An 86,389-nucleotide genomic window follows, 5' to 3' on the forward strand; every position below is an offset into this window, starting at 1 on the left:
GAGCCTGATGGAGCGGGCCAGGTCGCGCTCGGCGCCCGGCGTCGGGTCGAACTCGACCCAGCCGTGTTCCGGGAAGTACACCGACACCCACGTGTGGGCGTTCTGTCCCCGGACCACGTACTCGTCGTCGCCCACCCGCTGGCCGCTCGTGTAGCCGGTTTCGAGCCGCGCGGGCACGTCCTGTGAGCGCAGCATCGCGACCATCGTCGTCGCGAAGTAGGTACAGTAGCCGGCCTCCATCTCGAAGAGGAACGCGTCCGCGATGTCGCCCTCGGGGCGGTCTATCGTCAGCGAGTAGTCGTACTCCTCGATCAGGTACCGCTCGATCGCGGTCGCCTCGTCGTAGGGGTTGTCGGCGTCCGCGAGGATCTCCGCGGTCCGCTCGCCCACGCGGTCCGGCGTGCTCTCGGGGAGCTGGGTGTACCGCTCCTCGATCGTCGGGTCGTAATCGGTGCTCGCGTTCCGGAGCTCCGACGGCGAGGGGTCGATGACTCGGCTCTCGACCGCGACCTGATCGCCCTCGAGTATCGGTCCGCCGGGGTGGATCGTTCCGCGCTCGTCGACCTGGGCCGCCTCTCCGACGACCCCGCCGACGTCGACGGCCTGCCACGGCGCGGGGATCGTCTCCAGGTCGGTCTCGGCCGTGAACGTCGACTCGACCCGCCTCGTGTCGCCCGGCGGTCCCGAGAGCGGTCCGTCGAGCGGCCGCTCCTCGCCAGACCGGACCCACCCGTCGCCGGTGTAGGTGTCGTACGACGCCACGTGCCAGTTCCGCTCGACCGGGCTCTCCATCGTGAACCGCACCTCCGGCGAGAGCCGCGTCGTTCCCACGATCTCGAGTTCGTCGCCGCCGACGACGCTCGACTCGAGATCCGGCGAACCGCGATCGACCGCCCACGGCTGTGCCGCGCCCGCCGGCAACACGGTCACCGTCGCGCTCGCGAGCACCATCACCGCGAGCACCGTCGCGAGGGTCCCGCCGTGGCTCCGGATCCCGCCGGGGGTCGGCACGGTCGAGAGCCCGACCGCGAGCGCGACGCCGACGACCCCCGCGAGCGTCACCGCGTCGCCCGCGTCCCCGGTGAGCACGAAGAATCCGAGGGTCCCGCCGGCCACCGTGACGGCGGCGACGTGACGACCCCGTCCCGCGAGGTACGCCACGAGGAAGGTCGGGACGGGCGCGATGACGAGCACCCACACGTCGACCAACACGAGCCGGAGCACGGAGAGCCCGGTCAGAAGCGATATCACGTCGAGGGCGACGTCCCCGAGCGAGCCGAGCGCGACCCGGCTTCCGGGGATCGCGAGGTAGTATCCGATCAGCCCGAGCGCGAAGAGGGCGACCGTCAGCCGAACCGCGCTCCGCGGGGAGACGACCCGCGCGAGCGCCGCCCCGCAGACGGCGGCGACCGCGACGACCGCGAGCAGCCTCGCCGTTCCGCCGACCACGTTCGTGACCGAGACGAGCGCGCTCACGTACGCGAGGGTGGCGAGGACCACCCCGAGCGCGGCGGGCTCCGAGAGCCCGGCGGGGATCGCGCCGAGCGGTCCGGCCCCGCGGAGCGTCCCCACCGCTCCGTCGAGCGGACGGTCCGTCATCTGCCGATCCCCCCCTTGCCGGCCGCCGCGCCGGACGCCCGGTCGGTCCGGACGACGTCGGGTTCGTCGGCGGTCGCCGGCGTCGAACCGTTCGACGTCGAACCGCTCGAGGCGGCCGAGGGACCCGCCGGGGCCGTCGCCATCTCCGAGAACCGAACGGTCCGGTCCTCGGTTCGGATCCGCGCGTCCTCGCGCTCGGCGACGATCCGGACGTCAACCCCCTCGCCGTCGCCGGGGGCTCCCGGTCCGGTGCGTGCGGCGAGCTCGAGGAGCTCGCGCCGCCCCCGAGCGTCGGGTTCGGCGGCGACCTCGCCGGCCGGGAGCCGCACGTCGACCGGGACGCCGTCGTCGAGGAGCGAGCACGCGAGGCTCGCGGTCGCGGTCGCGAGGACGTCGGCCGCGCCGGCGTCGGCCGAGTAGCGCGTTTCGCCCGCGATCGACACCCGACGGTGGTCGGTCTCGGCGGCGAACTCCTTGACGACGATCTCGTCGTGTTTGGCCGTCGCCGGCCAGTGGACGTCCCGGAGCGAGTCGCCGTGGGCGTACTCGCGGAGCCGGTCGAACTCCTCGCGCTGGCGGCTGGACCCGAGCGTCTCGTCGGCGTACAGTCCCCGTCGGAACCACGCGGGGATCGCGCGGACCGGGGGGTAGACGACGATCCGGTCCCGTTCGTCGACGACGAGGCGTCGCTCGAAGAGCCCGAACACGTCGGTCGCCGACGCCTCGATCGGTCCGAGCCGCCGCTCACCCCGCTCGAGAAGCCGGAGGCGGTACGTCGCCGGCTCCCCGCCGACGACGGTACGGACCGCGTCGTCCGACCCGTATGCGGCGGTCAATCCGTCCTCGAGGCGGTCCCGGACGTCCGCGACGAACGGGCGGTCGACGGGCGTGCCAGGGGGCCCCCCGTCGAAGTCGACGCGAACCTCGCGGTCCTCGCCGGCGAACCCGTCGACGAGCCCCGACCGGCGGGCTCCCGGCGTCTCCACCCGCGACACCTGGACGTAGCCGGCGGCGAGCGCGACGACGCCGGGGAGGACGACCGCGTTGAGCGACCGCCCGCCGACCGCGACGGCCATGACCGCGCCGACGACACAGACCGCGAGGACGACGCGGCCACGACGGGTGAGCGAGGCGTCGAACATCCCCTCACTCCACCGGGACGCGGTCGAGCGCCTCCGCGACGACGTCGTCGCCGCCGGCCGCGCCCGCGTCGGTTCGGATCCGGTGGGGGAGCACCGTCGGGGCCTCCGTCTGGACGTCGTCGGGGATCACGTAGCCGCGGCCGTCGAGGACGGCCCTGACCTGTGCGGTTCGCAACAGGGCGAGGCTCCCGCGCGGGCTGACGCCGAGCGCCGCGTTCCGGCGCGTGTACTCCGCGAGCCGAGCGACGTAGTTCCGGACGGGCGCTCTGACCGCGACGTCCGCGACGGTCGCGCGCGCCCGCCGAACGCCCTCGAGAGTCGCGACCGGCTCGATCGCGTCGATCGGGTGGTCGCCGACGGTCCGGTCGAGGATCGTCGCCTCGGCCTCGACGTCGGGGTAGCCGAGCCGGATCTTCTTCGTGAAGCGGTCGATCTCCGCGACCGGCAGCTCGTAGGTGCGCCCCGGCTCCACGTCGTTCTGGGTCGCGATCACACAGAAGGGGTCGGGCAGCGTTCGGGTGACGCCGTCCGTCGTCACCTGGTTCTCCTCCATCGCCTCGAGCAGCGCCGACTGGGTCTTCGGCGGGGCGCGGTTGATCTCGTCGCCGAGCACGACGTTCGCGAACACCGGACCGGGCCGGAAGTCGAACTCGTCGGTCCGCTGGTTGAACACGTTGACGCCGGTGACGTCGGAGGGGAGCAGATCCGGCGTGAACTGGACGCGCTTGAAGGAGGCGTCGACAGAGCGGGCGACCGCCTTCGCGAGCGTGGTCTTGCCGACGCCGGGGACGTCCTCGACGAGCAGGTGTCCGCGCGCGAGCAGCGTGACGAGAACGTGTTCGACCGCGTCGCGTTTCCCGACGATCACCGACTCGACGTTCCCGACGAGACGGTCCACGAGGTCGGCCGCGGCGTCGACGTCCAGTGCGGGCCGGTCCGACGGGCCCGCGCTCGGATCCGCCGGAGCGACCTCTTCGTCGACGCCGGGCGAATCGTCGACGCCGGTCGCGTCTGGCGAGTCGTTCATCGCCCCCCGGCGTTCCCCGCGCTCGCGACGGCGCTCGATCCCCGACCGTAATGGCCTATGTGAACACGACGCATGATATGTCTCGTACACGGTCGTAAGGGCAGGAACGGCATAGGCGTTCCGCCGCTCGAATTCGCTATCGCTCCCGGACGTTCCGGCCGACCGGGTCGCCGAACTCCTCCGCGCCGGTGATCGGGTCGCGCTCGTACACCGGCTCGCCGCGAACGACGGTCAGCTCGGGGAACACGCCGCGGGAGCCCTCGAAGGGCGTCCAGCCGCACTTCGAGTGGAGCGCGCCCGCCTCGATCTCCCGCGGGCTCGCCAGATCGACGAGGACGAGGTCGGCGTCCGCGCCCTCCGCGATCGCCCCCTTCCGGTCGAGCCCGAAGATCGACGCCGGGTTGGCGGCGACCACGTCGCGGACGCGCTCGAGCGACAGCTCGCCGGTCCGGACCGACTCCAGGAGGAGGGGATACATCGTCTCGACGCCCGGCACACCGCTCGGCGCGTCCGCGAGCCCGGTTCGCTTCTCGTCGACCGTGTGGGGCGCGTGGTCGGTGGCGACCACGTCGACGTCGCCGTCGCGGAGTCGCTCGAAGACGCCGGTCCGTCGCTTTTCCGACCGGAGCGGCGGGTTCATCCGGCCGAAGGTGCCGAGACGACCGGCGTTCTCCCGCGAGAGGAAGAGGTGGTGCGGGGTGACCTCGCAGGTGACCGACGCGCCCCCGTCGGCGGCCGCCCGAACCGCGTCGATGCCCTCCGGCGTCGAGGTGTGCGCGACGTGGATCCGACCGCCGGCGTCCTCGCCGACGGCCAGGGCGCGCTCGACGGCCGCCGCCTCCGCCGCAGCCGTGCGGTAGGCCGACCACGGGTCCGCGTTCGCGGCGGTGCCGACCCCGCCGATGTCGCCGGAGAGCGCCGACTCGTCGAACAGCGTCGCGTCCTCGGCGTGGACCGTCACCGGGACGTCGCGCTCGGCGGCGGCCGCGACCGCCTCGGCGAACAGGTCGGCGTCGATCCCCATCTCGCCCGTCGAGTCCGCGAGGAACACCTCCCCGAGCGCGAACAGCGGTCGGTCGAGCAGCGCGTCCGGGTCCCACTCCGGGGTGACGCCGCCGTTGATCCCGTAGTCGACGCGGGAGGCGGCCGCGAGGTCGGCCTTCGCGTCGAAGGCGTCGCCGTCGACGGTCGGTGGTGAGGTGTTCGGCTGGTCGACGACGGTCGTGACGCCGCCCGCGGCCGCGCTCTTCGACCCCGTCTCCCACGTCTCCTTGTGGCTCCCGCCCGGCTCCCGGAAGTGGACGTGGACGTCGATCGCGCCGGGCAGGAGGTGTCGCCCGCGGCCGTCGACGACGCGTTCGCCGGCGGCCGGATCGAGCCCCTCCGCGACCGCGACGATCGTTCCGTCCCGAGCCCGGACGTCCCGGACCCGCCCGTCGGCCAGTTCCGCACCCGTGATGAGCATGCCTACGCGCTCGCGTCGCGCCGGTTAAATCGTGCTGGTCCCGACCGGTCACGGGAGCGGGTCCGACCGACCACAAAGCGTTTGGTCCGCGCGGGAGTCGTTCCGACATGGCGATCCCCTCCCTCGTCGGCGACGCGGTCGGCTGGCTCTGGACGCTCGCGTTGGTCGCGCTGCCCGGCCTCGTCGCCGGGCTCCTTTGGTCCCCGTTCCTGATCGCGGCGCGGTTCCGGGCGCTGATGCGCGCGCTGCCGCCCCGCGGACGGCTGGTCCCCTCGTACGTCGGCGTCGCGCTCGCGCTCTCCGTCCCGTACCTCGTCGGCGTCCTGCTCACCGTGGCGCTCGTCGACGCCGCGGGACCGGGCTGGAGCGACGGCTTCATCGAGACCGCGCTCGCCGGCGGCGGGATCGTCGCGATCGGCGGGCCGACGGTCGCCGCGGTCGGGTTGCCCCGCCTGGGCGTCGACTGGGACTCGACCGGGTACGGCGTCTCCACGTGGGCGCTTCTCGTCGCCGCCGGTCTGTGGTACGCGGTCGTCGCCGCGGTACCGCTCGTCGCGCTCGCCGTAGGACTCGCGCTGCCCGGCGGGTACTGAGAGGGACGACCCCGTACGGCCCCGTCCGACACGCCGTGTTCCATACCCGGCCGTTGACATCCTCCCCGCCCTGAAGGGCGGGGTTTTAGCCTTGTAACTTCCATAACGATCTCCTAACTAAGCGGATAGAAACGGCGGATCGGGCATGGGTCTCACCCAGACGGTTCACGACGGAGCTCTGCTCGTACCCCTACAGTTCGGCGGGGATCTGATCGAACTGGCGATCCTCTTTCTCGTCCTCGCGATAGTCGCGGCGGTCGCCGGTGCCAGCGGAGTCGCCGGACTGAGCATGAAGATCGCGAAGTGGCTCGTCATCGTCTTCATCGTGCTCGCCATCGTCACGTTCGTTCTCTGAGCCGGAACCGGTCGAGGCGGCTCCTACGGAAACCGTGGGTCCGTTGAGATCCTCTTTTTCGGATATGACTCGACGTGAAACGGTCGTCATAGCATCCATGCTTATTGGACGGGTATTTCGATGGAGATCTGGGTGAGTAGAACGGGATCGTTGCTGTCGTGGTGAACGCGACTACGGCGAACACGTCCAAAGCCCCAGCCGCGAGGGCTCACGGCTTCACCGTTCGCCAGTCGAGGGCTCCCTTCGGTCGCCCTCGCACGACTCGCGCGGCTCGTTGCGCTCCTCGCTCGCTTCGCTCGCTGCGGTGCTTACTGCGCCGGGCTTCGTCCTCGTAGCTGCCCCTTTGAGTCCCATCCCGTCCCGCACAGCACCGCACCTCACGCCTCCCCAACCTCGCGGCTCACTTCGTTCGCCGCGTCCCTCGCGTTCCGGTCGCGGGCCTCCGGCCCGCTCCCGGGCGCGCCACCGCACGGCAGAATCGCTCACTCCTTCGTCTTTATTGAACGATTCACTCACCCATGTGAACGACTCTCTGACGCCTTCCGGTATCGGTGAACCGTTCCGGGAGTTCCGAGGGGACGCCGCCGCTCCGATACGGTTTTGGCCCGGCCGCCGGAACGGCCGGTAGATGCTGTCCCGACAGTTCGTCCGGGAGAACCCCGAGACCGTCCGCGAGGCGCTCGAGAACAAAGGCGTCGACGTGGACCTCGACCGGATACTCGACGTCGACGAGGAGTGGCGCGAGCTCAAGCGGCGCGGGGACGACCTGCGTCACGAGCGCAACGAGGTCTCCTCGCGGATCGGCGACCTCAAGGCCGCCGGCGAGGAGGCGGAGGCCCAGGAGGCCATCGAGCGCTCCGGGGAGCTCAAATCGGAGCTTCAGGAGGTCGAGGAGCGCGCCGAGGCGCTGGAGGCCGAACTCGAGTCGTCGCTTCTGGAACTCCCGCAGATCCCCCACGAGTCGGTGCCGGTCGGTGCCGACGAGTCGGAGAACGCGGAGGTTCGTCGGGAGGGGTTCGACGACCGCCGCGCGCTCCCCGAGACGGTCGAACCCCACTACGACCTGGGCGAGCGGCTGGAGATCCTCGACTTCGAGCGCGGCGCGAAGGTCGCCGGCGGCGGCTTCTACGTCGCGAAGGGCGACGGCGCGCGCTTAGAACACGCGCTGATCCAGTTCATGCTCGACGTCCACCGCGAGCAGGGGTACGAGGACGTCTTCCCGCCGATCCCGGTCAACTCCGCGTCGATGCGCGGGACCGGGCAGTTCCCCAAGTTCACTGAGGACGCCTACCGGCTCGAGGGGCGAAACGACGAGGCCTACGACGACGAGGACCTCTGGCTGCTCCCGACCGCGGAGGTCCCCGTCACGAACCTCCACCGCGAGGAGATCCTGCTCGGCGAGGACCTCCCACTCAAATACCAGGCGTACACGCCGAACTTCCGACAGGAGGCGGGCGAACACGGCACTGAGACCCGCGGGATCGTCCGCGTCCACCAGTTCAACAAGGTGGAGATGGTGAACTTCGTGCGGCCCGAGGAGAGCTACGAGCGCTTCGAGGGGCTCGTCGACGAGGCCGAGGAGGTGCTCCGCCGGCTCGAGTTACCCTACCGCGTCCTGGAGATGTGTACCGGCGACCTCGGGTTCACGCAGGCGAAGAAGTACGACCTGGAGGTGTGGGCCCCAGCCGACGACATGGACGAGGGGCCCGAGGAGGGCGGTCGCTGGCTCGAGGTCTCCTCCGTCTCCAACTTCGAGGACTTCCAGGCCCGCAGAGCCGGGATCCGCTTCCGCGAGGAGCACCACGAGTCCGCCGAGTTCCTCCACACGCTGAACGGTTCCGGGCTCGCGGTGCCCCGGATCGTCGTCGCCATCCTGGAGTACTACCAGAACGACGACGGCACCGTCACCGTCCCCGAGCCGCTGCGGCCGTACATGGGCGGCACCGAGGTCATCGAGGGCCACGACGCGGTCGGCGAGACCAAACTCGGCGACGGGTAGCCCGAGCGGTCCCATCGAACGCCTCGGCGGTTGCTGGATCGGTCGCGGTCAATGTAGGTGAGGGAATGAACGATCTCCTCGACGGTGGCGCGCCGGTGAGCGGGTGCGGTAGCACCCGCGAACCGCCCGCGAGGGACGTCGCGAACGGTGCGAGGTGCGAACGAAGTGAGCACCTCGGTAGCGAGCGGTGAAACCGCGAGCAGTGAGCGACGAGGCTGGGGAGGTATGAGGTGTGGGGCGGTAGCGGTCGGCTGGGGCTTTGGAGGCGTTCTCCGTAGTCGGTTGTTTCACCGCGTACAGCCGAGCGACTGGGGCTTTGGAGATCGCCACCGCGCCAGCAACGATCCCGTTCTACTCACCTCGATCACCACCGAAACACTCGTTCTACAAGCACTCGAAACGTAACGGTCGTTTCGGACGACGACGTACCCGAAGAGGAGGGTTTCAACTTCGTCGGTCGGGTCCAGTTCACTCGACCCCGAACGGCTCCGCCTCGAACGAAAGCCGGACGGCCTCGCCCGACTCGAGATCGCCGGCGTCGACGACGCCGTCACCCGCCGCGAACCCCTCGTGGAGGTGTTCGTAGCTCCGGTCGACCGCCTCGACGATCACCTTCGTGTCGCCGACCACCGGCATGAAGTTGGTGTCGCCGTTCCACCGCGGGACGACGTGGGTGTGGAGGTGCTCGACCGAGCCGCCGGCCGCCCCGCCGCCGAGGTTGAGCCCGGTGTTGAACCCGTCCGGGTCGATCGCGCGGCGCGCGGCCGCGAGGGTCGCCGCCTTCAGCCGGGCGTGATCGAGCATCGTCTCGGCGTCGAGGTCGGTCCAGTCGCGGACGTGCGCGTTCGGGATCACCATCGCGTGTCCGGGGTTGTACGGCGCGTTGTTCAACAACACGTAGTTGCGGTCGCTGCGCGCGACGACGCGGGCCTCGCGGGCGTTCTCGCGGTCCGGCAGGACGCAGAACGGACAGCCGTCGATCGGGTCCGCGTCGCGTTCGACCCACTCGATCCGCCAGGGGGCGTAGATCCGGTCCATACCGGACCGTCGCGCCGCGGGCGTTTCAAGGGCGGCGATCGGGCTGAACCGGCAGCGATCGGGACGGACCGAGCGGGGATCGCGGCGTTCCAGACCCGACCCGGACCGGGCCGGACCGGGCCGGATCGAGTCGATCAGGGCGGATTCAGTCGAACTCGACGCCGGAGAACTCGAAGCGTGCGCCCCCGTCCGTGCTCTCGACGACGCGGACGTCCCAGCCGTGTGCTCGGGCGATCTCCGCGACGATCGCGAGGCCGAACCCGGTTCCCTCCTCGGCGGTCGAGTACCCGCTCTCGAGGACGCGTTCGCGTTCGGACTCGGGGATTCCGGGGCCGTCGTCGGCGACGTAGAAGCCGTCGCGGTCGGGAAGCGTCCCGACCGTCACCGTCACGTCCTCGCCGCCGTGCTCGACACTGTCGCCGGGCGAAGCCCGGCTGCCCGTGGAACCGTGTTCCACGCTGTTCCGAAACAGGTTCTCGAACAGCTGGCGGAGCCGGTCTGGATCGCCCGCGAGCGGCGGCACGTCCTCGACGGAGAGCGTCGCGTCGCCGGTCGAGAACTCCTTCCAGCAGACGCGACTCAACTCCGCGGGGTGGACCGTCTCCGTCGCGTCGATCGCCTCGCCCTGGCGGGCGAGCGTCAACAGGTCGTCGATCAGCGCCTCCATCCGGGCGTGGGCGTCCGCGATCGCCCGTAACCGATCCCCGTCGTCGCGCTCGTCTCGGACCAACTCGAGGTTCCCGCGAGCGACCGAAAGCGGGTTTCTGAGGTCGTGAGAGACGACGCCGGCGAACCGCTCCAGCTGTGCGTTCTGACGTTCGAGCTCACGCTCGTTCGCCTCGAGCTCGCGGGTCCGGTCCTCGAGCTGTTCCGTTCTGATCGCCGTCCGCACCCGCTGGATCCCGATCACGAATCCGCCCACGGAGCCGAGCGTCAAGCCGATCGCCTGGGTGCCGATCGACCACTCGACGCTTATCCCCGGATGGAGGTCACGGAGCGCGATGAACCCGTACATCACCACGACGCCGCCGAGCGCCCACGCGGCGATTCGCGGGTAGTAACGCGCCGGGATCCCGGATCGAGGCAACCAGTATCCGCCGTACACGAAGGTGACTCCCGGTATCCAGAAGAGGACGATGTCGAGGACTGCCACGAGGGCGGACCCGCCGTCGCGAACCGCATCGATCGCCAGCGCGGTCCCGACGAGGAGGAAGAGCGCGCCCGCGACGCAGATCGAGAGCGATAGCGGAGAGCCCTCGTCGGAGGATCCGGATCCCTCGCCAACCGGATCGGGCTGCCGACCGGGTGAACGCGACGCACCCATGTGGGGACAACTGACGCCGCTATCCGGGAAATACCTGTGGGTGATGTGATCACGGAGTCGGGATCGAGCGGCCGGGTCAGGAGTTGATCGATTCGAGGTACGTCGTGACGGCCATCCGTCCCTTTCGGGTCAGCGTCGCGCCCGTCTCGCCGTCGACGACGAGTCCGGACTCCCGGAGCGAGTCGAGGATCATCGACGTTCGGGTGGCGTCGCCGGTGACGACCTGCGAGACCGACGCCTCGCCGCCGGCGGCGTAGATGGACACGAGGACCTCCAGTTCGTCCTCGGTCGGGTCGAGCTCCTCGACTTCGGTTTGGACCTCCTCGTACTCGAGCCTGATGTACCGCCCGAGCACGTTGAGCGTTCGTTCGTCGGGCACCGTGACGATCGACGTGACGGTCCGGTTCTCCGGGACGTGCCGGAAGACGAGCGCAGGCCGGCGCTTTCCGGCGAGCGTCCGGCTCGTCCGGTCGTAGTCGATGACCGTCGAGAGATCCACCGAGAACGACTCGTCGTCCCCCACGAACCCGATCGAACCGGGCGACGGTGACACTCTCGCGGTCCGGTCGGTCACGTCCGTGACCCGGCCGCCGACCTTCGCGGGATGCCTGACGGTCACCGTCACGTCCCGCAACAGCGCCTTGAACAGGAGACGAGTGAACCGCTCCATGTCGTCCGGCTCGCCCTCGACGAGCGCGGTCGACCGGGTTCCGGCACGCTCGTAGGCGACGGTCACGCTGTCGCTGAAGAACGACGTGAGCTCTCCCGGAACGGTCCCGACCACCACGTCGAACACCCGCGAGAGCGGGATCGTCGTCCGGGCGTCCGCGGTCGCGAGCACGAGGCGACGCTGACTCAACAGCACTCGGCCGCGAATCGGATCGTCGCTTTCGACGTCGGACGCGTGAACCCTCCCGACGAAATCGGCCACTACCGACTCCTCCATCGACCGTAGCTGTGGAGAGGGATACCTTTAGCCTTACTCGTACTCTCTCAGAGATGATATCCGCCGCTCGCCGCGTTCGTCCCGGTTTCCAGGTCTGCGAACGGCGGCGTTCCGACGGAGGGATGCCGGGTCGTGCGTTGCCGGATCACGGCAGGAACAGCAAAGCCTAATGAGGTGGGGGTTGAACTCACGGCTGATGCCCACTGTAGAATACCTCAACTACGAAGTGCTCGACGACCACGGTTGGTCGATGGACGACGACGACCTCTTCGCGGAGGCCGCCGACGCCGGCCTCGACGCGGAGGACTACGGAACCCTCGAGGTCAACCAGGGCGAGTACATCCTCGAAGCGGCCGAGGCGCAGGGCTACGACTGGCCCTTCTCGTGTCGCGCCGGGGCGTGTGCGAACTGCGCGTCCATCGTCAAGGAGGGCGAGATCGAGATGGACATGCAACAGATCCTCTCCGACGAGGAGGTCGAAGAGAAGAACGTCCGGCTGACCTGTATCGGCAGCCCGGCCGCCGACGAGGTCAAGATCGTCTACAACGCGAAACACCTCGATTACCTCCAGAACCGCGTCATCTAAACGACGGCGTCGCTCGCGTGTGATCGACACGAGCCGACCCGATCGCCGAAACCCTCCCCGTCACGTCGGGGGCGTCCCGTCGGATCTCTTCGGGCTGCCCCCGTCTCGACCCGCCGATCCGGGAACGGCGGGCGAGCACTTCCATTACTCGATGAACGCTCGAACCGCCTCCTCGAGCACGCCTCTCGCGATCTCGGCGTCCGCGAGGTCGATCGACTCGTCGACGGTGTGTGCCTGATCGAGGTCGCCGGGCCCCCACGTCACCGCCGGAATCCCCGCGTCGTTGACGAAGTTCCGCGCGTCGGTGGCGGCCTCGATCCCCCACGGCTCGCCGACGCCGCCGTCACCTCCGACCGCCTCGACGGACCGATCGCGGAGGCTCGTCGCCAGCGGGTGGTCGATCGGGATCGACGAGGAGGCGTACGTCTGGATCCGCGTCCACGTCGTCTCGACGCCGCGTTCCTCTCGGACGCGCTCGAGCAGCGCCTCGACCTCGGCGTCGATCGCGTCCGGGTCCTCTCCGGGGAGCACCCGCCTGTCGAGGACGACCTCGGCGCGGTCCGGGACCACCGCGAGGTTCGACCCGGTCCCCGCCTCGATCTCGGTCACCGTCGCGAACGCCCCGCCACACAGCGAACCCCCCCGGTCGCGGAGCTCGGCGTCGTACTCGCCGATCGCGTCGAGCAGCGGCCGCGCCTCGTCGATCGCGTTCGTCCCGGCGTCGGGCTGGCTCGCGTGCGTCGCCACGCCCTCGACGACGATCCGGTAGACCGAGAGGCCCTTGGTGCTCGTCGCGACGCGGAAGTCGGTGGGCTCGAGCACGATCCCGTAGTCGCCGTCGAACCCCCGTTCGAGGAGGGTGAGGGTGCCGGGATCGGCGGTTTCCTCTCCCATCGCCGCGTGGACGACGACGGATCCCGACAGCTCGCCGGACCGGATCTCGGGCGCGAGATCGCGGGCGACGAGCATCGCGAGCGCGACCCCGGTCTTCATGTCGGCGCTCCCCCGGCCGTAGAGCCGACCGTCCTCGATCGTGCCCGCGTAGGGGTCGGCCGTCCACGCCTCGGGGTCGCCCGCGGGAACCACGTCGAGGTGCCCGTTCAACACCACCGTCGGCCCCCCCTCGCCCACGCGGGCTCCGACCTGCTGACGGTCCGGATCCGGCTCCTCGAGCAGCGTCGCCTCGATCCCCTGCTCGCGGAACCAGTCGTACACGAACTCGGCGGCTGCCCCCTCGTTTCCGGGCGGGTTCTCCGTGGGGATCCGAACGAGATCGCGGGCGAGTTCGGCGAGTTCCGTCGAGAACTCCGACACCGACTCCTCACTCACGGGCCACCACCCGAGCGGACGTCGTCGCGGTCGGCAGAGAGGATCGATCGTCGTCACCGTGGGTCGGCGGATCGCGTGCGGTCATCGTCTCCCACTCGCGAGCGCCGATCGATAAACCCCTCGGCGGCGTGCCGGGATCCGACTGAGTCGTTCGACGGTATCGCGTCGACGCGGTCCGCCGCGCGTGCGCCGTCGGGACGGGTCGATCGTTTAAGTGGGTGCGCACAGAGACGGGTAGACATGCGTCTTCCTCGCTCGAACGGTGACACGACCCGGAGGCTGCGATGGTAGATCTCGTCGTCTCCGGGTCGCGGCTCCTGCTCGCGTTGGTGTTGGTCGCGCTGAACGGCTTCTTCGTCGCCTCGGAGTTCGCGTTCGTCCGGATCCGCTCGACGTCGGTCGAACAGCTCGCCGAGGAGGGGCGTCCGGGCGCGGACACCCTCGAGGAGGTGATGGCGAACCTCGACAACTACCTCGCGGTGACCCAACTCGGGATCACCCTCGCGTCGCTCGGCCTCGGGTGGGCCGGCGAGCCCGCCGTCGCCTCGCTCATCGAGCCCCTCCTGGAGTCGGTCCTCCCGGCGAACCTCATCCACCTCGTCGCGTTCGCGATCGGGTTCAGCTTCATCACCTTCCTCCACGTCGTCTTCGGGGAACTCGCGCCGAAGACGATCGCCATCGCGCAGGCCGAGCGGCTCTCGCTTTTCGTCGCGCCACCGATGAAGCTCTGTTATCTGCTGTTTTACCCCGGACTCGTCGTGTTCAACGGGACCGCGAACGCGTTCACAAGCCTGATCGGCGTCCCGCCGGCCTCCGAAACCGACGAGACGCTCGACGAACGGGAGATCCGTCGGGTGTTGGCCCGAGCGGGCGAGGCGGGTCACCTCGAGGAGTCGGAAGTGGAGATGATAGAGCGCGTCTTCGAGACGGACGATATCCCGGTCACGACGGTCATGGTTCCGGGTCCCGACGTGGTGAGCGTCCCGACGGACGCGACCGTCCCGGAGCTTCGGGAGACGGTACGTGAGGCGGGCCACACGCGCTACCCGGTCGTCACGGCCGACGACGGGGGACGAGTCGTCGGCTTCCTCGACGTGAAGGACCTCCTCGAGGCGATCGGTCCCGACGAGGACGCCACGACCGCCGACGACCTCGCTCGCGAGGTACTCGTCGTCCCGGAGACGACGACGGTCGCGGAGTTGCTCGTGCGGTTCCAGGACGAATCCCGGCAGCTGGCGGTCGTGATAGACGAGTGGGGCGCGTTCGAGGGACTCGTCACCATCGAGGACGCAGTCGAGACCATCGTCGGCGAGCTCCGCGACGGGTTCGACATCCCCGGTCGGGAGCCCTCGATCCGACGGTCCAGCGATGACGGGTACGAGATCGACGGCGGCGTCCCGCTGTCGGCGGTCAACGACGCGCTCGGCGTCGACTTCGACGGTGCGGGCTTCGAGACCCTCGGCGGGCTGGTGTTGGACCGGCTCGGTCGCCCGCCCGAGGTCGGCGACGCCGTCTCCGAGGGCGACTACGCGATCGAGGTGTCGGCGGTCGACGGCGCACGCGTCTCTACGGTCCGGATCCGCAAGGAGGAGTCGTCGGGCGGGGAGACGTAACGTCTCGCGATCTGTCGGCACGACGACCGCGCGGGACGGTGCCACGCCCGATCGTGAGTCGTAACGGTTATCAGTCGAAACGGGATACGTGAGGGTGCGTGTCCGGGTTAGGGTAGTGGACTATCCTTCAGCCTTGTGGAGGCTGAGACGCGGGTTCGATTCTCGCACCCGGACTTTCTGAGGAACGTAGTGACGAAGAAAGCTGGAAGGCGAGATCGAACCACGCGAGACGAGCGTTAGCGAGTCTCGCAATCGGGTTCGATTCTCGACCCGGACCTACACGGCGGAGCGGTGTTGCGTTTTCACCGGTTCTCAACACAACGAGAACCATCTGTCTCAGTTGACCGGAATCGGAGTGGGAGCGTTCCGGGCCTTACGGCTCCAGCCGGTTCGGGTCGCGCGGGAACATGATCGCCTCCTTGATGTTTTCGAGGTCGGCGACCTGCTGGACGAGCCGGTCGATCCCGAGCCCGTACCCGCCGTGCGGGGGCGTCCCGAAGCTCAGCGCCTCGATGTAGAACTCGAAGTTCGCCTGCTCGACGCCCTCTTCCTCCATGACCTCGACCATGCGATCCACGTCGTGTTCGCGCTGGCCGCCCGAGGAGAGCTCCTGCCCCTCGTAAATGAGGTCGAACTTCCGGGAGGCGATCTCGTCGCCCTCCACGTCCTGCATGTAGTAGAACTTCTCCTCGGGGTATCCGACGACGAAGAACGCGGGGTGGCCCCGCTCGGCGAAGTGCTCGCCGAGCAGCTTCTCGCCCTTGGTGTCGAGGTCGGTCGGGTCCTCCGGGAAGTGGCCGAACTCCGTCTCGAGGAGGTCGAGCGCCTCGTCGAAGGTGATCCGCGGGAACTCCTCCTCGGGAACCGTCAGGTCGACGTCGAGGAGGTCGAGTTCGCGCTCCGCGTTCTCGACGACGGCCCGGATCGCGTACCGGAGCGACTCCTCCTGGACGTCCATCACGTCGTGGTGGTCGTCGATGTAGGCCAGCTCGACGTCGAACATCGCGATCTCGGAAACGTGTCGGGAGGTCGCGAAGTCCTCGGCGCGGAACGCGGTGCCGGTCTCGTAGACGGCCTCGTAGCCGGCCGCCATCAGGATCTGCTTGTACAGCTGCGGGCTCTGGGAGAGGAACGCGTCGCGGTCGTAGTAGAGGATCGGGAACAGCTCCGCGCCGCCCTCCGCGCCGCCCTTCGAGATCAGCGGCGTCTTGATGTCGACGAATCCCTCCTCGTCGAACCACTCCTCCATCGCGGTCATCAGCTTCGAGCGCAGCGAGAACACCGCGAGCGTCTCGGGCTTGCGGAGGTCCAGTGCGCGGTTGTCGAGCCGCGTGGAGAGGTCGACGTCCACGTCCTTCGATATCTCGAGCGGAAGCGGCGAGTCGGCCTCGTCGAGCACCTCGTAGGCCGTCGGCGCGAGTTCGACCCCGCCGGGTGCCTGGTCGCTCTCGAGCGGCTCGCCGACGACCCGGACGACGTCCTCGGAACCCGCGTCCTGAACGGCCTCGAACAGCTCCGGCTCCCGCTCCTCCTTGAAGACGACCTGGATGAGTCCCTCGCGGTCGCGCACGATGAGGAACACCAGTCCGCCGAGGTCCCGGATCTCGTGGACGTGGCCCGCGATCGCGACCTCGTCCGCCTCCGGGTCGACCTCCGACGTGTGAATGCGCTCGATCATAGGGTAGCTTACCTCCGAGTGGCCGGGCGTCGGTCATAGGCCTGTCGTCTTCGCGTCGGCGGTCCGGCGTCATCGCGTCGATGAACGGTCGTACGCGCGGATCCGGGGCGGCCGCTTCGGCTCACTCGTCCGCGCCGCCGTCGGCGAGTTCGTCGCGGACGCGCGACTCCGCCCGGCGGAGCACCTCGCGGACGGGGAGGTTCGTCTCGGCGGCGACCGTTTCCGCCTCGTCGTACTCGGCGCTCACGTCGTAGACGTCGCCGTCGGCAGTCGAGGCCACCTTCACCGACACCTCGTGGTCGATCCCGTCGACCGAGACGATCGCGGTCTCGAAGGCGCGCTCGGCGATCCAGCGGTGGCTCGCGCCCGCCTGTCGCACGCCGAGCGTGCCGGTCTCCCGAGCGAGCCGCTCCGCGACCGCCGCCGCGTCCGTCGGCTTACAGATCACCTTCACGAGGTGGCCCGGCCGCGACTTCTTCATCGTCGTCGGCACGATCGTCACGTCGAGAGCGCCGGTCGCCGCGAGCGATTCCTGGAGCCCGCCGAGCACCTCCGGCGCGGCGTCGTCGAGGTTGGTCTCCAGCACCGCGACGTCGTCGCCGACGAGCCCTCCGGATCCGGAGCCGTGTGCGTGGGCGTCCTCCGCCGTCTCTTCGTCGCCGGCTTTCCCGCTCTCCTCGCCGCCGTCGCCGACGATCGCCCGGAGCACGTTCGGGTGGCGGTCGAAGGTCGCGTCGCCCGCGCCGTACCCCGCACCGTCGACGCGGAGCGCCGGCAACGCGTCGACGCCATCGGCGACGGCACCGAGGATCGCCGCGCCGGTCGGCGTCAGCAGCTCGCGATCGATCGGACCGCCGACGAGCGTGAGGCCGGCGCGCTCCGCGATCCCGACCACCGCCGGGGCCGGGACCGGATAGACGCCGTGAGCCATTTCGACCTCGCCGCCGCCCGCCGCAAGCGGCGTGGTGACGACCCGATCGACGTCGAGGTCGTCCAAGAGCAGCATCGCGCCGACGATGTCGGCGACGGCGTCGTCCGCGCCCACCTCGTGGAATGCCGTCTCCTCGAGGTCGGTCCCGTGAGTCGACGCCTCGGCCCGGCCGAGCAGTTCGAAGGCCTCGAGCGCGGTCGCCTCGACCGCCGCGGGCAGGTCCATCGACTCGACGACCTCGACGACCTCCGGGTAGGTTCGATGGACGCCGGCTCCCTCAGCGTGGGTGTGCCCGTGGCCGTGTTCGTGGGTGTGGCCGTGGTCGTGGGTGTGGTCGTGGTCGTGAGTGTGGTCGTGATCGTCGGAATGGTCGTGGGTGTGGTCGTGGCCGTGATCGTGGTCGTGGCCGTGGTCGTGGTCGTGGCCGTGGTCGTGGTCGTGGCCGTGGTCGTGGTCGTGGCCGTGGTCGTGGTCGTGGCCGTGGTCGTGGTCGTGAGTGTGGGCGTCGACGTCGGGATCGTCCCGCTCGTCCTCCTCGAGGAGTATGTCGACGCTGGTCGCTCGAATTCCGTTTTTCATCGTCTCGCCGACCTCGTAGCGGACGGGAAGCCGCTCCTCGACCGGGTCGAGCACCGCGGCGTCGGCACCGGCCGCGATCAGCGCGGCACAGATCATGTCGCCGGCCGCGCCGGTCCGACCGTCGAAAGCGAGCGTGCGCATGCGAACACGCACGCGGCCGACCAATAAAGAGCCGTCCCACTCGGCGAGGGAGCCGTTCCGCCCGACGCGTCCGCCCCACAGCTCCCCGACCGCGGGTCGTCGGCTCGGGAGTCGGCACGGATCGGCGGCCACTACACGGGGTATCAATCAGATGCCGAGAACGATCCGGGAGGAGCGAACGCCGCCGACACGCCGGGAGGCGTCGCTCTCGGCGCGCCCGTCTGTCAGGGACGTTCAGTATGTCCGATCGCTGTGGTTTCCGAACACCTAAGCCCGAAGTGGCCGAGTCGGGAAGTAACGATGGACCACCCAGGCCCGCCGCAGTTCGTCGCCGTCGGCGACGCGGTACAGTTAGCGCCACGCGACCCCGATCCCGAGGCCACCTACCGGTGGACGGTCACCGAGGCACCGATCGCGAGCGAGGCGACCGTCGACGACGGGGCGGTCGAGGAGTTCGTTCCCGACGTACCCGGCCGCTACCGGCTCACGCTCGAAACCCCCGAGGGACGACACCACCTGACGGTCCGGGTCTTTCCGGGCGACCACAGGCCCACCGGCGAGGGAGCCGGCGGAGCCGGAGCCGCCGGCCGGAGCGGATACAGCGGGAAGAGCGGGTACAGCGGACGGAGCGGCTCCGCCCGCGGGAGCGGCGGGAAGAGCGGTCCCGTCTCGGGATCCGGCTCGGGTGCGCGAGAGCAGCCGCCGGAACACGAGGACGGCCGGCCGCGGGTCAGGCTCAACGCCGAGATCGAGGCCGACGAGGCGGTCGTCCGCGCGACGCCGACCCCGCATCCGGACTCGTCGCGGGACCCGAGCGACCTCGACGTGGAGTTCCTCCTCGACGACCGCGACGGCGTGACTCGCGGCGACGTGACGGTCGACGACCGCGAGCTTCGCGTCCCGCTCGCGGCGATCGACGAGCGGGTCCGGGTCCACGGGGTCGCCGTCGGCGCGAGCTACAGCGTCGCCGACGCGGTGAGCGTCGACCGGCTCGGCGACGGCGACGACGTCGGGGTCACGCGACTCAACGACCCGCCGGCGTGGGCCACGGACGCCACGCTGTACGAGATCTACGTCCGGGGGTACGCGGCCGACGACGACGAGGCCGAGACCACCTTCGAGGCGCTCGAGAAGCGGCTCGACTACCTCGAGGAGCTCGGCGTGGACACGCTGTGGCTCACGCCGGTGCTCCAACACGACGGCGCGCCCCACGGCTACAACATCACGGACTTCTTCTCCATCGCCGACGATCTCGGCGACCGCGAGGACTACGAGGCGTTCGTCGACGCGGCCCACGACCGGGGCATGAGGGTGCTCTTCGACCTCGTGTTGAACCACTCCGCGCGCGATCACGAGTGGTTCCGGGACGCCTACCGGAACCCCGACTCGCCGTACCGCGACCGATACGAGTGGCAGGAGTCGGGCGAGCCGGGCACCTACTTCGACTGGGAGCTCATCGCCAACTTCGATTTCACCAGCCTCGAGGTCCGCCGGCACCTCCTCGAAGCCGCCGACACGTGGGCCGCGGTCGCGGACGGGTTCCGGTGTGACATGGCGTGGGCGGTGCCGGAGTCGTTCTGGAAGGAACTCAGGGAGCGACTCAAGGCCGAGGATCCGGAGTTCCTGCTGCTCGACGAAACGATCCCGTACATCGCCGACTTCCACGAGGGGATGTTCGACGTCCACTTCGACACCACGCTGTATTTCGCCCTCCGGCAGGTCGGCCGCGGCCACGAGCCGGCCGACTCCCTGCTCGAGGCGGTCGAGGGCCGGGCGCGCTCCGGCTTCCCGGACCACGCCGCGTTCATGCTCTACTTAGAGAACCACGACGAGACGCGGTACCTCGTCGAGTGCGGCGACGACGCCGCGAAGGCCGCCGCCGGCGCGCTGTTCACCCTCCCAGGGGTCCCGATGCTCTACGGCGGCCAGGAGCTCGGCCAGCGGGGCAACCGCGACCCGCTCGCGTGGGATCACGCCCGCGAGGACGTCCGTGCGCACTACGACGACCTGCTCGCGCTCCGGGAGGCGCATCCGGTCCTCGGGTCCGCCGGCGATCTCGCTCGCGTCGACCACGAGACGGCGGGGTCGGCCGACCCCGACGACGTCGTGGCCTTCGCCCGCGAGGGGGAGGCGGCGAGCTACGTCGTGCTGCTCAACTTCGGTCCCGAAACCGCCGTCGTCGGGATCGACGAGGCGGTCGACGCGACCGACCTCGTCTCCGGCGAGTCGCGGGCGGCGGCGGAGGGACTGACCGTCGAGGACGTCGCGGTCTTCGAAGTCGCGGACTGACCGAGACCTGCCGGCGGTCGTCGACTCACCGATCGACCGCCCTCCCGGCTCCCCGGCGAAAACGCACGGTGACGACGGGGTTTTAAACACGGAGGCAGTACCATGTGATAAGATGACATACCACAGCACGGACGGACCACTGACCGTCCGATCGGCGGGCGAGACCCCTCGGAGCAACAGGCTTATTCCCGAACCGGGTGCAGGTACGGCTATCCCCCGCGAGGAATCATGAACGAAGTCCAACTCGAAGTGGCGAAGGCGTACCCGAACGACTCGGGGCGCGGTATCGCGCGGCTCGACCCCGACACGCTGTTACACCTCAAGCTCTCGCCCGGCGACATCATCGAGATCGAGGGCGCGGAGACGACCGCCGCGAAGGTCTGGCGCGCCGACCGACAGGACTGGAACACCGACACGGTCCGGGTCGACGGCTTCACCCGCCAGAACGCCGACGTCGGCATCGGCGAGCGCGTCACGATCCGGAAGGCGGAAGCGGAGAAGGCCGACAAGCTCGTGTTGGCCCCGCCCGAGGAGGCGTCCGTCCAGTTCGGCTCGGACGCCGCCGGCATGGTGAAACGCCAGATCCTCAAGCGCCCGGTCGTCGAGCGCGACATCGTCCCCGTGATGTCCTCGACGAACCACCCGTTCATGCGCTCGCCGGGCCAGGCGATACCGCTCATCGCGGTCGAGACCGAGCCGGACGGCGTCTGTCTCATCACCGAGGACACGGAGGTCGAACTCCGCGAGGAGCCGATCTCCGGGTTCGAGAAGACCGGAAGCGGGATCACCTACGAGGACATCGGCGGGCTCCAAAGCGAGATCCAGCGCGTCCGCGAGATGGTCGAGCTCCCGATGAAACACCCGCAGATCTTCTCGAAGCTCGGGATCGAGCCCCCGCAGGGCGTGCTCCTTCACGGTCCGCCGGGTACAGGGAAGACCCTGCTCGCGAAGGCGGTCGCCAACGAGACGAGCGCGTCGTTCTTCTCGATCGCCGGCCCGGAGATCATCTCGAAGTACTACGGCGAGTCCGAACAGCAGCTCCGGGAGATCTTCGAGGACGCCAAGGAGGAGTCGCCCTCGATCGTCTTCATCGACGAGCTCGACTCCATCGCGCCGAAACGCGAGGACGTGACGGGCGAGGTCGAGCGCCGCGTCGTCGCCCAACTGTTGACGATGATGGACGGGCTCGAGACCCGCGGACAGGTGGTCGTCATCGGCGCGACCAACCGCGTCGACAGCGTCGACCCGGCGCTCCGCCGCCCCGGCCGATTCGACCGCGAGATCGAGATCGGCGTCCCCGACGAAATCGGCCGCAAGGAGATACTCCAGATCCACACCCGCGGCATGCCGCTCTCCGACGACGTCTCCTTAGACCACCTCGCCGACGAGACCCATGGCTTCGTCGGCGCGGACGTCGAGAGCCTCACCAAGGAGGCCGCGATGAAGGCGCTCCGGCGGTACCTCCCCGAGATCGACCTGGACGAGGAGGAGGTCCCGCCGAGCCTCATCGACCGGATGATCGTCAAACGCGACGACTTCGCGGGCGCGCTCACGGAGGTCGAACCCTCCGCGATGCGGGAGGTACTCGTCGAGCTGCCGAAGGTCTCCTGGGAGGACGTCGGCGGGTTGACCGACGCGAAACAGCAGGTACAGGAGTCCGTCGAGTGGCCGCTCACGACCCCCGAGAAGTTCGAGCGGATGGGCGTGGAAGCGCCCAAGGGCGTGCTGTTGTACGGCCCACCGGGGACCGGGAAGACGCTGATGGCGAAGGCGGTCGCCAACGAGACGAACGCGAACTTCATCTCGGTACGCGGCCCGCAGTTGCTCTCGAAGTGGGTCGGAGAGTCGGAGAAGGCGATCCGCCAGACCTTCCGGAAGGCCCGGCAGGTGAGCCCGACGGTGATCTTCTTCGACGAGCTCGACAGCCTCGCGCCCTCGCGAGGCCAGGAGATGGGGAACAACGTCTCCGAGCGGGTCGTCAACCAGCTGCTGACGGAGCTCGACGGGTTGGAAGAGATGGGCGACGTGATGGTGATCGGCGCGACCAACCGGCCGGACATGATCGACCCCGCGCTGATCCGCTCCGGTCGGTTCGACCGGCTCGTGATGATCGGCCAGCCCGACCAGGAGGGTCGCGAGCGGATCCTCGAGATTCACACCGCCGACACTCCGCTCGCGCCCGACGTCAGCCTGCGGGAGGTGGCGGAGATCACCGACGGCTACGTCGGCTCCGACCTCGAGGGCATCGCCCGCGAGGCCGCCATCGAGGCGCTGCGCGACGACGACGACGCCGAGGAGGTGGAGATGAAACACTTCCGGCGGGCGATGGAGTCGGTTCGACCGACCATCACCGAGGACATCATGTCCTACTACGAGGAGGTCGAACGCGAGTTCAAGGGCGGCGGCCGCGACGCGCTCCGGGACACCGGCGGCCGCGTCGGCTTCCAGTAGCGATCCACGCGATCACGCGACCGCGTCGCCGTATCGTCGTCGCCGTATCGTCGCCGCGTCGCCGCTATCCGGTCCGCTTCCGCGCCTTTTAACCGACGCAACGGCCAAGACGGGACATGGCCCAGCCGCGCGTTCCCGGCGACGACGACCACGCGCTCGAACTCCCCTGTGGCCAGACCGTCGGCCTCGGCGAGTTGGACCTCGGGATGCGGGAGTTCGAGTGCGGCTGCGGCGAGACGCACGCGGTCGTGATGGACGTCCACCCGCCGGAGCGCTTCCTCCCCGAGTTCCTCGTCGACGTCCTCCGGGAGGCGATAGAGACGACGAGCGAGGAGATGCCCGAGTTCGACACGCCGCACCTCCTCGGCGTCGTGTTGGAGGAGTTTCCCGAGTCGGTCGTCACACACGACGCCAGTGGCGACGGCGAGGTCGGCTACGCCATGGTGTGGGTGGCCGACTTCGACTCCCGCCGGCTCCACGAGGTGATCGTCGAACTCGTCGTCGAGCTGATGGAACACGCGGTGAGTCACGCCGAGGACGACGACGCCCTCTCGGAGTTCGAGCGGGAGATGATGGAGTTCGACGTCGCCGAGTTCGTCGAGCAGTACCGCGCGGAACGCGACCTCGAAGCCGACGATCCGTACGCGTGATCGAGTCCGAACCCGGCGATAGCGGACGCCGCGGATCCGACGGTAGCGGGTCCGTGTGTCCGACACACGTCCGACTCCTGTCTCACTGAAGCCTATACCTTCGGCGTTCGTACGTAAGACACATGCACACCCACGAATACGAGCGGATCCGCGGTGTGCTCGCCGACGCCGAGGAGCCGCTGACGGCGCGGGAGATCCTGGCGCTCTTGGAGGAGACCGACGGGATCGACAGCCCGCATCGCGTCGCGACCGTGTTGGGACGGTGGGCGAAACGCGGTGAGGTGGACGTGATAGCCGGACGGCCGTACCGCTACGAGTTGAACGCGTAGCAGTTGAACGCGTAGCGGTCGTCCCGCTCTCGCCGGCGGTCCCGGATGACGTCTCGACACCGACCGGGGCGATACCATGGATCGTGTGGACGAGTGTCTTGCGAAAATCGCAAATTGCCTGCGAGATTCGTACTTTATCGTCGACCTTATTACGATGAGCGTACTCGGTCGCGGTAATGAGCGAGGACCGGACCATACTGCTCATCGGTAGCGGACCGATCCAGATCGGACAGGCGGCGGAGTTCGACTACTCCGGGGCGCAGGCGTGTCGCGCGCTCCAAGAGGAAGGTGCGCGAGTCGTCCTCGTGAACTCGAACCCGGCGACGATCATGACCGATCCCGAGACCGCAGACCGGGTGTACATCGAACCGATCACGCCCGAGGCGATCGCGGAGGTCGTCCGGATCGAAGAGCCGGACGGCGTCATCGCCGGACTCGGCGGGCAGACCGGCCTCAACGTCACCGCCGAGCTCGCAGAACAGGGCATTCTGGAGGAACACGACGTCGAGGTGATGGGCACGCCGCTGGACACCATCTACGCGACGGAGGACCGCGACCTCTTCCGTCGGCGGATGGAGGACCTCGGCCAGCCCGTCCCGAAGTCGACGACCATCTCGCTCGACGAGGGCGAGTCGGTGGCCGCGCTGACCGAGGCGGACCTCGTCGACCGTGTTCGGGAGTCGGTCGACGCGGTTGGCGGCCTTCCCGTTATCGCCCGGACCACGTACACCCTCGGCGGCTCCGGCTCCGGAGTCGTCGACGACTTCGACGAGCTCGTCGAGCGCGTCCGCAAAGGGCTCCGGCTCTCGCGGAACAGCGAGGTGCTCATCACCGAGTCGATCTCCGGCTGGGTCGAGCTGGAGTACGAGGTGATGCGCGACGCCGACGACTCGTGTATCATCATCTGTAACATGGAGAACATCGACCCGATGGGGATCCACACCGGCGAGTCCACCGTCGTCACCCCCTCGCAGGTGATCCCGGACGACGGCCACCAGGAGATGCGGGACGCGGCGCTCGAGGTCATCCGCGACCTCGGCATCCAGGGCGGCTGTAACATCCAGTTCGCGTGGCACGACGACGGCACGCCCGGCGGCGAGTACCGCGTCGTCGAGGTGAACCCGCGCGTCTCCCGCTCCTCCGCGCTGGCCTCGAAGGCGACCGGCTACCCGATCGCCCGCGTCACCGCGAAGGTCGCGCTCGGCAAGCGGCTCCACGAGATCGACAACGAGATCACGGGCGAGACGACGGCCGCGTTCGAGCCCGCCATCGACTACGTGGTGACGAAGGTGCCGCGCTGGCCCATCGACAAGTTCGACGACGTCGACTTCGAGCTCGGGACGGCGATGAAGTCGACCGGCGAGGCGATGTCGATCGGTCGGACGTTCGAGGAGAGCCTCACGAAGGCGCTCCGCTCCTCGGAGTACGATCCCGCCGTCGACTTCGCGGAGATCTCCGACGCGACGCTCGAAACGGAGTACCTCGAACGGCCGAGCCCCGACCGCCCGTACGCGATGTTCGAGGCCTTCGACCGCGGCTACAGCGTCGACGACGTGGTCGAGCTCACCGACATCCACCGGTGGTACGTCGAGCGCTTCGAGAACGTCGCCGACGCGACCGCGGCGGCCGCGGAGGGCGATTTCACCGCGGCCGCGATGGCCGGTCGGACGAACGCCGAGATCGCCGCGGTCGCGGGCGACGGCGGGACGACCACTGAGGTCGGCGACGTCGAATCGACGGTCCCCGATCGAACGTTCAAGCAGGTCGACACCTGCGCGGGCGAGTTCGAGGCGTCGACGCCGTACTACTACTCGGCCCGGCTCCCCGAGTTCCTCGCCGGGGCGGACACGGCCGGCGCGGCGAACGAGGTCCGCGTCGACCCCGACGTCGAGAGCGTCGTCGTCGTCGGCGGCGGTCCGATCCGGATCGGACAGGGCGTGGAGTTCGACTACTGCGCGGTCCACGCCGTTCGGGCGCTCCGCGAGCTCGGAATCGACGCCCACGTCGTCAACAACAACCCGGAGACCGTCTCGACGGACTACGACACCTCCGACGGGCTCTTCTTCGAGCCCATCTCCGCCGAGGAGATCGCGGACGTGATCGAGACGACGGGCGCGGACGGCGTGATGGTCCAGTTCGGCGGCCAGACCTCCGTGAACGTGGGCGAACCTCTTAAAGAAGAGATCGAGCGCCGCGGGCTCGACTGTTCGATCCTGGGCACGAGCGTCGAGGCGATGGACTTAGCCGAGGACCGCGACCGCTTCAACGTCCTGATGGACGAGATCGGCGTCACCCAGCCGGACGGCGGGACCGCGACGAGCCGCGAGGAGGCGCTCGATCTGGCCCATCGGATCGGCTACCCCGTCCTCGTGCGCCCCTCCTACGTGCTCGGCGGCCGCGCGATGCGGGTCGTCGACGACGACGCGGAGCTGGAGGAGTACATCGAGGAGGCGGTCCGCGTCTCCCCCGACAAGCCGATCCTGATCGATCAGTTCCTCGACGACGCGGTCGAACTCGACGTCGACGCCGTGGCCGACGGCGAGGACGTGCTGATCGGCGGCGTAATGGAGCACGTCGAGAGCGCGGGCGTCCACTCCGGCGACTCCGCGTGTATGATCCCGCCGCGCTCTCTCGGGGACGCGACGCTCGAACGGGTTCGAGAGGTGACCGAGGACATCGCCCGCGCGCTCGACACCGTCGGGCTGCTCAACGTCCAGCTCGCGGTGACGGGCGTTCACGACCCCGAATCGGACGCCGAGGTGTACGTCCTCGAGGCGAACCCTCGCTCCTCGCGGACGGTGCCGTTCGTCTCGAAGGCGACGGGCGTCCCGATCGCCAAGCTCGCGGCGAAGGTGATGACCGACGACGTGACCCTCGCCGACCTCGACGTCGACGAGCAGATCCCGGAGCACCTGAGCGTGAAGGAGGTCGTCCTACCGTTCGACCGCCTGCCGGGCTCGGACCCGCGGCTCGGTCCCGAGATGAAATCGACCGGCGAGGTGATGGGCACCGCGCGCTCGTTCGGGAAGGCGTACGACAAGGCGCAGGACTCGACCGGCAAGCCGATCCCCGAGTCGGGCACCGCCGTCGTCGACCTCTCCGCCGAGGAATTCCCCGATCCGGACACGTCGGAGGGGGAAGCGCTCGTCGAGGGCTTCTCGGAGCACTTCGAGCTGTCGACTGCGACCGACCTCATCGAGGCGGCGCGTCGCGGCGAGATCGACCTCATCGTCTCCCGCCAGCGGGAGCTGTTGGAGGTGGCAGTCGAGGAAGAGATAACCTACTTCTCGACGCACGCGAGCGCGAAGGCGGCGCTCGAGGCGATCGATCACGCGGGCGACGACCTCGACGTGATGGCGGTGTCGGACCGGCCGAAGCGCGTGGAGAACTGGGGGGAGTAGCGTCGCTGGCGCGGCGAGGAACCGTTTGGCGAACAGGCGGCGCGGCTCCGATCCCGCGGCGGGTCGCCACACACCCGTCTCGGACGCCGCGGAGCGGCTCTCAGGTCACGTCGGGTGTGAGGCGTCATCCGGCTTCAATCGTCGTCTCGTTTTCCATCGATCGGACCCGATTGAGAGCCCCTCGGGTCCGGGTTCTTCTGAAACGGCCCTTGTATGCCTCGCATGCTTGTAGTACGGGTGTTTCAGTAGAGATCGGGGTGATGAGAACGGGATCGGTATTGGGATGATGAACATCTCCAAAGCCCCAGTCGCGAGGACTCGTGCGACTCGCTGTGCGCTTCGGTCGCTCGCGGTGCTCGCTCCCTCAGTGCGTGCTTCGTCGGACTTCGCCCTCGCGACTGCCCCTTTGAGCCCCGCCCGACCGCACCACCGGAAGACGGTCCTGCTCGCTCACTTCGTTCGCTGCGCGGGCTGCGACTTCCATGCTCCCGCTCGTTCCACTCGCGGGAACGCACCCGCACCTCACGCCTCCCCAGCCTCGCCGCTCGCGCTTTCAGCGCTCGCGGCATCCCTCGCGGGCGGTTCGCGCCCGTCGGGCGCTCACCGGCGCGCCACCGCACCGCGAATCTCTCGCTTCTTCACCTGTACTGAGCGTTCCGAGAGTCCCACATAGAGGTCGATCGGCGGCTTCGTCGGAAGCCCTCCTAACGTCTCCGGCACGGAACACAACGTTTAGTCGGGGTCCCGTCGCACATCGGGTATGCGCTTCTTCGAGCGGCTCGCGGACCGGATCGAACGGACCGACAGCGTCGTCTCGGTCGGCCTCGATCCGGACCCGGACCGGATCCCGTCGTTCCTCGCGGACGCCGACCTCCCGCGGTGGGCGTTCAACCGACGTATCATCGACGCGACCCACGAGCACGCGGCCTGTTACAAGCCGAACGCGGCCTTCTACGAGGACGCCGACGGCTGGCGCGCGCTCAGAGAGACCGCCGCGTACGCGGCCGGCAAGGACGTGCCGGTGTTACTCGACGCCAAGCGCGCCGACATCGGCAACACCACGCGGCAGTACGCCGAGGTGTTGGAGTGGGTCGACGCGATCACCGTGAACCCGTACATGGGCCGCGACTCGCTCCAACCGTTCCTCGACCGCGAGGAGAAGGGCGTGTTCGTGCTCTGTCGAACGTCGAACCCCGGCGGGAGCGACCTCCAGGATCTCGAACTCGACTCGGGCGAGCCGCTGTACGAGCGCGTCGCCGCGCTCGCGGACGTCTGGAACGCGAACGGAAACGTCGGCCTCGTCGTCGGCGCGACGACGCCCGACGAGCTCGCGGAGGTCAGGGGTATCGTCCCGGAGGTCCCGTTCCTCGTCCCCGGCGTCGGCGCGCAGGGCGGCGACGCGGAGGCGGCGGTCGACCACGGTCTCGCGGCGTATCCGGGGGTCGACGTCGACGTCGGGCTCGTCAACTCCTCGCGGGGGATCGTCTTCGCCGGCGAGGAGTCGGCCCGACCGGACGAGGAGGCGACGTACTTCGGAGCCGCCGGGGACGCGGCGAAACGGCTCAGGAAACGGCTGAACCGCCACCGGTAGTCGACCGAGCGGCTCGGCGCGCCCGTCCGGGGTGCTCGTCTCAGTCGATCCGGAACCGGTCGGGTCGGTCGTCGCTGCCGTCGCCGTCGGATCGGTCGCCAGCCGACCGGTCGCCGTCACCGACGCCCGACGTCTCCGCACAGGGGGTACACGCGCCCACTCGCTCGTTCCAGTGGTCTCGGCAGACCTGCCGTCCGCAGTACCGACAGGTGTGCCGGGCCGGGGCGTTCTCACAGATCTGACAGAGTCCGGTGACGCTCATGGTCGACCGTCGGCCGGGTCGCTTATCACGGTTCGGGCGGACCGACGCGTATGCGCCAGTTCGTCGTCGTCGGCCACGACGTCCCCACCGACCCGAACGCGATCTCGCTCTCGGACATCCCCGGTGCGGGTCGGCTCGACCTCCTCTGTCGGTGCGTGTCGACCGGCGTCTTCCTCTCACACGGCATCCGCGAGGAGTCGCAAGTCCACCTCGTCTGTGCCGACGAGCTCACCGTCACGTTCGACGCTGCGACTCTCCGAAACCTCCATCCCGACGAGCGGAACGTCGCCGCTCGGGTCCGCGACGCGCTCGCCGCTCGCGAGAACGCGATCGGCCACATGCCGGCGGACGTCTCTCCCGGCGTGGAGCTGCGTCGGATGGGACTGGAGGCGACGCTCGAACGGCTGGCCGACGACGGAACGCTCTTCCAGCTCCACGAGGCGGGCGACCCGCTCGTCGACGCGGAGCCGCCGGCCGACCCGGTGTTCGTCCTCTCGGACCACCACGACTTCTCGGAGGCGGAGTCGAGACTGCTCGCGGCGGCGTGCGACCGGCGGCTCCGCGTCGGCCCCGAGCGACTCCACGCCGACCACACCGTCTCGGTCGTCCACAACTGGCTCGACACCGACGGCTACACCGCGTACTGAACCGGGGTCGGGTGACGAGATGAGCGACGCCGACGCGACGCGGACGACGCACGCCCCCGCGGTCGACGATCGATTCCCCGTCCCCCTCCGCGGGGTGGCGGTCGACCTCCGGACCCGGTGTACCCACTGGGACTCCGCGGTCGACGTGGTCGCCCTGCGGTTCGGCTGCTGTGGAACGTACTATCCGTGTGCGAGCTGTCACGACGAGACGGCGGACCACGGCGCGGAGCCGTGGCCCCGCGACCGGTTCGACGAACCCGCGGCGTTCTGCGGGCGCTGTCGCGGGCGGCTGAGCGCCCGCGAGTACCTCGACCGCGACGACGCCTGCCCGCGCTGCGGGGCCGCGTTCAACCCCGGCTGTCGGTCACACCGGGATCGGTACTTCGAACCGTGAACGGCCGTCATCCCCGACCGCCCCCGTTTTCGGAAGGATTAAAAGAACGAACGGCCTCCGTTGGGATGCGGGCCGGTGGGGTAGCTTGGTATCCTTCGGCCTTCGGGTGGCCGTAACCACGATTCAAATTCGTGCCGGCCCATTTTCACCCCACTTCGCAACGACGAGCGCTAGCGAGGAGTCCGTAGCGGGCGTGAAACTGTCGCCGGGCGAATTTGAATCAGGGAGCAAATCTTCGATTTGCGACCGTGATTCAATATTCGTGCCGGCCCATAGGATACATATACCGTTTCCACCTTTTTCGTACACGTAGCGACGCTCTCGCGCCGCCTCGGGAGGCGGAGAACTGAGCAGCGTCAGCTTCGCGATCCCCGACGGACACAGCCACAGCTGATCTCTCGTGTCCGATAGCGTTCTGTATGAGATTCTCCAGAAGACGCCGAAGCCGATCGCTATCCGCCCGAACCGTTCGATCCGTCTCGATTGTCGATGTCCTGCTCGTACTCCATCCGCTCTGTGATATCGCGGCCAAGCGCGATGAATCGCTCTTCATCTTTGAATTCGAATTTCGTAGCCCAGACCTCGACCGGGAACGTAGACCCGTCCTTACGTCGGTGTTCGCCCTCAACTTTGATGCGCTCCCCCGGATCGAGACTCGTCCAGAGGTTCTGTAACTCGTCACGCGAGTGGCCGATTTCATAGTCAGCGACATTCATCGAGCACAACTCCTCGCGCGAATACCCGAGGGTCTCGACGTTCTGCTCGTTCACCTCGATGATGTCTCCATTCACATCGTGGACGGCAATCGCGTCCGGCGAGCTCTCGAACAGCGCGCGCCAGCGATCCCGGCTCCGATCGAGTTCCCTCTCTCGGTCTTTCCGCTCAGTGATGTCCACGTTGACCGCGACGAAGCGTTCGATCTCGCCGGATTCGTCTTCGACCGGTGCGATCGTCTGGTCAACCACGTACCGCTCGCCTGACTTCGACTGGTTCACGAGTTCGTTCCGCCAGACTTCGCCCGCTAGAATCGTCTCCCACATCTCCTCATAGAATTCCACATCCTGTTCCCCCGACTGGAGGATGCGCGGGTTCTCGCCGATCGCCTCGTCGGCCGTATACCCTGTCGTCTCTTCGAACGCAGAGTTGACGTATCTGATAGTGCCGTCTGTATCAGTGAAATAGATGGAATGACCGGCCGTTTCGACGGCGTTCTGGAAGACACGGAGTTGTCGCTCGCGCTCCTTGCGCTTCGTGACGTCTTTGATAATTCCGTCAAAGTATATCTCGTCGTCTTCTTCGGTACACATCGCGGTGACCGCCACCCAAATATCGTTACCAGTGACCGTCACCTGGCGTAATTCCATCTCTCGAACGATACACTCCTCTCGGAGTTGCTGACTCAGCTCGACCCGTTCTTCGGGATCGGCGTAGAACTCCGTCACCTCTCGCCCGACCATCTCGTCGGGTGACTCGGCGCCGAACATCTCGGCAAGAGCGGGATTCGCGTCGAGAATTCGGCCGGCTGCTCCGGGTGTTGCCCGATAGATACCAACGGGGAGGTTCTCGATGACACGTTCGTAGCGACGCTGGTCGGCACGGGTCTCGGCGTGTGAGATCGCGTGAGAAATATCTCCAGCAAGTTCGTCAAGTAACTCCTGTTCCCGGTCGTCGAATGCGTACGTCCGCTCGGCATAGACGTTCAACACGCCGTACTGTGTGTCACCATAGACGAGCGGAATCGCAGCACTCGACTGGTACCCGCGTTCGAGCGCGTCCTCGCGCCACGGCTCGTACTCGTCGTTTTCCCGAATGTTCTGTACGACTGTGAGTTCGCGGGTACGAACGGCATGGCCGGTGGGTCTTTCTCCCGTCACGCTCTCGTCGATCGTTATGTCGATGGCGTCGAGATACCCCTCTTCGATACCAGCAGTGGCCCGTGGCTGGACGGTTTGCGAGTCCGGGTCGTACTCACCGATCCACGCGAATCGATACGGGTCGGCCTTGCTGATGATCTCACAGACGCTCGATTCGATTTCGTCGCGGGTTTCCACTCGGACGAGCGCTTGATTCACATCCCGGAGAACACGACGTACCCGTTCGAGATTCTCTGCGCGCCGTGTTGCTCGATGTTGCTGGACGGCGTTCAGGACGCGGTTCGCCAAGAGGTCATACTGCCCGGTACCGGATTCTTTCTGGAGGTAATCGGTGACGCCCCGAGCGATCGCTTCGCTGGCCACTTCTTCGCTGCCCTTGCCAGTATACAGGATGAACGGAAGGTCGTCGTACTCCTCGCGGACGGCATCAAGGAAGTCGAGACCGTCCCGCTTCGGCATGTCGTAGTCAGAGATGACGCAGTCGAAGTTTCCCTCCCGGAGACGGTCTACGCCCTCGGTTGCGCTCGTCGTTGTTTCGACGCGGAGACGGTCGTCACTCCGTTCGAGAAAATTCGCGGTCAGCTCGGCGAGATCCGGTTCATCATCAACGTGGAGGACCCGGACCGATCCATGCCGGTCGCTCATCGTGGGACTCGCGAGAAATTGTGAGAACTCCCCTGAGTTCGCCTCTCTCGAAGCGATTCCGTACTGATGCCGTCCTGATTTCCGCGGAGACCGTCAGGGCTGGCGATCGCGTCACCTATCTGTGAGTGACGTTCACCGAGCTGCTTCTGAATTGCTTCAAACGGGGACTGGTATCCCCACGTTCGTCCCAAAGTATGTTTCGTTCCCATGTGGTATTATGTCAGTAGTGTAATGGTGACGTGTGTCGCATCGGAGACGACAACGCGATACCCAGCATACGAGAACGAGACGGAGAGATCATCGTACGCAGTCTTCGATGACGACGTAAACAGCGTATCCAGACTCTCCGGGTCGAGTTGCTCTCCGAGTGGGTCGAGTTCACGTGGATCGGTGTGGGTTATTGCTGCGATCGCCTCTACGATCGCGGCTGACAGGCAGTGATAACTGTCCGATTCGATTTCGACACGGTATGTTTCGTCCGTTTCGTCGGTCGACACTGGCTTGATCGACAGCGCCGAGTAAACCGAAGTGAGTTCATCACGGGGACCGGTTTCCGGCGGCATGTTCCGTCTCCGAGTTGAGAGGCATGTTCTATCAAACCCACCTATATTATAATAACCATTATCAACAATGTCGACTTATATGAATAGTAGCGACGGCGGAGGTACGTCACGAGACAACAGCCTCCGAAGCCGCCATCTTCAGGAGGTGGAAGCGATAGCTGATCTGGGTAGTTGGTACACTGATCTTGAGCGAGGCGAAACTGACTGGTCGCAGATGGCGCGTGAGATATTCGGTGTCTCACCTGCCGAAGGCTCGTTCGGTCACGAAGACGTGCCTGTACTGGTTGCCTCTCGACACGAGGATGTCGTCAGACAGAAGCGGAACGCGGTTTCCAAAGGCGAACCGTTCGACATCGAGTATCAGATCGAAGTCGATGGGTCAACGAAGTGGATCCACGAGCGTGCGGAACTCAAGCGTGACGACGACGGCGTTCCAGTTGAGGCCATCGGAGTCCTCCGAGACGTGACCGACCGCAAAGACCGCGAACGAGACCGTGACTTGTTCCGCAACTTGATCGATGAGGCGTCTGATGGGATCTTCGTGATAGATTCGCATACCAGCGCCATTCTCGACGTGAACGAGACGGCCTGTCAACTTCTCGGGTACGACCGCGAAGAGCTATCGTCCCTGTCGGTGCCGGACATCAATCCAGATTTTTCGGCGGAGATGTGGAACAGTTTCGCTGCGACTGTGAGAGAGAACGGAACCGACGTCATCGAGGGCGAACATCGACGCAAGGACGGGTCTACGTTCCCAGTCGAGATACGCATCTCACACGTCGATTTGAACCAAGCGTATCACGTCGCGACCGTCCGCGACATCACCGAGCGCAAGGAACGTGAACGGCAACTCAAAGCGACACGCAAGCGATATCAGACGCTGATCGACGACGCGCCGGTCCCGATCTTCGTCGCGGATGCCGATACCGGCGAACTCGTTGAGGCAAATGCTGCTGCAGCAGAACTCCGGAATCAGCCACGGGATGAAATCATCGGCCTCCATCAGACGGCACTCCACCCCGACGAGGAGGCAAAACGGTACCAGGAGTTATTCGAATATCACGTCGAAAATCAGGAAACGATCAAAGAATTCGAGGACGGCACGCCCGTGTCTCTCACCACGGTTGGCGGGGATCGAATTCCAGTCGCGATCAGTACTTCGATCGTGTCACTCGACGGCCGCACGCTCATACACGGGATTTTCCGGGAGATCTCCGAACAACGTCGATACGAGAACGCACTCACCGGGATCAACACGGCAGCACGGGACCTCTTACAGGCCGAAACCGCCGCGGGAATCGCACAGATCGTCGTCGATGCCTCAACGGACGTGCTTGACGCGTCGGGAAGTGGTGTCTGTCTCTACGACGACCACGCCGGGCAGTTGGTTCCGACGGCGTATTCCGAAAGCCTCGACGATATCCTCGATGACATCCCGCGTTTCTCGCCGGGAGACAGCGTCGCATGGCGCGTCTTCACGGACCAGGAACAGGTACGGCTTGACGACGTTCGCACCACTGAGGATGTGTACAACGCTGGGACGCCGATTCGGAGCGAACTGCTCATTCCACTTGGAGAACACGGCGTCTTTCTCATCGGTGATACGTCGATCGGCGCGTTCGACGAGATGACCGAAGAGATCGCGGGGACGCTCGCTTCTACGGCCGAAGCCGCCCTTGACCGGGCCGATCGAACCCAGACACTCCGAGAGCGGGAGCGAGAGTCACGGATACAGGCTGAGCGCCTCGAACGAGTCAACCAACTCAACGACGAGATCCGGACGATCACGCAGGCACTGATACGGGTCCGGTCACGCGACGCGATCACTCAACGTGTATGCGATTCGCTCACCTCTCTCGATCGGTTCACATACGCGTGGATCGGAGACCCCGATCCCGCAGCGAGTGAGATGCGTGCCTCCACACAGGCCGGATCACCGCGACACCACCTTGACACAGTCTCACTGAACTTTGAGCCGAGCAACACGCTCCCGTCGGTTCGAGCGGCCAGAGAGAGAACGACGGTTACGGAACCCCGGATCGCAGCGGCGCCCCATCAGACTGAGTGGCGAGACGTAGCACTACAGCACGGGTTCCAGTCTGTTATCAGCGTTCCACTGGTCTACGACGGGTTTTTGTACGGTGTCATGGCGATTTACAGCGAGCAGGCTGACGCGTTCGACGACAGGACGAAGTCCGTGTTAACAGAACTCGGCGAACTCGTGGGGTATGCTCTAAATACGAGCGACCAACGCAACGCACTCCTCGGAGGGGGAACAGTTGACGTGACGTTCGATCTGACGGGTACGACAGATCTCTTTATCCAATTGGCAGATCACGTCTCGGCAGACATCCGGATTCTCAACATCACGCCCCGCTCGGAAGAGACGTATCTCGTTCACTTCGTGTGTGAGGACGCCGAAGACGAGAAAGTCCAGACGGTCGCCGACGGTCTCTCGTCCATCGACGAACTCCGGGTGATATCCGAGGCGGACCAGACGATGTTTGAGGCCGTCGTCATCGGGGACTGTCTCGTGACGACGCTCGCAACGGTCGGTGTAAACATTCGGTCAGTCGTGGCCGCGGGAACACACTGTAGAGTCACGGGCTCACTCCCCGAAGGACGAGCGCACCAAACGCTCGTTCAACAACTCAAAGACGAGTATCCGGATATCGATGTAGCGATCCACCAACGTGGCACCTCTTCGCCGGCTCTCCCGTGGATGGGATTGTTGAATGACGCGTTGACGGAGCGACAACGGGACATTCTCGCAACGACGTATTACAGTGGGTACTTTGACCAGCAACGCAAGCGAACCGGTACGGAAATCGCGGACTTGCTCGGCATCTCACAACCTGCGTTTTCCACACAGCTCAGAGCGGCACAACGAAACCTTCTCTCTCCGATTTTCGATCACGAGTCAGGATAGCCGATCAGCTGAATTGAGGCGCTAAGCCCCCTTCCTCAGCGAGCGCCGACCGAACGGGAGGCGCGAGCAGGGAGTGGATACAGCGTTCACAAGAGCAGAGCTCTTGTGCGCGGACGAGACGCTGCGTGTCTCGTCAACGCCGCACAGTTCTCATACACGATTCGGTGCACGCTCACAGGCCCACGTAATCACAAGAATTTTTGAGTAGGGTATTATTTTCGAAGCGCGAAATGATCGCACTCGCGACGGCCAACCTACGTAAGCAGTACCGTGTTCCCCATGCCGTGGCGTTTCCGTTCGGCGAGGTTTTTCGCCTCTAAACTATCGAGCGTACGGCTGACTGTCGCTTTTGAGAGATCCGTTCGGTCGACTATCTCGCTCTGTGGGAGGACGCCGTCGGCTTCGAGGACCATCTGATAAACCAGCTCTTCGTTGCTCGTGAGCCGTTCTGAAACGGTTTCCCACTCCTCTCGGCGGGCCTGTAGTAGCTCGTTACTGGACTCGTCGGTAGACTGCTGTGCGGACGGATCCGTTCGCTCGGTGTCCGCGACGGTCGACGACGTCGACTCTGCCCCGTTGAGGAGTGCTATCGTGCTTCCACCGGCGGCATACGATGAAATAGCAATGAGGGCCGCGTCGCGGAGCGTGAACTGCCATCCGAGACTCCCGATTCGCGTACTCTCGTCGCCAACCGCGACGGCAGCTGGCGTCGCGGTTATGAACTGCGTGACGAGGACCGTTATCGCAGCGACAAAGATACCGATCGCGAGGAGTTCAGAGCGCGGTCGGGAAGGTATCCGTATCATCTCGTTTCGCCGATGTGACCGTTGGTCGACCAGTCCCTCCCGCACTCCGGGAGTTCGACTCGGCCGGTAGCGAAGAGGGACGGTGCCTGACCACGGATAGCAGTCCGGTGATGGGGAAGGCGAATATCCCTCATCGGTCACCTCCGTCGAGTCGAACGAGTGATTCGATGGTCTCGGTGCGGAGATTAACCACAGCACTGTACCGTGTTCCGGGCTCGTTCGACGTCACGACGACGAGCATTCGGTCGACGCTCCACCACGATTCACGCCGCTCGAAAACGATACTGCCGTCGTCTTGTCGGACGGTGAACGCGGAGGCGTTAGGGGATATCACCGTCTGTAGGGATTCGTTCGACGTTGCTCCGATGACCGCCGCACGGTCGCTGGAGAGGCGCGACGGGACCCGACGGACAGCATACGCTGTACCGTTCGCCGATGGGATATCACCGCCGACGATCTCGGCGGACGTGATGATCTGCCGTACACGCAGGCGCATCTGCGCGTCGACCGGCGGTGGGCCGTGGTCGACTGTTTGGACGAGGTAGCGGCTGTCCTCATGGCTGATCTCGATTCGATCGATCGTGTGAGCGTCCTCGACCAGCACGTGCTGGCCACTACCGGTTGTAGCGACGACCGCACCGTCCTCAACAGTGAACTCGTGGGTTTCGTCGGGAGCGATTCCAGTAACGCTGCCGAACACCGCAACACTGCTTGCGAGGACGGCCAGCGAGAGGACCAGCACCACTCGGGAACGGGGGACCTGGGACATGGGTAGTTTTCGAAACATCGGCAGTATGAATCTGATGATTTTCAGCGTTTTCAACACCTGAAACGCCTGTGAAACGCGTTTCAGACGTGTTCAATAGCCGTTTCCAACCGTGATTTATATGCACTTTCTTATAAGCGAGACGTGACGCAGTCGGACGACCGCCCGCAATCGGCCGGGGGACCGTCTCAACGGTACCCGTGGCCGTCCCGTCGGTCCCCGCCCGGCTGTCGTCGGACCAACCAATGACACGACACGAGCGGTGTGAAGGAAGCAAGAACCATGCAACGTGACTACAGACTCGCGATATACGCCCTCAGTATCGCGACCGTACTGCTCGCTGCCAGTGGTATCGCCGTCATCGCAGGTGCTACCCTGTCCCCGGAAGCGACGGACGGTCCCGCAGATGAAGACGACGTAGCGCAACTGAACGGAGACCAAAAGCAGTTCGACGAACCAGTAACTCGGACTGACGGAGACGAGTACACCTTACACCAGGCTGAACGTACGTGTGGCGGCGCTCTCCGTCTGAACAGTACGGAGCGAAACGGAACCAGCCATCGGGTCGAAGACGTGACCGTCACCCTGGTTTCCCATCATAACGGTTCGGTCGTCGACGAGATCGGTCGCCAACGGCTTGCCGAACTCGTCGTTGAACGGACCGGCGATCGCGTCGGGCTTAGCGAGTACAGCCAGCTGGAGGTGCGAGTTAATCAGTACTACGAGTCCACGGCACGCGAGGAGCCGCTGGATACCGCCGGGATCCGCGTCCGACCCACCGACGACTGCCTTCCGTTGGTTCGAGGAACGGCGAATCGGACCAACGAGGCGATCACGGTCCGGGCTGCGCGTCCGGACCTCGACGCGGTGGAGTTGACCTACAACGACGACGTCGGTGTGTTGGACCGCGACGACCGGGAGCTGATAGAACGTCTCGTCGTGACCGACGAGCAGACCAGCTACAACGTTCGGACGCACCTGGACGCGACAGAGTTGGAGGCAACGGTCGTGGAGGCGACTGCCGACGATCACGTCGATATCAGACTTCAGCGTCCGGACGGGAGCGGAAGTACGGTCATGCTGACCGCCGACCTCGATGCGGAGACCGTCGCTCACACGTGGGTGGAGATGCGGATCGACGAATCAACCGTCGAAACGATCGACGAAAACGGGTCAGCCGACACGTCCAACGCGACCGGACAGACCGAGAGCGTCGCGATCGATCTCAACGAGTCGAACATCACAGTGGTGAACGAAACGAGCGGTTGACATCCTCCCCGCCCTGAAGGGCGAGGGTTTAGCCTTGAATCTCCCATAACCGCCACTGCCGTTCGGAAGAGGATTCGTCTCGTTGCTCGTGTAGAATGTATCGCCGGCGGAGGAGTTCAACGGAGCCGTTCTATGTCACGCGGAGCCGTACTCTCGAATCACCGTCGAAAGCGTGTCGGTCCCGAACGCGATGGCCTCGGCGGGAACACGCTCGTTCGCGGCGTGGACCAGCGCCTCGAACTCGAACGTCGGGGGAAGCTTCAGCGGGGTGTACCCGTAGGGCTGGATATCCAGCTGTTCGAAGAAACGCCCGTCGGTCGCGCCGGTGAGCAGGAACGGGACCGGGACGGCGTCGGGGTGGTTCTCCGTCAGAGAGTCGCTCAGCAGATCGAACAGTCCCATGTCGACGCGGTTGCCCTCGCCGCCGTCGAACCGTACGACCTCGAACTCGACGTCCTCGACGTCACCGACGACCTCCCGGACCTCCTCGAGGAACTCCTCGGGCGTCGCGCCGGGGAGGAGCCGTGCGTCGAGTCGGAGGTCGACTTCCGCCGGGTGGACGTTCACCTTCCCGCCGCCGTCGACGACCGTCGGGCTCACCGTGTTGTGAAGCATCGGGTCCAACCGCTCGGCGACGGGGCCGAGTTCGTCCAGGATCTCGTCGGTGCGTTCGGGGTCAAGCAGTCCCCGCAACTGTTCGGCTCGCTCGGGTTCGGCCTCGGCGGCGAGCGCCTCGACGAACTCCCGGGCAGGCGGCGTGATGCGGACGGGCAGGCGCTGTTCGGTCAGTCGAGTGAGCAGCTCCCCGAGCGCGTGCATCGCGCCGTCGCGCTGTGGCCGGGAGGCGTGGCCGCCGCGACCGGTCACCGTCGCCTCGAGCCAGCAGACCCGCTTTTCGGCCACCTGGATCGGGTAGAACTCCGTCCCGTCGATGCGCAGCGGGAAGCCGCCGAACTCGCCGATCGCGTACTCCACGTCCGCGAAGCGCTCGGGATGGTTCTCGACCAGATACCTCGCGCCGACGTCGCCGCCCGTCTCCTCGTCGGAGAGCACCGTCAACAGTACGTCGCCCGCGGGTTCGACCCCTTCCTCGGCGGCCCGAAGCATCGCCGCGACCATCATCGCGACACCCCCCTTCATGTCCAGCGCGCCGCGGCCCCAGACGAACCCGTCCTTCCGTGTCCCCGAAAACGGCGGCTCGTCCCACTCTTGGCCTTCCGTCGGGACCACGTCGACGTGGCCCTGCATCAGCAGCGGCGGCGCGTCACCGCCCGGCAGGCGGGCGAGCAGGTTCGGTCGCTCGGACTCAGCGGCCAACGTCTCGGTCGCTATCCCCGCCTCTGTCAGAAGGCCGTCGATGTACTCGATACAGGCACGTTCTTCGCCCGGCGGGTTCACGGTTTCAAATCGAACGAGTTCCGAGAGCAGGTCGCCCGGCCGCTCGTGAATCGGTGTGGTCATAGGTGCCAATACCCGTCGGGGCATATAGCCCCACGGATCGGGCTGACCGACCCCATCACGACCGACGAGGCGTCTCCGTTCGGCCGTCTGCCGCTGATTCCTCGTCGTCGAGGAGCCGCGCCCCGACGGTGCGTCGTCCCGCCTCTCCGGTCCCCGCAATCGCTGCCCGTAAACAGTAGTTATTAATCGTGTACATTCAACGATCGGGCATGGCCGAGATAGCCATCGAGTACGCCTCCGGGAACCGCCTCCGTTCTGAGGCCGAGACGGCAAGACGCCTGATCGACGCCTACCTCGGCGACCGGCCGGACGTCGACGACGTGACCATCTCGCCGTCCTCGGAGTCGGTGTTCTGCGTCAGCGTCGAGGGCGACCGGGTCTGGTGTACGGACACCCGCGAGTGGATCGACGCGATGGAGGCGGTCGCGGCCGCCCGCAGTCGGCTCTCCGAACTCCACTGAGAGACGAACCACGGAACGCGCGACTCCGCCTGCCGTCGACCGTCGGACGCTACGCCGACGAGCCCGCGGCGTGTGAGTGAACGAATTCCCGGAGCAGCTTCCCGCCGAGGGCCGCGGCCTGGCCGTCGTCGCGGTCGTTCACCTCGACGACGTCGAAGCCGTCTGCGTGCGGCGCGACCGTGCGCACGAGGTCGCGAACCTCGCGCGGATGGAGTCCGAACGGCTCCATGGTCCCGGTGCCGGGTGCGAACCCCGGATCGACCCCGTCGACGTCGACGGAGAGGTACGTCGACCCGTCGGCGAACCGGTTCGGATCGAGGTCGTCGAGCCAGGCGCGGGCGTCCTCGGGCGCGACGACCGCCACGTCGTCCGCCGCGGCGCGATCCCACTCCTCCGAGGAGCCGGTTCGCGCGCCGACGATCACCGCGCGGTCGACGACGTCGAGCGCGTGGCGGGTGACGCAGGCGTGGTTCCACGGGTTGCCTGCGTACTCCGCCCGGAGGTCGAGGTGCGCGTCGACGACGACGAGCGTGTCCGGGGCGACCGCCTCGACGCCGGCGTAGGTGACGGTGTGTTCCCCGCCGAGCCCGATCGGGATCGCGCCGTCGAGGACGACGCTCCGGAGTTCGGCGGCGAGGTGATCGAGGTACTCGCGCGTGTCGTCCCAGGGGACGACGTCGCCCGCGTCGTGGACGCCGAGCGCGGAGAAGTGGCTATCCGTCCTGTCGTCGTAGTCGTCGTAGCTCTCGGAGAAGCGCCGGACCCGGTCGGGCCCGAATCGGGTGCCGGGTTGGAACGTGGTCGTGGCGTCGAGGGGAGCGCCGACGACCACGTACGAGGCCGCGTCGCGGTCGGCGGTCGCTCCGGGGAACATCCGATTACCCGACGACCTTGCGCTGGCCCTCGTACTCCAGGTACTCGATGGTGTCGTCCGAGGAGAAGTCCTCGCCCTCGGGGATCCGCATCGTGAACGTCTCGTAGGTGTCGAGGTCCATGACCTGCGCGTCGTCGCCGGAGACGGAGACGACCTGACCCTGTTTCCGCTCGATGATCGGTACCCACACCTTCGCGTCGACCGGCTGCGAGAGCGATCGTTTCTTCTCGTCGAAGACGCCCTTCCCCTCGACGCGGGCCTTGGCGCTCCCGTGTTTACCGGGCTTGGCGGTGCTGTAGTGGTTGATCTTGCAGGGCGAGCTGTCCATCATGACGTAGCTCCCCTCCTGGAGTTCTCGAACCTGCTTCTGCTCTCGCGGCATACACCGGCTTACCCCCGGCGCGGGTATAAACGGTTTGGAACGCCGCGAGTGCGGTGTGGAGCGTCGCGCCCCACGATCGCGGCGGGCTACGGACGGAGCTCCTCCTCGTCGTCCTCGTCCGGCGGGACGAGGTGCCCAGTGAGGAGGTAGCTGGCGACGAACAGCGCGAGGAACCCCACGCCGACCGCGGCGGTCGTCCGCACCACGAACGGGAAGTCGATCCAGACGAAGTACCGGTCGGCGATCGCGATGGCGACGATCGCGACCAGGATCGCCTTCTGCTCGTCGGTCGGATTCCTGACGAGCCCGACGAGGTCGTCTTTGAGGTCACCGACGAGCCCCATTCAGCGGCTCCCTCCGTCCGGAATCGCGTCCTCGGCCGTCTCGGCGCCGTCCTCCACGTGTGACTCGATAACCGCGCTCACCCGGCCGAGCCCCTCCTCGAGCACCTTCCGACGGTGCCCGAAGCCGACGCGGAAGCGGTTCGGGAACCCGAAGAGGTCACCCGGTGCGAGCACGACGCCCGCCTCCTCGACGACGGTTCGACAGAACTCACGGGCGTCCGCGAATCCCTCCGGAACCGTCGGGAAGGCGTTGACGGAGGCGGGTTCGTGCCACTCCAGCCCGTGACGGTCCACCCACGCCGCGATCCGTTCGCGGTTCCCGTCGGCCAGCTCGCGGTTCTCCGCCAGGATCCGCTCCTCGCGACGGCCGAGCGCCTGCTTCGCGACGTGCTGGCCGAAGATGCTCGGCGAGATGGTGGTGTAGTCCTTCCACCGCCAGGCGCGCTCGATGACGGGTTCCGGGCCGGCGATCCAGCCGAACCGCAGGCCGGAGAGCCCGTACGCCTTCGTCAGGCTCGTCGTCGAGATCCCGTGCGCGCCGAAGCTCGCCACCGGGTCCTGCGGCGACGACGCGAGCAGCCGGTACACCTCGTCACACAGCAGGTAGGCGTCGTTCTCGACGGCGACGTCGTACACCTCCCGCACGCGCTCGGCGTCGTGGTAGCGCCCGGTCGGGTTGTTCGGGTTGTTCACGACGACGACCGCGGTGTCCTCGCGGACCGCGTCCGCGACCGCGTCGGGGTCCAACTCCCACTCCGGCGGGGAGAGCTCGACGCGGGTGACCTCGCCGAACGCCTCGGGGACGGCGTGGAGCGCCTGGTAGGTCGGCGTGACGACGACGGCGTGCGACCCGGACCCGATCCCGCCGTCGCCGACCGGATCGGTCGAGGCGACGAGCGAGAGGAACGTCAGGAAGTTCGCCTCCTGGGTGCCGCAGGTGAAGAGGACCTCGTCGGCGCCGCGCCCGTACCGATCGCCGACGCGGGCACGGAACTCCGGGTCGCCGTTCGTCGGGATCACGTACCCCACCTCTCCGGGGTCGAGGTCGAACCGGTCCGCCTTGAGCGACCGGATCCCGCTCTCGGCGAGCATGACGTCCGCCTCGTGTTCGTACTTCGCGAACCACCGTTCGAGCCCGAACGGGTCGATGTCCATGCGGCCCACTCGGTGCGGCGTGAGGTTAGGTGCTACGGTCGGGTGAACGCGTCCCAAAGGGCGCATGTTTATGTCGCGCGACGCGTGGATTTCGACAGACCGATCGCGCCGACGCCACGGTGCGCCGGAGCGACGTCCCCCACGACACCCACCACGATGCAACAGTACCTCGACCTCGTCGACGACGCGCTCTCGACGGGCACGTACAAGCCGAACCGGACCGGCGTGGACACGATCGCGACGTTCAGCGCCGGCTACACCGTCGACCTCGCGGAGGGGTTCCCGCTCCTCACCACGAAACGGATGGACGGCTACCGTTGGAACTCGCTCATCCACGAGGTGATCTGGTACCTCTCCGGGGAGGAACACATCGAGAACCTCCGCGAGGAGACGAAGATCTGGGACGCGTGGGCGGACGAGGAGGGACGCCTCGACACGGCGTACGGCCGATTCTGGCGGCGGTACCCGGTGCCGGACGGCTCCGACGCGCTCCCCGGCGAGACGTGGCCCGAGGACGGCCACCGCTGGGTGACCGTCGAGGAGGCCGCGGACGGCACGACGCGGCGTACCTTCGACCAGATCGCCTACGTGCTCGACACGCTCGAGGAGAACCCGAACTCCCGCCGGATGGTCGTGAACGCGTGGCACCCCGCGAACGCGACCGTCTCGACGCTGCCGCCGTGTCACTACACCTTCGTCGTCAACGTCCAGGGCGGGAGGCTCAACCTCCACCTCACCCAGCGGTCGGGCGACATCGCGCTCGGCGTCCCGTTCAACGTCGCGGCGTACGCGCTGCTCGCGAACGCGCTCGCCCAGCGAACGGGGTTCGAGGTCGGCGAGTTCGGCCACACGATCGTCGACGCGCACGCCTACTGCGGCCGGGGCGACCGCGGGGCGTGGTACGGCGATACCCTCCCCGCGCTCCAGGATCGGCTCGCGGACGCGGAGGAGAAGGCCGACTACCGCGGGGTCAAGGCGTGGCTCGAGGACGCGGCCCCCGCGGAGGCCGACGGCGAGGAGGGGTACGACCACGTCCCCGGCCTCCTCGAACAGCTCTCGCGTGAGCCCCGCGAGCGCCCCCGGATCGAGATCGCGGACGTGCCGCTCGACGAGTTGCGCTACGACGACGTCGAGGTCGTCGACTACGACTGCGCCGAGGGGATCTCGTTCGCGGTCGCGGAGTGATGGCGGGTTCGGAATCCGACGACGCGGTGGATCCAGCCCCCGACGACGCGTCGTTCGTCCTCGTCGCGGCCGTCGCGGCGAACGGCGTCATCGGCGCGGACGGCGGGATGCCGTGGCACTACCCGGCGGACCTCGCGCACTTCAAGCGGCTGACGACCGGTCACCCCGTGGTCCTCGGGCGCGTCACCTACGAGAGCATCGCCGATCGGATCGGCGGCCCGCTCCCGGACCGGACGAGCGTCGTGTTGACGACTCGCGATCCGGACCTCCCCGAGGAGGTCGTCGTCGCCGGCGGCGTCGAGGAGGCGGCGGCGCGGGCGCGGGCGGCCGCGGCCGAGTGCGGCGTCGAGGAGATCTACGTGATCGGCGGCGCGAGCGTCTACGAGGCGTTCCTCCCGCTCGCCGACCGGATGGTCCTCACGGAGGTCCCGGAGTCCCCCGACGGCGACACGCGCTTCCCGGCGTGGGACCCCGACGAGTGGGTCGAGGTCGACAGAGAGCGCGAGGGCGACCTCGCGTTCGTCACCTACGAGCGGGTCGAGGAGTGAGCGATCCTCCCGGCACACCGCCAGCGTGGAACGGCTTATGTCCCCGCCGGTCGGAGGGCGGGTAGGATGGAAGTCGCGTTGATCACGGTCGGCGACGAGCTGTTGTCCGGCGACACGGTGAACACGAACGCCAACTGGCTCGCGGCGCGGCTGGCCGAGCGCGGCGTCTCGGTGACGCGGATCCTCTCGGTCCCGGACGACCGGGAGACGATCGCCGAACGGGTCGCGACCTACGGCGACGCCTTCGACCGGGTCGTCGTCACCGGCGGGATCGGCGGGACGCCGGACGACGTGACGGTGGAGGCGGTCGCGGACGCGTTCGGGCGCGACCTCGCCGTCTCGGAGCTGGCCCGCGCCGACGTCGAGGAGCGGCTGGCCGAGATCGCGACCCGGATCCCGGACCGCGACCTCGACGTGGACGTCGATCGGGAGGCCGCGCTCCCGGCGGCGAGTCGGCCGCTGCCGAACGAGGCGGGGCTCGCGCCCGGCTGCGTGCTCGAGAACGTGTACGTCCTGCCGGGGATCCCCGAGGAGCTGAAGACGATGTTCGAGTCCGTCGCCGACGAGTTCGCGGGCGAACGACGGTCGCGGTTCCTCTACACGGTCGAGCCCGAGGCGAACATCGTCCCCGCCCTCGAGGAGGCGATGAACCGGTTCGACGTCACCGTCGGCTGCTATCCCGACCGCGAGGCGGGCCACAACCGGCTGAAGCTCGTCGGCACCGACGACGAGGAGCTGGCCGCCGGGAGCGACTGGCTACTCGGGGCCATCAACGTCAGCGAGACGCCCGTCTCCCGCGACTGGGGCGAGGAGGGGGCCGAGGATCGCGACGAGAGATCGAGCGACCGGGACGACGGGGAGCGTCCGGAGTCAGCTCCGTAGCGCCTCGACGGGGCGCTCGTTCGCGGCCTTCCAGGCGGGGTACGCGCCGCTCACCAGTCCGACGCCGACGCCGAACCCGAGCGCGAGAAGCAGGTAGTACCCGTTCGTCGGATCGAGGGCGATCGCGGTGTCGACGGCGGGCGTCGAGACGACGAGGCCGGCGACGACCGCGACGGTCGCCGCCGTTCCGATGATCGCGCCGAGCGCGCCGATGAGTCCGGCCTCCGCGAGCAGGACGCGGAGGACGTCCCGACGGGTCACGCCGACAGCGCGCATCACTCCGATCTCCTGGCGGCGCTCGACCGTGCTCATGAGCATGACGTTGAGGATCGAGACGCCGGCGACGACGAGCGAGATCCCGCCGAGCCCGAGCAGGAACGTCCCGAGGAGGTCGAAGAACTCGTTGATCTCGTCGACGACGGCCGCCAGCTCGAAGACGTCGACGCGGTCCTCGCGGGCGTTCACCGATTCCCGAACCGCGTCGGCGGCCGCCCGCGCTTCCGTACCCGACCCCGAGACTATCAAGACCTGGGTGTAGCCGTCGGCCGCGAACGCCGACTCCGGGAGGAAGACCGCGTCGTCGGGTGCGACCGGGCTGAACGTCCGGCTCTCCGCCAACACGGCGACCACGCGAGTCTGCGCGCCCGCGACCTCGAGGCGGTCGCCGACGCCCACGTCGAGGTCCTCGGCGATCCCCGCGCCGACGATCGCGCCGTCGCGGTGACGCTCCGGAAGCGACCCGTCCGCGGCCGAGAACGCCGCCCCCGGACGTTCGACCCCGTACACCGTCGCGAACTGTTGGTCCGTCGGCCCGGCGACGATGGCGCCGTCGGCGTACAGCGGGACGACGGCCGGCTCGCCGACCGCACGGCGGATCGCGGCGACGTCGGCCGCCGAGAGCGACTCCACGCCCGCGTCGGCGTTCGGGGAGATGACGACCTGCGTGCCGATGTCGCCGATGGCGTCGTCCGCCCCGAGCGCGAGGACGTTCCCGAACACCCCGAGCGTCGCGACGGCGAACACGCCGATGGCGACGCCGAGAACGGCCAGAACCGTTCGGACCCGATTCCGCCGGAGGTTCCGCGCGGCCATCGCAACCGACTGCCGCCACGCGACGAGGGTCATCGTCCCTCCCCACCCCCCTCAGGGCCGTCCGTGCCCCGCCCGGAGCCGCCGGCCGCGGGACCGGGGTCGCCGCCGGAACCGCCGAACAGGTCCCGAAGCGGTTCCCCGTCTCCGGGGGATCGCTCGCGCTCCGGCGGTTCGTCGCCTCCGGCCGTGTGGAGGGATCGCCCCGCCGTCCCGGCGTCGTCCGTGGCGTCGCCGGACGCGCTCGCCGCCTCGCCGCCCACGAGGACGCCGTCGGTGAGTTCGACGACTCGGTCCGCGAACCGCTCGACGAGCGGGTCGTGGGTGACGGCGACCACGGCGACCCCCTCCCGTTTGACTCGCTCGAACTCCGCGAGGATCGCCTCGCCCGTCTCCGTGTCGAGGTTGCCGGTCGGCTCGTCCGCGAGCAACACCGCCGGCTCGTTTATCAGCGACCGGGCGATCGCGACCCGCTGTTTCTGCCCACCTGAGAGCTCGGCCGGCTCGTGGTCGAGGCGGTCGCCGAGCCCGAACCGTTCGAGCAGGCTCGCGGCCCGGTCGCTCGCGTCGTCCGGGTCGAAGGCGGTCGGCAGGGTGACGTTCTCGACGGCGGTGAGCGTCGGAAGCAGATGGAAGTCCTGGAAGACGAAGCCGATCGAGTCCTTTCTGGCCGCGGTGCGCTCGGCGACGGAGAGGCTCGTCACGTCCGTCCCGGAGAGGAGCCGCCGCCCACCGGTCGGGTCGTCGAGCAGCCCGAGCACGTTGAGCAGCGTCGACTTCCCCGATCCGCTCGGGCCGACGACGGCGACGAACTCCCCCGGCTCGACCGCGAAGTCGACGTCGTCGAGCGCGACGACCGGGTCCGAACCCCCGCCGGGGTATCGCTTTCTCACGCCGCGGAGCTCGACGCTATACATCCCGACGATACCGGAGGGCCGCGCCGCCGGCCACGAACCCGAACGCGACGACGACAGCGAGCCCCCCGAGGCGGAGGCGATCGCCGCCGATCCCGCCGAGCACGCTCACGGTTCCCCCGGCCGACTCGTCCTCCCCGCCACCGGACGCCTCCGGCATCTCGAGTTCGACGGTCTCGGCGTACCGGATGCCTCGGTCGGTGTACGCGATCCGAACTGGGACCGTCTCGGCGACCGTCGCGTTCGCGGTCGTCCGGATCTCCAGGGGGACGAAGTCGTCGGAGGCGACGCTGCCGACGAAGTACCCCTCGCCAGCCGGCGTTGCCTCGACCCCTGGCGCGTCGAGGACGGAAACGACGACGCCCGAGAGCTCGGCGTCGCCGGCGTTCCCCACGTTGGCGTCGACGACGACCTCGCCGCCGCCGGCTCGCGTCACGTTCGCGCCGGTGAGGACCGGCCGTCCCTCGTGGGGTGGGTACGAGAGCCGGGCCGTGGCGGTGCGTGAAGCCCCGGTGTCGTCCGGCGGTCCGACGCTCGATCGGAACGTCGCGGTGAACGTCACGGTGGCGCGCCGGTCGATCGATCCGAGGTCGACGACGACCCGCCGCTCCTCGCCCGGCGCGACGTCCTCGACGACGAACGGGCCCGCCTCGATCGACGAGCTCTCCGTGCTCGAGGCGTTCACGCTCACGCGGTCTGCGGCGACGGTTCCGGTGTTCACCACGGTCACGGCCACCGGCGCGTCCATCGTGGCGGCGGGGTCGGACTCCCCCTCGGCGACGTCGAGGCCGCCACCGCCGCCCAACAGGCCGTCGACGTCGTCCACGCCGCCGACTTGGACGCCCTCGTCGTCGCCGTCCGTCTCCAGGTCCGCCGGTGAAAGGGCTCGGGCCCGCAGATCGACGACGCTCACCGTCGGTTCGACGTCGACGACCACGTCGCGTTCCACCCGAACCACGGGCGGATCGGCCGCCTCGCCGTCGGTCTCCGCTCCGTCGTCCCCGTCGGCTTCGTCCGGGACTGGCTCCGTCGCGACGACCTCGACCGTGAGCCGGTGCTCGCCCGGCTCCTGGAACCGGGTCCACAGCTCGGTGTCGAGGGCGTCGCCGGGCGACAACGCGCCCGGAGCGGTCGACACGTCCAGGAGGGTCCCGTCCTCGTCGAGGAGACGCACCTCGCTCACGTTCGCGGCGTCCGGGCTCCCCGCGGAGTTCGCGACGGAGACGTTCAGTCGCGTTCGTTCGACGACGACGGGATCGCCGGGCGTCACGCCCACGTCATCGACGGTGATGCGTGCATCCGGCACGGCCGCTCCCCCGCCGACGACCGCGAGCCCGCCCGCGACGACGAGCCCGGCGAGGCAGGTCACGAGGAGGGCCGGAGTTCGATCAGGTGACAAGGATGTCAGAGGTACGGGCTCGGGAGGCATATACTCATCGCGGGGCTCGAGCGTACCGGTTAAGGAGGGTTTTTCAACCGTCCGGCGTAATAAAGGGTAATGAGCGAGCACGTCACCGCGCGAGCGGGTGAGAAGCGATGATGGGCGGCAACGACCAGCAGGCGTACGACCGCGGGACGTCGCTGTTCTCGCCCGACGGGCGCATCTATCAGGTCGAGTACGCCCGCGAGGCGGTCTCGCGCGGCGCACCGAGCCTCGGCGTCCGGACGGCTGACGGGGTCGTCTTCGTCGCGATGTCGCGGGCGACCTCGACGCTGATGGAGGCCGAGAGCATCGAGAAGCTCCACAAGCTCGACGACCACCTCGGCACCGCGAGCGCCGGACACGTCGCCGACGCGCGACAGCTCATCGACCTCGCGCGCCGGCAGTCGCAGGGCAACCGCCTCCGGTACGGCGAGGCCGTCGGCGTCGAGACGCTGACGAAGTTCGTCACCGACCACATCCAGGAGAACACCCAGCGCGGCGGCACGCGGCCGTACGGCGCGGCGCTGCTCATCGGCGGCATCGAGAACGGCGAGCCCCGCCTCTTCGCGGCCGACCCCTCGGGGACCCCCAACGAGTGGAAGGCGACCGTCATCGGCGGCGGGAGACAGGAGATACAGGGCGTCCTCGAGGAGGAGTGGGAGGAGGACCTCTCGCTCGTCGAGGGCATCGAACTCGGCCTCCGCGCGCTCGCGGCCCACGAGGAGGAGTTCGTCCCCGGCGACCTCGCGGTCGCGACGGTCACGGAGGCGGACGGGTACCGCACCGTCCCCGAGAGCGAGGTGAGCGAGGCGTTCGAGGCCGCGGGACTCGTCGCCGGCGACGACGACGCCGACGGAACGGCCGCCGACGATGTCGATGCCGCCGACGATACCGGCGACGACGAGGAGTAACGCGACCCGCGGCGCAGTGCGGGCCACGGTCACTCTTTTGGTTCGGTCCGTCGAACGACGCGTATGACACGACTCGGCGGACTCCTCGCGTATCCCATGAAATCGCTCGACTGCGTCGCCGTCGATCGCGCAGAGATCGGTCCGCGCGGCGCGCTCCGGGGCGACCGATCGTACGCGTTCGTCGAGGCCGGCGTCGATCCCGAGGCCGCGTCGGTCGGGAGCGGCGGCGGGTACGTGAACGGGAAGAGCGAGCCGGCGATCCAGCGCCTGCGGGCGAGCTACGAGCTCGCCGGTCCGGCGGACGCGACGCCGACGGCGGTGACGCTGGAGCGGCCGGCACGGGAGGGGGTGAGAGCCGACGAGCGGACGTTCGCGCTGCCGGAGGAGGGGGAGGCGCTGGCGGCGTGGGTCGGCGAGTACCTCGGGTACGAAGTCGACCTGGTCCGCGATCCGACGAGTGGGTTTCCGGACGACCGTGCGGCCCCCGGTCCGACCGTGATCTCGACGGGGACGCTCGAGACGGTCGCCTCGTGGTTCGACGGGATCGCGGACGCGACGGAGGCTCGCCGACGGTTCAGACCGAACGTCGTGCTCGGGGGCTGTCCCCCCTTCTTCGAGGATCGGCTGTTCGACGACCACGGAACGGGGATCCGGTTCTCGATCGGCGGGGCGGACCTCGTCGGCGTCAACCCGTGTCAGCGGTGCGTCGTCCCGTCGCGACACCCGGACACCGCGGCCGAGATCGACGGGTTTCGGGAGACGTTCCTCCGGAAGCGTCGGGAGACGCTGCCCGAGTGGACCGAGAGCGACCGGTTCGACCACGACTTCCGGCTGATGGTGAACACGGTCGTCCCGGAGGAGTCGTGGGAGTCGGTCGTCGCGGTCGGCGACGCGGTCGAGATCGACGGGCCCGTCGAGGTGGCGGAGACCGACGACGGGGTCGCGATCGTGTGAGCGGCGGCGTGGCGCTCGTGCGCGCCGCCGACGTCTCGACCGCGTGTGCTGACGCCGCGTCCCGGACTCAGTCCGGGTCTTCGAGCCCGCGGATCGCCCGGACGAGTTCGTCGAGCGCGCGCTCGACGCTCGCCCGTTTCACCGCGTCGCGGTCGCCCGCGAACTCCGCGCGGACGCTGCGCGTGAACGACTCGCCGCTCCCCCACGGCGCGGCGTAGGCCACCCCGACGTACACCAAGCCCACCGGCTTCTCCCCCGTTCCGCCGCCGGGACCGGCGACCCCCGTGGTCGAGACGCCCCACGTCGCGTCGGCGTGGTCACGCGCGCCGGCGGCCATCTCGCGGGCGACCGGGCCGCTGACCGCGCCGTGCTCGTCCAGCGTCTCGCGGGCGACGCCCAGCTCTTCGCGTTTGGCGTCGTACGCGTAGGTCACGTACCCCCGATCGAAGTAGGCGCTCGACCCCGGCACGTCGGTCACCGTCGACCCGACGAGCCCGCCCGTCAGCGACTCGGCGGTCGCGAGCGTCTCCTCCCGATCGGTCAACAGTTCGCCGAGAACTGCCTCCGGCGACTGGTCTCGCGTCTCCGACGGATCGTCCCGCGGGCGGTCTCGATCCGTCTCCTGATCGTCGGTCATGGGTGTGGCTCCGACCGCGCCGTGCTTGAAACGTCCGGCACGAGGGGTACCTTCATCTCTCGGGGACGAGTATCCGCGAACGTGACTGACGACGCCGCGCCGACCGACTGGGACGAACGGTTCGCGACCGGCGAGTACCCTCGAGAGCCGGAACCCTCTCCCGTCTTGTGCTCCTACGAGCCCTCGATCCCCGACGGGCGGGCGCTCGATCTGGCGACGGGGACCGGGCGGAACGCGCTGTTCCTCGCGGCGGCCGGCTACGACGTCGACGCGCTCGACGCCTCGAGCGAGGGACTCCGGATCGTCCGGGAGCGGGCGGCCGAGCGTGGGCTCGAGGAGCGGATCGACACGATTCACGCCGACGCCACGGAGTACGACGTTCCGGCGGGTCGGTACGACCTGGTCACGGTGAGCTTCTATCACACGCTCGACCGATTCGTCGACCTGTGTGAATCGCTGGTAGAGGGCGGCTACCTCTTCGTCGAGGGGCACCTCCGGTCGGCCGAGGCGTCGCCGTCCGGACCGAGCACCGACCGCTACCGGTTCGGGGCGAACGAACTCCTGCGGGCGGGTCTCGGGCTCACGGTTCTTCACTACGACGAGGCGACCGAGGAGCGACCCGGCGATCGTCGGCGAGCGACCGCGCGGCTTCTCGCACGGCGATCGCACGGTCCGCGTCAGTCGTACCCGAACCGACCGGACGGCCAGTGAACGCGGGGCGGAAGGGCAGCGAATGCGAGCCGCACGGGTAGCGAGCGCGGACCGTACCGGTCTGGTGTCCGTGTGCAAGGCGTCCGGTACCGAACTCCCATCAACTAGCGATCATGACTCTCCGGCGGGACGTCCGCCGCCCGCCAGGTGGGTGAACGTCCTCCATACCTGGGATCGACAGTACGTGTGGAGATGTTGACAGGGATATACTTATCAAAGTGGACGCTATATGAGTGGATATGTCATACCACAAGAGACGGCGTGACGTGCTGAAGGGGATCGGCGTTGCCGGCGCGGTCAGCGTCGCCGGCTGTTCGGGCGGTGGCGGTGGCGACGGAGGCGGGGGCGGCAGCGGGCCGGATCTCCTCACCGTCATCGGCTACCCGGAAAGCGGCATTCAGCTCTTCCGTGACTACTACAGCGCGTCCGACGGGGCGGAGGAAATCCTCATCCCCGACGGCCTCCAGGACCCCGCGTTACCCGGCCAGGTCGGCAACGACATGAACAACGTCACCGGCACCGCGCCGGCGGCGGGCGGGCCGAACCAGGAGGCGTTCGAGAGCCTGTATCAGGACGCCTACGACGAGTCGCCCGGCGTGTTCACCTCGCAGTCGTACGACTCGGCCGCCGCGTTGATCCTCGCGAACGTCGCCGCGGGCGAGAACGACGGTACCGCGATCCGCGACCAGCTCCGACGCATCGCGAATCCGGGTGGCACCGAGTACGGTCCGGAGGGCTTCCTCGACGCGGTCGAGGCGGTCGCGAACGGCGAGGACATCAACTACCAGGGCGCATCGAGCGCGGTCAACTTCGACGAAAACGGCGATCCGGCGTCCGCGGCCTACTCCATCTGGGAGTTCGCCGGGCAGGACGCGGACTCCGTGGACGTCGCCGAGACCCAGAACTTCGAGGGGTCGAACCCCGACGGCACGGGTCCCTCCGCCGACTCCTCGCCCGGCGGGCTCGGCCGCGAAGTGAGCGTCGGGATCCTGCTTCCCGAGACGGGCGACTTGGCGTCGACGGGTCAGCCGATGATCCGTGCCGCCGAACTTCCGGCCCAGCAGGTCAACGACTCCGACCTCGACCTCACCGTGAACGCCCAGTTCGAGGACACCAACACCTCCCCCGACCAGGGGGTCAGCGGCGCCGAGTCGCTGATCAGTTCGGGCGTCCCGGCGGTGTGCGGAACCGCCTCCTCCGGCGTGAACGTCCCGGTGTGTCAGGAGACGCTCATCCCGAACGAGGTCGTCGGCTGTTCGCCGTCCAGCACCGCGCTGTCGGTGACGAACCTCGAGGACGACGACTACATCTTCCGGACCGCCCCGAGCGACCAGCTCCAGGGACGGGTGATGGCGCAGGTCGCCTCCGAGCGGCTCGAAGCCGAGACCGCCGCGACGCTGTACGTGAACAACGACTACGGACAGCAGCTCTCGGAGCGGTTCAGCGAGGTCTTCGAGGACGAGTTCGACGGCGAGGTGTACGACCAGATCAGCTTCAACATCGGTGAGTCCTCGTACTCCAACGTCATCGAACAGGCGCTCTCGAGCGGGAACTGATCGTCCGGACCGCCGGCTCTCGCCGGCGCCGCGTTTTGGGTTTTTGACGGCTCCGACGACCGACGTGAGCGGCGGCTCCAGCGGGTCGATCTCGGACCGGAGAAGCGTCAATACGACCCGACCGACCGGCTCAGGGGAGTTAGCCCCCGAGGAACTCCCGGCGGACCTCCTCGTCGTTCAACAGCGCGGTCCCCTCGTCCTCGTACCGGTTCTGGCCGTTCGATAGCACGTATCCGCGGTCACAGCGTCTGAGCGCCTCCATCGCGTTCTGTTCGACCATCAGGACCGCGGTGCCCGTTCCGTTGATCTCGTCGACCTTGTCGAACATCTCGTCGACCAGGTCGGGCGCGAGCCCCGCGCTGGGTTCGTCGAGGAGCAGGAGTTCGGGATCGAGCATCAACGCCCGCCCCATCGCGAGCATCTGTCGCTGGCCGCCGCTCATCGTTCCCGCGCGCTGTTCTCTCCGCTCTTCGAGGATCGGGAACCGGTCGTACACCATCCGGAGCGCGTCCTGTGGCACCTCATCGAGGATGTACGCGCCCATCTCGAGGTTCTCCTCGACCGAGAGCTCCGCGAAGACGTTCTCGTTTTGCGGGACGTACCCCAGTCCCTTGTGGATGACGTCCTCGGGTTTGGTGCCGCTTATGTCCTCGCCGTTGAACGTCACCGTGCCGCCCATGTGGGTCGTCAGCCCGAACACCGACTTCATCACGGTCGATTTGCCGGCCCCGTTCGGACCGACGATGGTGACGTACTCCCCGTCGTCGACGTCCAGATCGACGTCGGTGAGGATCTGGAGGTCGCCGTAGCCGGCGTCCAACTCGCGAACCTCGAGGAGGCTCATACCTCACCCCCGAGGTACGCCTCGATGACCTCCTCGCTCTCCTTGATCTCCGCCGGGGTCCCGTCCTTCAGGATCCGGCCTTGGTGCATGACGATGACCCGCTCGCAGTTGTTCATGATGAGGTCCATGTCGTGTTCCACGATGAGGAACGTGTACCCGCGGTCGCGCAGCTCGTGGATGTGTTCGAGCAGCCGCTTCTCGAGCGTCGGGTTGACGCCCGCGAACGGCTCGTCGAGGAGCAGCACGTCGGGGTCGGTCAACAGCGCACGCGCCAGCTCCAGCAGCTTCCGCTGGCCGCCCGAGAGGTTCCCCGCGTACTCGTCGGCGAGGTGGTCGATCTCGAAGAAGTCGAGCACCTCCCAGACGCGTTCGAGCTGGTCGGTCTCCTGTTTGCGCACGTCTCCGCGAGTGACCGGCAGCACCGACCGCCACAGCGACTCGCCGGCCTGACCCTTCGGCGCGAGCATCATGTTCTCGAGGACGGTCATCTCCTCGAGTTCGCGGGCGATCTGGAACGTCCGGACGAGCCCCCGGTTGGCTATCTCGTGGGGTTGGTAGCCGGTTATCTCCTCGCCGTTGAACCGGACCGTCCCGGCGTCGGGCTCCAACATCCCGGTGATGAGGTTGAAGGTCGTCGACTTGCCGGCCCCGTTCGGGCCGATGAGCCCCGTGAGCGTCCCCCGTTCGACGTCGAAGCTGACGTCGTCGACGGCGACGATGCCGCCGAACGTCCGCCGGAGCCCCTCGACCTCCAGGGGCGTCGAATCGACCGACACGCCGGCGTCCTCCGGCGCGTGGACCGTTCGATCCGGCGTCTCCGCGTCGGTCGGTGCGTCCGCGTCCCCGTCCGATTCCTCCGTGACGGCCGACGGCGAGCCGTCCTCGGTCGGCACGTCCTCCGCCGGCATCGAGTCGTCCTCGATCGGTTCCTCGGTCGGCGTCGATCCGTCCGTGACGGAGTCGTCGGTGCCGCTCATCGCGTCTCACCACCGTCTGCCGCGGCCGGATTCCCGCTCGACCCGTCGTCTCCCGGCCGCGAGAGGTCGACGCTGGAGGCGGTCTCCTTGCGGTGGCCGAGCAGCCCCTCGGGCCGGTTGTGCATCAGCCAGATCAACACTACGCCCATGATCACGAGCCGCAGCTGGCTCACGCTGTCGAGGGTGTAGACGAGGAACGGAACGGGATCGAGCGAGGCCAGCGGCGCGACCGCCTCGCCGAAGTTCCGCGGCGCGTCGCCCAGCTCGAAGGCGGCCTCGACCAGGTTCTTCACGTACCGCGGCCCCTCGTACAACACCCCGGCGAAGATCGCCCCGCCGAGGAAGCTGCCGGTGTTCGAGCCCGCGCCGCCGATGATGAGCGCGATCCACACGAAGAAGGTGATGTTCGGCCGGAACGAGGGCGGCGTGATGCTCCCGCGACCGGAGTACCAGAGGATCCCGCCGAGCCCCATCAGCGCCGCGCCGAGCACGAACGCCGTGAGCTTGAAGCGGTCGGTGTCCTTCCCCAGGGCGTTCGCGACGTCCTCGTCCTCGCGGATGGCCTTCAACACCCGGCCGAACGGCGACTTTCCGGTCCGCGAGAGCAACAGGTAGAACAGCCCCACGCAGACGAGGAGGACGATCCCGTAGACGACCCCGTCTATCACCGGCTTCGGGTTGTTCGGGATGAAGTTCCGCTCGACGAACGCGACGAAGCCGAGGTACGGCTCCCAGAGGAACAGGAGCCGAAGCAGCGCCTCCAGCGGGTCCGTGTAGTTCAGGATGAGCCCGCCCCCGCCGCCGAGGCCGATCGTGTCGGCGGCCGGGTCGAAGCTGAACAGTCGGACCCCGGCGACGGTGAGGTCGATCGTGTCCGGAACGGTGGCCTCCTGGAACGTCCGGGACATCATCGTGAACCGAACGATCTCCGAGAACGCCACCGTGACGATCGCGAGGTAGTCGGCCCGGAGCCGGAGCGCGGGCAGCGCGACCAGGAGGCCGAACAGCGCGGCCACGGCGACGCCGGCGACGACGCCGACGACGAGCGGGAGGCCGAGCCCGCCGACCTGTGCGGCACCGCCCTCCGCCACCGGCGGCTTCGAGACGAGCGCGGTGACGTAGACGCCGATACCCATGAAGCCGACGATGCCGATGTTGAAGAGGCCGGTGTACCCCCAGTGGAGGTTCAACGCCAGCGCGAGCATGCCGAACGCGCCGATGTAGAAGGTGAGGTTCGCGATCGAGTTCAGCTGACCGCGGAGGCCGTAGCCGAACGCGACGCCGGCGAGGACGTACGCCAGGTAGATCGCGCCGAGAACCGCGAGCACGAGCGTCACGTCGCGCTCGAAGAGTCCGTCGAGCCGACCGCGAACGTCGTCCACGCTCATGCCGTGGTCCTCCCGCTGAAGATGCCTTCAGGCTTGAACAACAGGATCACGATCATCACCATGAACGCGGCCGCCCGTCCGAACTCCGAGGGGATCCAGATCACGGACACCGAAGCGGTCAGCCCGATGACGATGCCGCCGCCGATCGCCCCGTAGATCGACCCGATGCCGCCGAGGATGACCGCGGCGAACACCAACAACAACAGGAGCCAGCCGTCGTTGAATCCAAGCGTCCCCTTCCAGAGGACGAACATGTATCCCGCGACGCCGGTGAGCCCGGCGCCGACGATCCACGTCGTGCGAATGACTCGCTCGGTCGGGATCCCCGTGATTCGCGCGAGGTCCTCGTTGTCGGACATCGCGCGCATCGCCTTTCCGAGTTTGGTCCGCTGTAAGAGCAGGTGGACGCCGAGCATCAGTCCGGCCGCGACGAGGATGAGGGTGACGTCGTGGGCGGTGACCCGGAAGGTCCCGTCGAACGCGGGTACGTCCACGCGGGGCACGGACCCAGACGCGGTCGTCCCGCGCACGCCGGCCCCGAAGACGAACTGGATGAGGTACCGGAGCGCGAACGCGACGCCGATGCTCGTGATGAGCAGCGCGATGCCGCTCTCGTCCCGGATCGGCTTGTACACGAACCGGTCGATGAAAAGCGCCAGCGCGATCGTCAACCCGCCGGCGACGAGCGCGCCGAGGACGACCGCGGCCGGCGACGTGGTGACGCCGATCCCGAGCGCGCCGCCGAACACCGAGCCGCCGGCACCGACGAGCAACAGCGCGCCGACGCTGTTCTCGCCGATCCCCGCGACGAGGTAGCTGGTGGCCATCCCGGCGAACGCCCCGCTCGTGAGGTAGTCGCCGTGCGCGAAGTTCGCGAAGTTGAGAATACTGTACGTCATCGAGAGTCCGATTCCAGCCAGGCCGATGATCAGCCCCCGAAGCAACCCGTCCCAGACGAGCGAGGCGAGGCTGCTGATCCGGATCCCCCCCGTCGCGAGTCCGCTCGCGAGGGACCAGGCCATCCACAGGGCCACGAGAACGACCCCGATGGCGAGGGGTTCCTCGCTGAGGGTTCGGCGGTATCGGACGTACGTTTCAGAGATACTCACGTGATAACACTCCTCAGACGATCCTGTGAAATCAACGTATAAGACGTTTTCTACCTCCCAGCCGGGGCGACGGGGGCGGCGTCCGGCATATTTGTCCACGTCGGACCCACGAAGACGGAGACACGCCGGGAGGGACGCTCGAGCGGCGACCGCCCGACGTGACTCACCGCCGCGGTCCACGAGACGTACAAGGCGACGCGCCGGGTCAACGAGAGAGAGGGACACGCCGCGGCGCTCGTCACGTACTGGACGCGTCTCAACGACGGGGAGGACCGGTTCGCCCCCGCGTCGGAGTCGACGAGTCTCGACCACCGATCCGAGCCGGGAGGCGACGAGCCCGCCGGACGTAGCTATTAGTCGACCGGGACCGATCGGCCGGTATGGCCGACGGCACGGTGGACGATGCGACTGAGGCGACCCCTGACGACGAGGCTCCGGTCGACGAGGTCCCGGCCGACGAGATCCCGGAGGGGATTCCCGGAACGTCCCGGTTCGTCGAGACGAACGGCGTCCGCCTCCACGTCGTCGAGGCGGGTCCCGAAGACGGGAAGCTGCTCGTCCTGCTCCACGGCTTCCCGGAGTTCTGGTACGGCTGGCACGAGACGATCGCCGCGCTCGCGAACGACGGCTACCGCGTCGTCGTGCCCGACCAGCGCGGGTACAACCTCTCGGAGAAGCCCCCGGACGTCGCGGACTACCGGATCGGGGAGCTCGCCCGCGACGTCGTCGGACTGATCGACGCGTACGGGCGGGAGACGGCGGCGGTCGCCGGCCACGACTGGGGAGCCGCCGTCGGCTGGTGGCTCGCGATCCACCACGCCGACCGGCTCTCCGAACTGGTCGCCGTCAACGTCCCGCACCCGACCGTCTTCGAGCGAGCGCTCCGGACCTCCTGGCGGCAGCGCCGGAAGAGCTGGTACGTGCTCGCCTTCCAGCTTCCCCGGCTGCCCGAGTCGATCGCGCGCGCCGGGAACTGGCGGATCGGCGTGCGGGCCTTGCGCGAGACGAGCGATCCGGGGACGTTCGGCGAGGAGGACTTCCGACGGTACCGGCGCGCGTGGGACCGCGACGGCGCGTTCGAGGCGATGGTGAACTGGTACCGGGCCATCGTCCGCGAGCGTCCTAAACCGGACACGCCGCGCGTCGAGGTCCCGACGCTCGTGATATGGGGAGCGAACGACCCGTTTCTCGAGAAACGGCTGGCCGGCGAGAGCCTCGAACACTGCGCCGACGGGCGACTCCTCACGATCGACGACGCGACCCACTGGGTGATCCACGAGGACCCTCATCGCGTCGCGAAGGCGGTCGCCGACCACGCCGACCCGCTGCCGCCGGGCGCGCGGGAGTGAGCGGAGGGAACGGACGGGACGAGGATCGCGAAACGAGCGGGACGAGGACCGCGAAACGGGCGGGACGGGGAGCGGGTCTCGACGCCCTCCCCGCCGACGCGTTTTAACCCCCGCGGCCCGACCCCTCGGGTATGACGCTCGACCGATACGCCGACGCGGTCGACGACCTCGATCCCGACGACGGCGAGGTCGCCACCGCCGAACTCGTCGTCGACGACGACGTGCTCGTGAAGGCGTTCGTTCTCGCTCCAGACGGCGAGATCGACCCGCACGAGCACGCGGACGCGACGAACGTCTTCCACGTCCTCGAGGGGGAACCGACCGTGATCCGTGACGGCGAGTCAGAACGCCTCGCCGCGCCGGCGGTCGTCCACAACGCCCGCGGGGACGTCCACGGAGCCCGAAACGATACCGACGCGCGCGCCGTGCTCACGGCGAGCCTCTGCCCGCTCCCCTGATGGACGGCGAGATCGACCCGGCGGCGCTGGCCGCGCTGCTGGAGGACGGCGAGGACGTTCGGATCGTCGACATCCGCGACCAGCGGGCGTTCGACCGGGGTCACCTCCCCGACAGCGAGTCGATCCCGTTCCCGGAACTCACGACCCGCGTCGCCGAGCTGGAGGGCGCGGACCGGATCGTGACGGTCTGTCCCCACGGGATCGCGAGCCGGCAGGCCGCCCAGCTGATCGGCAGCTACCAGGGGACCACCGACGCCCGCGTAGAGAGCCTCCGCGGCGGCGTGGAGGCGTGGCAGGAGGGCGGTCACGAGATGGAGACGTCGTCCGACGAGGGTGCCGGAGACGACGAGCGTTCGGACGGCGAGCGCGGCGACGGCGCGGAGGAGGGCCCGGACGCGCCGTTCTGATCGGGACCGGTTTCGGGACGTCCGCGATCGGCGTGGTCGCCGGAACGTATTTGCCGGTCGCTTCCGGCCTGCCGGTATGGACCTCCGCATCGATCACGTCACGGTCGCGGGGCGGGACCTTGACCGGCTCGTCGAGGCGTTCGCCGCGGCGGGCTTCCCGGTCGAGTACGGGGGTCGGCACTCGAACGGCGTCACGCACATGTCGATCGTCGGGTTCCGCGACGGGAGTTATCTCGAACTCATCTCGACGCTGGAGCCCGACGCCGACTCCCCGTGGTGGGACGCTCCCATCCGCGGGGACGGCGGCCCCTGTGCGTGGGCGGTCGACGCCCAGGACATCGACGCCGCGAGCGCCGACCTCCGCGACCGCGGCGTCCGCGTCGAGGGGCCCTCGGGACACGAGCGAACCCGCGAGAACGGGACCCTCGTCGCGTGGGACCTCGCCTACCTGGGGGAGGGCGACCCCGGCTCGACGCTCCCGTTCCTCATCAGCGACCGAACTCCGCGGGAGCGACGGGTTCGACCGACCGGCGATCTGGCGTCGTCGCCGGTCGTCGGGGTTGACACGGTCGTGCTCGCCGTTCCCGACCTCGACGCCGCGGTCGAGACGTTCGAGGCCGCGTTCGACGCCGGCGACCCGGACGTCGGGGAGAGCCACGCGCTGGACGCGGAGACGGCGTCGTTTCCGGATCTGCCGGTCGTGCTCGCGACACCGCGCGGGGACGGCCCGCTCGCCGACCGGCTCGACGAGTTCGGCCCGCGTCCGGTCGCGTACCTGATCGGATACGAGGGCGACCGTCCCGGATTCACCGGCCTCGAGCCGGGATCGATCGGGGACCGCTCGGTCGAGTGGGCCCCGGTGACGTACCCTGTCGGTCGTCGCTATCTCGGGTTCGTCGAGGTCGACCCTTGACGTCCTCTCCGCGCTGAAGCGCGAGGCGTTCTCCGTGGGTCTCCGTAAGTTGGGTAGTTCACAGCGCGTCCCTGCCGAGGGGGTCACCGAGGTCGCCGACCGCTAGTCGCCGCCGATCGCCGTCGATCTCTCGGCCGCGGCGTCGGAGCCCCGGAGCACCCACGCCGCGCCGGCGGCGAGCGCGAACGCGAGTGCGAGCGTGACGAGGTTCACCCGCTGCCACGTCGTGGTGTACAACACCAGGTCGCGACCCAGAAGCAGGGTGACGACGAGCGCCGCCATGGCCCCGGCCGCAAGCCGGCGAACCGTCCGGGCGGCCGAGGGCGCGAGCCCGGAGACCCCGCCGTCGATCGCGTCGGTCGCGGCCACGAGGGTCGCGACGAGTCCGAGATGTGCGCTCAGGCCGGCGACGTAGAACGCCCCCTGCGCGCCCGGCGAGTAGGTGAGGAACGGCACCGCTCGCGAGAAGACGGCGCTCGCGAGGACCCCCGCGATCGCGACGCCGAGCGCGAGCCGCAGGAGCCGGGCGGACCCGGCGCGCTCGCCGCCCCACATCGTCGCCAAGCCGAGCAGCGTGAAGATGCACAGCGCGACGATCAGGTGGGCGGCGTGCGTCGACACCGTGTATCCGCCGGGGACGAGCCCGCCGATCGTGACCGTGATCGCGCCGACCGCGATCTGGACCGGGAGGATCGCGACCGCGAGCGTCGTCGCGAGCCGCGTCTGCCGGTCGAACGAACCGATCCAGCTCCACCCGGCCACGCCGATGATCAGGAAGCCCGTCACCATGGCCCACACGCGGTGGAACCACTCGATGAAGTCAGGGTTGATCGTCATCGCGGGGATGAGCTGGTCCGAACAGAGCGGCCACTGGGCCTGACACGCCAGTCCGGAGCCCGTCGCCGCGGTGTAGACGCCGAGCGCGAACAGCGTCAGCGTCATCCCCGTCGTCGCCGCCGCGTACCGCCGGAACGTAAGCCACGCGGGCCGAAGACTCATTGTCCGGGATCGGGCTCGCGCGTACTTAGACCGTTCGACCGATCCGGACCGCTGGGAAGGGATCGGCGGTCGTCCCGACCGACTCGGGCGAGGCGATCAGCCGAAGCGATCAGCCGGAGAGCTGATCGCGGGCGCGCCGCGCCTTCGCCGACATCTCCTCGTTGCCCTCGACGTCCGCCAGGGTCTCGACGGCCTCCAGCTTCCTGACCGCGTCGTCGAGGAACGACCGCACGTCGCCGGCGTACGCGTACACCATGTAGTCGTCGGTCATCACGTCGACGATCGCGCCGGGACCGAGCCCCTGTGCGCGAAGCTCAAGCACGTACCGGATGAACTTCCGCTCGGCACAGCCGCAGTAGGGGTTCGACTGGCAGTCGCAGTCGAGGAAGTCCTCGGCGAAATCCAAGATCCGGTCGCGGGTGGTCGAGTCGAGCTTCGAGAGCCCGTCGCCGGTGAACAGCATGTCGAGCGTCGCGCCCGCGAACGCGCCCTTGGGGACGTTCGTCTCCAGCTGGGAGGCGAGCTGGCGGTGGTTCTTCACGTAGATCTTGTCGGTGAACGCCACGGCTTACCCACGGTAGGCGACGGGGGCTCAAAAGGGGCGTGGTCGCCCGTGCCGTGCGCTTAAGCGGCCACGACGCCAACTACGGCCGAATGGCCGAGCAGCCCTCCGAGGAGCGTGGATCGGTCGAGGCGGCGGATACGGCTGGGCTGACCGACGACGACGCCGACTCCGCCGACGCCGCCGTCGACGCGGACCTCAAGCGTCGGCTCCGGGAGGCGTACCTCAACGACGAGGAGGACGCGCTGGTCGTGACCGCGGTCCGAATGGACGGCGACGAGGTCGTCGTCGAGACCCGGCCGCCACACGGCGAGACGACCCACGTCGAGCGGTTCGACGCGCCGCGACACGGGTCGCTCGAGGAGTGTACGGAGTTCCTCGCGCTCCTCGAGGCCGCGGGCGTCTCCCCGCTCGATCTCGACGACCTCGTCGGCGCGCGCGTGCCGGCGACGTTCGACCCCGAGACGGGGTGGCGCGTGAGGCGGGCGACCGATCGGACCGCAGCGGGTGACGCCGCAAGCGACGACTCCGACCCCGCAAACGCCCCGACTGCTCGGCGAACCGTCCGATCGGGGTGGTCGGCGACCGTCGCGTGGGTCCGCGAGTACCGCGACTGGGTGATCGCGGTCCTCTTGGTCGGCGGGGAACTGCTCTTCATCGCGTTGATCGTCCTCCTGTTCGCGTGAGTCGGCGCGGGCCGCCAAGCAACCGAACGGCTCAGATCCCCCAGATCGCGACGATCCCGAGGGTGGTCACGACCGAGAGCAGGAGCTGGAGCGGGCCGCCGACGCGCAGGAAGTCGGCGAACTCGTAGCCGCCGGGGCCGTACACCATCAGATTCGTCTGGTAGCCGACCGGCGTCATGAAGGAGGTCGCGGACGCGAAGGTCACGGCGAGCAGGAACGTGAATCCGTCGGCGTCGAGCCTCGCCGCCGCGTCGACCGCGATCGGGATCATCAACACGATCGTCGCCACCGGCGTGATCACGTTCGCGAGCAGGCCCGTGACGACGTAGAACAACAGCAGCACGGCCACGAGCGGGAGCACGGAGCCGGTCGCCACGAGCGCCTCGGCGAGGAGCGCGGCTCCGCCGGTCGCCTCCATCGCGAGTCCGAGCGGGATCACCCCGGCCAGGAGGAAGACGACGTTCCAAGAGACGGCGTCGTAGGCGTCCGCCGAGGAGAGACAGCCCGTGACGACCATCGCGAACACCCCGCCGAGCGCGGCGATCACGATCGGGAGGACGTCGAGGGCGGCCAGCCCGACCACGGCGACCATGATCGCGACGGCGACGGGCGTCTCCGGCGAGAGCGGGGCGAGCGCCCCCGCGTCCGCCTCGTCGAGCCGGTCGAGCGCGTCCTCGGGGATCACGAGGAGGTCGTCGCCCTCGGCGAAGTACTCGACCGACTCCGGCGTGGTCTGAACCAGGAGCAGGTCGCCGGCCTCCAGAGGGACCTCCCCGACGCCGGTCCGGATCAGGTCGCTCCCCCGCCGGATCGCGAGCACCGTCATGCCGTGGAACGCCTCCAAGCGGGACTCGGAGAGGGTTTCGCCGAGGAACCGCGACGTCTCGGGGACGACGGCCTTCCCGAGCCGGTCTGGCGAGTCGGCGTCGGCGAACGTCTCCGCCGTGACCCCGCCGCGGTCGGCGCGCTCCAGCCCGAACCGCCGCCGCAGCCGGTTCACCGCGGTCCGCGAGCCGTTGACGACGACCACGTCGCCGGGTCGAAACCGCTGGTCGGTCTCCGCGGCGAGGAACGTCTCCCCGTTTCGCCGGATCTGAAGCGGGGTCACGGCCGCGTCGGTCCGGTCGTCCAGCCGCTCGATCGGGCGATCGACCAGCGGCGACTCCGGGCCGACCTCGAGTTCCGCGAGGAAGTCCTCGAGCTCGAACTCCTCGACCAGGTCCGCGTCGACCGGGATCCGCGCCGGGGTGAGCCACCGGCCGACGGTCATGAGGTACGCCAGCCCGACGACGAGCACGACCGCGCCGAGCGCGGTGAACTCGAACATCCCGATCGGTCCCCGGTCGAGCAACGTGGCGGCGAACTCGCTGGCCAGCAGGTTCGTCGAGGTGCCGATCAGCGTCAGCGTGCCGCCGAGGATCGCGGCGTATGACAGCGGCAGGAGGAGCTTCGAGGGGGAGACGCCGGTCTCGCGCGCCAGGTCGGTGATCATCGGGATGAACACCGCGACGACCGGGGTGTTGTTTATGAGCCCCGCGATCGGACCGGTAGTCCCGATCGTCGCCGCCAGCGCGCGCGTCTCGCTGCCGCGGGTGATCCGCGCGAGGTGGATCCCGAGCCGCTGGACCAGTCCCGTCCGCTGGACCCCGGCGCTCAGCATGTACATCGCCACGATGGTGACCGTCGCGGTGTTCGCGAACCCGGAGATGGCCGCGCGCGCTCCGACGCCGGTCCACGGCTCCAAGGCCGCGAGCGCGACGACGATCCCGATCGCGGTGACGTCGTTGGGGATGACCTCGGAGACGAACAGCGCCAGCGCGACGCCGATCAGCGCGAAGACGACGAGCGCGGCGGTCGGAACGCCGGCGAGAGCCATGACCTACCACAGTCGGACCGGCGGTATATCGTTTCGGTCGAGCGCGGCAACGCGACTGTTCGCGGCAGCACGGCTGTTGGCGGCGGAGCGGTCGCTCGGAACGGAGCTACCCTCGCGGCGAAGCGGTCGCTCGCCCCTCGGCGTGCGACTCGGAGAAGCGGCGCGTCGTACTATTCGATGTGGCCTTCACGGCGGAGCTGGTCGGCCTGGTCGTCGGTGTAGCGCCACTCGACGTTGGCCTTCTCGTCCTGCCAGGACCACGGCTCCGCGAGGACGACGTCGCCCTCGTTGATCCACGTGCGATACTTCATTCGACCGGGGATCCGCCCCAGCCGCTCCTTGCCGTCCACACACCGGAGGCGGACGTGGTTGCCGCCGAGGTGCTCGGTCACGACGGCGAACACTTCGTCATCTGAGGGCATTCGGAGGTTCCGACGCCCGGATTCTTCGCTCACGCCGTTCGGTAGGAGGCACGTCCGTATAAGTGGTGGGAGACGCGAGCGCGCGAGAACCATGGGTATCGGTGTCATGACACGGTGTCTGTGTCACGAGAGGCGCTGCCATGCGTTCGGGACCATCGGGAGTCACCCGAAAACGACGTCGACCTGCGCGCGCGTCTCCGCCTCGTCGCCGGAGTTGTCGACGACGACCACGTCACCGTCCGTACCGCGGGCGGAGTCGTCCGCGTCGATCCGATCGAACGTCTCCTTGAAGTGGAGGTGGACGTCGAAGTCGGCGTCGCTTATCCCGTCGCGGCGGCGGATCCGCTCCTCGACGACGGATTCCTCGCACTCGACTTTCACGAGCGCGAACCGGTCGGCCGCGCGGTCCGCGGTCTCGCTCGCGGCGACACGGAACCGCTCGTCCGCGAACGTGGCGTCGAGGACGATCGACTCCCCCTCGGCCACGCGATCGCGGGCGCGGTCGAGGAGCTCATCGTACACCGCCTCGGTCTCCTCCTCGGCGTAGGTCGGCTCGGGAAACAGCTCCTTGCGGATCACGTCCGTGCGCAGGACCCGTCCGTCGACGTGTTCGGCCACCCGTTCCGCGACCGTCGTCTTCCCGACGCCCGGCAGCCCGCAGACGACGACGAGATCCCCCGTCCCGGATCCGTCCTGACTCATTCGAGAGGAGGGTCCGTCGAGACGCACATGAACCTTCCCCTCGGCCGGCGGAGGCCGGACCGGGCGAGCCGGGGGCGGTGAGCGGACCGGGCGAGCCGGGGGCGGTGAGCGGACCGGGCGAGCCGGGGGCGGTGAGCGGACCGAGCGACCGGGCGATCGAGCGAAGCCTTCAAATCTCGTCCGGGCGACCGCACTCTCATGGACGCACTCACCTTCGAGCAGGAGACGGAGCACCTCTCGCCGATCGTCGTCGTCGCGACGATCGCGTTGATCGCCGTCTTCGTCGTCGGGCTGATCTATCAGGCGGTCGGCCTCGCGGTATGAGCCGCGAACTCCTCGCCGAACTGCTCGACCGCAACGACGACCACGTCGCCGCGCTCGCGAACGACGCGTTCGACGGCCAGCGCGACGCCCAGCGGCCGCCGGTCGTCTCCGTCTGTTGTTCCGACTCGCGCGTCTCCCAGGAGGGCATGTGGGCGGTCGACCGACCGGGATTCCTCTTCACCGCCGGCAACATCGGCAACCGGGTCGGCGTGGCGGTGGACGGCGGCCACGTCCTCGACGGCAGCGTCGCGTACCCCCTTGAGTACACCGACACGGGCGTGCTCGCAGTCGTCGGCCACACCGGCTGCGGCGCGGTCGGCGCGGCGCTCGACGCGGTCCGAACCGGGGCGTATCCGGAGCAGCCGGGGGTCAGGGCGGACGTCGAGGAACTCGTCCCGATCGTCGAGGCGGGGCTCGACGACCCCGCCGTCGTCGACGGCAACGAGGACGTCTCCGTGCGGAACCGGCTCGTCGAGCACAACGTCCACGAGCAGGTCGCCTTCGCCGTCGAGGACGCCGGCGTCGACGCCGACGTGTACGGGTTCGTCTACGACTTCCACGGGGCGTACGGCGACCGCGACGGGGCGACGTACCTGGTGAACGCGAACGGCGACCGTGAAATCGACGCGCTCCGTGAACTGGCCGGCGGGAAGCGCGCGGACCGCGTCGGGAGCCTCCTCGCCGACGACTGAGCCGGAAGCGGCGCGGATCCCTCCCGACCGCATCCGACAGTCGTATGCCGCCACCGGCCGAATCACCGGTGATGGACCGCCGAGTCCTGTTCGCGATCCTGATCCTGTTCGCCGGCGGCGCGACCGGCGTCGGCGTCGCCACGTTCGCGTTCGTCGGTTTCGACGACGCGAACACCGAAGCCACGGTCGTCTGGAAGTCCGAACCCGCCGCGGGCGACGACGGTACCGGGACCGCGACCGTCGACGTCGACGGCGAGACCAGGGTCGTCCAGCCGACCGTCGAGGGCGGCGACCGCGCCGTTCGCGCCGTGACTCCGGGCGAGGGACGGGCGTGGACGACGCGGATATCTGGGGACGCGGACGGGAGCGACGGGAACGATGGTGACCCGGTCGCCGTGAGTCGGCTCGAAACCGGCACGCTCACCGGGGATCCGGTGGTCGCACTGACGACCGCGCGCGGCGAACTCGTCGTGTTGAACGCCACCGACGGCGACGAGCGGTTCGTCGTCGATCTCGAGGGCTCCGGCGGCGTCGTTCCGACGATCGGCGATCCGACCGGCGACGGCGCGAACCTCGTGGTCGCGACCACCACGGACGGCTCGGTGCTCGCGGTCGGCGCCGACGGCGACCAGGTCTTCGAGGCGTCGATCGACGGACGGGTCGAACGACGGCCGCTCGTCGTCGAACCCGATCCCGACCCCGACGGGCGCGAGGACCCGATCCCCGGCGGCGTCGCGGTGTCGACGGCGGGAACGTCCCCCGGAACCGTTCACCTCCTCGACGAGTCGGGCGAGGCGCGCTGGACGGCGACCCCGACGGTGACGGCGGTCGACTGGACCGTCGCGGAGACGCGGCGCGGCCCGATCCTGTCGCTCGGCGGCTCCGACGGGACCCTTGAGGCGCTGGAGGTCGCGGACGGCTCCTCGCGGTACGAGGTCGGCCTCCAGGACCGTCCCGTCGCCGTGGGTGACGCCAACGGCGGGCAGATCCTCGTCGGCGGCGTCGGGAGCGTCTGGGCGGTCAACTTACTCGACGGCGAGGTCATCTGGAAACAACAGTACGGCGGGCAGACCCGCGTGAACGCGCCCGGCGTCGGAGACGTCGCCGGCGACGACACGCCGGAATCCGCCGCGGTCAATCGGGAGGGCGAGGTGCTGGGGTTGACCCGCAACGGCGAGGTCGTCGTCCGTGGAGGGATCCCGGAGACGGTCGTGTACGCGGGCCCGCTTTTCGCCGACGCGAACGACGACGGGACCGACGAGATCCTCGTCGTCGACCGGAACGGCGTCGTGCGGGCGTTGTCGACGTAGCGGCGAGTCACGCGACGGCGCTCGGCAGATCGCGTTGCGGGTTCGCCCCGCTCACGTACGGCTTACGCGCTCGTTCATATACGCCGAGAAACGGATGATCGGATGACGACGAGGGGATGGTCGGCGTGTTTCACCGGAAACGAGGTGTGTCAACGAGGCGGGCGCTAGGCGGTCGTCGGGTGGTCCCGGCGAAGAACCGGCCGGGGTCGGCCGTCGGCAGGGTGTCGAGGTCGGCGTTCGTCTCAGTGATCCTCGTCTTCGTACACCCACGCCGCGGTGTCGAGGGCGTACTCGACGAGGTCGTCGTCGTCGAAGAACAGGTCGATCTCGCGTTCGTTCGCGCCCTCGTCCTCGTGGTCCGACGCGTGGATCACGTTGTGACCGAGGTCGAGCCCGAAGTCGCCGCGGATCGTGCCGGGCGCGGACTCGGCGGGGTCGGTCTCGCCGACCATCGCGCGGACCTGCCGGGTCGCGTCCGCGCCCTCCCAGACCATCGCGAAGACGGGTCCGGAGGTGATGAACTCGACGAGGCCGTCGAAAAAGGGCTTGTCGGCGTGTTCGCCGTAGTGTTCGTGGGCGAGATCCTCGTCGATGCGCATGAACTTGCCGCCGACGAGCTTCAGCCCGCGCTCCTCGAATCGGGAGACGATCTCGCCGATGAGCCCGCGCTGGACCCCGTCGGGCTTGACCATCACGAAGGTGCGCTCGTCGTGGTGGCTCATCTACTCGCCACCCTCGTTGCGCCCCTCCTCGGTCCACTCGAGGTCGCGCGCCTCGCGGCCGAGGAAGTAGTTCTTCTCCGCCTTCGAGTCGACGAAGTGGAGGATCTGTCCGTTCGTCTTCACGAACATCGTGCCCGTGCCGGGCTCGATCTCCTCGCCGGTGTAGTCACAGGTGCGTGTCTCGACCATGGGTTATCGCCCTCCGATGGCGTCGGCGTCGCGCTGGGTCTCGCGCAACTGGAGTACGTCGCCCAGCCGGACGGGACCCAGGACGTTCCGCGTGATGATCCGTCCCTGGTTCGATCCCTCCTGGATGCGGCATTTGACCTGCATGGCCTCGCCGTGCATCCCGGTCTTGCCGACGACCTCGATCACCTCGGCGGTGGTCGAATCGCCGGTTCCCTCTTCTGCGCTCATGGGTGGTTATCGGAGCTCCGCGACCTTCTCGCCGATGTCCTCGATGTCGTCTGCGGCGTCGCCGGCCTCGACGACGGCGGCGGCGGCGGAGCCGACCTCGAGGCCCGCGGCGTGGCCGACCTCGTCCTGGGTGTCGACGAAGACGACCGGGATCCCCTTCTCCTCGGCGAGCTCGGGGAGGTGCATCACGATCTCCTCGGGCGAGACGTCCTCGGCGACGAGGACGAGCTTCGCGTTGCCGCGCTCGACGGACTTGGTGGTCTCGTTCGTTCCCTTCTTTACGGTACCGGTGTCTCGGGCGACCTCGAACGCCTCGAGCGATCGCTCGGCGAGGTCGGCCGGGGTGTCGTAGTCTACGTAAACTGGCATGTGTTGTTCACCTATGTCCTCCGTGTGGGCTCGCGTGTCCGTCCCGTGGTCGGTCCCTATCGGAACGGCACATCATCGACCCCACAGAGGGTGTACACCGGGATACTCTTGGACAGCATAAAAGCGCTTTCAAAGCGCTCGGGAGGCGTGCGAGGGCGTGACGGGGAGATTCGGATCACGGCGGGGACGGCTCGCCGCTCGCGAGTCGCCCGCGATCCGCTTGCGATCGTTTTTGTTCGCTCCCCTCGGAGGGCCGCCCACGCATGGCTCGTCTCCTCCACTACTCCGACATCGAGAACGTCTTCGACGTCCCCGAACGGGCGGCCCGGCTGGCCGGCCGGATCCGCGACCTCGACGGCCCCGACGCCGCGGTCGTCGCCACCGGCGACACCACCGCGCCCGGCGTCCTCTCGCTGGTCGCGAAGGGCCGCCAGACGATCGACTTCTACGCGGCCACCGACACCCTCCTCGACACGTTCGGCAACCACGAGTTCGACTACGGTCCCGACGCCCTCCGCGGACTCGTCGACGACGCGCCGATCGAGTTCGTCTCCGCGAACGTCCGCGACGAGGACGGCGAGCCCTTCGGCCGTCGGGAGGGGGTCGTCCCGTGGACGACCCGCGCCGTCGACGGCGCGACCGTGGGGTTCGTGGGCGTCACCGACCCCGCGACCGACTCGCTCAACCCGATGGCCGCGCCGCTCTCGTTCGACGACCCGGTCGCGGCCGCGCGCGAGGCGCTCGACGACCTCGCACGCGAGGGGCCCGAGGTCGACCACCGGGTCGTCCTCTCACACCTCGGCGGCGGCGACGACGACCTCGCCCGCGAGCTCGACGTGGACGTGGTTCTCGGCGGCCACGTCCACAGCCGCCGGAACGACCGCGTCGACGGGACCCTCCTCGTCCGGCCGGGCGTGAACGGCGAGGCCGTCGCCGAGGTCGACCTCGGCGACCCGGCGGACCCCGACGCCCCCGCCACGGCGACGCTGTACGAGCCCGACGGAGCCGAGCCGCACGCGAACCTCGAGGGGGCGCTCGCCGAGCGGATGGGCGCGGCCGACCTCGGCGAGGTCGTCGACCGCGTCGCGGAGCCGATCGAACGGACCGGCGCGGTCGTCCACGGCGGGGAGTGCCGCGTCGGCAACTTCGTCGCCGACGCGTTCCGGTGGGCGCACGACGCCGACGTGGGGCTCTCGAACGCCGGGGGGCTCCGGCAGGGCGACCCGTGGACGGGCGAGGTGACGAAGGCGGACCTCATCAGCCTCATCCCCTTCGAGGAGCCGGTCGTGCTCACGTCGGTCACCGGCGAGGAGCTACGGGCCGTCCTCCGGGAGATGGCCGCGCCCGACGTCGACTTCGGCGAGGACGACTGGTGGCACGGCCACGTCTCGAACGCGCGGGTCGTCTGGGACGCCGCCGCGGAGGAGATAGTCGAGGCGACCGTCGACGGCGACGCGATCGACCCGGACGCCCGGTACGCCGTCGCCACCTCCGAGTACCTGCTCCACTCGGACCACGAGTACCCGACGCTCGAGGAACGCCACCGAGTCGGCGAGGCCGACATCCAGTACGAGGTGCTCGCCGACTTCGCCCGCGAGCGCGGGATCGACCCCGAGATCGAGGGCCGGATCGAGATCCGGAACCGGGAGGAGTGAGCTACGGGAATCGACGATCGGTGACCGAGATACTGTCGAATTCGTTGGTGCGGTGGCGAGTGCCTCCGAGCACCCGGCAGGTGCGAGGAGCCCGCGCGACGAGGCTGGGGAGGCGCGAGGTGCGGGGCCGTGCGGGGCGTTCCGAGTGAGACGGGACGCAACGGGAACGCGGCCGCGACGCCAGGTTCAGTCCAGATCGATCGCCACGTCGTGCTGGCGGCCCGCCGCCTTCACCGTGTTGTACAGGAGCATCGCGCGGGTCATCGGCCCGACGCCGCCGGGGACGGGCGTGATCGCGCCCGCGACCTCGCTCGCGGAGTCGTAGTCGACGTCGCCGACGAGGTCGTACCCCTTCTCCGTGTCCGCGTCGACCCGGTTTATCCCCACGTCGATCACGGTCGCGCCCGCCTTCAGCATCGAGCCGTCGACGAACTCCGGGATCCCCGCGGCGGCGACCACGAGGTCGGCGTCGGCGAGCTTCCCCTCTAGCTCCTCCGTCCGCGAGTGACAGACGGTCACGGTGGCGTTCCCCTGCGGGGCCTTCTGGATCAGGAGGTTCGCCATCGGCTTGCCGACGATGTCGGAGCGGCCGACGACGACCGCGTCGGCCCCCTCGGTCTCGACGTCGTAGGCGGCGAGCAGCTTCTGGACGCCGTGGGGCGTACACGGCTTGTACCGGGCGTCGCCCGCGACGAGCCGGCCGACGTTCTCGGGGTGGAAGCCGTCCACGTCCTTCTCGGGGTCGATCCGCCGGAGCACCTCGCGCTTCTCGACGTGGTCGGGGACGGGAAGCTGAACCAAGATTCCGTGAACGTCCGGGCGCTCGTTGAGGTCGTCGATGGTCTCGAACAGCTCGGCGGCTGGCGCGTCGGCGTCGACGTCGACGTGGATCCCCTCGATGCCGACCTCCTCGCAGTCGCGCTGTTTCATCGAGACGTACGTCTCGCTCGCGGGGTCGTCGCTCATCAGCACGGTCGCCAGGCCGGGGGTCACGCCCGCGTCCGCGAGCGTCTCCACGCAGCCGGCCACGTCGGATCGAACGTCGGCCGCCACCGCCTCGCCGTCGATGACCTCGGTCATACCCGAACGGGGTGCCGGGAGAGATAAAAGGCATCTGGGATCGTTCGAAGGGACGGCTGGGGCCCGTGAGTGGTTCTACTCGTCAGGTTTTCCGGCCGGCTCGAGGATGATGTTCCCGTCGTCGTCCTCGAAGAACGCTACTTTATCACCGACATCCGTTCTATCGTCACCCCACTTTTCGCGTACCTCTTTGATCAGCTGGATCTTGTGGCCCTGTTGAATGGTGCTGACGTTTAGGATGTATTTGCTCATGGAGTCGTCTTTGCCCCTATCCGGTATATTAGTAGGGTTATCAAAAACGGGGGACTAATTAGTTCTATAAGTTTTAATAAACCTTAAAAGTGGCACAAAACACAGGTTATTATAAGATGACCATCCAAAACTACGGTAACGATCGAATGGAGACGAACGAACCCGCTGAAGACGAACTGCTATACGCTGATCTGTTTAGCGGTTGTGGGGGAATGAGCCTCGGATTCGAGCAGGCGGGTTTCCGGTGCGTCGGAGCAGTTGATCAAAACGACGATGCCGCCGAAACCTACCGGAACAACATCGGTACGGACCCTATCGTCGACGATATTACGAAATACACCGCAGACGATCTGCTGAACGAATTTGACGTCGCTCGCGGGGATCTCGACGTTCTCATCTCCTGTGCTCCATGTCAGGGGTTCTCTCAGCATCGGAACAAACACGACACGGAACACGACGAACGGAACACGTTGGTTTCGTTCAGCGCCGAGTTGGCAGTTGCGATGGAGCCGGAGTTCTTCGTCATGGAAAACGTTCCCGAGCTCATTCAGGGCGCGAAAGAAAGATACTGGAATCGAACCTACGAGATCCTCAAAAAGAACAACTACGCAATAGCGTCCGACGTTCTGAACGCTGCCGACTATGGTGTGCCTCAGCGACGCCGTCGAGCCATCATCATCGCCCGAAAGGAGGGGCGTAAGGTCGAATTACCCCCTCCGACCGTAGACGAACACCGTACGGTAGAGGATGCGATCGGCGATCTGCCGCCGATTGAAGCCGGTGAGACTCATCCAGCCGATCCGATGCATCGAGCGCCGAATCACACTCGGCGGATCGTAGAGATGCTCGACCTCATTCCGGATGACGGTGGATCGTGGATGGATATCCCGGAAAACCACCAGGAGGAGTACTGGCTCGATTCGATGAAGAAAAGAGCAGAAAACGGCGATCTCAAGTCCTTCTGTGATACCTACGGTCGAATGCACTGGGATAGACCCGCCGGCACGATCACTCGGAAATCGAGCACGCCGTCGTGCGGCCGGTACGTCCATCCCGAACAGAACCGTAACGTTACCGTCAGGGAGGCGGCACGTCTACAGTCGTTCCCGGACGACTGGGAGTTCGAAGGATCGTTTATCAGCTGGTACGAACAGAACGGGAACGCGGTCCCACCGAAGTTGGCGAACGCGATCGCCGAGCAGATCACACGCCTGATTCCGATCACAGAGAAAGGTACTCAGCAGATGACCTTCGATGCCATCGGTCCGTCATAGGGAAACACTCGCTACGTCGTATCCGAGTAATTGGCGGATGTAGGCACCGAAGAAGTCTCGAGAATCCTCGTCCGCGATGATCTGGCTGATGTTAAACGGGACGTCCAACAGCCCGTCGTGAATCAGCCCCTCGATACCGACATCGTCCGCGTCGCTCCCTCGGTCACCCTCTATCATTCGTCGGGTATAAACGGGTTGTAGTATCATCTTCTTCGCCTCCGCGTTTTTAGATTCGAAGTCTTCCAGCTTGCTCCGTATCAGCGGGAGCCACCCCTCCCATTGGTTGCTAACGTCTTTTCGGTCCTTGATCTCTCCGTAACCGGTTACGCCTCTGGGGGAGCGAACGACCATATCGGGCTCGGTCTGATCGACGTTAACATAACCCCCGTTAGCGGCCCGCACGTCTCGAACGTCGTATGCTCCGGAAAGATCACCGAGCGCGTAGGAATCGCCGAGATCCGTAGACGAGACGGTTATGAAGGGGTCCTGTGACGTCTGTTTCACCTCGAACGACTCCAAAACACCGTGATCGTCGAACTCCTCTACAAGTACGGAGGCAACATTAACTACGGCCTTCCGTCCTCCCGCGTTTCTCGATGACCCCTCGATCGCCGCACCCTCTGTGAGTAGTGCGCTGATAAGCGCCCGCCGTTCAGGCCGTTCATCGCCCGTCAGACTCGAGGCCCAAGTGCTAATCAGCGAGTTGAAGAAGCGGCACAGACGGTGGACCGAGTCGGACGTTTCGGACGACTGATCCGAAGAGTCGACTTCTCTGACGGCCGATCGGATGCTCTCCATCCCTCTGAGACGGTTCTCAGAGACTCCGGCGAGCGTCCGATAGTACTTCAGAAGGTTCGTCCGTTTCAGTGTTCGTGGATGTGCGAAGTAACGATGGAGCCGGTCGGGAGGGACTCCGTTCGCTTGGAGGACCTCGACGGCCTGATCGGAGACCCCCAGTTCGTCCCAATCGAGCGTTTCCGGTTCGAGTTCCATGGCCCGTGAGTGCAGTGAGAGTAGTCCACGTCGTTGTAACTGCGATTCCCTGTAGGATATCTTCCAGCGGGATTCCTGTACGAGTTGTTCTTCGATGTCGCCTTCGTTCACTATGGCTGAAAGATACGTATCTAAATCAACAGAAGTCCAGACGGGATCCATTATTCAGAAGTGATTACAGAGAACCGTTATAAATTCTCAAACTAATTGAACGTATACGTTTTAGAAGTTCAAAATGTTCTCGTAGATGTCGTTCAACTCGAAACAACTCACTGATATTGACACCGAATTCCGGCTCGAACCACTGCGTCCTCGGCTGGACATGTTCTGATCGGTCGCAGAACCGGTAACTTCACTCCGGATACAGCTCCTCCTCCCGGTCGACGGCGTCGATCGCGGCGATCTCTGAAGGGTCGAGTTCGAGGTCCGCGGCCGCGAGGTTCGCCCGGAGGTGCCGCTCCGTCGACGCCTTCGGGATCGCGGCCACCGGCTCCTTCGCGGTCGCCCACGCGATCGCGACCGCCTCGGGCGTCGTCCCGTGGCGCTCGGCGACCTCGCGGACCGCGTCGACCTCGCCGACCCTCCCGCCCGCGAGCGGTGAGTACGCGACCACGGGGTAGCCGTGTTCGCGGGCGTGGTCGAGGAGTTCGGGGCGGTGATACAGCGGGTGAAGCTCCGTCTGGTGGACGGCGATCGGGGCGTCGAGGACCTCGCGGGCGCGCTCGAGGTCGTCGATCTCGAAGTTCGAGACGCCGACCGCGCCGACGACCCCCGCGTCGACGAGCCGGTCCATCGCGGGCAGGGTCGTCTCCGGGTCGTACGCGCCGCGGGGGCGGTGGACGTACAGCAGGTCGATCCGATCGACGCCGAGGAGGTCGGCGCTCTCGCGGGCGGTCGGTCCCACGTCGTCGCCGGCGAGCGCGTCGATCCAGAGCTTCGTCGCGACCGTCACGTCCGCGCGGTCGACGTCGCTCGCTTCGAGCCCCTCCCCGACGACGGCCTCGTTGCCGTAGATCCGGGCGGTGTCGAGGTGGCGGTAGCCGACCGCGAGGGCCGTCGCGACCGCGTCCGGGTCATCGATCCCCATCGTGCCGAGTCCCACGGGCGGGAGGTTCGGGTCCATGTCCCGGGTGGCGGCCGGCGACTCATAAACGTCGGCGTCGCGGTTCGGGTGAAGCGACGCGACTCCGGCGAACGCCGTCGCTCACGGCGACCCGATCGGCGAGCGCCCACAGAGGCTCACGAGGTCGTGGAGGTCGTCGATCTCGTAGGTCGGCTGCGCCGAGAGCTCGAACGAGCGGCGGTGGGGCCGGCGGATGAACGCGGAGTCGATCCCGGCGTTGTCGGCCGCGATCACGTCCGACTCGTTGTCGCCGACGAACAGCGCGGTCGAGACGTCCAGGTCCGCGAGCGCGCGTTCCAAGTAGTAGGGGGAGGGCTTCTTCCGCGAGAGGCTGGCGATCGAGGGCTCGCGGCCGTAGACGACGTCGAAGCGGTCGGCGAGCCCGAAGTGTTCGAGGAGGTCGTCGACGGTGGCCTGCTGGTTCGAGGAGACGATCCCGAGCGCGGCGTCGAGGTGCGCCAACGCACCGACGTCCTCGTAGGGGGTCTTGTGCCCGGCTCGCGAGGCGGCGATCTGCGCGTCGGACGCGGTCTCGTCGCGGACGCGCCAGAACTCGACCGGATCGATCTCGTAGCGGTCACAGATGTCCGAAAGCGTCGCCGGGTCGACGCCCACGGCGACGTCGTCGACGTGGGCGAGGTCTGGATCGGTCACGCCCAGCCGCTCGAAGGCCTCCCAGGCGGCCTCACGGAGGGTATCGAACGGCGTTCGACCGACGAGTACCCCGTCGTGGTCGAGGACGACGGCGTCGTACACGCCACCCTCTCGGGGAGTAACGGTCAAAAAGCTTTCAGTAGAGCAGTCCGTCCCCGAGCCGTGCTCACGGGTGGAATCTCGCGTTCCACGACGACCCCTGTACTTTCAATACCCGGCGCGTCCAACGTTCCGCTTGGACCATGAACATCGCTGATATCGCAGTGCCGGAGTACGTCGAGGTCGACGCCGACGAGCGGCTCGCCAAGGTCCGATCCATCTTCGAGCGCGAGAACCCGAAGGGCATCGTCGTCACCGAAGACGGCGAGTACGCGGGAGTCGTCGGCGAGAAACAGCTGCTGCGCTCGCGCATGGAGGACGACACGAAGGTCTCCGCCGTCGTCAAGCCGGCACCCTCGGTGAAGCGGACGGAGGACGTCCGCGAGACCGCTCGCCTCCTCGTCGAGGGCGACGTGAAGATCGCGCCCGTCTACGAGGGCGAGAAACTCTACGGCATCGTGACCGTCGATCAGATCCTCGAGGCCGTCCTCGATAGCCTCGACGCGATCACGGTCGATCAGATCGTCACGACCGACGTGATCGGCATCAACGAGAAGGACAGCGTGGGGCGAGCGATAAACCGGCTCCGCGAGAACGGGATCTCCAGGCTCCCGGTGCTCGACGACGACGGGATGCTCGCCGGCGTCGTCACCACGAACGACATCGTCGAGTTCGTCGTCCGCGACCAGGAGCGGCAGGGCAGCGGCGACCGCGCCGGCGATATCGACCGGATGCTCGATCTTCCCGTCTACGACATCATGTCGAGTCCGGTCCTGACTGCGACAGCCGACGAGACCGCGAAGGCGGCCGTCTCACGGATGTTCGACAACGACGTCTCCGGGCTCGTCGTCACTCCCGAGGACGTCGAGGCGGTCGCGGGGATGGTCACCAAAACCGACGTGTTGCGCGCGCTCACGTTCACCGAGGAGGACTCGCTCGACGTCCAGATCACGAACGTCAACCTGCTCGATCGCACCTCGCGTGAACACGTCGTCGAGTCGATCGAGAGCGTGGCGGACAAGTACGCCCAGATGCAGGTGATGCACGCGCACGTCCGGCTCCACCAACACAAGGAGAAGCTCCGCGGCACCCCGCTCATCCAGTGTCAGATCCGTCTCCGGACGGACCAGGGACAGGTCGGCGGCTCCGGCGAGGGGTACGGCGCGGAACACGCCTTCCACGTGGCGCTCGACAAGCTGGAGCGGAACGTCCTCGAGATCAAGGGCGTCAACGCCGACGAGGAGTACCGCGGCCAGCTACTCCGGAAGCTCGGCGAGCTCTGAGCGGCTCGTTCCTCACGCGACGCCCGGCGCTCCGGCGTTCTCGATCTCCCGATCCGTTTGGCGCTCCCGTTAGACCGCTCCGCTCACCGGCTAGTGCTCCACTCGCTCCTAGTCGTCGCTCGCACCGGCCGCTAACCCCGCCTCGACGATCCGGAACGTCGCGGAGTCGCCGGCGGGCTTCGAGCGGTGTTTCTCCAGGGTCGCCCGACGGTTTCCGCCGCGGAAGCGGTCGACGCGCAGGATCGCGCCGGTCCAGTGGTTGAGCGTGTTGCCGCCGAGCGCGCGGTCGCGGTCGCTTTCGGGGTCCGTGAACACCTGGTTCGTGATCACCACCGCGATGTCGTGTCGCCGCGCCAGAGAGAGGAGGTGTGTCACCTGTTTGGCGACCTTCCGGAGGGACTGGCCGCCCTCGACGTCGTCGGCGCGCTCGAGCCGGTAGAAGCCGGTCGCGGAGTCCAACACGACCAGTTCCACCTCCGCCGCGAGCTCCTCGGCGTCGCGGACGGCCTCGCGCTGGTCCTCGAAGTCGTACGCCTCGGTTATCACCAGCCGCGAGGCCAGCTCCTCGATTCCCTCGTCGACCGCCGGACGGTCGACGCGCGCTCCCGCCATCTGCTCGAAGCGGTCGATCGAGAGCCCCTCGGTGTCGATGAAGAGCGACCGGTCGCCGGCCGCCGCGACCTCGATGGCCGCGGCGAGCGCGAGGTTGGTCTTGCCCGCGGCGGGCGGGCCGTACACCTGCGTGACGACCCCGCGTTCGAACCCGCCGCCGAGCAGGTCGTCGACCGGCTCACAGCCGGTCGGGATCGGTTCGCTCACTGGCGGACGTTCAGGCCCGTTCGTCTTTAAGGAGTCGGTACGGCCGGCCGGTTCGGTCGTCGGACGGACGATCGACGAGACCAGGGCCACCGGGGGCGCTCTATCGCGCCGCCAGCCACTCGGCGAGGTCGCCGGTCAGGAAGTCGACGTAGTCGACGACGCCCAGATACAGCGAGACGAGGACGACGACGACGATCGGGACCCGGACGATCCAGATCCAGGCGGTGCCGAGCGAGCCGAGGTCGCCGATCCCCCTCCCGAGTTCCGCTCTGGCGACGTCCGGGACGACCCAGCCGACGAACAGCGCGAGCAGCAGCGAACCGAGCACGAGCAGGACGCCGTCGGCCAGGCTGTCGTATAGGCTGAGGAATATCAGATCGATCGTCACCGGGACGCCGAGCAGGAAGACGGCGACGCCGATGGCCGTCGCGGCCGGGACGCGCGCGACATCGAGTTCATCGATGAGATACGAGACGAGCACTTCGAGAATGCTGATGGCGGAGGAGAGCGCCGCTATCCCGACCATCGCGAAGAACACGATCCCGAGGACACGGCCGGCGGGAATCTCGGCGAACGCCGACGTGAGGCTCACGAAGATCGCGCTAGGGCCGGGGCCACCGGGCTCGATCCCGGCCGCGAAGAGGAACGGGAAGACGACGAAGCCGACGATCACGGCGATGAACGTGTCGAGCCCGGCGATGATGCCCGCGTCCGCCGCGAGGTTCCGGTCCTCGCCGAGGTAGGACGCGTAGGTGATCATCACGCCCATGCCGAGCGAGAGCGTGAAGAAGGCCTGTCCGGCGGCGGCGGGCAGGATGCTCGTCCAGTTCGCGACGAGATACCCGAAGTCCGGCGTGAGGTAGTACGCGTACGCCTCCCCCGCTGAGTCCAGCGTGAACGCGTACGCCCCGAGAGCGACGAGCAGCACGATGATCGCCGGCACCATCACCTTCACGCCGAACTCGATGCCGTTCCGCACGCCGGCCGCGATGATCCCGATGACGAGTGCCATGAACACGGCGTGAAACAGCAGGGAGTCGACGCCGGTGGTGACGGTACCAAAGAGCGCGGCCGCCTCCTCCGGTCCCGCGAGCGCGTAGCCGTCCGTGATCCCGATGAGGGTGTATCGGAGGAACCAGCCGGCGACGACGCTGTAGTACGAGAGGATGACGAAGCCGGTGACGACGAACAGCCAGCCGAGGTAGTTCCACGCCCCGCTTCCGAGCTCGCGTATCGCGCCCACCGGGTTCAACTCGGTGTATCGGCCGATAACGAACTCGACGAGGATCGCCGGGAAGCCGATCAGCGCGACGAAGAGCAGGTAGACGATCAGGAACGCGCCGCCGCCCTCTTGCCCGGTGATGAAGGGGAACCGCCAGACGTTCCCGAGTCCCACCGCGCTCCCGACCGCCGCCAGGATGAATCCCATCCGTGTCGACCACGTCTCGCGTGCCATCGTTGATCGAACGAACCCGATCGGCGAGTAAAAGCATGTCTTTCCGACGCCGAATATCGCCGGTGAAACTGGATGAACGATCGTTTTCGACCGACGACCCGCGGACCGGAGGCGCGGGGGCGGCCGAATCGCGCGGGGGCGGCCGAATTGCGAGGGCGGCCGAATCGCGCGGGGGCGCTCGGACCCCGGCGGCGACCGTGAATTTAATGCCGTGAGGTCGACCTCACAGGGTATGGAACGCGTAGACGTCGCGATCGTTGGCGGGGGTCCTGCCGGTTCGTCCGCGGCGCACGCGGCCGCGAGCGGCGGCGCCGACGCCCTCGTGTTGGAGAAGGGCGTGCCGCGGGCCGACCGCGAGGGGCTCGGGCCCGACTCCACCGACGCCGCCGGAATCTTGGACTACTGGGTCGACATCATGGGGATCCATCCGGACGAGTTCGACGACGGCGTCGTCCAACGAGAGCTGGACCGGGCGGAGTTCCGCGGTCCCTCCACCGCCGCCACCCTGTACGACACGGGTATCGAGTCCTCCTACGACCGGTTCGGGTACACCTTCCACCGCGCCCGCTTCGACGACTGGCTCCGCGAGCGCGCCGAGGACGCCGGCGCGGAGTACCGGATCGGCGTCTCGGTCCGCGGCGTCGACACCGACCCGGACGCGGAGCCCGGCGACGCCGGGAGCGGATCCGCCGGGTCGGATCCCCGTCACGTTCTCCGTCTCGCCGACGGCGACGAGATCGGGGCCGACTTCGTCGTGCTCGCGGACGGACCCCAGCGGACGGTGACGAACCGGGTGCTCGACGAGTACCTCCCGACGGGCGCGGGCGGGTCCGACCGGCTCGCGCCGCCGGAGGCCAACCACATCGCCTACCAGGAGTACCGCCGGGTTCCCGAGGCGGTGTACGAGGAGGTGGACGACGCGATCGTCTTCTGGTGGGGCGTGATGCCCGGCGAGACCGCGTACCCGTGGATCTTCCCGAACGCCGACCGCGTCTGTCGGGTCGGGCTCACGATGCCGATCGGGATGGACATCGACGACTTCGAGGTCGACGCCTACGAGCTGCTCTCGGCGGACGACGAGTCGATCCCGAGCGGCGCGACGTACGTCCGCCGGCTGCTGGAGTGGCAGTACGGCGACGAGTACGACGTCGAGGAGGACTTCCCGCTCGTCGAGGACGCGGGCAAACGCGGCGGCACGGAGACGTACCCGATCTCCTCGACGCGGCCGATCGACTCGCCGACCGGGGCGGGGATCGCGGTGGTCGGCGGGGCGATGGGGACCACCTCGGCGTTCCACGAGGGCGGCGACCACGTCGCCGTTCGCACCGGCGCGATCGCGGGCGAACTGGCGGCCGCCGGCGATCTGGCCCCGTACAACCGGCGCTGGAAGGAGGCCATCGGCGACGAGGTCGTCCGGAACGTCACGATGGCGGACATGGTCGGCGACTACACGCCGGCCGACTGGGACCGGATCATCGGCGCGGCGGACGCGATGCTCGCCGCGGAGGCGGGCGACGGGCTGCTCGCACAGCCGTACCGCTCGGGGTGGGAGTCGCTGAAGCTCGTGCTCGGTTACAAGTGGAACAAACGGAAGACGAGACGCGAGTACGTGACGATCGCCGAAGACGAGTACGTGTACTGAGCGGCGTCAACGCCCCGATCGCTCCCTCATTCGGCTCCGCGATCGAGCGTCGTCGCCTCCGCCTCCCGTTCGCGCGCGTACAGGTCGAGGACCACCTTCGCCCCGCCGAGCGCGACCGGCCCGACGAAGAGGCCGACCCCCCCGAAGAGGACGATCCCCCCGAAGATGCCCACGACGATGATCGCGACGTTGATCGCGCCGGCCCGGTTGATCACGGCGGGACGGAGGTAGGTGTCGGAGAGGCTGACGAGGACGCCGAGGACGAACAGCAGGACCGCCGCGGTGCTCCGACCCCGCGCGAGGAGGTACACTGACAGGGGGACCCAGACGCCGAAGGAGCCGACGAGCGGGAGCAGCGTGAGGACGAACGCGGCCACGGTGAGGAACGTGACGCCGGGCACGCCGAGTAAGAACAGCCCGACGCCGAGAAGCAGCGCCTGGATCCCCGCGACGATGACGTTGCCGACGACGGAGGCCCACATCAGGTCGTCGAGCTCCGCCATCAGATCGCGCTGGACGCGGTCGGAGACCGGCGCGACGGCCAGCGCCCACTCGGCCAGCCGGTCGCCGTCGCGCAACAGCGCGAAGAGGACGAAGAGCGTCACCGACAGCCCCACGGTCAGGTCCGGGATCCCGCGGAGCAGCCCCAGCCCCCAGCTCGCGAGCCGCTGTACCGCGGCGCTTATCGGCTCCTGGTAGGTCGCGTAGAGGACGTCGACATCGATGACGTACCCGAATATCTCGATCTCCTCGACGACGAACTGGCGCAACTCGCCGCGACGGAGAGCGGTCAGGAGTACGACTCCCTGCCGGAGCGCCACGGTGAGGACGTACGCGAGCGGGACGAACACCACGAGGATCGACCCGCCGATCACCGACGCCGCGGCGAGGTCCGGCCGCACGTGCTCTTCTGCCCGCTTCTGGAGCGGCGCCAGCACGTACGCGATGACGACGGCGAGCAGCACGTACTGGAGGTAGGTGGCGATCAGAACGGCGGCGAAGGCGGCGCTCACGAGCGCCAGAACCGACAGCCCGTTCAGCGGTGACGCGGGACGCCCTGTGCCGTCGCTCATCTCGATGCGCCGGATCGGCGGGTTCGTTCGGGCATTCGGTGTGTCCGTGACGAACGTGAAACGGTATAAACCCCACCGTGGGACCGGGCGCGAATCGAGGACCGAAGAACATCAAATACATGATGTATTTCGTCGCAGTGGCGGCACGTGCCGGTGTCGTCGGAACCGCCGATCTGGCGGTTCATAGCGCACCCCCCGAATGCGGTTTTTGGGCGTTAGAAGGTACTGAGGACTCCGATAATGGAAACCAGTAAAATTTTTGATGGGACCGCTGAGAGTCGAACTCAGGTCCTACGGACCCCATCCGCAGAGGATACCACTACCCCACGGTCCCAGGTCGCACTCGGAGGAACGACCGTCCCGTAATTAAGGACTTCGTTTCAATCGTCGCCGTTCTCTCGGGAGACGGCGAGGTCGCCGTCGTCGCGGACCGCCAGGCTCGCGATCGGGTCGCCCTCGTAGACGGCCATGCCCTCACATCGCGAGACGACGTACCCGTCGTGGTCGGCCTCGACGGTCCCCCGCCTCTCGCCCGTCGCCGAGACGATCTCCGCGAGGACGTCCCCCTCGGCGATCGTCTCGCCCGCGTCGACGCGATGCCGGACGAGTCCCGAGACGTCCGTCGTCGGGCCGCGGTACCGCCGAACCGGGTAGTCGACGGGGGCGGTCTCGACGTGCGCTCCGGGGTCGCCGACGCCCGCGGACACGTCGTCGGGCGCGAGCATTCCGAGTTCGACCGCGACCGCGAACGCCCCGGCGACGCCGCCGGCGACGAGGCGGTCGTCGACGACGGAGTGCGAGCCGAGTTCGGCGGTGAACGCCGGGATCCCGGCCTCGTTGAGGACGGCTCCCGCGAGCGAGCGCTGGAGGTCCTCCTCGACGTACTCCGCGGCGGGGTACTCGGTCAGCGTAGGGAAGCCGAAGGCGTCGACGACGGACTCGAGGTCGGCCGCAAGCGTCCGCGCTTCCGACTCGGTCCGCCGGTCGCCGTACAGCACCCGGTCGCGGATCGCGAACGGCTCGCTGTCGACGCCCGCGGTGTGACAGTCGATCAGAACGTCCGCGGCGACGACGTCGGCGGGATCCGATCCCGCGTCCGCCTCGCCGACGATCGCCCCGTAGAGCCGCGCGTCGATCCGCTCTTGAAGTTTCGGCGGGCGCGCGGACTCCGCGTCGGCGTCGGGGAAGTGGCGGTTGGGATCCTCGTCGTCGTAGTAGGTGTACCTGGCGTTCCGGCGCAGCCCGGCGGGCGAGACGACGGGAACGGCGACGACCGCACCGGCGAGCGACTCGAGCGTCGCCGCGTCGGTCGGTCCCGAACCGCCGGCGAGCGCGTTCATCGTCTCCAACACGACGGCGACCCCGGTCGCCTCGTCGCCGTGGACCCCGCCGGTCAGCCAGAGCGTCGGGCCGGGATCGGCCCCGTTGGCGACGAGCACGGGGAGTCGTTCGGACGTTCCGGTCGGTAGGTCGGCGACGTCGAGCCACCCGCGGTCGACGGCTCCGGGATCGGCGCCCGCGCTTCCGAGTTCGAGTCGAGATCGGTCGGCGTTCATGGACGAACGGCTGCGTCGTGTTAACTTAAGCATGATTCCACCAGACGGTGTGGGCTTGCAACCACGTTTCCGCGGTCGGTGGATCGACATGGCTGAAACAGTTTGAAAACGAAGAGGTTCGTCGTTGTACTTCTCTAAAGACACGTTCGACAGAATTTCTCAAACCGTGTTGTTCGACGCGGTAACTGTAGTTTTCGCGGCGGAGA

81 protein-coding genes, 3 tRNA genes and 1 pseudogene (1 of these 85 only partly in view) are annotated in these 86,389 nt (G+C 68.0%); 37 read left to right on the top strand and 48 right to left on the bottom strand.

Going from position 1 to position 86,389, the window contains the following annotated elements; all coding sequences use genetic code 11:
- From NO889_RS08345 to NO889_RS08360, 4 genes are all read right to left on the bottom strand, one after another.
- Positions 1–1,599: the 5' portion of a transglutaminase TgpA family protein gene (locus tag NO889_RS08345; protein WP_256411805.1), read on the bottom strand. Its footprint begins 672 nt before the window's first position; only the first 1,599 of its 2,271 coding nucleotides appear in the window; it begins with the start codon at positions 1,597–1,599; its stop codon lies off the left edge, out of view.
- Positions 1,596–2,741 (bottom strand): DUF58 domain-containing protein, encoded by a 1,146-nt coding sequence (locus tag NO889_RS08350; RefSeq protein ID WP_256411806.1) that lies wholly within the window; start codon positions 2,739–2,741, stop codon positions 1,596–1,598. The genes NO889_RS08345 and NO889_RS08350 overlap by 4 nt, the downstream gene beginning before the upstream one ends.
- Before the next feature lie 4 nt (positions 2,742–2,745).
- Complete coding sequence (locus NO889_RS08355) at positions 2,746–3,768, bottom strand: AAA family ATPase (RefSeq protein ID WP_256411807.1); 1,023 nt, start codon at positions 3,766–3,768, stop codon at positions 2,746–2,748.
- A 136-nt stretch (positions 3,769–3,904) separates the two neighbouring features.
- The gene (locus NO889_RS08360) at positions 3,905–5,233 is read right to left on the bottom strand and encodes a dihydroorotase (RefSeq protein WP_256411808.1); all 1,329 of its coding nucleotides are present in this window, start codon (positions 5,231–5,233) and stop codon (positions 3,905–3,907) included.
- A 107-nt stretch (positions 5,234–5,340) separates the two neighbouring features.
- On the opposite strand from NO889_RS08360, the gene NO889_RS08365 reads away from it, so the two are divergent.
- The 3 genes from NO889_RS08365 to serS all read left to right on the top strand — a co-directional run bounded on the left by NO889_RS08365 (position 5,341) and on the right by serS (position 8,180).
- Positions 5,341–5,826 (top strand): DUF8162 family protein, encoded by a 486-nt coding sequence (locus tag NO889_RS08365; RefSeq protein ID WP_256411809.1) that lies wholly within the window; start codon positions 5,341–5,343, stop codon positions 5,824–5,826.
- A 145-nt stretch (positions 5,827–5,971) separates the two neighbouring features.
- Positions 5,972–6,181: a DUF1328 family protein gene (locus NO889_RS08370; RefSeq protein WP_256411810.1), complete on the top strand. Its 210-nt coding sequence runs from the start codon at positions 5,972–5,974 to the stop codon at positions 6,179–6,181.
- Between the two features lie 628 nt (positions 6,182–6,809).
- Positions 6,810–8,180: a serine--tRNA ligase gene (serS, locus tag NO889_RS08375; protein WP_256411811.1), complete on the top strand. Its 1,371-nt coding sequence runs from the start codon at positions 6,810–6,812 to the stop codon at positions 8,178–8,180.
- A 468-nt stretch (positions 8,181–8,648) separates the two neighbouring features.
- Here the strand turns inward: serS and NO889_RS08380 are convergent, their stop codons facing one another.
- The 3 genes from NO889_RS08380 to NO889_RS08390 form a co-directional block, all read right to left on the bottom strand.
- Positions 8,649–9,218: an HIT domain-containing protein gene (locus NO889_RS08380; RefSeq protein ID WP_256411812.1), complete on the bottom strand. Its 570-nt coding sequence runs from the start codon at positions 9,216–9,218 to the stop codon at positions 8,649–8,651.
- 145 nt (positions 9,219–9,363) lie between these two features.
- Positions 9,364–10,542, bottom strand: a complete 1,179-nt coding sequence (locus NO889_RS08385) for a sensor histidine kinase (RefSeq protein WP_256411813.1) — start codon at positions 10,540–10,542, stop codon at positions 9,364–9,366.
- Between the two features lie 76 nt (positions 10,543–10,618).
- A complete protein-coding gene (locus NO889_RS08390) occupies positions 10,619–11,488 on the bottom strand; it encodes a CheF family chemotaxis protein (protein WP_256411814.1) in 870 nt (289 codons plus the stop codon).
- A 196-nt stretch (positions 11,489–11,684) separates the two neighbouring features.
- On the opposite strand from NO889_RS08390, the gene fer reads away from it, so the two are divergent.
- Positions 11,685–12,074 (top strand): ferredoxin Fer, encoded by a 390-nt coding sequence (gene fer, locus NO889_RS08395; RefSeq protein ID WP_256411815.1) that lies wholly within the window; start codon positions 11,685–11,687, stop codon positions 12,072–12,074.
- Between the two features lie 144 nt (positions 12,075–12,218).
- Here the strand turns inward: fer and NO889_RS08400 are convergent, their stop codons facing one another.
- Positions 12,219–13,403, bottom strand: a complete 1,185-nt coding sequence (locus NO889_RS08400; RefSeq protein WP_256411816.1) for a M20 family metallopeptidase — start codon at positions 13,401–13,403, stop codon at positions 12,219–12,221.
- Between the two features lie 284 nt (positions 13,404–13,687).
- Between NO889_RS08400 and NO889_RS08405 the strand changes: the two genes are divergently transcribed.
- Entirely contained in the window at positions 13,688–15,016 is a 1,329-nt protein-coding gene (locus tag NO889_RS08405) for a hemolysin family protein (protein ID WP_256411817.1), read from the top strand.
- A gap of 101 nt (positions 15,017–15,117) precedes the next feature.
- Positions 15,118–15,190, top strand: a tRNA-His gene (locus tag NO889_RS08410).
- Between the two features lie 199 nt (positions 15,191–15,389).
- Here NO889_RS08410 and aspS read toward each other — a convergent pair.
- Both aspS and larC read right to left on the bottom strand, forming a co-directional pair.
- A complete protein-coding gene (aspS, locus tag NO889_RS08415; RefSeq protein WP_256411818.1) occupies positions 15,390–16,694 on the bottom strand; it encodes an aspartate--tRNA(Asn) ligase in 1,305 nt (434 codons plus the stop codon).
- 121 nt (positions 16,695–16,815) lie between these two features.
- On the bottom strand, positions 16,816–18,345 hold the full coding sequence (larC, locus tag NO889_RS08420; protein ID WP_256411819.1) for a nickel pincer cofactor biosynthesis protein LarC: 1,530 nt from the start codon (positions 18,343–18,345) through the stop codon (positions 16,816–16,818).
- A gap of 300 nt (positions 18,346–18,645) precedes the next feature.
- Between larC and malA the strand changes: the two genes are divergently transcribed.
- The 6 genes from malA (at position 18,646) to pyrF (ending at position 29,056) form a co-directional block, all read left to right on the top strand.
- Positions 18,646–20,634, top strand: a complete 1,989-nt coding sequence (malA, locus tag NO889_RS08425) for an alpha-amylase MalA (protein ID WP_256411820.1) — start codon at positions 18,646–18,648, stop codon at positions 20,632–20,634.
- 228 nt (positions 20,635–20,862) lie between these two features.
- Positions 20,863–23,085, top strand: a complete 2,223-nt coding sequence (locus tag NO889_RS08430) for a CDC48 family AAA ATPase (protein ID WP_256411821.1) — start codon at positions 20,863–20,865, stop codon at positions 23,083–23,085.
- 116 nt (positions 23,086–23,201) lie between these two features.
- Positions 23,202–23,735, top strand: a complete 534-nt coding sequence (locus NO889_RS08435) for a DUF5815 family protein (protein ID WP_256411822.1) — start codon at positions 23,202–23,204, stop codon at positions 23,733–23,735.
- Positions 23,736–23,857: 122 nt separating this feature from the next.
- Entirely contained in the window at positions 23,858–24,064 is a 207-nt protein-coding gene (locus NO889_RS08440) for a hypothetical protein (protein WP_256411823.1), read from the top strand.
- A 176-nt stretch (positions 24,065–24,240) separates the two neighbouring features.
- On the top strand, positions 24,241–27,465 hold the full coding sequence (gene carB, locus NO889_RS08445) for a carbamoyl-phosphate synthase large subunit (RefSeq protein ID WP_256411824.1): 3,225 nt from the start codon (positions 24,241–24,243) through the stop codon (positions 27,463–27,465).
- A 760-nt stretch (positions 27,466–28,225) separates the two neighbouring features.
- Positions 28,226–29,056 carry an orotidine-5'-phosphate decarboxylase gene (pyrF, locus tag NO889_RS08450; RefSeq protein ID WP_256411825.1) on the top strand — a complete coding sequence of 277 codons (831 nt, stop codon included), beginning with the start codon at positions 28,226–28,228 and terminating at the stop codon, positions 29,054–29,056.
- A 40-nt stretch (positions 29,057–29,096) separates the two neighbouring features.
- Here pyrF and NO889_RS08455 read toward each other — a convergent pair whose 3' ends face one another.
- Positions 29,097–29,318 (bottom strand): hypothetical protein, encoded by a 222-nt coding sequence (locus NO889_RS08455; RefSeq protein WP_256411826.1) that lies wholly within the window; start codon positions 29,316–29,318, stop codon positions 29,097–29,099.
- 50 nt (positions 29,319–29,368) lie between these two features.
- Between NO889_RS08455 and trmY the strand changes: the two genes are divergently transcribed.
- From trmY to NO889_RS08470, 3 genes are all read left to right on the top strand, one after another.
- Complete coding sequence (gene trmY / locus NO889_RS08460) at positions 29,369–29,965, top strand: tRNA (pseudouridine(54)-N(1))-methyltransferase TrmY (RefSeq protein WP_256411827.1); 597 nt, start codon at positions 29,369–29,371, stop codon at positions 29,963–29,965.
- Positions 29,966–29,984: 19 nt separating this feature from the next.
- Positions 29,985–30,359: a CHY zinc finger protein gene (locus NO889_RS08465; RefSeq protein WP_256411828.1), complete on the top strand. Its 375-nt coding sequence runs from the start codon at positions 29,985–29,987 to the stop codon at positions 30,357–30,359.
- 69 nt (positions 30,360–30,428) lie between these two features.
- Positions 30,429–30,501, top strand: a tRNA-Pro gene (locus NO889_RS08470).
- A 310-nt stretch (positions 30,502–30,811) separates the two neighbouring features.
- Here NO889_RS08470 and NO889_RS08475 read toward each other — a convergent pair.
- Both NO889_RS08475 and NO889_RS08480 read right to left on the bottom strand, forming a co-directional pair.
- Positions 30,812–32,878 (bottom strand): PAS domain S-box protein, encoded by a 2,067-nt coding sequence (locus NO889_RS08475; protein ID WP_256411829.1) that lies wholly within the window; start codon positions 32,876–32,878, stop codon positions 30,812–30,814.
- A gap of 215 nt (positions 32,879–33,093) precedes the next feature.
- On the bottom strand, positions 33,094–33,441 hold the full coding sequence (locus tag NO889_RS08480) for a HalOD1 output domain-containing protein (RefSeq protein WP_256411830.1): 348 nt from the start codon (positions 33,439–33,441) through the stop codon (positions 33,094–33,096).
- Between the two features lie 79 nt (positions 33,442–33,520).
- Here NO889_RS08480 and NO889_RS08485 point away from each other — a divergent pair, with 79 nt between their 5' ends.
- Positions 33,521–36,370, top strand: coding sequence for a PAS domain S-box protein (locus tag NO889_RS08485; RefSeq protein ID WP_256411831.1), 2,850 nt, complete (start codon positions 33,521–33,523; stop codon positions 36,368–36,370).
- 254 nt (positions 36,371–36,624) lie between these two features.
- Here the strand turns inward: NO889_RS08485 and NO889_RS08490 are convergent, their stop codons facing one another.
- Together NO889_RS08490 and NO889_RS08495 are read right to left on the bottom strand one after the other, a co-directional pair.
- Complete coding sequence (locus NO889_RS08490; protein ID WP_256411832.1) at positions 36,625–37,176, bottom strand: helix-turn-helix transcriptional regulator; 552 nt, start codon at positions 37,174–37,176, stop codon at positions 36,625–36,627.
- Positions 37,177–37,306: 130 nt separating this feature from the next.
- Positions 37,307–37,945 carry a hypothetical protein gene (locus NO889_RS08495; RefSeq protein WP_256411833.1) on the bottom strand — a complete coding sequence of 213 codons (639 nt, stop codon included), beginning with the start codon at positions 37,943–37,945 and terminating at the stop codon, positions 37,307–37,309.
- A 570-nt stretch (positions 37,946–38,515) separates the two neighbouring features.
- Between NO889_RS08495 and NO889_RS08500 the strand changes: the two genes are divergently transcribed.
- Entirely contained in the window at positions 38,516–39,211 is a 696-nt protein-coding gene (locus tag NO889_RS08500) for a hypothetical protein (protein ID WP_256411834.1), read from the top strand.
- Between the two features lie 135 nt (positions 39,212–39,346).
- Here NO889_RS08500 and NO889_RS08505 read toward each other — a convergent pair whose 3' ends face one another.
- On the bottom strand, positions 39,347–40,672 hold the full coding sequence (locus tag NO889_RS08505) for a M20/M25/M40 family metallo-hydrolase (RefSeq protein WP_256411835.1): 1,326 nt from the start codon (positions 40,670–40,672) through the stop codon (positions 39,347–39,349).
- 209 nt (positions 40,673–40,881) lie between these two features.
- Here NO889_RS08505 and NO889_RS08510 point away from each other — a divergent pair, with 209 nt between their 5' ends.
- Positions 40,882–41,133, top strand: a complete 252-nt coding sequence (locus NO889_RS08510) for a hypothetical protein (RefSeq protein ID WP_256411836.1) — start codon at positions 40,882–40,884, stop codon at positions 41,131–41,133.
- Positions 41,134–41,182: 49 nt separating this feature from the next.
- Here NO889_RS08510 and speB read toward each other — a convergent pair whose 3' ends face one another.
- From speB to NO889_RS08530, 4 genes are all read right to left on the bottom strand, one after another.
- The gene (speB, locus tag NO889_RS08515) at positions 41,183–42,007 is read right to left on the bottom strand and encodes an agmatinase (RefSeq protein WP_256411837.1); all 825 of its coding nucleotides are present in this window, start codon (positions 42,005–42,007) and stop codon (positions 41,183–41,185) included.
- A 4-nt stretch (positions 42,008–42,011) separates the two neighbouring features.
- Complete coding sequence (locus tag NO889_RS08520; RefSeq protein ID WP_094532605.1) at positions 42,012–42,389, bottom strand: translation initiation factor IF-5A; 378 nt, start codon at positions 42,387–42,389, stop codon at positions 42,012–42,014.
- A gap of 86 nt (positions 42,390–42,475) precedes the next feature.
- Positions 42,476–42,733, bottom strand: coding sequence for a hypothetical protein (locus NO889_RS08525; RefSeq protein WP_256411839.1), 258 nt, complete (start codon positions 42,731–42,733; stop codon positions 42,476–42,478).
- A complete protein-coding gene (locus NO889_RS08530; protein WP_256411840.1) occupies positions 42,734–43,888 on the bottom strand; it encodes an aminotransferase class I/II-fold pyridoxal phosphate-dependent enzyme in 1,155 nt (384 codons plus the stop codon). It lies immediately after the preceding gene.
- Between the two features lie 156 nt (positions 43,889–44,044).
- Here NO889_RS08530 and thyA point away from each other — a divergent pair, with 156 nt between their 5' ends.
- The 3 genes from thyA to NO889_RS08545 all read left to right on the top strand — a co-directional run bounded on the left by thyA (position 44,045) and on the right by NO889_RS08545 (position 46,503).
- Entirely contained in the window at positions 44,045–45,073 is a 1,029-nt protein-coding gene (gene thyA, locus NO889_RS08535) for a thymidylate synthase (protein WP_256411841.1), read from the top strand.
- A complete protein-coding gene (locus tag NO889_RS08540; protein ID WP_256411842.1) occupies positions 45,073–45,621 on the top strand; it encodes a dihydrofolate reductase in 549 nt (182 codons plus the stop codon). The genes thyA and NO889_RS08540 overlap by 1 nt, the downstream gene beginning before the upstream one ends.
- 66 nt (positions 45,622–45,687) lie before the next feature.
- A complete protein-coding gene (locus tag NO889_RS08545; RefSeq protein WP_256411843.1) occupies positions 45,688–46,503 on the top strand; it encodes a competence/damage-inducible protein A in 816 nt (271 codons plus the stop codon).
- Here the strand turns inward: NO889_RS08545 and NO889_RS08550 are convergent.
- The 3 genes from NO889_RS08550 to NO889_RS08560 are packed head-to-tail and all read right to left on the bottom strand — an operon-like array spanning position 46,492 to position 49,875.
- On the bottom strand, positions 46,492–47,628 hold the full coding sequence (locus NO889_RS08550) for an ABC transporter permease (RefSeq protein WP_256411844.1): 1,137 nt from the start codon (positions 47,626–47,628) through the stop codon (positions 46,492–46,494). The two genes, NO889_RS08545 and NO889_RS08550, sit on opposite strands and share 12 nt — an antisense overlap.
- Entirely contained in the window at positions 47,625–48,509 is an 885-nt protein-coding gene (locus NO889_RS08555) for an ABC transporter ATP-binding protein (RefSeq protein WP_256411845.1), read from the bottom strand. The genes NO889_RS08550 and NO889_RS08555 overlap by 4 nt, the downstream gene beginning before the upstream one ends.
- Positions 48,502–49,875 (bottom strand): COG1361 family protein, encoded by a 1,374-nt coding sequence (locus tag NO889_RS08560; RefSeq protein ID WP_256411846.1) that lies wholly within the window; start codon positions 49,873–49,875, stop codon positions 48,502–48,504. The genes NO889_RS08555 and NO889_RS08560 overlap by 8 nt, the downstream gene beginning before the upstream one ends.
- Before the next feature lie 170 nt (positions 49,876–50,045).
- Between NO889_RS08560 and psmA the strand changes: the two genes are divergently transcribed.
- A complete protein-coding gene (gene psmA / locus NO889_RS08565; RefSeq protein ID WP_256411847.1) occupies positions 50,046–50,840 on the top strand; it encodes an archaeal proteasome endopeptidase complex subunit alpha in 795 nt (264 codons plus the stop codon).
- A 63-nt stretch (positions 50,841–50,903) separates the two neighbouring features.
- Positions 50,904–51,794: an MOSC domain-containing protein gene (locus NO889_RS08570; protein ID WP_256411848.1), complete on the top strand. Its 891-nt coding sequence runs from the start codon at positions 50,904–50,906 to the stop codon at positions 51,792–51,794.
- 67 nt (positions 51,795–51,861) lie between these two features.
- Here NO889_RS08570 and NO889_RS08575 read toward each other — a convergent pair whose 3' ends face one another.
- Positions 51,862–52,431 (bottom strand): CinA family protein, encoded by a 570-nt coding sequence (locus NO889_RS08575; protein WP_256411849.1) that lies wholly within the window; start codon positions 52,429–52,431, stop codon positions 51,862–51,864.
- An 81-nt stretch (positions 52,432–52,512) separates the two neighbouring features.
- Between NO889_RS08575 and NO889_RS08580 the strand changes: the two genes are divergently transcribed.
- Together NO889_RS08580 and NO889_RS08585 are read left to right on the top strand one after the other, a co-directional pair.
- Positions 52,513–53,142 carry a class I SAM-dependent methyltransferase gene (locus NO889_RS08580; RefSeq protein WP_256411850.1) on the top strand — a complete coding sequence of 210 codons (630 nt, stop codon included), beginning with the start codon at positions 52,513–52,515 and terminating at the stop codon, positions 53,140–53,142.
- 239 nt (positions 53,143–53,381) lie between these two features.
- On the top strand, positions 53,382–54,698 hold the full coding sequence (locus NO889_RS08585; protein ID WP_256411851.1) for an ABC transporter substrate-binding protein: 1,317 nt from the start codon (positions 53,382–53,384) through the stop codon (positions 54,696–54,698).
- A gap of 139 nt (positions 54,699–54,837) precedes the next feature.
- On the opposite strand, the gene NO889_RS08590 is transcribed toward NO889_RS08585, so the two are convergent.
- Genes NO889_RS08590 through NO889_RS08605 form a run of 4 tightly spaced genes read right to left on the bottom strand, consistent with a single transcriptional unit; the run spans position 54,838 to position 59,016 of the window.
- Positions 54,838–55,542, bottom strand: a complete 705-nt coding sequence (locus tag NO889_RS08590) for an ABC transporter ATP-binding protein (RefSeq protein ID WP_256411852.1) — start codon at positions 55,540–55,542, stop codon at positions 54,838–54,840.
- Positions 55,539–56,519, bottom strand: a complete 981-nt coding sequence (locus NO889_RS08595) for an ABC transporter ATP-binding protein (protein WP_379787501.1) — start codon at positions 56,517–56,519, stop codon at positions 55,539–55,541. Before NO889_RS08595 ends, NO889_RS08590 begins: the two co-directional genes overlap by 4 nt.
- Positions 56,516–57,907, bottom strand: a complete 1,392-nt coding sequence (locus NO889_RS08600) for a branched-chain amino acid ABC transporter permease (RefSeq protein ID WP_256411853.1) — start codon at positions 57,905–57,907, stop codon at positions 56,516–56,518. The genes NO889_RS08595 and NO889_RS08600 overlap by 4 nt, the downstream gene beginning before the upstream one ends.
- Complete coding sequence (locus NO889_RS08605) at positions 57,904–59,016, bottom strand: branched-chain amino acid ABC transporter permease (RefSeq protein ID WP_256411854.1); 1,113 nt, start codon at positions 59,014–59,016, stop codon at positions 57,904–57,906. The genes NO889_RS08600 and NO889_RS08605 overlap by 4 nt, the downstream gene beginning before the upstream one ends.
- A 380-nt stretch (positions 59,017–59,396) precedes the next feature.
- Here NO889_RS08605 and NO889_RS08610 point away from each other — a divergent pair, with 380 nt between their 5' ends.
- The 4 genes from NO889_RS08610 to NO889_RS08625 all read left to right on the top strand — a co-directional run bounded on the left by NO889_RS08610 (position 59,397) and on the right by NO889_RS08625 (position 62,143).
- Positions 59,397–60,365 carry an alpha/beta fold hydrolase gene (locus NO889_RS08610; protein WP_256411855.1) on the top strand — a complete coding sequence of 323 codons (969 nt, stop codon included), beginning with the start codon at positions 59,397–59,399 and terminating at the stop codon, positions 60,363–60,365.
- 131 nt (positions 60,366–60,496) lie between these two features.
- Complete coding sequence (locus NO889_RS08615) at positions 60,497–60,823, top strand: cupin domain-containing protein (RefSeq protein ID WP_256411856.1); 327 nt, start codon at positions 60,497–60,499, stop codon at positions 60,821–60,823.
- Positions 60,823–61,230, top strand: coding sequence for a rhodanese-like domain-containing protein (locus NO889_RS08620; protein WP_256411857.1), 408 nt, complete (start codon positions 60,823–60,825; stop codon positions 61,228–61,230). The genes NO889_RS08615 and NO889_RS08620 overlap by 1 nt, the downstream gene beginning before the upstream one ends.
- A gap of 76 nt (positions 61,231–61,306) precedes the next feature.
- A complete protein-coding gene (locus NO889_RS08625) occupies positions 61,307–62,143 on the top strand; it encodes a VOC family protein (protein ID WP_256411858.1) in 837 nt (278 codons plus the stop codon).
- Positions 62,144–62,245: 102 nt separating this feature from the next.
- On the opposite strand, the gene NO889_RS08630 is transcribed toward NO889_RS08625, so the two are convergent.
- Positions 62,246–63,085, bottom strand: coding sequence for a COX15/CtaA family protein (locus NO889_RS08630; RefSeq protein WP_256411883.1), 840 nt, complete (start codon positions 63,083–63,085; stop codon positions 62,246–62,248).
- 166 nt (positions 63,086–63,251) lie between these two features.
- Positions 63,252–63,707 (bottom strand): DUF5814 domain-containing protein, encoded by a 456-nt coding sequence (locus NO889_RS08635; RefSeq protein ID WP_256411859.1) that lies wholly within the window; start codon positions 63,705–63,707, stop codon positions 63,252–63,254.
- 89 nt (positions 63,708–63,796) lie between these two features.
- Between NO889_RS08635 and NO889_RS08640 the strand changes: the two genes are divergently transcribed.
- Positions 63,797–64,390: a hypothetical protein gene (locus NO889_RS08640; RefSeq protein WP_256411860.1), complete on the top strand. Its 594-nt coding sequence runs from the start codon at positions 63,797–63,799 to the stop codon at positions 64,388–64,390.
- Positions 64,391–64,421: 31 nt separating this feature from the next.
- Here the strand turns inward: NO889_RS08640 and NO889_RS08645 are convergent, their stop codons facing one another.
- The 3 genes from NO889_RS08645 to NO889_RS08655 all read right to left on the bottom strand — a co-directional run bounded on the left by NO889_RS08645 (position 64,422) and on the right by NO889_RS08655 (position 67,417).
- Entirely contained in the window at positions 64,422–66,266 is a 1,845-nt protein-coding gene (locus tag NO889_RS08645) for an SLC13 family permease (protein ID WP_256411861.1), read from the bottom strand.
- Between the two features lie 170 nt (positions 66,267–66,436).
- Complete coding sequence (gene eif1A / locus NO889_RS08650) at positions 66,437–66,721, bottom strand: translation initiation factor eIF-1A (protein WP_066417331.1); 285 nt, start codon at positions 66,719–66,721, stop codon at positions 66,437–66,439.
- 129 nt (positions 66,722–66,850) lie between these two features.
- Positions 66,851–67,417 (bottom strand): P-loop nucleotide/nucleoside kinase family protein, encoded by a 567-nt coding sequence (locus NO889_RS08655; RefSeq protein WP_379787505.1) that lies wholly within the window; start codon positions 67,415–67,417, stop codon positions 66,851–66,853.
- 171 nt (positions 67,418–67,588) lie between these two features.
- Between NO889_RS08655 and NO889_RS08660 the strand changes: the two genes are divergently transcribed.
- The 3 genes from NO889_RS08660 to NO889_RS08670 all read left to right on the top strand — a co-directional run bounded on the left by NO889_RS08660 (position 67,589) and on the right by NO889_RS08670 (position 69,716).
- Positions 67,589–67,714 carry a hypothetical protein gene (locus tag NO889_RS08660; RefSeq protein WP_256411862.1) on the top strand — a complete coding sequence of 42 codons (126 nt, stop codon included), beginning with the start codon at positions 67,589–67,591 and terminating at the stop codon, positions 67,712–67,714.
- A complete protein-coding gene (locus tag NO889_RS08665) occupies positions 67,711–68,406 on the top strand; it encodes a carbonic anhydrase (RefSeq protein ID WP_256411863.1) in 696 nt (231 codons plus the stop codon). The genes NO889_RS08660 and NO889_RS08665 overlap by 4 nt, the downstream gene beginning before the upstream one ends.
- Positions 68,407–68,477: 71 nt before the next feature.
- Entirely contained in the window at positions 68,478–69,716 is a 1,239-nt protein-coding gene (locus NO889_RS08670) for an outer membrane protein assembly factor BamB family protein (RefSeq protein WP_256411864.1), read from the top strand.
- Positions 69,717–69,958: 242 nt separating this feature from the next.
- Here NO889_RS08670 and ndk read toward each other — a convergent pair whose 3' ends face one another.
- From ndk to rpl7ae, 4 genes are read right to left on the bottom strand one after another with little or no spacing between them, the layout of a single operon-like run.
- Complete coding sequence (gene ndk / locus NO889_RS08675) at positions 69,959–70,438, bottom strand: nucleoside-diphosphate kinase (RefSeq protein ID WP_256411865.1); 480 nt, start codon at positions 70,436–70,438, stop codon at positions 69,959–69,961.
- Positions 70,439–70,627: a 50S ribosomal protein L24e gene (locus tag NO889_RS08680; RefSeq protein WP_066417355.1), complete on the bottom strand. Its 189-nt coding sequence runs from the start codon at positions 70,625–70,627 to the stop codon at positions 70,439–70,441.
- 3 nt (positions 70,628–70,630) lie between these two features.
- Complete coding sequence (locus NO889_RS08685; protein WP_066417357.1) at positions 70,631–70,855, bottom strand: 30S ribosomal protein S28e; 225 nt, start codon at positions 70,853–70,855, stop codon at positions 70,631–70,633.
- A gap of 6 nt (positions 70,856–70,861) precedes the next feature.
- Positions 70,862–71,224, bottom strand: coding sequence for a 50S ribosomal protein L7Ae (gene rpl7ae, locus NO889_RS08690; RefSeq protein ID WP_094529274.1), 363 nt, complete (start codon positions 71,222–71,224; stop codon positions 70,862–70,864).
- 263 nt (positions 71,225–71,487) lie between these two features.
- Here rpl7ae and NO889_RS08695 point away from each other — a divergent pair, with 263 nt between their 5' ends.
- Complete coding sequence (locus tag NO889_RS08695; protein WP_256411866.1) at positions 71,488–72,879, top strand: bifunctional metallophosphatase/5'-nucleotidase; 1,392 nt, start codon at positions 71,488–71,490, stop codon at positions 72,877–72,879.
- Between the two features lie 186 nt (positions 72,880–73,065).
- Here NO889_RS08695 and NO889_RS08700 read toward each other — a convergent pair whose 3' ends face one another.
- Complete coding sequence (locus NO889_RS08700; protein WP_256411867.1) at positions 73,066–73,959, bottom strand: tetrahydrofolate dehydrogenase/cyclohydrolase catalytic domain-containing protein; 894 nt, start codon at positions 73,957–73,959, stop codon at positions 73,066–73,068.
- A gap of 75 nt (positions 73,960–74,034) precedes the next feature.
- Positions 74,035–74,211, bottom strand: coding sequence for a hypothetical protein (locus NO889_RS08705; protein WP_256411868.1), 177 nt, complete (start codon positions 74,209–74,211; stop codon positions 74,035–74,037).
- 116 nt (positions 74,212–74,327) lie between these two features.
- Here NO889_RS08705 and NO889_RS08710 point away from each other — a divergent pair, with 116 nt between their 5' ends.
- Positions 74,328–75,485, top strand: coding sequence for a DNA cytosine methyltransferase (locus NO889_RS08710; protein ID WP_256411869.1), 1,158 nt, complete (start codon positions 74,328–74,330; stop codon positions 75,483–75,485).
- On the opposite strand, the gene NO889_RS08715 is transcribed toward NO889_RS08710, so the two are convergent.
- The 3 genes from NO889_RS08715 to NO889_RS08725 all read right to left on the bottom strand — a co-directional run bounded on the left by NO889_RS08715 (position 75,480) and on the right by NO889_RS08725 (position 78,357).
- Entirely contained in the window at positions 75,480–76,640 is a 1,161-nt protein-coding gene (locus tag NO889_RS08715; RefSeq protein WP_256411870.1) for a hypothetical protein, read from the bottom strand. The genes NO889_RS08710 and NO889_RS08715 overlap by 6 nt on opposite strands.
- Positions 76,641–76,830: 190 nt before the next feature.
- On the bottom strand, positions 76,831–77,601 hold the full coding sequence (locus NO889_RS08720) for an aldo/keto reductase (RefSeq protein ID WP_256411871.1): 771 nt from the start codon (positions 77,599–77,601) through the stop codon (positions 76,831–76,833).
- Positions 77,602–77,682: 81 nt separating this feature from the next.
- Complete coding sequence (locus NO889_RS08725; protein ID WP_256411872.1) at positions 77,683–78,357, bottom strand: HAD family hydrolase; 675 nt, start codon at positions 78,355–78,357, stop codon at positions 77,683–77,685.
- Positions 78,358–78,497: 140 nt separating this feature from the next.
- On the opposite strand from NO889_RS08725, the gene NO889_RS08730 reads away from it, so the two are divergent.
- Positions 78,498–79,637 carry a CBS domain-containing protein gene (locus NO889_RS08730; protein ID WP_256411873.1) on the top strand — a complete coding sequence of 380 codons (1,140 nt, stop codon included), beginning with the start codon at positions 78,498–78,500 and terminating at the stop codon, positions 79,635–79,637.
- Between the two features lie 108 nt (positions 79,638–79,745).
- Here the strand turns inward: NO889_RS08730 and radB are convergent, their stop codons facing one another.
- A complete protein-coding gene (radB, locus tag NO889_RS08735) occupies positions 79,746–80,456 on the bottom strand; it encodes a DNA repair and recombination protein RadB (RefSeq protein WP_256411874.1) in 711 nt (236 codons plus the stop codon).
- 100 nt (positions 80,457–80,556) lie between these two features.
- A complete protein-coding gene (locus NO889_RS08740; RefSeq protein ID WP_256411875.1) occupies positions 80,557–81,912 on the bottom strand; it encodes a sodium-dependent transporter in 1,356 nt (451 codons plus the stop codon).
- Between the two features lie 232 nt (positions 81,913–82,144).
- Between NO889_RS08740 and NO889_RS08745 the strand changes: the two genes are divergently transcribed.
- Complete coding sequence (locus tag NO889_RS08745) at positions 82,145–83,554, top strand: NAD(P)/FAD-dependent oxidoreductase (RefSeq protein WP_256411876.1); 1,410 nt, start codon at positions 82,145–82,147, stop codon at positions 83,552–83,554.
- Between the two features lie 26 nt (positions 83,555–83,580).
- Here NO889_RS08745 and NO889_RS08750 read toward each other — a convergent pair whose 3' ends face one another.
- From NO889_RS08750 to NO889_RS08765, 4 genes and pseudogenes are all read right to left on the bottom strand, one after another.
- Positions 83,581–84,627, bottom strand: coding sequence for an AI-2E family transporter (locus tag NO889_RS08750; RefSeq protein ID WP_256411877.1), 1,047 nt, complete (start codon positions 84,625–84,627; stop codon positions 83,581–83,583).
- A 263-nt stretch (positions 84,628–84,890) separates the two neighbouring features.
- A tRNA-Pro gene (locus NO889_RS08755) sits at positions 84,891–84,961 on the bottom strand.
- A 46-nt stretch (positions 84,962–85,007) separates the two neighbouring features.
- Entirely contained in the window at positions 85,008–86,183 is a 1,176-nt protein-coding gene (locus NO889_RS08760) for a succinylglutamate desuccinylase/aspartoacylase family protein (protein ID WP_256411878.1), read from the bottom strand.
- A gap of 25 nt (positions 86,184–86,208) precedes the next feature.
- Positions 86,209–86,389 (bottom strand): annotated as a pseudogene (locus NO889_RS08765) (IS6 family transposase); the annotation flags it as partial.

This window comes from Halorubrum rubrum (assembly GCF_024494685.1).
In the GTDB taxonomy this organism is placed as follows: domain Archaea; phylum Halobacteriota; class Halobacteria; order Halobacteriales; family Haloferacaceae; genus Halorubrum; species Halorubrum rubrum.

Bases quoted from the DNA above. Each gene is read 5' to 3' on its own strand.
- NO889_RS08350 (WP_256411806.1), bottom strand. From the start codon at position 2,741: ATGTTCGACGCCTCGCTCACCCGTCGTGGCCGCGTCGTCCTCGCGGTC.
- NO889_RS08355 (WP_256411807.1), bottom strand. From the start codon at position 3,768: ATGAACGACTCGCCAGACGCGACCGGCGTCGACGATTCGCCCGGCGTC.
- NO889_RS08360 (WP_256411808.1), bottom strand. From the start codon at position 5,233: ATGCTCATCACGGGTGCGGAACTGGCCGACGGGCGGGTCCGGGACGTC.
- NO889_RS08365 (WP_256411809.1), top strand. From the start codon at position 5,341: ATGGCGATCCCCTCCCTCGTCGGCGACGCGGTCGGCTGGCTCTGGACG.
- NO889_RS08370 (WP_256411810.1), top strand. From the start codon at position 5,972: ATGGGTCTCACCCAGACGGTTCACGACGGAGCTCTGCTCGTACCCCTA.
- serS (WP_256411811.1), top strand. From the start codon at position 6,810: ATGCTGTCCCGACAGTTCGTCCGGGAGAACCCCGAGACCGTCCGCGAG.
- NO889_RS08380 (WP_256411812.1), bottom strand. From the start codon at position 9,218: ATGGACCGGATCTACGCCCCCTGGCGGATCGAGTGGGTCGAACGCGAC.
- NO889_RS08385 (WP_256411813.1), bottom strand. From the start codon at position 10,542: ATGGGTGCGTCGCGTTCACCCGGTCGGCAGCCCGATCCGGTTGGCGAG.
- NO889_RS08390 (WP_256411814.1), bottom strand. From the start codon at position 11,488: ATGGAGGAGTCGGTAGTGGCCGATTTCGTCGGGAGGGTTCACGCGTCC.
- fer (WP_256411815.1), top strand. From the start codon at position 11,685: ATGCCCACTGTAGAATACCTCAACTACGAAGTGCTCGACGACCACGGT.
- NO889_RS08405 (WP_256411817.1), top strand. From the start codon at position 13,688: ATGGTAGATCTCGTCGTCTCCGGGTCGCGGCTCCTGCTCGCGTTGGTG.
- aspS (WP_256411818.1), bottom strand. From the start codon at position 16,694: ATGATCGAGCGCATTCACACGTCGGAGGTCGACCCGGAGGCGGACGAG.
- larC (WP_256411819.1), bottom strand. From the start codon at position 18,345: ATGCGCACGCTCGCTTTCGACGGTCGGACCGGCGCGGCCGGCGACATG.
- malA (WP_256411820.1), top strand. From the start codon at position 18,646: ATGGACCACCCAGGCCCGCCGCAGTTCGTCGCCGTCGGCGACGCGGTA.
- NO889_RS08430 (WP_256411821.1), top strand. From the start codon at position 20,863: ATGAACGAAGTCCAACTCGAAGTGGCGAAGGCGTACCCGAACGACTCG.
- NO889_RS08435 (WP_256411822.1), top strand. From the start codon at position 23,202: ATGGCCCAGCCGCGCGTTCCCGGCGACGACGACCACGCGCTCGAACTC.
- NO889_RS08440 (WP_256411823.1), top strand. From the start codon at position 23,858: ATGCACACCCACGAATACGAGCGGATCCGCGGTGTGCTCGCCGACGCC.
- carB (WP_256411824.1), top strand. From the start codon at position 24,241: ATGAGCGAGGACCGGACCATACTGCTCATCGGTAGCGGACCGATCCAG.
- pyrF (WP_256411825.1), top strand. From the start codon at position 28,226: ATGCGCTTCTTCGAGCGGCTCGCGGACCGGATCGAACGGACCGACAGC.
- NO889_RS08455 (WP_256411826.1), bottom strand. From the start codon at position 29,318: ATGAGCGTCACCGGACTCTGTCAGATCTGTGAGAACGCCCCGGCCCGG.
- trmY (WP_256411827.1), top strand. From the start codon at position 29,369: ATGCGCCAGTTCGTCGTCGTCGGCCACGACGTCCCCACCGACCCGAAC.
- NO889_RS08465 (WP_256411828.1), top strand. From the start codon at position 29,985: ATGAGCGACGCCGACGCGACGCGGACGACGCACGCCCCCGCGGTCGAC.
- NO889_RS08475 (WP_256411829.1), bottom strand. From the start codon at position 32,878: ATGAGCGACCGGCATGGATCGGTCCGGGTCCTCCACGTTGATGATGAA.
- NO889_RS08480 (WP_256411830.1), bottom strand. From the start codon at position 33,441: ATGCCGCCGGAAACCGGTCCCCGTGATGAACTCACTTCGGTTTACTCG.
- NO889_RS08485 (WP_256411831.1), top strand. From the start codon at position 33,521: ATGAATAGTAGCGACGGCGGAGGTACGTCACGAGACAACAGCCTCCGA.
- NO889_RS08490 (WP_256411832.1), bottom strand. From the start codon at position 37,176: ATGATACGGATACCTTCCCGACCGCGCTCTGAACTCCTCGCGATCGGT.
- NO889_RS08495 (WP_256411833.1), bottom strand. From the start codon at position 37,945: ATGTCCCAGGTCCCCCGTTCCCGAGTGGTGCTGGTCCTCTCGCTGGCC.
- NO889_RS08505 (WP_256411835.1), bottom strand. From the start codon at position 40,672: ATGACCACACCGATTCACGAGCGGCCGGGCGACCTGCTCTCGGAACTC.
- NO889_RS08510 (WP_256411836.1), top strand. From the start codon at position 40,882: ATGGCCGAGATAGCCATCGAGTACGCCTCCGGGAACCGCCTCCGTTCT.
- speB (WP_256411837.1), bottom strand. From the start codon at position 42,007: ATGTTCCCCGGAGCGACCGCCGACCGCGACGCGGCCTCGTACGTGGTC.
- NO889_RS08520 (WP_094532605.1), bottom strand. From the start codon at position 42,389: ATGCCGCGAGAGCAGAAGCAGGTTCGAGAACTCCAGGAGGGGAGCTAC.
- NO889_RS08525 (WP_256411839.1), bottom strand. From the start codon at position 42,733: ATGGGGCTCGTCGGTGACCTCAAAGACGACCTCGTCGGGCTCGTCAGG.
- NO889_RS08530 (WP_256411840.1), bottom strand. From the start codon at position 43,888: ATGGACATCGACCCGTTCGGGCTCGAACGGTGGTTCGCGAAGTACGAA.
- thyA (WP_256411841.1), top strand. From the start codon at position 44,045: ATGCAACAGTACCTCGACCTCGTCGACGACGCGCTCTCGACGGGCACG.
- NO889_RS08540 (WP_256411842.1), top strand. From the start codon at position 45,073: ATGGCGGGTTCGGAATCCGACGACGCGGTGGATCCAGCCCCCGACGAC.
- NO889_RS08545 (WP_256411843.1), top strand. From the start codon at position 45,688: ATGGAAGTCGCGTTGATCACGGTCGGCGACGAGCTGTTGTCCGGCGAC.
- NO889_RS08550 (WP_256411844.1), bottom strand. From the start codon at position 47,628: ATGACCCTCGTCGCGTGGCGGCAGTCGGTTGCGATGGCCGCGCGGAAC.
- NO889_RS08555 (WP_256411845.1), bottom strand. From the start codon at position 48,509: ATGTATAGCGTCGAGCTCCGCGGCGTGAGAAAGCGATACCCCGGCGGG.
- psmA (WP_256411847.1), top strand. From the start codon at position 50,046: ATGGGCGGCAACGACCAGCAGGCGTACGACCGCGGGACGTCGCTGTTC.
- NO889_RS08570 (WP_256411848.1), top strand. From the start codon at position 50,904: ATGACACGACTCGGCGGACTCCTCGCGTATCCCATGAAATCGCTCGAC.
- NO889_RS08575 (WP_256411849.1), bottom strand. From the start codon at position 52,431: ATGACCGACGATCAGGAGACGGATCGAGACCGCCCGCGGGACGATCCG.
- NO889_RS08585 (WP_256411851.1), top strand. From the start codon at position 53,382: ATGTCATACCACAAGAGACGGCGTGACGTGCTGAAGGGGATCGGCGTT.
- NO889_RS08590 (WP_256411852.1), bottom strand. From the start codon at position 55,542: ATGAGCCTCCTCGAGGTTCGCGAGTTGGACGCCGGCTACGGCGACCTC.
- NO889_RS08595 (WP_379787501.1), bottom strand. From the start codon at position 56,519: ATGAGCGGCACCGACGACTCCGTCACGGACGGATCGACGCCGACCGAG.
- NO889_RS08600 (WP_256411853.1), bottom strand. From the start codon at position 57,907: ATGAGCGTGGACGACGTTCGCGGTCGGCTCGACGGACTCTTCGAGCGC.
- NO889_RS08610 (WP_256411855.1), top strand. From the start codon at position 59,397: ATGGCCGACGGCACGGTGGACGATGCGACTGAGGCGACCCCTGACGAC.
- NO889_RS08615 (WP_256411856.1), top strand. From the start codon at position 60,497: ATGACGCTCGACCGATACGCCGACGCGGTCGACGACCTCGATCCCGAC.
- NO889_RS08620 (WP_256411857.1), top strand. From the start codon at position 60,823: ATGGACGGCGAGATCGACCCGGCGGCGCTGGCCGCGCTGCTGGAGGAC.
- NO889_RS08625 (WP_256411858.1), top strand. From the start codon at position 61,307: ATGGACCTCCGCATCGATCACGTCACGGTCGCGGGGCGGGACCTTGAC.
- NO889_RS08630 (WP_256411883.1), bottom strand. From the start codon at position 63,085: ATGACGCTGACGCTGTTCGCGCTCGGCGTCTACACCGCGGCGACGGGC.
- NO889_RS08640 (WP_256411860.1), top strand. From the start codon at position 63,797: ATGGCCGAGCAGCCCTCCGAGGAGCGTGGATCGGTCGAGGCGGCGGAT.
- NO889_RS08645 (WP_256411861.1), bottom strand. From the start codon at position 66,266: ATGGCTCTCGCCGGCGTTCCGACCGCCGCGCTCGTCGTCTTCGCGCTG.
- NO889_RS08660 (WP_256411862.1), top strand. From the start codon at position 67,589: ATGGACGCACTCACCTTCGAGCAGGAGACGGAGCACCTCTCGCCGATC.
- NO889_RS08665 (WP_256411863.1), top strand. From the start codon at position 67,711: ATGAGCCGCGAACTCCTCGCCGAACTGCTCGACCGCAACGACGACCAC.
- NO889_RS08670 (WP_256411864.1), top strand. From the start codon at position 68,478: ATGGACCGCCGAGTCCTGTTCGCGATCCTGATCCTGTTCGCCGGCGGC.
- ndk (WP_256411865.1), bottom strand. From the start codon at position 70,438: ATGAGCCACCACGACGAGCGCACCTTCGTGATGGTCAAGCCCGACGGG.
- NO889_RS08680 (WP_066417355.1), bottom strand. From the start codon at position 70,627: ATGGTCGAGACACGCACCTGTGACTACACCGGCGAGGAGATCGAGCCC.
- NO889_RS08685 (WP_066417357.1), bottom strand. From the start codon at position 70,855: ATGAGCGCAGAAGAGGGAACCGGCGATTCGACCACCGCCGAGGTGATC.
- rpl7ae (WP_094529274.1), bottom strand. From the start codon at position 71,224: ATGCCAGTTTACGTAGACTACGACACCCCGGCCGACCTCGCCGAGCGA.
- NO889_RS08695 (WP_256411866.1), top strand. From the start codon at position 71,488: ATGGCTCGTCTCCTCCACTACTCCGACATCGAGAACGTCTTCGACGTC.
- NO889_RS08700 (WP_256411867.1), bottom strand. From the start codon at position 73,959: ATGACCGAGGTCATCGACGGCGAGGCGGTGGCGGCCGACGTTCGATCC.
- NO889_RS08705 (WP_256411868.1), bottom strand. From the start codon at position 74,211: ATGAGCAAATACATCCTAAACGTCAGCACCATTCAACAGGGCCACAAG.
- NO889_RS08710 (WP_256411869.1), top strand. From the start codon at position 74,328: ATGACCATCCAAAACTACGGTAACGATCGAATGGAGACGAACGAACCC.
- NO889_RS08715 (WP_256411870.1), bottom strand. From the start codon at position 76,640: ATGGATCCCGTCTGGACTTCTGTTGATTTAGATACGTATCTTTCAGCC.
- NO889_RS08720 (WP_256411871.1), bottom strand. From the start codon at position 77,601: ATGGACCCGAACCTCCCGCCCGTGGGACTCGGCACGATGGGGATCGAT.
- NO889_RS08730 (WP_256411873.1), top strand. From the start codon at position 78,498: ATGAACATCGCTGATATCGCAGTGCCGGAGTACGTCGAGGTCGACGCC.
- NO889_RS08740 (WP_256411875.1), bottom strand. From the start codon at position 81,912: ATGGCACGCGAGACGTGGTCGACACGGATGGGATTCATCCTGGCGGCG.
- NO889_RS08745 (WP_256411876.1), top strand. From the start codon at position 82,145: ATGGAACGCGTAGACGTCGCGATCGTTGGCGGGGGTCCTGCCGGTTCG.
- NO889_RS08750 (WP_256411877.1), bottom strand. From the start codon at position 84,627: ATGAGCGACGGCACAGGGCGTCCCGCGTCACCGCTGAACGGGCTGTCG.
- NO889_RS08760 (WP_256411878.1), bottom strand. From the start codon at position 86,183: ATGAACGCCGACCGATCTCGACTCGAACTCGGAAGCGCGGGCGCCGAT.